The organism is Sphingopyxis sp. PET50 (assembly GCF_025244705.1).
Lineage (GTDB): Bacteria > Pseudomonadota > Alphaproteobacteria > Sphingomonadales > Sphingomonadaceae > Sphingopyxis.
In genome coordinates this window covers 677,084-790,659 of record NZ_CP104207.1, presented here as the reverse complement: position 1 = coordinate 790,659, position 113,576 = coordinate 677,084, and the positions used below count along the sequence as shown (strand labels likewise).

Sequence of the window (113,576 nt, the reverse complement as noted above, 5' to 3'; positions counted from 1 at the left end):
AGCGACAGATCGACATTGCACGCCTGCGCGATGAACAGCGCGGCGAGCGTCATATAGATGTTGGTTCCGTCGAGGTTGAACGAATAGCCCGTCGGCACGACCAGCCCGACGACCGGCTTGGCACAGCCCGCGCGTTCCATCTTCTCCATCAGACTGGGCAGCGCGCTTTCCGACGACGAGGTCCCGAGCACGAGCAGCAGTTCGGCCTTGAGGTAGCGGATCAGCTTGAAGATGGAAAAGCCCGACAATCGCGCGACGATGCCGAGCACGCCGACCACGAAGATCAGCGAAGTGAGATAGAAGGTCGCGACCAGCCCCGCGAGATTGGCGAGCGATTCGATGCCATATTTGCCGATCGTGAAGGCCATGGCTCCGAACGCCCCGATCGGCGCGGCGCGCATCAATATGCCGACGAGCTTGAACACGACCAGCCCGACGCGTTCGAGCAGATCGCGCACCGGCGCGGCAGGCTCGCCGACCATCGACAGGGCGATGCCGAACAGGATCGACACGAGCAGCACCTGGAGCAATGAATCCCCGGCGAGCGCCGACACCAGGGTCGTCGGGATGACCGCCATCAGGAAGTCGACGATGCTGCTGTGCTGTGCCTTTTCGACATAGGTCTTGACCGCGCCGGTATCGAGCGTCGCGGGGTCGACGTTCATCCCCGCCCCCGGCTGCACCGTATTGGCGACGATCAGCCCGACGATCAGCGCGAGCGTGGAGAAGAAAAGGAAATAGGCAAAGGCCTTGCCCGCAACGCGCCCGACCGACCTGAGTTCGGTCATCCCCGCGATACCGGTGACCAGCGTCAGGAAGATCACCGGCGCGATGATCATCTTGACCAGCTTGATAAAGGCGTCCCCAAGCGGCTTCAGCGCCTCGCCCGTCTCGGGCCAGAAATGGCCGATGAGCGCGCCGAACAGGATCGCGGCAAGGACCTGGACATAGAGATGGCGATAGAGAGGTTTAGCCCCGGCGACCGCCTGTCCGGACTGGTCGATTGCAATGACGGCCACGTGTACATCCTCCCGAGCGCGACCTTTCGCCGCTGCTTCTGCAAAATTATGGCTAAGCACCATTGCCGGTCCAAGGATTTCGGATTATCACTCAAAATACTGATAAAATTAGATATATATAAAATCATACAGGATTGGCGTGCAGATTTTGTGCGATTTTCCGCTTATCAATTTCCATTATGTGCGATAATTCGCACAGATGGTCGAAGCAAGCTTATCCGTTGATTCGCGCGTGGGTGGCGTCAGGGGCAGCATCGGGCGGCGGCTCGTCTGGGCGGCGCTGCTCGCGATCCTCCTGCTCGCGCTGATCGCTGTGGCGGCATTCGGATGGGCGCGCGATCATGCGCGGGTCGAGGCCGATATCGCGGCCGAGCAGCAGGCCCGCAGCGCCGCGAGCTGGCTCGCGCGGCGAACTGCAGAAGTTCCGCCTGCTGCCGCTGGTGCTGATCGAATATCCGGAGGCTCACAGCGTCCTAGCCGAGCGGCGATACCGCGGCGGTCCGGCGGATGAACAGCAAACTCGAAGTGCTCGCTGACCGGACCGACGCCGCGGTCATCTATCTGATCGGGCGCGACGGGGTGACGATCGCCGCGAGCAACTGGCGCCAGCCGCAAAGCTTCGTCGGGCAGAACTACGGTTTCCGTCCCTATTTCCGCGATGCGATGGCGAAGGGCAGCGCCGAGTTGTTCGCGCTCGGCACGGTCAGCGGGCGGCCCGGTCTCTATATTGCGCGCCGGGTCGAGGACGACGGGCGTCCGCTCGGCGTGATCGTCGTGAAGGTCGAGTTCGACCGGCTCGAGGCCGAATGGGCGCGCCAGCCGTTGACCACCTTCGTCACCGACGATCATGGCGTGGTGATCATCACCAGCCGCGCCGATTGGCGCTTCCGGACGCTGGCGCCTCTCGACGAGAAGACTCGTTCGGCGATCCGGGCCGCATTGCAGTTCGGCAATTTGCCGCTGACGCCTCTGCCCCCGATGCGCGAGGGCGCGACCTGGATCGGTGGCGGTATCCGCTTTCGCGAAGCGGCAGTCGCGGTTCCGATGCCGGGCGCCCGGCTCCACGCCTTTCAACCGCTCGGCCCTGCCGAAGCGAGCGCGAACGCCACCGCACGCACCGCGATACTGATCGCCTTCATCCTGCTCGCCGCGCTGCTGACCTGGATATTTCGCGCGCGCGAGAAACAGAGACTGCAGGAAGAAGCGCGCCGGACGCTCGAGATCGAGGTCGCCGCGCGCACCGCCGACCTGGTCGAGGCGAACCGCCGCTTTCGCGCGGCTCGCGAAGAACTGGCGCAGGCGAGCCGCCTTGGCACGATCGGCCAGATCACCGCGGGTGTCGCACACGAAATCAACCAGCCCGTCGCGGCCATCCGCAGCTTCGCCGAGAATGCCGGCACCTTTCTCGACCGCGGCGACGCCGGAAAGGCGCGCGACAACCTCGGAACCATCGTGTCGCTGACCGAGCGCATCGGGGCGATTACCGCCGAACTGCGCAGCTTTGCCCGCCGCAGCACGCCGGCGCCGGGGCCGGTCGGGATCGGTCCCGTCATCGACGGGGCGTTGCTGCTCGTCGGCGACCGTATTCGCGAAAATGGCGTCGCGATCGAACACACCGGCGAAGTGGCCGGTCTGCACTGCGTCGCCGACCGCGTCCGGCTCGAGCAAATTCTCGTCAACCTGCTCCAGAACGCACTCGACGCGCTCGGCAGCCGCTCCGATCCGCGAATCCGCATCGCCACATCGGCGGAGAGCGATATCGCAATTACCGTTGCCGACAACGGGCCGGGCATCGCCGCCGAGGTCGCCGACCATCTGTTCACGCCCTTCGTCACCGCCAAGGCCGATGGCCTGGGGCTGGGCCTTGGCATCGCGCGCGATATCGCGCGCGAGTTCGGCGGTACGCTCGACCTCGTCACGTCGCCGCTCGGCGGCGCGGCGTTCAGGCTGACGGTGCGCCGGGCATGAGCGAATTCGTGACCCGCCAGCATATCGTCTTTGTCGATGACGACGACGCACTGCGCGCGGCGACCGTGCAGTCGCTCGAACTGGCCGATATCGACGTAAGGCCGTTCGCCGATGCCGAAGCCGCTCTCGCCGAAATCGACGGCGGGTTTGCAGGAGCGATCGTGACCGACATCCGCATGCCGCGGCTCGATGGCCTGGAGTTTTTCGCGCGGGTCCGGGCCATCGACCCCGACATCCCGGTCATCCTGATCACCGGCCATGCCGATGTCCCGATGGCGATCGGGGCGCTGAAAAGCGGCGCGTTCGACTTCCTCGCCAAACCCTTTGCCACCGACCATCTGGTCGCGACGGTGCGCAAGGCGCTCGATACCCGGCGGCTGGTGCTCGACAACCGGATGCTGCGCGCCGCCGCCGAGACGAGCGTCGACAGTCCGCTGACCGGCGACAGCCCGGTGATGGCGCAGCTGCGCGCGACGATCCTGCAGGTGGCGCAAGCCGACATCGACGTGCTGGTCGAGGGGGAAACCGGCACGGGCAAGGAACTGGCGGCGCTGATCCTGCACCGCAAGGGGCCGAGGTCGGGACGGCCGTTCGTGGCGGTCGATTGCGGCGCGCTGCCCGAACAACTGGCCGAAGTCGAACTGTTCGGCCACGACCGCGGCGTGCCCGGCTATGGCCCGATCGCGCGCGCGGGACGGATCGAACAGGCCAATCGCGGCACCCTGTTCCTCGACGGCATCGACACGATGCCGCTCGCGATCCAGGCAAAATTGCTGCGCGTGGTCGAGGAGCGCAAGATCCAGCCGATCGGCGCGGCCGAACCGCGCGGGGTCGATCTGCGTATCATCGCCTCATCGCGGCGCGACCTGCAACTGGCGGTCCAGGCTAGGCGAATTTCGCGAAGATCTTTTCTATCGGCTGAACGTCGTCCGCATCCGCATGCCCCCGCTGCGCGAACACAAGGCCGATATTCCGCAACTGTTCGCTCAATTCGCCGAAGAGGCGGCCAGCAAGCTGCGCGCCGGCGATTTCGTCCTGACCGATGCCGCGCGTGCGCATCTGATCGAGCATGACTGGCCCGGCAATGTTCGCGAGCTGCGCAATTTCGCTTATGCGGAAATTCTCGGCCTGGAGCATTCCGCGCCCGACGGGCGCGCGCCGATACCGTCGCTGCCCGAACGGGTCGCGCAGTTCGAAGCGCAGGCGATCAGGGACGCGCTGACGGTCGCGAACGGCGATATTGCGGCGACGCTCGCCTATCTGCGGATTCCGCGCAAGACGCTCTACGACAAGATCGCCCGCCACGGCATTTCGCCCAAAACCTATCGGCAATAGCCGGGCGAAATACCGGCGATCAGCGAGGGAGGAAAATGGGGGCCTTCATCATCCATCCTCTCTGAAACGGCTTGCGGCACGGCTCGTCTTTGTGCGAGCCTCGCACGCGATCCGGTGGTGATAAGGGACAGGATTGCGGCGCCACCAACAAGCTGACACCTGTGGCAGGATGGGAGAGGAGCGGACGCGTGACGGATTATCGGGCGCAATGCTGGGCCGAAATGCCCGACCTGATCGCCACCGTACAGGCGGCGGGCGATGCGATCGGACTGCCCTATGTCGCCGCGCAGGCCGACCTCGGCGACCCCGAACCGATGAGCGACGAGAGCGGCCGCCCCTATGCCGAAACCAGCTTTCACTGGGTCAATCCCGATCACGCCTATTGGCGCGACCGCAAGCTGGCGCTGCATATCGCCTTTCTGACCGCGGCGCGGCTGGTCGCCGAACCCTTCTATTACAGCGACGGCGCGCTCCACACCTGGCGGACGACCGGGCTGCTCGACGAAGTCGATTGCGAACAGGCGAAGAATACGCCCCATTTCGGCGAGGCGATCATCGCCCCCGTACACCTGCCGCGCGGGCTGGTCGGCGCGGTCTTCTGGTGTTCGCGCGAGCCGGTGGGGGTCGATGCCATCTTTGCCGAACAGGCCGGCCATTTGCACAATCTGGCCGTCAAGCTGGTCGCGACGCATAACGAGGCGCGCGGCCGCCCGCGCAACGCCACCGTGCCGCAGACGCTGACGCGGCGCGAGGTGCAATGCCTGCGCTGGGCGGCGGCGGGCAAGACCGACGGCGAGATCGGGATCATCCTGTCGCTGTCGGTATCGACGGTACGCTTCCACCTGCGCAACGCCGCGGCAAAGCTCGGCGCCACGGGGCGCGCGCAGTCGATCCAGATCGCCGCGGGGCTGGGCTTCGTCGGCGCGCGGGCGGCCTGATGCAGGTGCCAGCTTGGCGCGGCACAGCGGCGCTCTACAAACCGGCGCCATGGACATGCTGAACGATCCGGCGCTGCAGGCCTTTCAGGACGAGGCTCGCGCCTTTCTCGAAACCGCCCTCCCCGACGAGTTGCGGCGCGCGGCGGCGCGCGCGACCAGCGTCTTCATCGACCCGGCGGTCACCTTGCCCTGGCAGCGCATCCTGAATGCGCGCGGCTGGGCCGCACCCGACTGGCCTAGCCGAGTTCGGGGGAACGGGATGGAGCGAGATCGAACGCTATGTCTTCGCCGCCGAATACGCCCGCGCAGGCGCGCCCGGCCTGGCCCCGATGGGGCTGAAAATGGTCGCGCCGGTGATCATGCATTATGGCACGCCCGCGCAGCGTGCCCATTATCTGCCGCGCATATTGTCGGGCGAGGATTATTGGTGCCAGGGTTTCTCCGAACCCGGCGCCGGGTCCGACCTCGCCGCGCTCCAGCTCCGCGCGACGCCCGACGGCGACGATTATGTGCTGAACGGGTCGAAGATCTGGACCACCCACGCCCATTTCGCGAACCGCATGTTCTGCCTCGTCCGCACCTCGAACGAAGGCAAGCCGCAGGCCGGGATCAGCTTCCTGCTGCTCGACATGGCGACGCCCGGCATCGCGGTCGAGCCGATCCGCACCCTCGCCGGCGACCATGAATTCAACCAGGTGTTTTTCGACGACGTGCGCGTGCCGCAGTCGAACCGGCTGGGCGCGGAGAATGAAGGCTGGTCGGTCGCCAAGCATCTGCTGACCTTCGAGCGTGGCGGCAAATATGCCCCGGGCCTGATCGGAAGGCTCGAACGGCTCCGTGGGCGCGATGACGTCGATCCGGTGCTGCGCGCGAGCCTGGATCGCGAGGCCATCCATCTGCGCGCGCTGCAGGCGCTGGAGTTGAAGGCGATGCGCGGCGTAGGCGGCAGCCCGGCTCTCTACGCCTCGGCGCTGAAAATCCTCGGCACCGAAGCGGCGCAGCGTATCGACGTCCTCGGCTGCGAGATCGAGGGCTATGCGGCGTGGACCGATGCCGACGGCCAGACGCCGGTGGATAGAGCGACGGCCGTGCCCCGCTACCTCAACGCGCGTGCGGCGACCATCTATGCCGGGTCGAACGAAATCCAGCGCGATCTCGTCGCGCGCCTGATGCTCGGCTAGGCTGCGGCCTCGGCGAAGCGCGCAAGATGGCCGGCGCGCGGTCCCATCGCGGCGGCGATGGCCAGTCCCCGCTTGAAATGACTGCCAAGGCTGAGCTCTTCGGTGAGCCCCATAGCGCCGTGAATCTGCACGGCCCCTTCCCCGACGATCCGCACGGCATCGCTGACTTCGACGCAGGCCGCGCTGACCGCTTGCGCGCGCCCGGCGCTATCCGCGTCGACCACCAGGACGGCCGTTTCGGTCAGCGCGGTGGCCTTCATCGCCGCGAGTTGCATGTCGGCGGCGCGGTGGCGCAGCGCCTGGAAACTGCCGATGGGCTTGCCGAACTGGGTCCGCTGACCGAGATAGGCGACGCTGTCGGCGATCATGCGCTGGATCAGTCCGACCGCTTCGGCACAGCGCCCGGCGAGAACCAGGTCGTTCGCCCGTTCGGCAATCCGGCGCGCTTCGGCACCTGCCGCAAGAGTTTCGGCATCGCCGGGCCTGAGCGTGAAGGCAAGGTCGGCCGAGACGGTGCCGTCATGCATGATGCGGTGGCGCTGCTCGACCTTGTCGCGGTCGGCCGCGATCAGCAGCAGCGCCGCTTCGTCGGCGAGCAGCAGGACATCGGCCTCCGCCGCGCCCGCAACGAGCGTCGCGATGCCCCGGATCGTGCCATCCGCTTCAACGGCCGGCATCTCCGCGGCCGAAGCCGGGCAAACGATCGCCGCCCGCCGGTTGCCCGCAGCAAGATCGGGCAGCAGCGGAAGATCGGGCGCAACCCGGCAAAGCACGAAAGCCGCCGCCGCATGCGACAGCCAGTCGGCCCCGGCAAACGCCGGTCCGAGTTCCGCCATCACCAGCGCCATATCGCACGCCCCGCCGCCGAAGCCGCCCGCGGCTTCGGGCAGCGACAGTCCGGCGAGACCGAGTACATCGGCCAGTTCACGCCAGCCGGGCCTGGCATGATCGGCAATATAGCGCCGGACGCTGTCGACCAGCATCTGCTGGTCTTCGCGAAGCGGGAGGTCGAGAATCGCCATATCAGGCCTCCCGGCGTGGGTGCGGTGGGCGATTCGGGGTGCTGTCGTCCACGATGTCGTGCATGTCGATCATCACCTTGCTCTTCCCTGCCCCAAGTGAAGCCAGGGTCCGCCGGGGTCTAGCTGGCGGGCGTGGCAGGGTCATGCGGGCGATCGGTGCATCAGGCGGGGCGGGTTTCGGCCAGCTTCAACCCCAATGTCGCGGCATTCATCACCGCTTCGTCGCGCGTGCTGGCGCGCAGTTTGCGCATGATATTCTTCAAATGCCATTTCACCGTTTCGGGGGCGAGCTGAAGCGTCCGCGCAATTTCCTTGTTCGACTCGCTTGGCGTTGAGCGCGCTCAAAATGTCGATCTCGCGATCGGTCAGGAAGGAAAAAGCCTCACCGGGCGCCACCGCGTGGGCATTTTCGAGTGCCGGATTGCGGCGCGACGGCTCGGCGAGCTTGAGCAAGGCGAGGAAGGAACCCGAGGCATAGGCTTCGCTGCAAAAATTCTGCACCGCGCGCACCCCGGTCACGTCGAGGACATCGACGATGGTGCGGCGGAACCCGACGCTGGCGGCATGGTTCAGGAACCGCACGGTTTCGAGATCGACCATCTTGTCGCAGCGCCCGCTGAGCTGCGGCAGGATGTTGAACAGCGTCGCGAGCGTGCGCAATTCGGTGTCGTCGGCATTGGCGCCGAGCCGGAGCAACCGGTCGGCAACGCTGGTCAGCCGCGGCCGGTCGCCATTGGCGATCGCCTCATAGGCGCGCATTTCGGAGAGCAGCGCAAAGGCGCGGCCCTGCGCCGACAGCGGATCGAGCACCGCCGCCTCTTCGTCGGCGACGGCGACGACCGTTTCGGCGTCGATCGACTGCGGCAGCCGCAAGCGGGCGCGCTCGACGATGCACAACGCCTTGAGCAGGGCCCAGCCGCGCCCGAACGCGAGCAGTTCGGCGCGATCGATCAGGCTCGCCGCGCGGTCGGCCCGGCCGGTGCTCGCCGCGACGCGGATCGAGACGAGGAAGGCGTGGGTCAGCGCATCCTGAAAGGCGGATCCTTCGAGCAGCGGCAGGGCATCGGCGGCGAGGTCCGCAGCGGTCGCCGGATCGTCGCGTTCGTAACAGCACCGCGCCAGCGCCGCGTCGACCAGCGCGCGGGCGAGGCCGGGGACCGACGGCAGCGCACGCGCGTCGCGCAGCACGCGTTCGGCCTCGCCCAGCTGGCCCTGCGCGCGGCTCACCGCCGCACGGGCGCAAAGGCCGAGCGCCAGCGGCAGGTCGAGCGACCGGCCGGCGCTGCGCAGCATCAGCGGCCGGACCGCGTCGTGGACCAGACCGAACAACCCGCATTTCAGGGCAGCATGCGCCTGCACCGCGCGCAGCATCGCGACCGCGAAATCCGTCAAGCGGTCGGGCGCGGCGAGCAACAGGTCGCATGCCTCGGCGACCTCGGCGAGCCGGTCGTCGGCGAAGGCCCCGCGCACCAGGTCGATCGCGCGCGCTTCGTTGGCGTCCTCCTCTGCCAGCAGCGCGATCGCGGCGCCCCCGTCCGGCGTGGCCGACAGCGTCGACAGCCAGGCACCCGTCCGGACCAGCGCCGGCGAGGCCGCCCGATGCGCTCGGCGGCAAGGCAACGATCATTTGCCCCAGCGCCGCCGTCTCGCCGCGTTCGAGCATTGGCATGCCGATATCGGCGATCAGGCCCGCGGCTTCTGCGTGGTCGGCGCAGGCGAGCGCCTGTCCGATCGCTTCGACCGCATTTCCCCGCCCGGCATAATAGCGCGCCGCCACGCGGTTCAGCTGCGCCGCGGCGCCGGGTTCGGCCGTGTCGAGCCGCCGCCTCAACACCGCGCGCGCCGCGGGGTGCAGGCGATAGCCGCCGTCGGCGGTCGTCTCGGCAAAGACGCCCTTCGCGGCCAGTTCGCGCAGCATCGCCGCACAGTCCCGCTCGCCGCTCAGCAGCCACGCGAGATCGGCGTCGAGCCACGGCGCGATGCTGCACCGCTGCACGAACCGGCGCATCGGCTCGGACAGCGCATCGACCGCTGGGGCCACCAGAGTATCGAGCGCGCCAGGCAAGCGGGCTCCAGTCCCGCGCCGCCGCCATCGCGCCGAGCCGCCGATCACGGGCCGCCAGCCGCAGCGCGGCCGGCCACCCCCCGATGAACCGGTTGAGATCGGCGCAGCTTCGCCCGTCGAGCGCCGTGCCGGCGGCGGACAGAAACGCGCGGACATCGTCGTCGCCGAGAGCCAGTTCGGCGGCGCCGATCCGCAGCATCATGCCGCGCCGTTCGATATCGCCGGTCGCCACCTCCGGCAGCGCACGGCCCGTCAGCACCAGCCGCAATTGCGCGCGGCGGATGCCGAAGCAGCCGATCGAGCATGGCGCGCGCCAGAGGGTCGCTCAGCCGGTCGATATCGTCGAGGACCAGCAGCAGCGGACGGTCATCGGCGTCGATCCGCCCGGCCAGCGCCGCCGCGGCCTCTTCGGCGGTCGACGGATGAGCGGCATCCTCGACCGCCGCGCCACGGGCCGCCCGGACGGCCCCGATTATCCGGCCCGTGGTGGCGGGCCCGTCGTCCTCGGCATCGAACGACAGCCAGCCGGTCGACCAGCCCCCGGCCCGTGCCCGCCCGAACAGCGCCGCGCACCAGGCCGTCTTCCCATAACCGGCTGAGCGCCTGCACGACCGCCAGTTCGTGACGCGCCAGCCGGTCGAGCCAGTCCTGCTGCGCGTCCAGCCCGACCAGATCGGGCGGAAAGCGCGGCGGCAGGAATTTCCGGGACCCGAAGGCGGGCGCAATGGCGTCCGGCACCGCGCGCAGCGGCGCCCTCGTTCCTATCCTCGATCCCGGCTGGACGGTCATGCTGCCCTCCATTTCTGCGTCCATGGCTAATCCTTCGCGCGGGCGGGGGCAAGCGGCGCGGACTTACCCCCCCATCGCTCCCCCCGCCGCTTCGGCTGTCGCCCGCGCCGCTCCCGCCATAGCCTTTCCCTATCGACGGCCTCGCAACAGACGAGCCGCAAGCCGTGGGAGAGACGAGATGACGAAGAAGGCCATTCTGGCGACCTGCCTGTCGACGACCATGCTGATCGGCTGGCACGGACCCGCATTCGCACAACAGGCGGCGGCGTCCGAAGCCGACGACGATGGCGGCAACAGCGGCGGCGGCATCGCGGAAATCGTCGTCACCGCCCAGAAACGCGCCCAGAATCTTCAGGACGTGCCCGTCGCGGTCTCGGCGCTCGCGGGCGATGAACTCGAATCGCGCGGGGTCAGCGAAACCTCCGATTTGCAGGGCTTCGTCCCCAGCCTCCAGATCACCACCCCCTATGGCCGCACGCAGCCGAATTTCGCGCTGCGCGGCGTGTCGGTCGCGAACGAATTTTCCGCCTCCACCGCCTCGCCGGTCGGCGTCTATGTCGACGAGGTCTATCAGAGTTTCCGCGCCAGCCACGGCCAGCAGCTCTACGACCTCGAACGCGTCGAGGTGCTGCGCGGGCCGCAGGGCACGCTCTATGGCCGCAACACTACCGGCGGAGCGATCAGCTTTTTCAGCAACAAGCCCGAACTCGGCGCCAGCAACGGCACGATCACGCTCGGTTACGGCAATTACGACACCAAGACCGCCGAAGGCGCGCTGGAGGCGACGCTGATCCCCGACACGCTCGGCATCCGTTTTGCCGGCACGGTCGCGAAGGGCGATGGCTGGCAATATAATCCGGTGCAGGACCGCGATGTCGGCACCACCAACAGCGTCGCGGGGCGCGTGACGCTGCACTGGAAGCCGTCGGACACGGTCGACATCAACCTGAAAGGTTATTTCGCGCGCGACAATCCACTCGCGCCCAATCCCTATGCGCTCGGCCAGCTTGCCGGCGACCGCGACGTGCTCGGCTATTCGCGCTTCGATCCCGCACAGAATGGCGGCGCACCGCTCGGCAAGAACGAGGTCGCCGCCGACACCGGCGGGCGCTATTTCACCTCGTCGCGCGGGGTCGCGCTCAACATCGCGGTCGAACTGGACGACAATTTCTCGCTGACCTCGATCACCGGCTATGACGGCGGCAAATATCGCAACTCGCCCTTCGACTGCGATGGCTCGCCGAACAAGGTCTGCGCGCTGCGCTACAATTCGGTCAGCAAGAATTTCAACCAGGACCTGCGGCTCAACTACAAGGGCGACCGGCTCAACTTCGTCGCCGGTCTCTATTATGGCGTCGACAAGATCGACACGCGCAACGAGATCGACTTCTTCGGCGTGCTGAAACCGATCCTGCAGGGCAGCCGGCGTGCCGGACAGCTTTTTCAACGCGCCGGTGTCGGCGCCGCAAGCGGCCGCCTTCGTTCCCGCCTTTGCGGTCGATCCGGCGCTCGATCCGACCGACCCGGCGAACTGCTCGGCGGTGCCGACGGGCAACCCCAACGGTTTCCTCGACGCACGCTCGCTGATCGCCCTGCTCACCGACATCCAGGTCAACAACTCGGGCGGCGGCGGTTTCGGCGGCGCCATCTCGGCGGCGTGCCGCGCGGCGGGCGCCCCGCCCTTCGGGCCGATCGAGGGCGAACAGCGCTACACGATCAAGCGCCCCTCGGCGGCGATCTATTTCGACGGCAGCTATGATCTGACCGACGCGCTGACGGTCAGCGTCGGCCTCCGCTACACGATGGACAAGGTCAAATATCTGAACGGCCGCACCGTGCTCTACGACCTCGGCGGCACGATCCGCGCCAGCACGATCCCCTATACCTTCCCTTATGATCCGAGCGCCCCGGCGCTCGAACAGAAGGAAAAGGCGAACCGCCTGACCGGCCGCGTCAACATCAGCTATGATTTCGCCGACGATATCATGGGCTATCTCAACTACAGCCGCGGCTATCGCAGCGGCAGCTTCAACGGCCTCGCCTATCAGGGGACCAATCAGGTCTATTATATCCGCCCCGAACAGATCAACGCCTATGAAGGCGGGCTCAAGATGCGGCTGTTCGACCGCCGGGTGCAGCTCAACCTCGCGGGCTTCTATTACGACTACAAGAACCATCAGGTGACGCAGGTTATCGGCGCCACGACCTTCACCCGCAGCGCCAACGGACGCCTCTATGGCGGCGAGGCGGAGCTGGCGATCCAGGCCGCCGACTGGCTGCGCTTCGACGCGTCGATGAGCCTGCTGCGCAGCAAATACAAGGGCAACGTCCTCGACCCGGCCGACCCGTCGAGCCCGACGCGCAACGTCAACGGCAACCCCTTCCCCAACGCGCCGCGCACGACCTTCTCGGCCGGCTTCGACTGGGACATTCTGGACCAGGGCGACAACAAGCTGACGCTGCGCGGCGATGCCGCCTATACCGGCAAATATTATTTCGATCCGTTCGGCGATTATGGCCAGACCCCGTGCGACCGCCCCGGCGTTCCCGGCAACATCCGCCCCGCCTAGCCCCGCGATCACCTGCGGCAACCCCGGTTACTGGCTCGTCAACAGCCGGCTAACCTTCGAGCACGGCAATTATGCCGCCAGCCTGTGGGTCAAGAATCTGACCAACAAATATTATTACAGCTACGGGCTGAACATCGACATCTTCGGGCTCGACTATCTCAATCGCGGTACGCCACGAACCTATGGCGTCGAGGTGACGGCCAAGTTCTGACCGTTCGCGGCGCAGGGATCGGCGGGCACCCTCCCGCCCGCCGATCCCTTTTTTCGATCAACGAGGAGCATCCATGATGCGTTTCACCGGCAAGAGCGTGCTCATCACCGGCGCGGCGCGCGGCATCGGACTGGCTGCCGCGCAGGAATTCGCCCGCGAGGGCGCGGCGGTCACCATCACCGATATCGACGCGCACGAGGCGGAGAGCGCCGCCGCCGCGATCCGCGCCGAAGGATGGAGCGCCGAGGCGCGGCGGCAGGACGTCGCCGATGAGGCGGAATGGGCTGCGCTCATCGCCGATGTCATCGCGCGTCAGGGCAAACTCGATATCCTCGTCAACAACGCCGGCATGGGTTTCCTGAAATCGGTCGTCGATACCGGCCTCGCCGAATGGCAGCGGCTGATGGCGGTCAATCTGGAAAGCGTCTTCCTCGGGACCCGCGCCGGGATCGCGGCGATGAAGGGCAGCGGCGGCGTGATCGTCAACGTCGCCTCGATCGCCGCCAATGTCGCCGAGCCGCTTTTCCCCGCCTATAACGCGAGCAAGGCCGGCGTGGCGATGCTGACCAAGGCGGCGGCGGTCGATTGCGCGCGCAAGGGCTGGCCGGTGCGGATCAATTCGCTCCATCCCGGCTATTGCGAGACCAAGCTGGTGGCCGATGCCGTGGGCGGCCTCGGCGATGCCGCCGCCGGTTTCGCGGCGGCGACGGTCGGCGCGATCCCGCTCGGCCGCATGGCGACGACACGCGAAATCGCCCGCCCGCTGTTGTTCCTCGCCAGCGACGACGCGGCGTACATGTGCGGCAGCGAGCTGATCGTCGACGGCGGCTACACCGCGGTCTGACCCCATCCCATTGCAAACAGGAAGAAATCCCATGAGCAAGAAGCCGGTCATCGTTTATGGCGCCTCGGGCTACACCGGCCGCCTCGTCTGCGAATATCTGCGTGAACTCGGCGTCCCCTTCATCGCTGCCGGGCGCGACAGGAAACGCGTGCAGGAGGTGATGGACAAGGTTCCGGGCATCGAAACCGCAGATTATGAGATTGCGGAGGTCGAGCACAGCGTCGAGGCGTTGACCGCCCTGTTCAAGGGGGCAAAGGTCGTGTGCAACATGGTCGGCCCCTTCATCAAATATGGACCCGAGACGGTCGAGGCGTGCCTCGCGGCGGGCACCCATTATCTCGACACCACCGGCGAACAGGACTGGATGCTGTCGGCGCAGGAAAAATGGGGCGACGCCTTCGCGAAGAAGGGCCTGCTGCTCTCGCCCTGCGTCGCGCAGATGTACACGACCGGGGAAATCGCGGCGAACATCGCGCTCGAAACCATGCCGGGGCTCGATACGCTCGACATGCTGGTGCTGTGGAAGGGTTTTCCGACCTATGCCTCGGTCCAGACGATCTTCACGATCCTCAAGGCCGACTGGTATTATCTGGAGAACAACCGGTACGTCCAATGGCCGACGCTGACCACGACCGAGTGCAACGTCCCCGGCCAGCACGCGACGGCGCTCACCACGCCGTGGGGCGGCACCTCGCACCCCGTCTGGTTCAAGGACGACCCGCGCGTCTCGACGGTCAAGGTCTTCGGCGGCGTCTTCGCGCGCGAGGTGATGGACAATGTCGTGGGCATGACCAAGATGATCGACACCGACATCAAGCCCCTCCCCTTCGCCGAACAGGAAGCCGCGCTGTCGAAGATGGCGGAATCGGTGCAGGGCGACATGCCGCCGCGCGAAAATCCGCGGCTCAACACCAGCATCGATTCGGTTTACGCCTCGGGCCCGCTCGGGCGCGCGCATGTGCTGATCCACGGCAATTGCAATTACAAGCAGACCGGGCTGATGCAGGCGTGGTGCGCCGCGAACCTGCTGCAACAGGCGCCGCGCCGCACCGGCTTCGCCTCGGCCTGCCAGGCGTTCGGGCACCGCGAGATCCTCGGCACGCTGCGCCAGTTCGGGCTGGTGCTGAAACCGGTCGTCACGGTCAACGGCTGATGCGGCTCGTTGACTGGCTCGACAAGGGGGCGTCGCTGGGCGGCGATGCCCCCTGCCTGACGATGGACGGGAAAAGCCTGTCCTATGCGGATGTGCAGGCGCTCACCCACCGTGTCGCGCGCGGATTGAACGCGTCGGGCATCACGCCGGGCAAGCATGTCGCGATCCTGTCGGGCAACGACCCCGTCGCCTTCGCCTGCGTCTTCGCCATCTCGCGCGCCGCCGCCGTCTGGTGCCCGGTCAATCCGCGCAACGAGGCGGCGGAAAACGCCTATGTCCTCGACAATTTCGATTGCGCGGCGCTCTTCTTCCACAGCAAATTCGCCGAACTGGTCGACGCGTTGCGTACGCGGCTGCCGAAGCTCGAGCAACTCGTCTGCCTCGACGCCGAACAGCCCTTCGCGCCCTCGCTCGACCAGTGGCTGGCGGGCGTCGACGACCGTCCCTTCGTCGCGGCGCCCGCCAGCGACCTCGCGATGCTCCCCGGCACCGGCGGCACCACCGGCCATCCCAAGGGGGTGATGCTGACGAACCGCAATCTCGAGGCCATGACCGCGCTGACCCTCATGGGCTATCCGTTCGAGGGGAGGCCCGTCTATCTCGCGATGGCGCCGCTCACCCATGCCGCGGGGGTCCTGACCTTCCCGGTCATGGCGCACGGCGGCGAGGTCGTCATCATGCCCTATCCCGACATCGGCGAATTCCTGACGCTGGCCGAACGCCACAAGGCGACGCACACATTTCTGCCGCCGACGCTCATCTATATGCTGCTCGATCATCCCGCACTGCCGGCGACCGATCTCTCGGCGATGCAATGCTTCTGGTACGGCGCGGCGCCCATTTCCCCCGCGCGGCTCGAGGAAGCGATCGCAAGGATCGGCCCGGTGATGGCACAGCTTTTCGGCCAGACCGAAGCGCCGATGATGATCTCGATGATGTCGCCGAGGGATCACCTCAACCCCGACGGGACGGTCGCACGGCATCGCCTGGCGTCGGCGGGCAGGCCCGGCCCGCTCGTCCGCGTCGCGATCGTCGACAGCGAAGGCCGTGAACTGCCGCGGGGCGAGCGCGGCGAGATCGTCGTCAAGGGCAGCCTCGTCATGGACGGCTATTACAGGAACCCCGAAGCCACCGCCGACGCGACGCTGAACGGATGGCACCGCACCGGCGACATCGGCTATCTCGATCCCGACAATTTCCTGTTCATCGTCGACCGCGCCAAGGACATGATCATCACCGGCGGCTTCAACGTCTATTCGGCCGAGGTCGAGGCGGCGCTACTGTCGCATCCGGCGGTGCAGGACGGCGCGGTCTTCGGCCTGCCCGACGACAAATGGGGCGAGCGCGTCTGCGCGGTGGTGCAACTGCGGGCGGGACAGAGCGCCGCGCCCGAAGACATCATCGCGCATGTCAAGGCCGCGATCGGCAGCGTGAAAGCGCCCAAGGAGCTGGATATCTGGGATGATCTGCCGCGCTCCAAGGTCGGCAAGGTGCTGAAAAAGGATATTCGTGCCCGAATCCTGACGGCGACCTAGAGCGTGATCGTCTTAGATTGAATCGATTTGGGATTCACGCGGTACTGATTTTCTGATTCAACCTGTTGGCTGGTTAGGAGGCCAGCAGAGATGAGCCGAGCCTATTCGATTGATCTTCGGGAACGCGTGGTTGCAGCGATGGCATCGGGGTCGTCGGCGCGAACTGCGGCATCGCGCTTTGGTGTGAGTGTTGCGAGCGCGGTGCGCTGGTCGCAGCGACAACGCCGGACGGGCGGGGTGGCACCGGGCAAGCTGGGCGGGTACAGGAAGCCGGTGCTGCTGCCCGAGCGCGAGTGGCTGCTGGCGCGTGTCGCGGCCGAGCCGGACCTGACCCTGCGGGGTCTGCTGGGCGAACTGGCGGATCGCGGGGTGAAGGCGAGCTACGGCGCGCTGTGGCTGTTCCTCGAACGCGAGGGCCTGTCGTTCAAAAAAAGCCTGTTCGCGACCGAACAGGATCGGCCGCAGATCGCCCGGCGACGGGCACAATGGCGCAAGTATCAGGGTCGGCTTGATCCTCGCCGCCTCGTCTTTATCGACGAGACTTGGGCCAAGACCAACATGACCCGCACCCATGGCCGTGCCCGGCGCGGTGAGCGGCTTCACGCCACCGCGCCCTTCGGCAAGTGGCGCACGCTGACCTTCCTCGCCGCGCTGCGCTACGACCGGATCGAAGCACCTTGCGTGCTCGACGGGCCGATCAATGGCCAACTCTTCACTGCCTATGTCGAGCAGTTCCTTGTACCCACTCTCGCACCGGGCGACATCGTCATCATGGACAACCTCGGTAGCCACAAAGGCCAGGCCGTGCGCAACGCGATCAGGGCCGCGGGTGCCAAGCTCCTGTTCCTGCCTCCCTACAGTCCAGACCTTAACCCGATCGAACAGGTCTTCGCCAAACTCAAAACACTCCTGCGAAAGGCGCAGGAGCGATCCGTCGAGGCAACATGGAAACGCATCGGCTCGCTGCTCGATGCCTTCCTTCCGGACGAGTGCGCAAACTACCTCAGAAATAGCGGATATGCTTCAATCTAAGACGATCACGCTCTAGGCGCCCGCCGCGCTGTCGACCCGCACGCGCCACGCGGCGATCGCGGCGGCGGTTGCGGCGGGCGCCTCGCGCTGCGGAATATGGCCGCAACCCGGAATCATCAGCAGAACCGCATCGGGCAGCGCGGCGGCCATCTCGCGCGCGCGGTCCGGCAAGACGATGATATCCTCTTCGCCCGCGAGCACCAGCGCCGGGACGGCAAGCCCCGCGAGCAGGCCGCAGCGATCGGCGCGGGTCGCCGCCGCACGCTGATGCTCGATGAAGCGCGCGGCGCCACTGCGCAGCAACATCGCCCGCATATCGGCAAGCAGCGCGGCATCGGCGCGGCTGGCCCGCGACAGCACCGCACGCGCCAGACGGTCTGCGACGGCGCCGAAATCGGTCTGCGCTTGCTCGATCGCCTGCCGGCGTCCCTCGCCCTGTGTCTCGCTGTCGGCGGTGCAGGCGCTGCCCAGCATCGCCAATCCGGCGATCCGGCCAGGCGCCCGGGCGGCGATGGCGAGCGCGACATAGCCGCCCATCGAATGGCCGCAGAGCGCGAACCGCTCGGGCAGGCCGGCCAGAATCGCGCCTGCCATCGCGTCGATCGTCGGCCCGCGCGGCACAACGACGCGATCGACGGGCATGCCGAGCCAGCTCGCCTCGTCGCTGGCGATGCCGCAGATCGCGATCACCGGTACGGTCATGCCATGGCCTCCTTTCCGTTCGCCGCCGCGATGCGCCGCACGCGCGATTTCCGCAAGGCAATTGCGGTGCGCAATATATTGGCATAATAAGTGCCAATACAGGGAGGGGATTCGCGATGAAGCTATGTGGAACGATGGTGCTGGCCGCGGCCCTGATGCTCGCGCTGCGGCGCGGGAGCCGTACCGGCCGCTCCCGCTTCCGTACCTCCGCGCCATCCCAACATCGTGATCCTGCTCGCCGACGACTGGGGGTTCAGCGACGTCGGATCCTTCGGGGCCGAGTTCGCGACCCCCAACATCGACGCGCTCGCCCGTGCCGGCATGCGTTTTTCCAATTTCCATGTCGCCGGGTCGTGCTCGCCGACGCGTGCCATGCTGCAGACGGGAGTGATGAACCACCGCAACGGGCTCGGCAACATGCCCGAGACGATCCCCGACGCGCATCGCGGCAAGCCGGGGTACGATACGGTGCTGAACCACCGCGTGGTGACCATCGGCGAATTGTTCGGCGCAGGGGGATACAACACCTACCTCACCGGCAAATGGCATCTGGGGAGCGATGCGACGCGCCTGCCCGAGGCGCGTGGCTACGATCGCGCTTTCAGCCTCGCCGACGCCGGCGCCGACAATTTCGAGCAGCGGCCGATCGAGGGCATGTACGACAGCGCCGCCTGGACCGAGAATGGCAGGCCCGCGACGCTGCCGCAGAACTTCTATTCCTCGACCTTCGTCGTCCAGAAGATGATCGACTATATCGACGCCGGCCGCGCGAGCGGCAAACCCTTTCTCGCCTCGGTCAATTTCCTCGCCAACCATATTCCGGTGCAGGCGCCCGACAGCGACATCGCGCGCTATTCGGCGATGTACAGCGACGGCTGGACCGCCTTGCGCGAGGCCCGGGCCAGGCGGGCGGCGGCGCTGGGCATCGTGCCCGCGGGCGCGCCGATGGTGACGATGGCGACGACGCCGGACTGGGCGGCACTCGACGCCGAAGAGCGCGCCGCCGCGGTGCGGGTGATGCAGGCCTATGCCGGCATGGCGACGGCGATGGATCGCGAGGTCGGGCGGCTGGTCGCGCATCTGAAGGCCACCGGCCAATATGAGAATACGATCTTCGTCTTCCTGTCGGACAATGGCGCCGAGCCGACCGATCCGTACAACCGGTTGCGCAACCGCCTGTTCCTGACCATGCAGTACGACACGTCGACCGCCAACATCGGACGCCGCGGCAGCTTCGCCGCGATCGGCCCCGGCTGGGCGAGCGCGGCGGCGTCGCCCTTGTCGGGCTACAAGTTCAGCGCCGCCGAGGGCGGGCTGCGCGTGCCGCTGATCATCGCATGGCCGAGCAATCCCGGGGTTCGTGCCGGCGCGGTCAACGGCGGGCTGGCGCATGTCACCGACATCCTGCCGACGCTGGCCGACCTCGCCGGGGTGCCGGGGCATGGCGGCGAATGGCAGGGGCGCAGGGTCGAACCGGTGACCGGGCGCAGCCTTGTTCCCATGCTCGGCGGCGCGCCGGGCAGCGTGCACGGCGACAATCCGCTGGGGTATGAGCTGTCGGGCAACAGCGCGCTGTTCCGCGGCGATTACAAGCTGGTGCGTAACCTCGCTCCGACGGGTGACGGCAAATGGCGGCTCTATGATCTGAAAAGCGACCCCGGCGAGACGCGCGACCTGTCGGCGGCGATGCCGGACCGTTTCGCCGCGATGATGACCGACTACCGCGCCTATGCAAAGGCGAACGGCGTGCTGGACATGCCCGCAGGCTACACCGCGGATGCGCAGATCAACCGATATGCCTGGGAGCAGCAGGGGAAGAAGCGCGCGATCAAGGCCGGGCTGTGGCTCGGCGGCGGGCTGATCGCTCTCTCAGCGCTGATCTGGGGCTGGCGCCGCGCGGCGCCGGGCGCGCCGTGTCGATCAGGCGAAAGCCGATGTGATCGGTGCCTAGGCTGCGTTCCTGGAACTGGCGCGCCGCCGGACGGTAGCGCGCGCAGTAGTTCGCCGCGCACAGGAAGCTGCCGCCCTTGATGACATTGCTCTCACCGCCCGCCCTTGCGGTCGTCCATTCCCAGACATTGCCGATCAGGTCGTGGACGCCATGCTTGTCGGCGGGGAAACAGGCGACCGGGGCGCGGCTGGTGAAGCCGTCGGTGCCCATGTCGCGAACCGGAAAGACGCCCTGATAATAATTCGCCTGCGGCTTGCCGTCGACGACCGGCACATTGCGGTCGGCGCCGCCGGTCGCGGCGGCGAGTTCCCATTGCTCCTCGCTCGGCAATGCCTTGCCCGCCCAGCGCGCATAGGCGAGCGCGTCCTCATAGGCGATCTGCACCACCGGCTCGCGGCCCCGCCCGTCGATATCGGTGTCGGGCCCGGCGGGATGGCGCCACTCGGCTCCCACGACCCAGCGCCACCAGTTGGGATTGCCGTCGGTCGGCGCGGTGAACACAGCGCCGCCGGGCACCAGCATGTCCGGCGGCGCGCCGGGCAGCTTCGGCGGGTCGCGCTCGGCGAGCGTCTTGTAGCCGGTGGTCTTCACGAAGGCGGCGAATTCGGCGTTGGTCACCTCGTGCGTCGCCATCCAGAAGCCGGCGACGGTGGCCTGCTTCTCGGGGCCTTCCTCGGGCAGATGCGCATCGGCGCCCATGGCGAAGGTCGCGCCGGGAATCCAGACATAATCCTGCTTCGGCATCGCGGGACAGACCGTCTTCGCTTTCGTGGCGACGGTATCGCCAGTCCCGTCGCCGCAGGCGGCGAGCAGACCGATCGACGCCAATGATGCAAGCAGCCCCGCGCCTTTCATCGCCCGGATCCTTTCACCAGCGCCTCGACCATTTGCGCCACCACCGCCCCCGCTTCTTCGACCGTCAGGCCCTGGTCGTGCCGCAATGCGCGCCAGGTCTGGAACGACAGGGCAACGCACAGCGCCTCGCGCCCGACCTTGTCGGCCAGCACATCGTCGGGAAGCAGACGGAACAGCAGGTCGCGCTCCAGCGCCACGACCTGTCCATATTGGCCCATCAGAAAGGGCGACTGATAGCGCTTGATATTGGCGGCGAGCCGGAACGGCAGCATCGTTTCGAACACCCGCACGCGCCGCGCCGCGAGGTCGCGCACATCGGCGCGCCAGTCGATACCGGCATAGGGTGCGGTGACGATCGGCAGCACCCGTTCGGCGATCGTTTCGGACATTTCGCGATAGAGCGTGTCCATGTCGTCGAACTGGCGGAACACGGTGCGCAGCCCGACCCCCGCCTCCTCGGCGACACGCGCCGCGCTGGGCGACAGGTCGCCGCGGTCGATCAGGTCGAGCATCGCCCCGACGATCCGCGCGCGGCTCGACCGGCTGCGTTCGCGCCGCCCGTCGATGCGCGGCGGCTTGCCTGCCTCGGCCTTTGCTTTTGCCTTCGATGCCATGGCCTCTCCGCTGGCCCAGCTTGACGCCGGGGTCAATGCGATCTTGCATCATCGCCTATATAATGACACATATAGTGCCATAATATCGGCGGCAATCGCGAAAGGGGGAAGGCCATGAAGAAAAGATGGGTGGCGCTTGGAGTTCTGGCCCTGATTGGCGCGGGCGGATATTGGGCCTTTCATACGAACAGCTATCGCCTGCCCGGCCTTGTCTCCGACTGGAAAGACCCGGTGCAGCCCAACCAGCCCGTGCATTGGCAGGCCGGACCCGCCACGGCGCCTGCGAACAAACGCCCCCCGAACATCATCCTGATCGTTGCCGACGATCTCGGCTTCAACGACATCAGCCTCAACGGCGGCGGGGTCGCGGGCGGGATCGTCCAGACGCCGAACATCGACGCGCTCGCCCGTGAGGGGATGAATTTCACCACAGCCTATGCCGCCAACGCGACCTGCTCGCCGTCGCGCGCGGCGATGATGACCGGGCGGTACCCAACGCGGTTCGGCTTCGAATTTACCGCGGTGCCGGTGCAGTTCGCCGAGAATCTGGCGCATGGCGACGGCGTCGGGCCGCTGAACCCGATTTTTCACAAGGACCTCATCACCCCCGATATCCCCGATTATCCCGACATGGGCGTACCCGCGAACGAGGTGACGATCGCCGAGGCGGTGAAGGCCGCCGGTTATCACACGCTGCATATCGGCAAATGGCATCTGGGCGAGGCCCCTGCCCTGCAACCGCATGCGCAGGGCTTCGACGAGAGCCTCGCGGTCCTCGGCGGCGCGGCGATGTTCCTGCCGGAGGACGACCCCGACGTCGTCAACGCCAAGCTGCCCTGGGACCGGATCGACCGTTTCCTGTGGGCGAACCTCCGCCACGCCGTGAATTTCAACGGCGGCAAGCGGTTCCATCCCAGGGGGCATATGACCGACTATTTCGCCGACGAGGCAATGAAGGCGATCGAGGCGAACCGCAACCGCCCCTTTTTCCTGTACCTCGCCTTCAACGCCCCGCACACGCCGCTGCAGGCGACGCGGGCGGACTATGACCGGCTGCCGCAGATCAAGGATGAAAAGACGCGCGTCTATGGCGCGATGATTGCGCAGCTCGATCGCCGCATCGGCGATGTGATGGCGAAGCTGAAGGAACTCGGCATCGACGACAATACGCTCGTCATCTTCACCAGCGACAATGGCGGCGCCTGGTACACCGGGATCGACAGGTTGAACGCGCCCTATCGCGGGTGGAAGGCGACCTTCTTCGAAGGCGGAATCCGCACGCCTTTCTTCATGCGCTGGCCGGGGGTCATCGCGCCGGGCAGCAGCCGCGCCGACCCGACGGGACATCTCGACATCTTCGCGACCGTTGCCGCAGCGGCGGGTGCGAAGATGCCGCGGGACCGGGTGGTCGACAGCGAGGATATCCTGTCGGGACCGGCCAAACGCGCCGCGATGTTCTGGCGATCGGGCGACTATCGCGCGGTGCGCGCGGGCGACTGGAAATTGCAGGTAACCCGGCGGCCTAGCCAAAAAGCGCCTCTATAACCTCGCCGCCGACCCGACCGAGCAATATGATCTGTCGGCGAACGAACCGCGGCGCGTCGCGCAGTTGAGCGCGATGCTCGACGCGCAGAACAAGGGCATGGCGAAGCCGATCTGGCCGGGGCTGATCGAAGGACCGGTGCGCATCGACGTGCCGCTCGACGCGCCGTGGCAGGACGGACAGGATTATATCTATTGGACGAACTAGATCCGCCCGCCTTTCAATCCCGTTGAAAGGCGGAGCATTTCGCCCTAGCCGTGATCGGGTCGCTTCGGGGCGGCGCGAACCGGGTCACAGGAGGCGATCATCGACATCGGACAGGCACAGGACGAACTGCGCGCGGCGTATCTTGGCGGGGCGCCCGGAGTCCTGGTGTCCGGACTGGCGTGGCTCGCTGCCGACGCGGCCTGGTATGTCTGGGGCGGCTTTTATGCCTTTGTGACGATTTTCATCGGCGGCATGCTGATCTTTCCGCTGTCGCTGCTGATCGCGCGCGCCTTTCGCGCGCCGCGGGCGGCGAAGGACAATCCCCTGCCGACGCTGGGCTTCGAAGCGACCTTCCCGCTCTTTGCCGGACTGCTGATCGCCTTTGGCCTGCTGCCCTTTTCGGAACCCTTTGCCTTTGCCGCGCTCGCGATCGTCGTCGGCGCGCGCTATCTGGTCTTTGCGACCCTCTATCGCGAGCGCCTCTACTGGCTGCTCGGCGGCGCGATCTTCCTGATCGGAACCGGCTTCGCGATCAGGGGCGATATCCTGCCCGTCCACGTCACCCTGGTCGTCGGCAGCGTCGAACTGATTGTCGGTGCCTGGCTGTTCACGCGGTGGAACGCCGCGCGCGGCGATCCGCAGACCGCCGGCGTGCGGGCCTGATCGTTCGGCCGGTCAGCCAGCCGCCCGACGCGCCGTCCACAGCCCGAAACTCGCGATGATCGCATAGCAGATCAGCGGCACCGCCAGCGCGAGACGGATATTGCCGCTGATGTCCGCGACCGTTCCGAAGAGAAACGGCACGATCGCGCCGCCGACGATCGCGGTGCACAATATCCCCGATCCCTGGGGCGTCCGTTCGCCGAGCCCCTCCGTCCCGAGGCTGAAGATCGTCGGGAACATCAGCGAATTGCAGAAACCGACCAGAATCAGCGCCCAGCCCGACAGGGCGCCCGTGGTCACCGCCGACAGGATGATCAGCGAAATCGCGCCCGCCGCAAAGGTCGCGAGGACGCGTCCCGGCTTGGCCATGCGCAGGATGAAACCACCAAGCAGCTTAGCCGATCAGCGCGCCCAGCCAATAGATCGCGACCAGCTTGCTAGGCCGCCTGAATATCCAGCCCCATCACGCTCGGCTCGCCGAGATAGGCGATCAGGTTCGATCCGATCGCCACTTCAGCACCGACATAGGCAAAGATGCACAGCGCGCCGAGCTGGACGCGGCGGTTGTGGGTGAGCAGGCCCCAGGTGCCCTCCAGCTTCACATCGTCGGCCTTGGCATGGTCGAGCGCGCTCCGGTACATCCAGAACACCGCCGCAATGACCAGCATCAGCACGCCGAGCCACATATAGGCGGTGCCGATCGACGCCCCCTCGGCGACGCGATAGGCTTGGATTTGCGCCTCGCTCGCCGTTTCGGCGTCGATCGGTTTCGAATCGCCGAGCAGCAGGGTCGCGCCGCCATAGACCATCAGGAACACGCCGATCGAATTGAACGCCTGCGCAAAGGTCAGGCGGCTGTGCGAGGTTTCGACCGGCCCCAGCGTCGTGATCACCGGATTCATCGCCACCTGCAGAACCGTGATCCCCGCGCCGATGCAGAAGAGCGCGGCGAGAAAGCCCGGATAGGACGCCGCCGCCGAAGCCGGAACGAACAGGAATGCCGCCGCCGCGACCAGAACGAACCCCAGCACGAAGGTGCGAATGTAGCCGAGCTTCGACATGACGATGCCGGCGGGGATCGAAAAGGCCGCGTAAGCGATGAAGAACGCCATCTGGACGAGGTTCGCCTGTGCATGCGTCAGGTGGAACATCGGCTTGAACTTGCCGACCAGCAGGTCGTTGATGTTGGTCACGCCGCCGAGCAGGAAAAAGACCGCAAAGGCGAGGATCAGCACGACCCGCGTGCCGCCGCCGCTCTTCCCCGGCTCTCCGGACGGGTTAGGGTCCGCGCTCACCGCGACGTTCGGCGTCAATGCCATCTCATCTCTCCCCAATTTTTCCGGCTTTTGCCAACCCGTTCGCGGGGTCTGGTCATTTTCCCCGGGGCGGGCAAGCCAGATTCTCGCCGACGGCTTCGACATTCGTATTCAACAGCGTGGCGGCAAAGCCCGCGTCGGCCTGGACCGCCACCGCCGCCCCGACGCGCGTCAGATCGGCGCCGGCATCGGCGAAGCAGCGCAGCGGCACCTTGATCGTCGACACCTGCCCCCTGGGCGCCGCGGCGACGAGGGCGCTGATGTCGAAAGGGATGTTCGCGAAGGACAATTGCACCGGCCCCGTCCCGGCCGCATCGATGCGCCAGTCGATCCGCACCGCAAAGCTGTTGTTCAGCTGGCGCGACAGGTCGGCGTTCGGCCCCGACAGGCCAAACGAACCGGGTCCGGTCCACACGAAGGACTTGCCATCCTCTTGCGCCGCCACATCGACCGAGCGCGACGCGACATGACCATAGGGGCTGGCGAGCGGCGGGGAGTCGACCGGGCGCCTGCCGCCGGCGTCGGTCACCGACAGCAGCCACGGCGCGCGGGCGCGGCCGCCGCCAAAATAGCGCTCGACGTTGAGCGCGGCGCCGACGTCGATGCCCAGTTCCTCGGGCAATTGCGGCACCGCCCGGCTCTCGCCATATTTCAGGCCATAACCGGCCGCGAACAGCGGCTTTTCGACCGGCGAGCGCGCGTCCGCGGGCCAGGGAAAGGGCAGGACACCGGTAAAGCCGCGCGCGCTCCTGCCGTCCCGGCCCGCGACGAGCACGTCGGCGATGCCCGCCCCCTGCGACCCGGGAAGCCAGCCCGCAACGAAGGCGTCGGCGGCGTTGATTTCGGGACTGGTGAACATCGGACGGCCCGACAGGAACAGCGCGACCACGGGAATGCCCGCCGCCTTCAGCTTTTTCAGCGTCGCCAGATCGGTCGCGTCCGACGGCTGGTAATCGAGCGTCGGCACGTCGCCCTGGAACTCGGCATAGGGTTCCTCGCCGAACACGACGATCGCGACATCGGGTTTTTCCGCATAGGCGCCGTCCCTCGACAGCGCCGCAGTGCCGCCCGCCTCGCCGACCGCTTTCTGAAGCCCTTCCCAGATCGTCTGGCCGTTGGGGAAGTCCGAACGCACGACGTCGGTGCCCTGCCAGCTGATCGTCCAGCCGCCCGACTGCATCGCCATATTGTCGGCGCCGGGACCGGTGACGAGGACGCGCGCGCCCGCCTTGACCGGCAGCACGCCGCCATTGTTCTTGAGCAGCACGAGCGACTTCGCCACCGCCTCGCGCGCGACCGCGAGATGATCGGGGGCACCGACCGCCGCGAAATCGCCGCGGCCGCCGCGGTCGGCGTCGAACAGGCCGAGCTTGTATTTGACGCGCAGGATACGGCGCACCGCGTCGTCTAGCCTTGCGGCGGGGATCGTGCCATCCTTCGCCTGTTTCACCGTGGTTTCGAACAGGCCCTTCCAGCTGTCGGGCGCCATGAACATGTCGAGCCCGGCGTTGATCGACGGGGCGCAATCGGTGACGCTGCACCCCGCAACCTGACCATGGCCGTTCCAGTCGCCGACGACGAAGCCGCCGAAGCCCATCCGGTTCTTGAGCGCGTCGGTCAACAGGCCCTTGTTGCCGTGATGCTTGACGCCCTGCCAGCCCGAGAAGCTGGCCATCACGGTGAGCGCCCCGGCGTCGATCGCCGCGGGATAGCCCTGCGCGTGCTTGGCGATCAGTTCCTTTTCGTCGATTCCGGCATCGCCCTGGTCGCGGCCGCCGTCGGTGCCGCCATCGGCGAGGAAATGCTTCGCGGTCGCGGCGACATGCGTCTTGCCGACGACTTTGCCCGCGACGAGTTCGCCCTGCAGCCCGAGGACCATCGCCTTCGCATAAGCCGCGACCAGTTCGGGATCGGCGGCATAACCTTCGTAGCTGCGGCCCCAGCGCAGGTCCTGCGGCACCGCCAGCGTCGGGGCGAAGGTCCATTCGATGCCGCTGCCCGCGATCTCGGCGGCGGTCACCGCGCCGATGCGCTGGATCAGTTCGGGATCGCGCGCCGCACCGAGACCGATATTGTGCGGAAACAGCGTCGCGCCCGGAATGTTATTGTGACCGTGGACGGCATCGACGCCGAAGATGATCGGGATGGCAATGCCGTTCGCCTGCGGCCTCAGCGACACGGCGCGGAACTCGCCGACCAGCTTCGCCCAGTCGGCGGCGCTCGACCGTTCGTTGCCGTTCGGGCCGCTGTTGCCGCCGGCAAGGATCGAACCGAGCGGCCAGGTTTCGAGATCCTTGGGCGTGATCGTGCTGATGTCGCCCTGGATCAGCTGGCCGACCTTCTGCTCGACCGTCATTTTGCCGAGCAGCGCGTCGATGCGTTCCTCGGTCGCGGGATCGGTAATTGCGGCAGGGCTCTTCGCCGTGCGGCCAAAGTTCGGGATGGACCGTAGCGGCGCCAGCGCCGTACGGCTGCGAGACCGCTGTGGTGGCCGTTCCAGCCAGCAACAGCGCCGTCGTCATGGCAAGTGCGGAACGCCGCATCGTCTCTCCCATCCTTTATTATGTGAACGTTATCAAATAGCCCTCTCGCATAGCAAGCGAAGGAAAGCAAGCACGCTGTTCGGGGCGCGTTCAGCGCAGACGCGGCATCGTCACGAGCAGCGCCACCGCGAGGCTCGCAAAGGCGGCGAGCAGCAGGAACAGCGCGTCGAATCCGAAACCCGGAACCAGCGAAATGGTGAGCCACGGCATGATCAGCGACGGGACGGTGTTGGTCAGGTTGAACAGCCCCAGGTCGCGTCCGCGCCGGTCGGGGCGCGGCAACACCCGCAACGTCTGGCCGCTGTGCAGCGACAGAAAGATCGTCGCCGCGATACCGAAGATCACATAGCTCAGCTTCGCCGCGATCAGCGTCGTTGCGAGCGCCATGGCGACGAGCCCCAGCACCAGCACGCCCGCGCTGATTCCCAGCGGCAGGATCGGGCGATCGTGCCGGTCGGCCCAGCGGCCCGCGAGCAGCGCCATCGGCACGGCGATCGTCAGCACGAGGCTGAACAACCGCGCCGTTTCGCTGTCGGTGATGGCGGGGTCGATCGAGCGGAACCAGAAGAAGAGATAGGCGAACAAGGCCGCCTCGGCGATCTGGACGAGCAGCCGGGCGCACCACATCCGCACGACGGGTGATGCCGGCCGAATCTGGCTGGCCTGAAGACTTGCCGCGTTCACCGCGTTCAGTTCGGGAAAGGCGCGCGGCCGCCCGAACAGCAGCACCGGCAAAACCGCGCCTGCCACGAGCAGGCCGATGATCGCGAGCCGGCCGTCGGCACCCGCAAGTCCGGGCAGTGTGACGAAGGCGCACGATACCGCACCGAGCGCGGGCGAAAAGGCCAGCAAACCGCCGAGTATCCCCTTCTGATGATCGGGCACGCAGTCGCCTGCCCACGCCGCGATGGGCCCCAGCATCATGTTGAGCGCCAGTTGCCAGCCGACGATGATCCCGATCAACGTCGGGACGTCGTGCGCCAGCGGAACCGCGAGCAACAGTGCGATCGTCAGCACCAGGCCCGCGGACACCCACCCGCGGCGGTTGCGAGTGCGATCACTCAGCCAGCCGAAAAAGACCCCTCCGACGCTGGCGGCAATCGCGCCGAAAAAAGTGGCGTAGCCGAGCGCCTGGATATCGTCCGCCCCCGCCAGCGCGGTCATCCGCACCGGGAGGAGGATCGTCAGGAAGGGGACATAGGCGATCGCGCCGCTGCGGCGGCGGCGAGCGCATAGAGCAACAGGAAGACAAGCGACTGGCGCCGGGGATCGGCCGCCCGCTCAGCCATGGCCGCGCGGCGGCGCGGTCGAGCCACGCTCGATCAGGCTGCCCTGGACGACGGTCGGTTCGGTCGGCCGAGCTGCGCCGCGCTGCGCCGCAATGATCAGTTCGACCGCGCGCGACACCGTCGCGGCAATCGGCTGGTCGACCGCGGTGAGGCCCGGCGGCGTGAAGCGGACGATCGGCGTATTGTCGAAGCTGACCAGCGACAGGTCGCGCGGAACGTCGAGGTCCAGTTCGCGGGCGACGGCAAGCGTGGCGAGCGACATCTGGTCGTTGCTGGCGATGATCGCGGTCGGGGGGTCGGCCAGGCCGAGCAGGCGATGCGCCGCGACCGCCCCCGACGCCGCGCTGAAATCGCCCTCGGCGAGCAGGTCGCCGGTCGGCAGGCCCGCCGCGTCCATCTCCGCGCGCCAGCCGTCGATGCGCCAGTGGCTGAGGTCATATTCGACCGAGCCCGAGATGAAACCGATCCGTTTGTGCCCCAGGCCGAGGAGATGGCGCGTCGCGCGCGCCGCCGATCCTTCGTCATCCATCGTCAACGCGATCCCCGCATCGCCGCCATGCGACCCGATGCGCGCGAAGGGAATCCTCTGGTGGTGGAGCAGATCGACGATCAGGGGATTGTCCGAATGCGGCGGCGTGAGGATAACGCCGTCGGGCTGGAGCGCGGCGATGATCGCGCGCAGTTCACGCTCGACATGGTCGTGATGGGTATCGACCAGCTCGAAGATCATCCGGTACCCCAGCTCGGCGCATTTGAGCATGCCGCCGAACAGCATCTGGTCGACCCAGTCGGTGCCTTCGCGCGCGTTCCAGTCGGCGATCGTCCGGTCGCGATCGTTGATCGCAAGGATCAGATAGGAGCGCGATCCACTCATCCGCTGCGCCGCGATCGAGGGCACATAACCGAGTTTGTCGATCGACGCCTGGACGCGTTCCTTCATTTCGGGCCGGACATTGGGCTCGTCGTTGATGACGCGGCTCACCGTCTGCAGCGACACGCCCGCGTCGGCCGCCACATGCTTGATCGTCACCGACTGCCGCCGACGCCCCATCAGTTCTGCTGGTCCCCGGATGAATTACACGCCGCCGTGCTAGCGGCATCTTCGCCGCATTGCCAGACGCGAACCCAGTCGATCTCGAAGCGTTTGGGATAGCCGCGCCCGTCGACGCCCCTTTCGGTGCGGCTTTCGGCAAGCCCGCCGCCGACCGCGAGGTTGAGCAGCAGGTGGAAGGGGCGGTCGAACGGAGCACCGGGATCGGTGGAGCCTGTCGTGCTCCAGTCGCCCGCGACCCGCGTGGCATAGGGCTTGCCGTCGATGGTCCAGACCATCCTGCCTTCGCTCCAGACGATGCCGAAAACGTGAAAATCGTCGATCGGCGCGGGCAGCGCCGTCTCGTCGCCCTTATGCTTGTTGTCGGGCCATGGCCCGCCGAAGTGCAGCGTGCCGAGGATGCGGTTCTCGATCCCGCCGGGACAGTCCGTGCAATTGGCGCCGAGGTTCACCGCCTCCAATATGTCGATCTCGCCCGAGGCCGCCCAGCCGCCATAGTGCTGATCGTCGGGCAGCATCCAGATCGCTCAGCCAGGTCCCCTGTCCCTGCGGCAGTTTGGCGCGCACTTCGATCTTGCCATAGGTCCACGCCGCCTTGCCGCGCGTTACGAGGCGCGCGGAGCTATAGTCCCTGATGGCGCGCGCGTTGGCCTTGGCGGGGTCGCCGCGCTGCGCCAGCGGATAAGCCGGGCCGCTCGCCCTTTCCTTGCGCGCGGTGATCACCAGCTTGCCGTCCTCGATCGCGGCGTTGCTCCGGCGGTCGGTGTAGCATTGGCGCTCGTTGTTGCCGCCGCCCCAGCAATCGACGTCGAAATCCCATTTCGTCCGGTCGATTTCGGGTCCATCGAACTCGTCCGACCAGACGAGGGTCCAGCCCTCCGACGCCGTTGCCGGAGGCGCGGCCAGCGCGGCGAGCAGCAAAGGCAGCGCGCCTCTCACGCCGCTTGCGGTTCCGCCGCGCCGCAATAGCGCGCGACATAGGCGTGATGCTCGGGCAAGCTCGCGACGGTATGCGTCACATTGTCGCGCAGCGTCATCAGCAAGCGGTCGAGTTCGTCGTCGCGCAGCTTTTCGGCGATCGGGTGATAGCTTTGCGGCTCGATGCCCTGCCCCATCATCACCTGCACCCAGCTGTTCTCGGCGAACAATTCCTCATATTTGCGGAAGACGCGGCCGGTCTCGCGGAACAGTTCGATCTTCTGCGTCAGGCTGTCGGGGATCGGCATCGCGGCGACATGGCGCCAGAACGGACTGTCGCGCCGTTCGGTCGCCTTGTAGTGAAGGATCACGAAGTCGCGGATCTGCTCGATGTCGAGCCGCTGCTGGTCGTTGAACTCGGCGGCGTCGCGTTCGCTGACCCGGCCGTTGGGCATCAGCCGGATGAAGCGCAGCACGGCACGCTGGATCAGGTGGACCGTCGTCGCCTCCAGCGGCTCGACGAAGCCCCCCGACAGGCCCACGGCGACACAGTTGCGAACCCATTGCCGGCGCCGCACCCCGCCCTTGAACTTGATGTCGAACGGTTCGATCAACGGCTCGCCGATCGTCGAGATCAGCCGGTCATAAGCCTCGTCGCGCGACAGATAGCCGCTGGCATAGACGATCCCCGCGCCCATGCGGTGCTGGAGCGGGATGCGCCACTGCCAGCCGGCATCGTGCGCGATCGCCTGTGTATAGGGCTGTGGCGGTCCAAGATGCTTCGACTGCACCGCGATGGCGCTGTCGTTGGGCAGCCAGTGCGACCAGTCCTCATAACCCGCATGCAGCGCGCCGTCGATCAGCAGGCCGCGAAAGCCGGTGCAATCGACGAACATGTCACCCTCGATCCGCCGGTCCCCGTCGAGCAGCAACGCGGCGATATTGCCGGTTTCACCCTCTAGTTCAACCTTTTGGATCTTCCCCTCGACGCGCTTGCAGCCGTCGGCCTCGGCAAGCTGACGCAGGTGGCGGCCATAGAGGGTGGCGTCGACATGATAGGCATAATTCATGCGGTCTTCGGGCAGATGCGCGAACTTGCCCTGCATCGCCGCCGCGAGTTCGAGGCAATAGGCGTCATAGGGTTCGGGGTGGCCCTTGGCGCGGCCGTGCAGCCAGAAATGCTGGAACCCCGCCGACCAATGATCCTTCCCCGACAGGCCGAAGCTGTGGAAATAGCGGTCGCCATCCAGTTTCCAATTGTCGAACAGGATGCCCAGCTTGAACGTCCCCTGCGTCGCGCGCAGGAACTCGGGCTCGGGGATGCCGAGGATGCGGTTGAAATTGACGAGCGGCGGAATCGTCGATTCGCCGACGCCGATCGTCCCGATCGCTTCGGATTCGACGAGCGTCAGATCGACCGTATGGCCCATCGTCCGGGCGATCGCGGCGGCCATCATCCATCCCGCCGTCCCTCCCCCGGCTATCACGATGCGGCGGATCGGCTTGTCTTCGTTCATCGGCTGAGTGTCCTTAGCAGGAAGGCGCGCAGGCGCCCGGCGGTCTCGGGGGTCAGCGGCGCCAGCACGCTGCGCGCTGCTGGGGGGATGTGGTCGGTGACGTCGGGTCCGGCATCGAACACATAATGGTCGAACAGCGCGCGCCAGATCGCCTTGTCGGCGTCGGGCAGGTCGCGGATCGCGAGAATCGCATGGTTGAGCGCATCCTGCGGCTGGCCGAGCCAGGCCGGCGTGCTCCGCCACCAGTAATTGACCAGGATGTTGAAGGGTTCGAGCCCCTCGACATGATGCCACCACATCGACGGGATGAAGATCGCGTCGCCCGGCTCCAGTTCGGCTGTCTGCGCCTGCCCCATCGCCTCGACGAAGCGCGGGTGCGCCGCGAGGTCGGGCGCGTCGAAATCGACCATGCTCACCGCGCGGCCCGCGGGCGTATTGTCGATCGGGCCGAGATAGAGGTTGTTGAACTGGCCGGGCGGGAACAGGGTGAAACGCCGGCGGCCCGCGGCGCAACAGGCGAGGTTGTCGGGAAAGTCATTGTGCGCCGCGATCCGCGTCCGCGTACCGATCCAGATGCTCCTGAGCGGATCGCGCGCGCCGAGGTCGATCGGGTTCGCCGCCTCGAGTCCGTCGAAGTGCGACGGAATGTCGATCGACCCGAGATAGACGGTGCGGTCCTCTCCCCGCTCCTCGGCCGTGTCGATCCCCGCGAAGATGTCGGGCAGCCTGCCGGTTCCGGTGCGGAAATTCATTGCCATATCGGCGTCGTAGAAGAGCCGTCCGTCATGCCCCGGCGGGCCGATCGACACGGTGAACGGCCGGTCGCGCGCGTGGTCCAGCAGATGCTGTCGCGCCGCGCGCCCCGAAATTTTCCCGGCCGCGACCAGCGGCCAGCCGGCGACGAGGCCGCGCAGGACAAAGGGCTCGCGCGCGCCTTGCAGCAACGCGTCGAGCCCCGCCCCCTTGTCCCAATCGCGCTCCGCTACCCGCGCAAGCCGGTCATAAATGGCGCCGTCGCGTTCAGCCATGGCCGAGCCTGCGGTTCTTGCGCTCGATCAGCGGCGCGAACTGGGCGAGCGAGGCGAGCGCCATGAAGATCGGCATCAGATGACCGGCGGCGTGCAGCTTGCCGAGCGTGTCCGCATCGAGCGCGCGCAGCTTCGCCTCGTCGATGATATGAAAACCGACGAGCGCATTCACCGCGCCGTCGTCGAGCGTGACCTCGAGCGTGAAGGGTTCGAGCAGATCATGGTCGGCAAGCGCCGCGAAGAAGGCGCCGCTCGCCCGATAGCCCTCGTCGAGCGCGCCGAGCTTTTCGGCGATATCCTCCAGATAAGGCGTCGCATGCCCCGCGGCATCGAACAGCCGCACCCCTTCGCCGCCCGCCGCGACGCGCGCATGGCCGAGGTCGACATGCACTTGTCCCGGCCCGTCGCCGCTCGCCGGGCGCCCGATGAGAAAGGGCTGGATCGCCATCGACAACGGACGATAGCGCGCATCCCAGCGGTCGCCGTCGAGATAGAGATTCTCGCCCGGCTCGAAACCGAACAACGCCATCGCGTTGAACGCGTCCTGCCCGAGTTCGCGGCGGAACAGGATCGGATAGTGCGCCTGCACCTGGCGAAATTCGTTCGGCACCGTCAGCGACGCCATCACCCCGTCGCCAAGCTCCACACTCGCCTCGGTGCGGACGCGCAGATCGCGGTGGCTGTCGGCATCGAGGACGGCGTGATGGGTCATGCGGTGGTTTCTTCTTCCTGTTCGGCGGCGACACGGCTAGGCCGCCAGCGCATCGAGATAGATACGGTTGGTCGGCAGCCCCGCGGCAAGGGTGCGCGCCCGTTGCCGCATTTCGGCGAGCGCGGCCGTCGCACGATCGCTGACGGGCCAGTAGCCATCGGCGACGGAAAGCCCATGCCGTAGAGGATATATTGGTGGCTTTCGGCCGAGAAAATCTCGTCGACATAGGGAAAATCGGACGAGGAAGGCGGCTGGTCGCGCCACAGCGTCAAGAGATCGGCCAGATGCGGGGGGATATGCTCCGGCGCGCGATGCGCGCGCCAATAGGGTTCGTCGCGGCGGCTGAGCACATAGTGGAGCTTCAGAAACTCGACGATGCGGTCCCAGCGGTAGCGGAACAGCTTGTTGAAGCGCGCCGCGTGAATATCCATCGCCGCGCGGTCGGCCGGAAAATTGTCGGTGAGCGCGCGCAGCGACAATTCGATCAGCACGATCGCCGAGGCTTCGAGCGGCTCGATGAAACCCGCCGCCAATCCGATCGACAGGCAGTTCCTTTCCCAGAAGCGCGCGCGGTGCCCGGTGCGGAAGCGGATATGCTTGAACGGCACGCCGAACGCTTCGGTCTCCGGAACCGCCCCGGGCAATTCGCGCGCGATATAGCCTCGCAAGATCGCCTCCGCCCGCTCGGCATCCATGAAGCGGCTGGAATAGACGCAGCCGATGCCGCGCCGCGACGGCAGCCCGATATCCCATATCCAGCCCGCCTCGTGCGCGGTCGCGATCGTCTGCGAGGCGATGGGGCTGCCCGGCGGCACCGGTACCTGCGACGCGATCGCGCGGTCGTTGAAGGCATGGGCGCTCCGGTCGACCCACTCGACGCCCAGTTCGCCCTCGATCAGCAGCCCCTTGAAGCCGGTGCAGTCGATGAACAGGTCGCCGGCGATCTCGCGGCCGCTGCCGGTGGTCAGCGCCGCGATGTCGCCATTTTCCGCCCGCCGCGCGCCGGTGACATGGTCGAGGATATGGATCACGCCCAGCCCGCGCGTCGCGCGCGCCGAGAGCAGCGCGGCGAATTTCTCGGCGGCGAAATGATAGGCATAGTTGGTCGCGCCCTGATAGGCGGGCATCGCACGCTGACGGGGCGCCAGGTGGAGGTTGCAGACCGCCGCCTGCGCGCTCATTGCCGCCGCGAAGGGCTGGTCGGGCGCCGAAGCCTGCCACGCCGCGAGCAATTCGCCCGTCGGCACCGCGGGCGGCGTGGTGAAGGGGTGGAGATAGCTGTCGCCCGCCGAGCCATCGACCCAGCCGTCGAAACGCGATGCCTGTTTGAACGCGCCGTCGCAGGCCGCGAGGAAATCCGCCTCGTCCAGACCGATCGTCGCGAGCGTCGTCCGCATCGTCGGCCAGGTCCCTTCGCCGACTCCCACGATCGGAACATCGGGCGCCTCGACCACCGTCACCGACAGCGGCGCCGCCTTTGCCCGGCGCGAACTGGCGATCAGCGACGCCGCCAGCCAGCCGGCGGTGCCGCCGCCGACGATGACCACCCTCTCCACCATCTTCCTCATTGGGAACGTTCCTACGCGTTTCGCCTTCGTGCGTCACGCAAAAGAGCCGTACCTCCGACCCGAGGCACGGCTCTTTCGCATGGGACCGCGGGAGGGGCCGGTCCCGTCAGAAATTGAACCTGATGCCCGCCGCGTAGCGAGCGAAACCCGGCGACGCGAAAGCAGCGTTGTTCTTGCTGCGCAAATGGCCGCGGCGGCTTTCGCCGGTCAGGTTGATCACCTCGACGAAACCGGTGAAGCCGGGAATGAACTCATAACTCGCGCTGGCGTCGATCTGCCAATATTCCTCGACATAGAAGGGGTTGGGACCCGTTCCCGCCAGGAATTCGTCGCGCCAGTTCCAGGCGACGCGCGCCTGCAGGCCATTCTTGTCATAATAGGCCACGGCGTTCGCGCTGTCGCTGAGCCCGGTCAGCGCGAACTGCGCCACCGACGACGGCTGGGTGTTGTCATATTTGGCGTCGCCGTCGACCATCGTATAGTTCAGGATCACGCCGAAACCCGTGTCCCAGAAGCTGTGCTGGAGCGCGAATTCGAAGCCGTGGATCTTCGCCGACTGGCTGCTGTTGATCGGGGTGGTGATCTCGAAATTGAGCGCCGGATCATCGGGCAGGCTGAAGATGATGCCGTCCCACAGCCCGTTGGCATCCTCGACCGGCAGGCCGGTGTTGGGATCGAGCCGCACCTGCACCGAATTGGGGTAGTTGCGCAGGATAAAGTCGCGGATCTGCTGCGCGGTGGCATTGGGACCGCGTGCGGCCAGCGCCGCCTGATAGCGCGGACCCAGCGCCGGCGTCGTCAGGTCGAAGGCGTTGGAGTCGATCCGCGTCGTCGACAGGAAGTTCGACACGCGCTTGTGGAAGAAACCCGCCGAAATATAACTGTCGCGGTCGTAATACCATTCCGCCGACAGGTCGATATTCTTGGACTTGTACGGCAGCAGGCCCGGATTGCCCTGACTGCCCGTGCCGCCGCCGATACGGAACAGCGAGTCGATGGTCCTCCCGCCCTGCAGGCTGGCATAGTCGGCGCGGGTGATCGTGTGGCTGTACGAGGCACGCAGCTTCACATTCTCGATCGGCTCGATATCGAAGTCGATCGCGGGCAGCCATTGATCATAGTCGCCCTTGAAGCGGGTGAAGTCCGAATCGGGGCCATAGATCACGTTGAATTCGTTCGCTGCGACCCAGCTCGTTCCGATCGGCACCGGCACCAGAGCCGAGGAATCGACGCTGGTATGTTCGTAGCGGACGCCGATGGTCAGATGCGCTTCACCGGCGCCGACATCGAATTTGGTGCTGACCTGCAGATAGGGCGACAGCGTCTTCTCGGTCAGGCGCCGGTCGACCGTGTAGTTGGCAAGGCAGGTACCCGATATCGAACTGCCCGTCGCGGGGTCGCTGCACACCTGATACAGATTTTCGATCAGATCGACCATCCGCTCGAAGTCGAAGGTGTAGAAGCTGGGGATGATATCCGATGCGCCGTTCAGTCCCTTGAACTTGTCGGGAAGCGTCTGAAGCTGGAAAATATCGTCGGGCAGGTCCGACGCCGAGTCGGCGCCGCCCCAAGTGTCGTTCTGGATGAAGCCATAGGCCGACCGCACCTTGTTCTCGATATAGGAGACGCCGAAGTCGATGCTGTCGAGGAAATCGCCGTCGTGGTCGTAGCGCCCCTTGAGCTGGACCTGGTTGATCCGGTCCTTGAAATAGGCGTTGCGGAAGGCGTTGCCGGTCGACTGGATCAGGCTCGCGTTGAGCGGATCGATTCCCGGATGCATGTTGAACGAGATGACGGGCAGATAGGGATCGAAATCGATCCGCTGATTGGCGACGCCGAAAATCGCATTGCCGACCGAAACGCTGGTGCCATATTTGTTCGTCGGCTTCGATTCCGCGGTGGAATGATGGAAATCGAGCTCCATCGTCACGCCGCCGGGCGCATCCCAGCGCAGGTTGCCGCCGAGCGACTTGTTCTCGGTCCGGTTCGCGGTCAGCGCGCCGCTGTACGACAGGTCCTTGCCCTCGCCGGGCTGGAAGGCTTCCGAATAGAAGATCGGTCCCGCCACCGGACCGTCGGTCCACGCGCTCGACGTGTTGTTGTGGTTGAACCACACGCCGACATTGCTGTTGCGCACTTCGACGGTGTTGCGCGAATAGGTATAGTCGATCGTCGCCGTCAGGTCGTCGACCGGACGGAATTGCAGCACCGCCTGCCCGTTGATGCGCTCGCGATTGATGTCGTTGAGGTCGTAGGAGGCGTTCTGCGGGACCTGATAGACGTCGGTCGGCCCCGGACGATTGGTGATCTGGCCAAAACGCGGGTCGTTCGGGTCCTGGGTCAGCGAGCCCCAATTATTCTCGTTGCCGAGATAGCCATCGCGCCAGCCCACATTGGCGACATTCACGCTGGCTTTGCGCTTCTGGTACGCGCCCGCGATCATGATGCCGATGCGGTCGTCGGCGAAGGTCGTCGACAGGATGCCCGACACCTCTGGCGTTATCGGATTGCCCTCGTTGCGCGACGAGTCATAGACGCCCTTGACCGCGATGCTGCCCGACAGGCCGGGCTTGTCGAGCGGCCGCGGCGTGCGGATGTTGATCGACGACCCGATACCGCCCGACGGGATGGCGGCGCGGCCGGTCTTGTAGACCTCGACCGCCGAAATGCCTTCGGACGCGAGATTGGCGAAGTCGAACGAACGCGACGAGGGGGCGCTGGCGCCGTCGCCGAGCGAGGAGGTCGGCATCGCCCTTCCGTTCAGCGTGACGAGGTTGAATTCGGGGCCGAAGCCGCGGACGGTGACGAACGAGCCTTCGCCGTTGGACCGGTCGATCGACACGCCGGTAATGCGTTGCAGCGATTCGGCGAGGTTGGTGTCGGGGAATTTGCCGATATCCTCGGCCGAGATGGCATCGACGACGCCCTGCGCCTCGCGCTTGATGTCCGCCGACGCCGCCAGGCTGGCGCGGATGCCGGTGACGACGATTTCGTCCCCGTCGCCCGTGCCGTCGGCAACGGGCGCGTCCTGCGCCATCACGGCCTGCGACACGCCCAGAAGCGCGATCGCCGACGTGCTGGCCAGAATCTTGGCGAGCCAAAGCTTATGCGAAGCCTGCATCCCTCTTCCCTCCCGTTAACCGCTCGTTTTCCGGCGGCATTTCTCTAATGTGAACGTTATCTAAATGAGAACGTTATCATTGTCAACGCGGGTCTGATTGCATTCCTATGCAATCGGGAGGGCCGTGGCGAGGCCTGGGGAGGAACGCGGCGATGCGGGGCGGGCGGAACGCGCCGCCCGCCCCGACCGGCGCGTCAGAGCATCGGATAGCTCAGGCCATAATAGCCATAGACGGTGCGGCCATATTCGTCGGTATATTCCGGCGTATCGTCGCGGCCGTAGCGCGGAGCGCCGGTCACCTGCTCCTTCGTCAGGTCGACGACATAACCGCCCTTGTCGGTGTCATAGGTCAGCATGTCCCACGGCAGCGGATAATGGTCGCTGCCGAGGCCGAAGATGCCGCCGAACTGGAGCACGGCATAATCGGCCTTGCCCGAATATTTGTCGATCATGACATTGGCGATGGTGCCCAGCTTTTCGTCCTGGGGATTGTAGACCGCGGTTCCCTCGACCTTGTCAGAGGAAATGAGGCGGTTGGTTTCGTCGCGTTCGAGTGTGTCGGTCATGAGGCGTCTCCTGCGATGGAGGCAAACGACGGACCGAGGAGCCAGCCCTCGCCGCCCCCATGCACAGGCAACAGCGCGCGGCGGCCAGAGTTGCCCTGCGCGCCGCGAACGGTGGCCGTTTAGCGGTCAGCGGCTCCAGCGCGCAAAGATCGCGGTCGGGAGCAACAGCCCCCTCGCCTCTTCGCGCACCGCGAGTTCGCCGCATTCGACCGTACCCGGCAGGCCGGCGAAAAGCTGGTTCAACAGCTCGCCGATCGCGAGTGCCGACATGCGCACCGCATAGACGGTCAGGAACAGCGCGCGACTATCCGCATCGAGCAATTGGCGGCAGTCGGCGAGCAGGGGCGCCAGCCCCTCCTCGATCTGCCAGCGCTCGCCCCCCGGGCCGCGCCCGAATTTGGGCGGGTCGAGCAGGATCGCGTCATAGCGCTTCCCGCGCCGGACCTCGCGCGCGGCGAACTTGCCCGCGTCGTCGACGATCCAGCGGATCGGTTTCTCGGCGAGCCCCGCGAGCGCGGCATTCTCGCGCGCCTGCGCCACCGACTTTTTCGAGGCGTCGACATGGGTCACCGACGCGCCCGCGGCGGCGAGCGCCTGGCTGCCGACGCCCGTATAGCCGAACAGATTCAGGAAGGCCGGATCGGGCTTGCCATCGACCTGCGCGCGCAGCCAATCCCACACCGGCGCCATGTCGGGAAAGAAGCCGAGGTGCCGGAACGGCGTGCAGCTCGCGGTGAAGCGCGTCTCGCGCCAGCCGAGCGGCCAGCCCTCCGGCGGCACCGGCTTGCTGTAATACCAGCGGCCGCCGCCATCGTCGTCCGACGCGGGGACAAACTCGCCGTCGGCCTTGTCCCATTCGTCCTGGGGCAGCGCGGGCGCCCACATCGCCTGCGGCTCGGGACGGATGAAGCGATAGCGGCCATAGCGTTCGAGCTTGCGCCCGTTCCCGCTGTCGACCAGCCCATAATCATCCCACGCCTCGCCGACGAGCGTGACGAGGGGCCCAAGCTCAGCCACGCGCGGCTTCCGCAAGGATGAAGGCCTTCACCGCGTCATAGTCGCCGGACAGCTTGGTATAGCGCTCCTCGCGGTCGAACAGATTGCCCAGCCGCGCGGGCAGCGCGGGACGCACGCCGGTCGCGCGCTCGACCGCCTCGCGGAACTTCGCCGGATGCGCGGTCGCCAGCGTGACGACGGGAATGTCGGCGTCGAGTTCGAGCCGGCGCGCCGCGGCAAGGCCGACCGCGCTGTGCGGGTCGATGAGCTGGCCGCCCCTTTCCTGCGCCCAGCGCAAGGCGAGAGACATGGAGTCGCCGTCGATGCTGGTGCTCGAGAAGAGGGTGCGCGCGCCGCCGAGCATGTCGGCGGGGATCGTCATCGCGCGATTCCGGTCGAATTCTCCCATCATCGCGGTGATCGCCGCGCCGTCGCGGCCCGACAGGTCAAACAGCAGCCGTTCGAAATTGCTGCTGACCTGGATGTCCATGCTCGGCGTCGCGGTCGGCGTGACCGTACCGGCGCTATAGTCGCCGCTCGACAGCGCGCGGTGAAGGATGTCGTTGACGTTGGTCGCGACGACCAGCCGCGCGATCGGCAAGCCCATGCGCGAGGCGACATAGCCCGCGAAGATATCGCCGAAATTGCCCGTCGGCACGCTGAAGGCGATCGGACGGTCGGGGCCGCCGAGGCGGACGGCGGCGTAGTAATAATAGACGACCTGCGCCATCAGCCGCGCCCAGTTGATGCTGTTCACCGCCGAAAGCGTCACCTGCCCCCGCGCCTCCGCGTCGCCGAACAGCCGCTTCACCATCGCCTGCGCATCGTCAAAGCTGCCGTCGATCGCGATATTATGGACGTTGGGCGCCAGCACCGTCGTCATCTGGCGCCGCTGGACGTCGCTCACCCGGCCTTCGGGGTGCAGCATGAAGATCTGGATATGCTCGCGCCCGGCCACCGCCTCGATCGCGGCCGAGCCGGTGTCGCCCGAGGTCGCCCCGACGATCGTGATGTCGGTATCGCCGCCGCTGAGGAATTTTTCGAAAAGCTGGCCGAGCAATTGCAGCGCGACGTCCTTGAACGCCAGCGTCGGGCCGTGGAACAGTTCGAGCAGCCAGTGGCGGTGGTCGAGCTGGACGAGCGGGGTCACCGCATCATGGCTGAACCGGCCATAGGCCGCCTTGCACAAGGTGCGCAGTTCGTCCTGCGAAAGCACCTCCGCGACGAAGGGCGTCATCACCCGCACAGCGGTCTCGACATAGTCGAGCCCGGCTAGCGCGCGAATCTCGTCCCGGCTCAGCGTCAGGCCATTGCGCCGGCACGTAAAGGCCGCCGTCGCCGGCAAGACCGGCAAGGGTCGCGGCACGAAAGTCGAGGGCCGGCGCGGAGCCGCGGGTGCTGATATATTCCATGGCGCCCCGCGCCTAGAGCGATTTCAAGCGAAATGGAACATTCCGCGGCTCGGAAATCGCGGAAAATATCCGCCGTCTGCGGTCAAGCCTCCAAGCGGCGGCGAACGGCGATGATGTAGATGATGAGTGCCGCCGCCGCGAACAGGAACCATTGCACGGCATAGGCGAGATGATTGTTCGGCGTGTCGGCCGCCGACGGCACCGCGCTGGCGCGCAGCCCCGGCGCCGGCGTGTCGGCGACGAGCATCGCACGGGCGGGGACTGCCTTGCCGGTCAGCCGTACGATCAGGCTCGGCTGGTCGGGGCCCGGAACGATGGTGCCCTGAACAATCCCGCCCTTCCACAGCGGCGGTTTGAAATCGTCGGCGGTGCCGACGTCGACGAGTACGCCGGGTCCCTCGGCGCCGGTGCGGCAGTCGGCGATCATGCGGATCCCGCCCTTGCCCGCACGGTCGGTGCCGCTGCGCTGGTCCCAGCGCACGGGTTCGAGGCAGGTCACGCTGCTCTTGCGATAGAGCATCGTGTCGGGAACCGGCGGCAGTTCGGGATAGGCGACCGTCGCCGACATCGCCATGTTGCGCTGATAGAGTGCGATCAGCGCCTCCTTCTCGCCCTTGCGCTGCAACTGCCAGAGACCAAGCGCGATCATCGTCGCGACCGCGGCCAGGACGATGATCGTCGGGATGATCGGCCAGCGACGCCCGGCCGCGGGCGCGGAATCAGTCATCGCTTTTCCGTCCCTCGGCCGCCTGCCGCTGATGTTCGCTTGCGAGCAGTGCCGCCTTGCCGACGCGCAGGCCATAGACGACCGCGACGACGGTCAGCGGCACCCAGAGGATGATATGCACCCACAAGGGCGGCTCGACCGCGAAGTCGAGCGCCAGCGCCCCGGCGATCAGCAACGCGCCCACGATCATCGTCAGGAAGGCGGCGGGCCCGTCGCCGACATTGTAGCGCTCCGCCTCCAGCCCGCATTTTGGGCAGCGGTCGCGAAACTTCGCCGCGCCCTGAAACAGTCCCGGCGCGCCGCATTCGGGACAGAGCGCAAAAAGGGCAGCGCGCCAGACCGGCGGCTGCCCTTTCCGATTTTGATCGGGTGTCGTCACTTAGTGCGCGGCGACAGGTGCGCCCCAGCCGCCCCAGACATAGACGATGATGAAGAGGAACAGCCACACGACGTCGACGAAGTGCCAGTACCAGGCCGCGGCCTCGAAACCGAAATGCTGCTGCGGCGTGAAATGGCCCTTGTAGGCGCGGACGAGGCAGACGATCAGGAAGATCGTGCCGACCAGCACGTGGAAGCCGTGGAAGCCTGTCGCCATGAAAAAGGCCGAGCTATAGTTGCTCTGGCCGAAACCCCAGGGCGCATGGGCATATTCATAGGCCTGGATCGTCGAGAAGATGGCGCCGAGAATGATCGTCGCCCACAGGCCCTTCTTCAGCCCTTCGCGATCACCGTGGATCAGCGAGTGGTGCGCCCAGGTGATCGTCGTGCCCGAGCAGAGCAGGATCAGCGTGTTGAGCAGCGGCAGCGAGAAGGCGTCGATGACCTCGATACCCTTCGGCGGCCACATGGTGATCGCGGCGGCGCCGTCCTGGCCGAACAGCGAGGTGACCGCGCCATCGGCATATTCGATCGGCACCGGGAACAGCGAGAAGTCGAACCACGCCCAGAACCAGCCGACGAAGAACATCACTTCCGAGGCGATGAACAGGATCATGCCATAGCGCAGGTGGAGTTGCACCACCGGCGTATGGTCGCCGGCATGGGCCTCGTTGATGACGTCCGACCACCAGCTGAAGAAGGTGGCGATGACGCCCATGAAGCCGAGCCCGAGCACCCATTTGCCCACGCCGCCGAAGAAATCCTCGTGCATGAACATCACGAGACCAAAGAACATCACCAGCGCGGCGACCGAGCCGATCAGCGGCCAGACGCTCGGATTTACGAGGTGATAGTCATGATGTTTGGCACCGGACATGGCGTGTTTCCCGTTTTTAGCAGCCCCAGCATCGCGATTCTCCATCGCCCGCCGGTCGTTTGAGACTCTTGATCGCGGCCTTAGCTCGCCTTTTTACCCTCGTCTACAGGGTGGAAGGTGTAGCTGAGCGTGATTTCCTGAATGTCGCGCGCGTCGGGGTCATCCATGATCTTCGGATCGACGAAGAACAGCACCGGCATGCGCATCTGTTGCCCCGGCTCCAGCCTTTGTTCGGTGAAGCAGAAGCACTGGATCTTGGTGAAATATTTGCCCGCCGCATCGGGCGTGACGTTGAAGCTCGCGGTACCCACCACCGGGTGCGGCGACTGGTTTTCGGCGATGAAGATCGCCATGTCGCGCGCGCCGATGCTGACCGTGTCGGTCGGATGCTCGGGATAGAATTTCCAGGGCAGCTTGGGCGACACATTGGCGTCGAAGCGGACCGAGATCGTCTGGCTGAGAACCTGCGGTTCGGCCGCGGCGGCAATGGGGTCGTAACGCTGCGTCGTCCCGCCAAAGCCGGTGACGCGGCAGAAGAGATTGTAGAGCGGCACCGCGGCAAAGCCCAGCCCGACCATCGACAGCGCCAACAGTCCGGCGAGGCTGGCGGTCTTCGCGTTGGGCGACAGGCGCGCGATCATTTGAGCACCGTCATCTTGGCGATGGTGATGAAGAAGAAGAGCAAGGCGAGCGCGAACAGCAGCACCGCCATCAGGTTCGCGCGGCTGCGCTGGCGCCGCCGGTATTCGGCCTCGTCGAAAGGTTCGGGCGCGTCGGGGGTCGGATCGGTCATAGCGGCCACCAATGATCGGCAACCACGGCGCCGAACAGGACGAAAAGATAGGCGATCGAAAAGGCGAAGAGCCGCTTTTCGGGGGTCATCGCATCGCCCTCGCGCGCGGTGCGCGTGCCAACCTGGAGCGACAACAGCACGAACAGCGCCGAGAGGACGACCGCCACCCAGCCATAGAGCGCGCCGGCGTAGCCGAGCGGCCAGGGCGCGATCGCCGCCGCCGCCATGATGAGCGCATAGGCAAGGATCTGGCGGCGCGTCGATTTCTCGCCCGCGACGACCGGCATCATCGGGATGCCCGCGGCGGCATAGTCCGAGCGGACGAACAGCGCGAGCGCCCAGAAATGCGGCGGCGTCCACAGGAAGATCAGCAGGAACAACAGCACCGGCAAGGGCGCCACGCTGCCCGTCGCCGCGACCCAGCCGATCAGCGGCGGAAAGGCGCCCGCCGCGCCGCCGATGACGATATTCTGCGGCGTCCGCGGCTTCAGCCACATGGTATAGACGAAGACGTAGAAAAGGATCGATGCAGCGAGCAGCAGGGTCGCCTGCCAGTTCGACGCGAACAGCATCAGGAACAGCGAGAACGCGGCGAGCCCGACGCCGAATTGCAGCGCGGTCTGCGGATCGAGCCGCCCGGCGGGCAGCGGACGTCCCGCGGTACGCTTCATCCTGGCGTCCAGCCCCGCCTCATACCATTGATTGAGCGCGCCCGACGCCCCCGCCCCCAGCGCGATCGCGAGGATCGACGAAAAGGCGAGGACCGGATGCACCTGGCCGGGGGCTGCGAGCAGCCCGCACAGCGCGGTGAACACCACCAGCGACATCACGCGCGGCTTGGTCAACGCGAACAGGTCGCGCCAGTCGGCGGGAAGCGCCGTTTCGCCGTGGGTCAGGCTCTGCGCCATGTCTACTCCGGCCCTAAGGGGAAACGCCCCCTGCCGAAGTCAGCAGGGGACGAAACCGATCAGGCGATACGCGGCAGTTCGTTGAACTGGTGGAACGGCGGCGGGCTCGACAGCGTCCATTCGAGCGTCGTCGCGCCTTCGCCCCACGGATTGTCGGCGGCCTTCTTGCCCGCGACCAGCGACCAGATGATGTTCACGAAGAAGATCAGCACGCCGACGGCCATGATGACATAGCCCCAGGACGAGATCAGGTGCCAATAGGCATAGGCCTCGGCATAGTCGGGATAACGGCGCGGCATGCCCTGCTGGCCCAGGAAGTGCTGGGGGAAGAACAGGGCGTTGACGCCGACGAAGAAGATCCAGAAGTGCAGCTGGCCCAGAAACTCGCTGTACATCCGGCCCGACATCTTCGGGAACCAGTAATAGAAGCCGGCGAAGAGCGAGAAGACCGCGCCCAGCGACAGCACATAGTGGAAGTGGGCGACGACATAATAGGTGTCGTGCAGCGCCGTATCGACCCCGCCGTTGGCAAGCACGACGCCGGTCACGCCGCCGACGGTGAACATGAAGATGAAACCGAGCGCCCAGACCATCGGCGTCTTGAAGCTCATCGAACCGCCCCACATGGTGGCGATCCAGCTGAAGATCTTGATGCCCGTCGGGACGGCGATGACCATCGTCGCGGCGGTGAAATACATCTTCAGGTTCACGCTCATGCCGACCGTGAACATGTGGTGCGCCCACACGATGAAGCCGACGACGCCGATCGCGACCATGGCATAGGCCATGCCGAGATAGCCGAACACCGGCTTGCGGCTGAAGGTCGAGATGATCTGGCTGACGATGCCGAAGCCCGGCAGGATCATGATGTAGACTTCGGGGTGACCGAAGAACCAGAAGAGATGCTGATAGAGCACCGGATCGCCGCCGCCCGTCGCATCGTAGAAGGTGGTGCCGAAGTTGCGGTCGGTCAGCAGCATGGTGATCGCGGCGGCGAGCACCGGCAGCGCGAGCAGCAGCAGGAAGGCGGTGACCAGCACCGACCACACGAACAGCGGCATCTTGTGCAGCGTCATGCCGGGCGCACGCATGTTGAAGATGGTGGTGATGAAGTTGATCGCCCCCAGGATCGACGCCGCGCCCGCAAGGTGGAGCGAGAAGATCGCCATGTCGACCGCGCAGCCCGACCGAGCCGCTGGTCGACAGCGGGGCATAGACCGTCCAGCCGGTGCCGGCGCCGTTGCCGCTGCCGCCCGGCACGAACATCGAGCCGGTGAGCATGACGAACGCGACGGCGGTCAGCCAGAAGGACACGTTGTTCATGCGCGGGAAGGCCATGTCGGGCGCGCCGATCATCAGCGGCACGAACCAGTTGCCGAAACCGCCGATCATCGCGGGCATGACCATGAAGAAGACCATGATCAGGCCGTGCGCGGTGATCATGACGTTCCAGAAATGCTTGGCCGCGGTCAGGTCGCTGGCGCCGCCCAGCGCCTGGGCCCACGTGCCGAGATACTGGATTCCGGGATGCGCGAGTTCGAGGCGCATAAGCCCCGACAGCGCGCCGCCGACAATGCCGGCGACGATCGCGAAGATCAGGTAGAGGGTGCCGATGTCCTTGTGGTTCGTCGACATGAACCAGCGGACGAAGAAGCCCGGCGTGTCGTGGTCATGGTCGTCATGCGCATGATCGGCATGGCCATGGGCGGGTGCAGTCGCTGCAATATCGGTCATCTGTCGGACCCCTTGGTTATTTCTTGGCGGCCGGAGCGGCGGCGGGAGCCGCAGCCGGCGCTGCTTCGGTCGTGGCGGCGGCGGGCGCAGCGGCCGCGCCCGCTGCCGGGGCAGCGGCGGCCGGGGCCGGGGCAGCGGCGGCAGGCTTCGGCCCCGCCGGGTCACCGCCCTTCGAGCGGACCCAGGCTTCCCACTTGTCGACCGGCAGCACTTCGACCGCGATCGGCATATAGCCATGGTCGACGCCGCACAGTTCAGAACACTGGCCGTAATAGACGCCGACCTTGGTCGGCGTGAAGGTCGTTTCGTTGGCGCGGCCCGGAACCGCGTCCATCTTGGTCCAGAAAGCGGGAACCGCGAAGCTGTGGATCACGTCGGCGCCGGTGATGATCAGCTTCACCTGGCGGCCGACGGGCACGACCATACGGTTGTCGACGGCGAGATGATAGGGCTCGCCCGCGGCCTTGGCCTGTTCCTCGGTCAGAATCTTCGAGACATATTCACCGATGCCCTGGTCGGGATAGGCATAGCCCCAATACCATTGATAGCCGGTGACCTTGATCGTCAGCGCTTCCTTTTTCGGCGGCTCATATTGGGCGGCGAGCAGGCGGATCGAGGGAACCGCGATCACCGCGAGGATCAGCACCGGAATGGCGGTCCAGATGATCTCGATGAAGGTGTTGTGGGTAGTCTTCGACGGCACCGGGTTCGCCGCGGCGCGATAACGCACGATCACCCAGAGCAGCAGCCCGAGCACGAAGAGCGAAATCACCGTGATCACCGGGAGCAGGATCACATGGTTGAACCAATAGGCCTGTTCGCCGATCGGGGTGACCTGCGGCTGAAAATCGATCCCCGCATCGACCGGCTGGCCGACGCCGGCGGTCGGCTTCATCGGCACATAGGTCGCGTCGCCCGCGGGAGCGGCCGCTTCGGCCGCCGCCGCGCGCAGCGGTCGCCGCTGCCGCCGGAGCCGCTTCGGGAGCAGCCGGAGCCGGATTCGCCGCCGCCGTGGCCGCAGGCGCCGTTGCGGGAGCTGCCGCCTGCACGGTGCCCACCGCGCCGAGCGACAAAACCGCCGCGATTACAAGGGTTTTCAAGCTCTTCATAAGGATAGTGCCGCCCGTTGCCTGTTGTTCTTTTTGCCGCCCAACCCGCTGGAAAAACGGCCGGACATGCGTCGCGGCAGCCGTCCTGCGGGCTGAATCTTGCGGGCGCTATAGACCCGCTTGCCGCTTGCCTCAAGCATCTCTAACACTATTTTGCAGCGCGGGAAAAACCGCCGCTTTCACCCTGTCGTCCGCCCCGGACGACGCTCATGAAAAAAGACCCATTCTCCCATGACCGACGACGAAATCCTCGCCGAATTCCGCGCCGCCGACGCCCTGCTGCAGGGGCATTTCCTGCTCTCCTCCGGGCGGCACAGCGAATATTATCTGCAATGCGCGCGCGTGCTGATGGACACCGAGCGCGCCGGGCGCCTGGCCATCGCGCTCGCCGCCAAGCTGCCGCGCGAACTCAAGCATGCGATCGACATCGTCGTCTCGCCCGCCATGGGCGGCGTCATCATCGGCCACGAAATGGGCCGCGCGCTCGGCAAGCCCGCGATCTTCGTCGAGCGCCCGACCGGTACCTTCGAACTGCGCCGCGGCTTCACCATCCCGGCAGGCGCGAAAGTGCTGATGGTCGAGGATGTCGTCACCACCGGCCTGTCGTCGCGCGAAGCGATGGCCTGCATCGCCGAAGCCGGCGGCGAGGTGATCGCCGAAGCCGCGCTCGTCGACCGCTCGGCGGGCAGCGTCGACCTCGGCGTCCCCTTCTATCCGCTCGTCGCGATCAACTTCCCGACCTATGCGCCCGACGAACTGCCGCCCGAACTGGCCAAGACCCAGGCGGTGAAGCCCGGGAGCCGCGCGGTTTGAGCGTCCGCCTCGCCTTACTGGCGCCCCTGCTGGCGGTTACGCCCCTCGCTGCCGCCGCGCCTGCGGAGGACCATGCAATCAAGGAGCGGGCCGAAGCCGAAAAATTCGACGGGGTCATCCTGATCGGCGAAGCCGACGGAAGCTACCGGATTCTAACCATCGGGGCCGATCCGGTGCCCGTCGACGCAGTGTGGCGCTGGGCCTCGATCACCAAGCAGCTTGCCGCGGTACTGACGATGCAGGAAGTCGCCAAAGGCAAGCTCGACCTCGATGCGCCCGTGACGCGCTACTGGCCCGAATGGAAAGCGCCCGACGGTGCGAATATCCGCATCCGCGACTTGCTGCTACATAATAGCGGCCTGCCCCAGCCCGACACGAGCGAAGCCGACGCCGACGGGATACCGAGCTTTTATCGTGCAGCGGCGGTCTCCCCAGCCGACGCCGCTGGCGGCTTCTGTGCGGGCGCGCCACGCGCCGCGCCGCCTGCGAAGTTTGAATACAATAATTGCGACACGATCGTCCTGGCCGAGATACTTCGCCGGGTCACAGGCAGCGCATTCGAAGTGCTGCTCCGCGAACGGCTGGCGGGGCCGCTCGGGCTCAAAAGCGTCGGCGTCTATCATCTAGGCGGCGGCATCCCTGCTCACGTCCAGCCGAATGGAGAGTATGCGGAACTCGATCCGCTCCTCAACCTCGGCGTCTATGGCGCTTCCGGCGGCGCCTATGGCAGCATCGCCGACCTGTGGAGCTTTGACCGTGCGCTGCTGAAGGGAGACCTGCTTCCCGCCGGCGCGCGCGAAGCGATGTGGCAGAGCGAGCGGAGCAATGGCTTTTATGGTTTTCACCAATGGATTTTCCCGGCGAAACTCGCTGAGCTGTTCCGCCGAGACGCGTATCGTCGAACGGCAAGGCCAAATTGCCGGATTCGAGCATCGCAACTATCTGCTCCCCGAAACAGGGCGTGCGGTCATCTTCTTCTCACGCCACCGCCCCGCAAATTATGGCGACCCTTGGGAAGGAAAAGGCTTCGCTTATGATATATTGTCGAAGGTGAATTGCTGATGAGCCGGCGCCTGCGCCTCGGCGTCAACATCGACCATGTCGCGACGATCCGGAACGCCCGCGGCGGCGCGCATCCCGATCCGGTGCGCGCGGCGGAGATCGTCGCGGCAGTCGGCGGCGACGGCATCACCGCGCATCTGCGCGAGGATCGCCGCCATATCCGCGACGACGATCTTGCCCGCATCCAGGCCGCGACCGACCTGCCGCTGAACCTCGAAATGGCGGCCACCGAGGACATGCTCGAGATCGCGCTGCGCCACGCACCGCATGCCGCGTGCATCGTTCCCGAAAAGCGCGAGGAGCGCACCACCGAGGGCGGGCTCGACGCGGCGGGGCAGCATAATCATCTCGCGCCGATCGTCGCGCGCCTGTCCGACGCGGGCATCCGCGTCAGCCTGTTCATCGAACCCGACCCCCGCCAGATCGAGGCCGCCATGCGGCTGAAAGCACCGGTGGTCGAATTCCACACCGGCCGCTATGCGCATGTCGAGGGCGAGGACCGCGCAGCCGAACTCCGCCGCATCGCCGACGCCGCCGCGCTGGCGTGGAAGAACGGCATCGAGCCGCATGCGGGGCACGGCCTGACCTACGACAATGTCGTCCCCATCGCCGCGATCCCGCAGCTCGCCGAACTCAACATCGGCCATTATCTCATCGGCGAGGCGATCTTCACCGGGCTCGACACCGCGGTACGCCGGATGCGCGATTTGATGGACGAGGCAAGAGGGTGAGCGGAAACGAAAATCCCTCCCCGCTTGCGGGGAGGTGGCAGCGCGAAGCGCTGACGGAGGGGGCAATGGGCCTTCGACGTCGCGTGAGGCCGATAGCCTCCTCCACCATCCCGTTCCGGGGCGGTCCCCCTCCCCATTCCGGGGAGGATTTGCTTTGATCATTGGTCTCGGTTCCGACCTCTGCAATATCGAGCGCATCCAGGCATCGCTCGACCGCTTCGGCGAGCGGTTTGAAAAGCGTGTCTTCACCGATATCGAGCGCGCCAAGGCGGCGCGGCGCCCCTTCACCCGCGCAGGGACCTATGCCAAACGCTTCGCCGCCAAGGAGGCCTTTTCGAAAGCCGTCGGCACCGGTTTCAAGCGCGGGGTGTTCATGAAGGACATCGGCGTCGTCAACGCGCCGTCGGGGGCGCCGACGCTGGCGCTGACGGGCGGCGCGGCCGAGCGGCTCGCGGCGATGATCCCCGCCGGATACAAGGCCCATATTCATCTGACGCTGACCGACGACCATCCCTGGGCGCAGGCCTTCGTCATCATCGAGGCAATCAAGGACTGACATGGCGAAGAACAAGACGAAGAGCGGGGCCAAGGAAGAAAGCTGGGGCAAGTTCATCCGCGATATCGCGCTGATCCTGCTGCTCGTGCTCGGCATCCACAGCCTGCTCGCCAAGCCCTTCTATATCCCGTCCGATTCGATGATGCCTGGTCTGCTGAGCGGCGACCGGCTGATCGTCAGCAAATATCCCTATGGCTGGTCCTATGCCTCGGCGAGCTTTCACCTGCTACCCAAGATGAAGGGCCGCATATTCGAAAAACTGCCCGAGCGCGGCGACATCGTCGTGCTCGAGCATCCGATCGACCGCACCGACTATATCAAACGCGTGATCGGCCTGCCCGGCGACACGATCGAGTTGAAGGGCGGCGCGCTGTTCATCAACGGCAAGGCCGTCAAGCGCGAGCAGCAACCGGACATGCGCATCCCCGTCGATGCCAACACCCCCTCGCGCGACAAATATGGCAACAGCGCGCTCGACCGGTTCAAACAGGTCGACGCATCGGGCAACGAGACCCTGGTCGTGCCGATCATTCGCGAAACCCTGCCGAACGGCGCCTCCTACGACACGATCGACATGGGCGAGCGGCCCGAAGTCGACGAATTCGGACCCTATGAAGTGCCTGCCGAGCCATCTTTTCCTGATGGGCGACAACCGCGACGGCAGCGCCGACAGCCGCGTCCCGGTCGGTGCTTTGGGGTTGGGCGGCGCCGTCCCCTTCGACGTCATCGTCGGCCGCGCCGAAATCATCACCTTCTCGACCGACGGCTCGGCCCAATGGTACAACCCGGTGAGCTGGTTCCGGGCCTTGCGCTCGGGCCGTGCCGGAACCGACCTGACCCCCGAACGTAAGGGCCAATAAGCGCAAGAAAGGACGGGCATGGCGGAGACCGACGCAAAAGCCAGGGTCAAGGCCGCCGCCGACGCCCCCGGCCCGACCGAAATCCGCAGCGACCTCGTCCGCACCGAATTGATGAAGGCGGGCGTCTGGCTGGGCCTCGCGCTGCTCATCGGCGTGTGCATCATCCTGATCCAGCCGATCCTGCTGATCTTCGCGGGGATCGTCATGGCGGCGATGCTCGACGGCGGCACGCGGCTGCTCGGCCGGGTCCTGCCGATCGCGCGCGGCTGGCGGCTGATGATCGTCTGCCTGTCGCTCGTCATCTTTCTCGTCTGGACGGTGATGTTCGCGGGTTCGCAGATCGCCGATCAGGCGGCGACGCTGCAACAGGTGGTGATGGCGCAGGTCGAGCGGATCGCAGCCTGGGCCAGCGAACATGGCATGGGCGAATTCCATCTCGACGCCAAGACGATCTCGGATAATCTCGCGGGTACCGTGGGGCGCGTCACGGCGGCGGTCGGGACGGTGGTGGGCGCGCTGACCAGCCTCGTCATGGTGCTGGTTCTCGGCGTTTTCCTCGCGATCGAGCCGCGGCTCTATGAGCGCGGCGTCGCCTGGATGCTGCCGATGAAGGCGCGCGAGAATTTCTATATCGTCACCGCGCGCATGGGCTTCACGCTGCGCCGCCTGATGGCCGGACGGCTGCTCGGCATGGCGGTCGAAGGCGTGGGCACCTGGCTTGCCTGCCTTGCCTTCGGCATTCCGATGGCGGCGCTGATGGGCCTGCTCACGGGCCTGCTCGCCTTCATCCCCAATATCGGGGCGATCGTGTCGGGCGTCCTGCTCGTGCTCGTCGGCTTCTCCGCGGGCACCGACACCGGGCTCGCGGCGATCGTCATCTATTTCATCGTCCAGACGGTCGACGGCTATCTGATCGTGCCGATGGTCGCCAAGCAGACGGTCGACCTGGCCCCCGCCCTCGTCCTCGGCGCGCAGATATTGCTCGGCGCGCTGCTCGGCATCATGGGCCTGTTCCTCGCCGATCCGATGGTCGCGATGATCAAGGTCGCACTCGAACGCGAGGCCGAACGCAACGCGGGAGCGCAAGGCAAACGGAAGGCGGCGTCGAGCTAAGGCGCCGTCCCCGCAAAGGCGGCGGGGGCGGCGATATTTTACGGAGCCGGCGGTGCGCCACCCGGTGCGCCCGGGCCACCCGGTGCCTGTTGCTGCTGCATCTGCTGTTGCATCATCTGCATCTGCTGCTGCATCGCGCGAACTTCGGCCTCGGTACGGAAATCGATCAATTCGATGTCGAAGTGCAGCGTGCTGCCGCCGGGGATCGGGCCATTGTCCTTGTCGCCGTAGCCGAGCGCCGGCGGAATGCTGACCTTGTACTTGCCGCCCTTCTTCATGCGGGTCAGCGCTTCGGAAAAGCCGGGAACGACCTGCGACACCTGAAGCGGCGCCTGTTCATTGGCGTCGAACACGGTGCCATTGTCGAGCTTGCCTTCATATTTGATCAGCACGACGTCGGCGCGGGTCGGGCTGGCTCCCGTGCCTTCCTTGACGACCTCGAATCCGATGCGCGGGGTCGACATCAGCGCAAAGGCGATCGCCGCCGCGATCAGCGCCGCGACGCCGAACCACAGCAGCCACAGGCCGCCCTTGCTCACCGGACGCAATGGAACCGTCGTCACACTCATGTCGCTGATCCTTCCCCTGCCCCCCGCGGAGCAATGATATCGCGTCCGCCTATAGGCGGAGCGGCAACGGGCGGTCCAGAGTCAATATTCGAACGGAATCGCACCGGGCCAAACGAAAAGGGCGCCGCGTTGCCGCGGCGCCCTTTTCAAATCCGGATCCCGAACGGGAAGACGGGTCTTACTTGATCCCGTCGCGCTCCATCCGCTTGCGCTCCATCTTGCGGGCGCGGCGAACGGCGGCGGCATGTTCGCGCGCGCGCTTTTCGCTGGGCTTTTCATAGTGGCGGCGCAGCTTCATTTCGCGATACACGCCCTCACGCTGCAGCTTCTTCTTGAGCGCGCGAAGGGCCTGGTCGACATTATTGTCGCGAACGATGATCTGCATATGCCGTGTCGTCTCCGGTTCATCCGACGGTCAGCGGCAACCGGGTCAACGGTTCGCCATAGATCGCCGATATTGGGGCAATAAAAGAAGCGCCGCGAACCCGCGACGTTCCGATGCGAGCGCCCCTAATCAGATTCGCGGCCAAATGCAAGCCCCTGCACGCCGACAGGGGCCAAAAACCGGCCTCATTGCCCTCCGCGCCGCCGCGCGTCCGGAACTTCGGGTCCAGCGCCCGGCTGCTGCGTCGCGAGCGGCATCGGCGAAATCGCGACCCCGAACAGCCGCCATTTGCCGTTGAACCACTGGAATTCGAAGTCGAAGGCCACCGCGGTCGGACGCAGCCCGAAACTGCCGCGCACGCGCAATATGTTGCCCGCCCCGACCTGCGGCGCGCCATTGTAGACCGGCGCGAGCAGCAGGCTGTTCGACAGGTCGACGCGGTTTTCGCGCAGCGAGGCGAAAATCTGCGCCAGCCGCGAGGGGTCGTTGGCGATCTGGAAGGCTCGGCGAACTGATGTCGCGCAGCACCGAATAATTGCCCGACTGGTTGGCATGGTCGATCGCGGTGATCGTCGACCAGATCAGCTTGGCGAGTTCGAGGTCGCCCGGCACCGGCATCGCCGCGACGGGCGGCGCCGCCGCGCTTCCGGTTTGCGCCTGCGCCGGCGACGCGAGCGCGACCAACATGGCCGCGGGCAAAGAAAAAGCGGCCGATGTCCAGCCGCGCAGAGAAGATGATGGCTTTTTCATAGGTCCCAACATGAAAGGGCGATGCTCCCTTGGCAAGGAGCATCGCCCGATTTCATCCGCTGCTTACCAGACGATCTGGAAGCCGCCGCGTGCGCCGACTTCGCCCGAGTCGAAGCCCGCGCCGACACCGGCCGAGAAGGTCGCCTTCTCGCTGATCCGCGCGGTCATCGCGACCGAGCCGGCGGTACGGTCGTTATAGTAACCGATGCCGCCCGACAGGCCGAACTTGGCGTCGGCGGGCAGCGACGGGGTTTCCATCGACAGCGCCAGCGCCACGCCCTCGTTGGCGAGACGCGCCTGACGGCGATTCTCGTCCGACTGCGCGAACAGCGTGCCGATCTGGCTGGTGTGCTGCGCGGTCAGCGTCTGCAGCGCCGAGACATTGGCGTTGGTCGCGGCGAGCGCCGAGGCCGTCGCGAAGCTCGCGACCGTCGGTCCCGCACCCAGCGTGCCCGACGCATCGACGGTGGCGACGCTGATCGTTCCCGTCTGTGCGGCGGTGCTGGCGGCGAGATCGCCCACCGTCACGCTGCTGCCGGTGCCACCCAGCTTGACCTGGTTGGCGCGGTCGGTTGTGGCGCCGAAGCCGATCGCGGTCGAATTGTCGAACGCGGCATTGGCGTTCTTGCCGACCGCGGTCGCCTGCACGCCCGAAGCCACCGCCTGATGGCCCGACGCGAGGCTGAGGTTGCCCGAGGCCACCGCCTGCCACCCGAAGGCCTGCGCGCCGCGGCCCGAGGCGACCGATTCGCCGCCGACAGCGGTCGAGTGGAAGCCCGAGGCGTTGGCGAGGTCGCCGATCGCGACGGCATCCTCGTCGCTGGCCGAAGCGAAGTTGCCGACAGCCGTCGAGGTCAGACCCGAAGCGTTCGCGCTCTTGCCGATGGCCGCGGCGTTGTCGCCCGAGGCATTTGCCTGGTGGCCAGCTGCCAACGAGAGCGCGCCGGTGGCCGACGACTGCCAGCCGAACGCCTGCGCACCGCGACCCGATGCGACAGCCTCGCTACCGACAGCCGTCGAATGGAAGCCCGAAGCGTTGGCGAGATCGCCGACAGCGACGGCGTCTTCGTCGCTCGCGGCGGCGAAATTTCCTACCGCGGTCGAGGTCAGACCCGAGGCATTGGCGCTCTTGCCAAAGGCCGACGAATTGTCGCCCGAGGCAACCGCCTGGTGACCCGCGGCGACGCTGAGCGCGCCGGTGGCCTGCGACTGCCAGCCAAAGGCCTGCGAACCGCGGCCCGAGGCGACCGATTCGGCGCCGACCGAGGTCGAGTGGAAGCCCGAGGCATTGGCACCCTGACCGAAGGCCGTCGCATCTTCATCGGTCGCCTGTGCGCCGATGCCGACTGCGGTCGCCTGCGATCCGCTGGCATTCGCCAGTACGCCGACCGCCGTCGCCTGATCCCCCGATGCGGTCGAATTGGCACCGATCGCGCTCGACAGTTCGCCCGAGGCGGTCGCCAGTTCGCCGACGGCGCTCGAGAAGCTGCCCGAAGCCGTCGAGAAGGAACCGAGCGCGCTCGACGCGAGCCCGGTCGCCTGCGCGCCCGAACCGTTGGCGACGCTGAACGTGCCCGATGCGACCGCGCCCTGCCCGGTCGCCGTGTCATTATTACCCGTCGCGCGCGCATTGTCGCCGACGGCGGTCGAATTGAGACCGGTGGCCTGCGCCTGGCGCCCGGTCGCGACGCTGAAATTACCGGTTGCCGCCGACTGCCAGCCGAACGCCTGCGCGCCGCGGCCCGAGGCGACCGATTCGGCACCCGCCGCCGTCGAATGGAAGCCGGTGGCCTGCGCGAGGTCACCGATCGCAACAGCGTCCTCGTCGGATGCCACCGCGCCGCTGCCGATCGCCGTGCTGGTCTGGCCGGTTGCGCTTGTGTTGCGGCCGATCGCGACGCTGCGGTTGTCGGCGGTCGCATTCTGGCCGACCGCGGTCGAGCCGGTGTTGGTCGCGGTCGCACCCGAACCCACTGCGGTCGATCCATTGCCCGTCACGCGCGCGTTAGGCCCGCAGGCGAGTTGCGTGTCGTTCGATGAAGTAGCCCCGCCGTCGGTGTCGCCGGCATCGGCCACGCCGTTGTTGTTCGTGTCCAGAATACATTCCGCTGCCTGCGCGGGCGCAGCCGAAAAGGCCGAATAGGCCGCCAGCGCCATCACCGACGCGGACAGTTTCACCATGGTACGCATTGTTCCTCACTCCCCATTGCGCGGGCAGCAGGAGGCCGCACCGCGAAAGATGCACTGCAACCGACAAAAGGAGCTGGCCGGGTCGACCACGCGCACAAACGCCGCAGCGGACCATTTTGCCTCTGATATGGACAAATGGGTGGCCCCGCAGTTCGACCCTGATTCCTTACCTGACCGGTAACGCGCCGTTCGTCAACGCCTTAACGCTTTTCGTAACCATGGTGTCGCAAATCGCGGCGGGATTGTCGGACCCCCTGCCGCTGTGGCATAGGTGGCACAACGAAACCGACTGCAGAGGATCAGGCCATGGCGACCCAGCTCAAGCGCAACAGCAAATACAGCGAAGCCGAATGGACGGCGCGGCAGGAACTGGCCGCCTGTTACCGCATCTTCGCGATGATGGGCTGGGACGAGATGATCTTCAACCACATCACGGTGAAGGTGCCCGACGAGGAAGGCTCTTTCCTGATCAACCCCTATGGCCTGCATTTCAGCGAGGTCTGCGCGTCGAACCTGATCAAGATCGACATCGACGGCAACAAGGTCGATGCCGACAATCCGTGGCACGTCAACAAGGCGGGCTTCGTCCAGCACAGCCTGTTCCACCGCGTCCTGCCCGATGCCCATGCGATCATCCATACCCACACGACCGCGACGATGGCGGTGTGCGGGCTCGAGGGCGGGCTGCAACCGACGAACTTCTATGCCTGCAATTTCATCGGACAGCTCGCCTATCATGATTTCGAGGGCGTGACGGTGCGCGAGGAAGAGGGGGTGCGGCTGGTCGAGCATCTGGGCGACAAACGCATATTGATGCTGCGCAACCACGGCCCCGTGGTGATGGGCAAGTCGCTGACCGACGCCTTCATCAAATATTGGGCGCTGCAGCGCGCGTGCGAGATCCAGATGGCGACGATGAGCATGGGCAAGCCGATCCTGGTCGGCGAGGACGTCATCAAGGTCCACCAGCGCGACCTTTATATGGCCGCGATCCCCGGCCAGTCGGGCAAGGCCGAATTCGACGCGATGGTGCGCAAGGTCGACAAGATCGACACGAGCTGGCGTGACTAATCCCGCCGCTGGGCTAACAGGAGCGGCATGACGCGATTCTCGGTCAACGACCGCCCCATCGAATATCGGATGGATCCGGAGACGCCCCTCTTGTGGGCGCTTCGCGATGCGTCGAACCTGACCGGGACCAAATATGGCTGCGGCACCGGCGAATGTGGCGCCTGCACCGTCGATATCGACGGCGAGGCGATCCGCAGCTGCCTGGTCACGATCGCCGAGTGCGAGGGCCGCTTCGTGACCACGATCGAGGGGCTGACCCGCGACCGCAGCCATCCGGTGCAGCAGGCGTGGGTCGCCGAACAGGTGCCGCAATGCGGTTTCTGCCAATCGGGCATGATCATGGCGGCGGCGGCGCTGCTGCGCGCCAACAGCAATCCCGGCGATGCCGAAATCGACGCGGCGATGACCAACATCTGCCGCTGCGGCACCTATCCGCGCATCCGCAGCGCCATCAAACGCGCGGGCCGCGTGCTGCGCGGCGAGGAGCGTATCGCCGCCGCCCCGCCGCCGGGCATCCGCCCGCAGGACGCCGCCGAGGCCGTCCCGGCGATGCGGGCTCCACCGGACCGCTGAACGGCCCGATCGTTCATCTAGCTGAACAGCAGGCAACGACATGGTTCAGCCATGACTCATCTTGCTCGGCGGTAACTTTCGATTCATCTTCCCGGTCGGCTGCCCGCCCGCCATGGGACCCGAGTTCGGAGACATGTGATGAAGAGAATAATCGGAGGGTTGCTGATCGCAGCGACGATGCTCACCCCGATCACGCCGGTGATGGCACAGGCGCGCGAAGGCCAGCAGCTCGCGCAGCGCGGCGACGGCAATCGCGGCGGCGGCGGCAACCGCGGCGCGGGCTATACCCGCGGCGGCGGCGGCGACCGTGGCCAGCGTCCGCAGCGCCAGCCGCAGGTCCAGCGTCAACAGGTGCAGGTCCAGCGCCAGCAGGCGCCCCGCCCGCAGGTCCAGCAACCGCAGCGCCGCAACTGGTCGGGCGGCGACCGTCCGCAGGTGGGACAGCGCCAGCAAGCACCGCGCCAGCAAGCGCCGCGTCAGCAATATCAGCGCCAGCAAGACCAGCGGCGCGGCGGCACCTATGGCCGCAACAACGATGGCCGCGGCGACCGCCAGTGGGATCGCAACCGCAACGGTCAGGTCGACCGTCAGCGGGATCGCAACAACAATGGCCGCGTCGACCGGCGGTACGACCGCAACAACAACAACAACGGTTATGCCGATCGCCGCTATCGCGACCGCCGTCCGGGCAACAACTGGAACCGCGACTGGCGCAACGACCGCCGCTACGACTGGCGCGACTATCGCCAGCGGTACGGCAGCTATTACCGTCTGCCGCGCTATTACAACCCGTATCGCAACCGCGGCTACACCCGGTTCAGCATCGGCTTCACGCTGGGCTCGCTGTTCTACAGCCAGCGTTACTGGATCAACGATCCGGGCTATTATCGCCTGCCATGCGGCCTATGGCGGGTACCGCTGGGTCCGCTACTATAACGACGCCCTGCTCGTCGACACCTACAGCGGCGAAGTGGTCGACGTGATCTACGACTTCTTCTGGTAATTTCCTTTCGGTTACCGGAATGGCAGACTGAGGGGGCTAGCCTTGGCCCCCTCTTTTTATGCGCTTGCCCTCCCCCGTTCGGCGCGCCACCATGGCGATACGAAACAGGGGAAATCGAATGCGTAAACTCGGACTCGCCGCCGCGGCGGCGCTCGCGCTCATGGCCGGCACGGCCTATGCCAAGACCACCGTCATCTACGCCGGACGCGTCATCACCGACGCCGACAAGCCGGCGCTCGGCGCCTCGACCGTCACGGTCACCGACGACCGCATCACCTCGATCGTCGAGGGCCGCGCCCCTGCCCCCGCCGATGCCGAGATCGTCGAGCTCGGCGACAAGACGCTGCTCCCCGGCCTCATCGACCTTCATGTCCATCTGACCGGCGATCCCGGCGGCGATTATCGCGGCGAAGCGGTCGATCCCGACGAATGGGGCGTCGTGGTCGGGGTCAAGAACGCCGGCATCACGCTCCGCGCCGGCTTCACCACGGTGCGCGAGGCGGGGTCGGCGCAATATACCGCCTTCTCGCTCCGCCGGGGCACCGCGAACGGCTTCATCACCGGCCCGCGCATCATCGCCGCGGGGCTGGCGCTGTCGATCGTCGGCGGGCACGGCGACGTCACCGGTTTTCGCGAGGATGTCCACGACGTGCTCGACCAGGGCTATACGTGCACTGGTGCGGTCGAATGCGCCGAAAAGGTCCGCAAGGCCTCGCGCGCCGGGGCCGACATCATCAAGATCACCGCCACCGGCGGCGTGCTGTCGCAGCAGGGCCGCGGGCTCGAAGGCCATTTCAGCAAGGCCGAACTCGACAACATCGCCACCACCGCCCATTCGCTGGGCCTCAAGGTGATGGCGCATGCCCATGGCGCGCGCGGGATCGAGGATGCCGCCGCCGCGGGGATCGACACGATCGACCATGGCACCTTCGCCGACGACGCGGCGCTCAAGGTGATGAAGGCCAAGGGCACCTATCTCGTCCCGACATTGATGGCGTTCGAGGGCATCAAGGAACGGCTGGGCAAGGGCATCTACACCCCGACGGTCGAGGAAAAGGTCCGCATGACGATGGCCAGCGTCGGCCAGGCGGTCACCCGCGCCAAGGCGCTCGGCGTCCCCGTCGCCTTCGGCACCGACAGCCGGCGTGTTCGAGCATGGCCGCAACGGCGGCGAATTCGCGCTGCTGGTCGCGAACGGGCTGACCCCGCGCGAGGCGCTGGCGAGCGCGACGACCGTCGCGGCGAAGGCGCTGTCGATGGAACAGGAAATCGGCCGCATCGCGCCGGGCCTGTCGGCGGACATGATCGCGGTCTCGGGCGACCCGCTGACCGATGTGCGCGTGCTCGAAAAGGTCGACTGGGTGATGGCGCGCGGGCGGATCGCGGACTGAGCAGGCCGGAGGGGATGGGCTGACCGGTTGCGGGCGGAAGGGGACGCTCGTTCTCCCCTCCCGCAGGCGGGAGGGGCCGGGGGTGGGCAGCGCCGTCGCGACAGCCCACCCCGCTGCGACTAACGAACAAGTTCGTAAGTCTCGCTGCCCCTCCCGCTTGCGGGAGGGGAAACCGGTTCATTCCTCAAATGTCCGCCTTCCACCCCAAAACAGACCGGCACCCCCGGTCCTCTCGGCAGCTCAGGCCGCCCGTTCGATCCGCGTCCGGCCCGCCAACCCCGGCGCCGCGCCGCCGATCAGGGCCGATATTTCGACCGCCTTGGCGAACTGCACCCCGACCCGATTTTCCTCCGACCAGCGCGCCTCGGCATCGAGCATCAGGTCGGGGCCGAAGACAAGCTGAAAACCGGTGCCCTGCGGGACGTTCCACAGTCCCTCGATCAAGGCGCCGCGCGTCGACACATTGCGGACGATCGCTTCATAACGATGCCCGCCGCTTTCGACCTGGATCGTGCGGAAGGTGCGGCTGCGCGCCTCGCGGGCGCTCTTGTACCCTTTCGCGACGACGCGGCCGTCGCCGGCGCGGAGCAGGGCCAGCGCCTCGCTCAGCGTCATCGGCCTGCCATAGATATAGCCCTGGACATGGCTGCACCCGAGCCCGCGGATCAGGTCGAGATCGTCGTGCGTCTCCACCCCCTCGGCGGTGGTTTCCATCCGGAGCGCCGCCGCCAGCCCGACGATCGACGAGATGATCGCGGCGTTCATGCTGCTTCGGTCGGCGGCGCCGCGCACGAAGCTCTGGTCGATCTTGATCTTGTCGAACGGCGCCTTCTTCAAATAGCCCAGCGCCGAATAGCCGGTACCGAAATCATCGAGCGCCAGCCGCACGCCGGTGCGCTTCAGGCGCTGGAACATCTCCAGATTCTCGGGACTTTCGTCGAGGAATATCCCCTCGGTAATTTCGAGTTCCAACTGCTCGGGGCGGATGCCCGCCGCCGACACCGCGCTCATGATCGTCGCGGGCAATTTGTCGTTGGCGAACTGGCGCGGCGAGACGTTGACGGCGACGCGGTACCCCGGTCCCAGCTCGGCAATCGCGGCGCAGGCCGACCGGACGATCCATTCGCCGATCGGAACGATGAGATTCGATTCCTCCGCGATGGGGATGAATTTTGCCGGGCTGATCGCTGCGGCTGGTCGCCGCGCTGCCAGCGGATCAGCGCCTCGAAGCCCGAAATCCGCTCGCTCGCGACATCGACGATCGGCTGATAGACCAGACGAAGCTCGTCCTTCGCCAGCGCGTCGCGCAGCGCGTCCTCGATCGCCTTGCGCTCGCTGGCCTGATTGTGCATCGCGTCGGCATAGAAACGATAGACGCCCCGCCCCGCGTCCTTGGCCGCGTAAAGCGCCAGGTCGGCGTTGCGGACCAGCGCCGATGCCGGCACCCCCGCGCCCTCCGACACCGCGATGCCGATCGACGAACCGACGCGCACCTGTTCCCCCTCGATCGCAAAGGGCTTGGCGATGCTGAGGATGATCGCATTGGCGATGCCGGCGAGCTTGTCGGCATGGACGATCTGCGGCAGCACGATCTGGAATTCGTCGCCGCCGAGACGCCCGACCTGACCGCGATCGCCGATGATCTGGGTCAGCCGCGCCGCGACCTGTTGCAGCAACTGGTCGCCGACCGGGTGGCCGAGCGTATCGTTCACCGCCTTGAAACGGTCGAGATCGAGCAGCATCATCGCACAGGGCTGGGCCTGGCCGATATGGTTCTTCAGCGCGCGTTCGAGCAGGTCGGTGATGTGAAGCCGGTTGGCGAGACCGGTCAGCACGTCGTAGCGTGCGAGCTGATTGATCTCGCGCTCGGACTTTTTCCTTTCGGTGAGGTCGGTGCCGCTGCCGCGGAATCCTTGGAAATTGCCGAGTTCGTTGCTGATCGGATGGCCCGAGATCGACCACCAGCGCTCCTCGCCCTGCACTGCCGCCTGCACCGTCAGTTCCTTGAACGGCGTCCGCGATGACAGGCTGAAGCCGAGCGTGCGTTCCTCGCTGTCATCATTGCCGATGCGCTTGCGAATGATATCGGTGAACGGTTTGCCGAGCAGGTCGCCGAGCGGCTCGGCCCAGCTTCGCCGCCACCGTGGGCGACAGATAGACGAGCGCCCCGTGCCGGTCGGTTTCCCAGAACCAGCCGCGTCCGGCCCGCTCGAAATCGCGCATCAGGTTGAGCGCGCGCTGCTGGTCGCCGATCGCCTTGCGCTTGGCGCGTTCCTTGCGCTTCTGGTGGCGCGCATCCTCGCGGACCATGACGATGAGCAGGGCGAGAAAGATCATCGCGGCAAAGGCGAACGGCATCGACGCCTTGCCGATCGCGCCGCCGAGCGCGGTCGCGCCCGCGAAGGCGAAAAAGGCGGGGCGCGCAATCGCCACTGCCGACGCCGTCACCAGAATCGCGCCGATCCGGATCGCCGCAAAGGCGTCGACATACAGCGCGCCGTCGCCCGACGACGAGACGAACATCGCGATGCTCGTGAACAGCGTACCGACCGCGATCAGCAGCATCGCGGCGCCGCACCAGAGTCCGATGCGTTTGGGCGGTCCGGCGCGCACGCCGCGCGACACTTGCCCGATCACCGTCAATACCAGGTCGCACGCGATACCGAGGCCGAGCAGCAGCCATTGCGACGGCCGCTCGAAAAAGCCGGGCAGGCCAGGGAAAAAGGCGCAGGAGAAAAAAACGAGCACACGGCTGACCAGCACATAATGCCACAGCTGCGCGACGCGCGTCAGGCGCGTCACAAATTCCGGCGAATCGAACAGCGATCCGTCGGTCGACGCCTCGCTCTCCGCTGGCCGTACGATGGCCCGCTCCAACCCCAATCCCGCAGTTCCTGTTTCAGCCGGTCCCCGCGAAACGGCTTGCCGGAAATGGGTTTCCAAAATCTTAGCCGCATCCTCCGCAAATCCCGGGAATTGCTCCGAAATGGGAGTATTGGGTTTTTCTTCGCAACCCGTTATAGTCGATCCATGCCTGCCGTACGCCTTTTGCCGCCCACCCAGTTTTTCGACCGCGACGAATGGGCCGCGATCACGCGTGTTTCGCCGTGGCGCGGCATCTGGCTCGTCGCGCATGGCTGGATCGTCAGCATCGCGGTGCTGGGCCTCGCCGCCTGGCTGGCGAATCCGCTCGCGTGGCTCGCCGCGATCATCCTCGTCGGCGGCCGCCAACTCGGCTTCGCGATATTGATGCACGACGCCGCGCACGGGGCGCTGCATCCGAACCGCAAAATCAACAATTTTCTCGGCGACTGGCTGACCGGCGCGGCGGTCGGGTCGGACCTGATCGCGTACCGCACCTATCATCTGCAGCACCATAAATTCACGCAGCAGCCCGAAGACCCCGACCTGTCGCTGTCGAAGCCCTTTCCCACGACGCGTGCCAGCCTGGGGCGCAAGGTGCTGCGCGACCTGACCGGCCAGACCTTCTTCAAGCAGCGCGTTGCGCAATTCGGCTTCGCGACCGTCGGGCTGAAGGCGATGCTGCGCGGCGAAAAGCCCGAAAAGGGCAAGGGCGGGACCAAGGCGGGCACGCCCTTCAACAAGCAGTCCGACGACGGCATGACGTCACCGACGACCGACGTCGCGGGCGCGATGGCGGTGACGCGCGCGGTCGGGCGCTTCCTGCTCGTGCAGGCGGTGCTGCTCGGCCTGTCGCTCGCGCTCTACGGCTGGACGCCCTATCTGCTGTGGCTCGCGGGCCTCGCGACGACCTTCCAGCTCTATCTGCGCATCCGCAACATCGCCGAACATGCCTGCACCACGACCGGCAGCCAGGACCCGTTCAGCCATGCGCGCACGACCCACGCGGGCTGGCTCGCCCGCGCGACCGTCGCGCCCTATTGGGTCAATTATCACGCCGAGCATCATCTGTTCATGGGCGTGCCCTGCTACCGCCTGCCGGAGGTCCATGCCGCCCTGGGGCGCGCGGGCAAGCATGAGGCGATGACGATCGCGCCAAACTATGCGGCGGTGCTGCGTCAGGTGACTTCGCTGCCGGCCTCCGCCTGACCGGCCAGCATCACCGTCCCTTCGGCCAGCCAGCCGCCGAGCCACCCGCCGAGCGCCTGCATCGCCGCCGCCTCGCCCAGCCGTTCGAGCATATGCTCACTGAGCACGGTGAAGCTGCATCCCTCGGCGATCAGCCCGAGCGCCGCGGCTTCGTCCGCGCCGAGGGTGCGGAATTGCGGACTGCCGCCCTGCCGCCAGACGAGGATCGTCTCCGCCTGGTCGCGCCGTTCAGCCTCGGGCGGCACCTCCTCCGCCTCGAGCGCGTTCCAGATCGCGGCGATGTTGAAGGAGGCGGCCACGAACTGCGCCGACGGCACCAGCGTCAGCGGCGCAGCGATCCACGCGTCGCCAAGCGCGCCGACTGCATCGGCATCGAGCGGTTCGGCATCGGGCGCGTCGAAGGCATCGCGCAGCGCCCAGTCGAGGCGCGCCAGCTCTTCGAGTTCGCCATCTTCGGGAAAATGCCGCGCCAGATAATCGGCGAAGCCGCCGCCATAATAGCGCAGGTTGCGGACCATCGACGGCTGCGCATCGACGAAGGCGCCGGCCAGCCGGGCGAACTGCTCCTCGCCCAGATAGAGGTGCAGCCGCTCATAATGGTCGGCGAGGATGCCGGTCACGTTCGCGCGGTAATTGTTGCGATAGATGTCGAGCCGCCGCGTCGCACCGACGCGATTGTCGTCGACGATCAGCCGCTCGGCCTCGGCCTCGCCGCGGATCACCCCGGCGAGGAACAGCGCCTGCACGTCGCGCAGCGCCTCAGCCATGCGCAACTACCGGTTCGCGCAGCGCGGCATCGGCGACCGACCGCGCGCGGTCGAGTTCGGCGATCACGTCGGCCAGCGGCGGAATGTCGTCGTCGCGCTCGATCATCGTCGCGAGCGGGCCGAACGTGCGGATGGCCCGGGCATAAAGGTCCCACACCGCGTCGCAGACGTCGTGATCGTGGGTGTCGATGACATAGTCGCCCATGTCGCTGTGCCCCGCCAGATGCACCTGCTGGATGCGGTGCGCGGGCAGCCCGGCGAGATAGTCGATGGGATCGAACCCATGGTTGCGCGCGCTGACATAGATATTGTTGACGTCGAGCAGCAGCAGGCAGTCGGCGCGCTCCGCCATCTCCGCCAGAAATTCCCACTCGGTCCGGTCCGACGAGCGAAAGGTGACATAGGAGGACGGATTTTCGATCAGGATGCGGCGGCCGAGATGGTCCTGCACCCTGGCGATATTGTCGACGACGCAGGCCAGCGCGGGCGCGTCATAGGGCAACGGCAGCAGGTCATGCGTATTGTGCGCATTGATGCCGGTCCAGCACAGATGATCGGACACCCACAAGGGCTCGATCCGTTCGGCGAGCGCCTTCAGTTCGGCCAGATAACGGCCATCGAGCGGCTCGTCGGACCCGATCGACAGCGATACGCCGTGCATCACCACCGGATAGTCGGCGCGGATGCGGTCGAGCATCGCCAGCGGCCGGCCGCCGGGCACCATGTAATTTTCGGAGATGATCTCCAGCCAGTCGACCCGCTGCGGCGCGGCGACATAGTCGGGATAGTGGACCGTCCGCAGCCCCAGGCCAAATCCCGGCGAGGCGATGGTCTTGCGGTTCGCGTCGCGCATGGCTGGCTCCGTCGGGCCGGCGGCCCGGCATCCCCGCGATGGAGACGCCGGGCCGCCCACCCCTGTCATCCGGCGTCTATCAGAGGCTGGCGATCGTCTTGAAGCCGGTCGCGCCGCAACCGCCCGAAGCCTTGCAGCTGCTGGCGTCGGTCTTGGCATCGGTCGTGCCCTTGCAGCTCGACGCGTCGGTCTTGTCATCGGGCTTGGCGTCGCCCTTGCAGCCCGAAGCACCCTTGCAGCTGCTGGCATCGGTCTTGGCGTCGCCCTTGCAGCCCGAGGCACCCTTGCAGCTGCTGGCGTCGGTCTTGGCGTCGCCCTTGCAGCCCGACGCGCCCTTGCAGCTGCTGGCATCGGTCTTGGCGTCGCCCTTGCAGCCCGAAGCACCCTTGCAGCTGCTGGCATCGGTCTTGGCGTCGCCCTTGCAGCTGCTGGCATCGGTTTTCGCATCGCCCTTGCAGCCCGAAGCGCCCTTGCAGCTGTTCGCTTCATAGGCCGAGCCGGCGGCGGTGCCCGCGTCGGCCGCGACCGCGGCGCTCGAGAGGGCGATGGCGGTCGCCGACGCGGCGATCAGCCCGGCGAGTTTGTTGCTGGTCATGAGTTTACCCTTCCCTTTGGTTGTCCATTTGAGGCGGGGCAGCGACTCACCGCCCCCGGTGTCTTTTTCACACGACCCGGTGACACAATGGCATGATCTGGATCACAGGGGGAAGATTTTTCAACCCCATGGTTTCGCGGTCCTTTACCCCTCGGCGCGAAAGCGGCCCGCCGCGCGGTCCTTCACCGTGGTTTCGGGATCGAAGATCATGCCGTTCATCGCGACATAGACGCCCGGCGGCAGGGTCTGCGCGGCGGCGAGCGCGAAGCCGACGTTGAATTCGGCATCGCTCGCGCGCACCGACGCGGGCTGCATCGCGCCGGTCAGCACGATCGTCTTGCCGGGGATGCCGGCGAGCACGCGCCCGGTCGCGACCATCGTGTCGGTGCCATGGGTCACCAGAATGCGATCCGCATCGCTCGCGGCGACCGCGGCGCGGATCGTCTCGCGGTCGGCGTCGGTCAGTTCCAGACTGTCCTTGCGCATCAGCTGGGTGACGCGGTGCGGGACATGGACGTTGTTCTCGCGCAGCATGTCGGGGATCGCCGCGGGGCCGATCTGAAATTCCGACAAGGCGTCGAAATAGACTTTGTCGATCGTGCCGCCGGTGGTGAAGATGTCGATCATCGGTATCGTTCCGCTCACACAACGCGTTCAAAAATGCCGTTCGCCCTGAGCTTGTCGAAGGGCCGTCCTTTTCTGTTGTGGCTCAAAGGAAAGAACGGTGCTTCGACAAGCTCAGCACGAACGGGGGAATGGGGTCTATGGGCTTCAACTCAACGCCTCCGCGATCAGCCGCAGCGCGTATTGTCGATGCCGAACAGCGCGATGAAGCTGCCCATGCGCGGCCCCGCGCTCGACCCGAGCAGCGTCTCGTAGAGCGCCTTGAACCAGTCGCGCAGAGTCTCGAACCCGTATGCTTCGTTCTTGCCGATCTCGTAGACGATATTCTGGATATCGTCGGCCGAGGCGTCCGCGGGCAACGCCGCAAGCTTTGTGTCGAGTTCGGCCAGCGCCGCGCCCTCGCCGCCCACCGGCTTGCGCCGGTTCAGCGTCGGGGCGACATAGTCGCGGTTATAGGCCATTGCATTGTCGATCAGGCGGTCGAGCTCCGGATAGGCCTCGGCGCTCGCGCCCGCCACATATTGGCCGAGATAGCGCCAGATCTGCTCCTTCGACGCATCGGCGCCCATCACCCCGACAAGGTTGAGCAGCAGCCCGAAGGTCACCGGCAGTTCGGTCGCGGGAACCTGCTCGCCGCGCGCGACATGGACATGATGCACGGGGTTTCCGAGCTTCTTGTCGCCCTCCTGCGCCGGATAATGCCCTCGCATCTGCAGATATTCGTCGACCGCCTTCGGCACCACGCCGATGTGAAGCTGCTTCGCCGCCTTGGGCTCGCGATAGGCGAAGAAGGCGAGGCTTTCCTCGCTGCCATAGGTCAGCCACTCCTCCATCGACAGGCCGTTGCCCTTCGACTTGGAAATCTTCTCGCCCTTTTCGTCGAGGAACATCTCGTAGATCAGCCCCTCGGGCTTTTGCCCGCCGAGCGCGCGCGCGATCTTGCCCGACTGGGTACCGCTGTCGGTCAGGTCCTTGCCGTACATTTCATAATCGACACCGAGCGCGACCCAGCGCATCGCCCAGTCGACCTTCCACTGCAGCTTGGCGCCGCCCGACAGGATCGAATGGGTGATCGTCTCGCCCTCGTCCTCGAAGGACACGAGGCCCTTGTCGGCATCGACCACCGTCACCGGCACCTGCAGCACGATGCCCGACCTGGGGCTCACCGGCAGGACGGGCGAATAGGTCGCCGCGCGCTCGGCGCGCAGCGTCGGCAGCATGATGTCGAGAATCTCCTGATTGTGGCGCAGGACATTCTTCAGCGCCTCGTCGAAGGCGCCCGACTTGTAGCGCTCGGTCGAGCTGACGAACTCGTACTGGAAACCGAACCGGTCGAGAAATTCGCGCAGCATCGCATTGTTGTGATGCGCGAAACTCTCATATTTGCCGAACGGGTCGGGAATATCGGTCAGCGGCTTGCCGAGATGTTCGCGCAACATGTCCTGCTGCGGCACATTGTCGGGAACCTTGCGCAGCCCGTCCATGTCGTCGCTGAACGCCACGAGCCGCGTCGGCGCGGCGACCCCGGATTCATTGGCGGTGAGCGTTTCATAGGCGCGGCGGACCATCGTCGTGCGCAGCACTTCGTTGAAGGTGCCGATATGCGGCAGGCCCGAGGGGCCATAGCCGGTCTCGAACAGCACGGCCTCGCCGCCCGGCTTGCCCTGCGGATAGCGTTTGATCAGCTTGCGCGCTTCTTCGAACGGCCAGGCCTTGGACGTTTGCGCGGGCTCGCGCAGCGACGGGTGGAGGTGCAAGTCAGTCATGGCAGCGCCCATAGCGGCAAGCGGCGGCAATGGAAAGAAGCCCGGAAAACTGCGCAACTTCATTCGCGACCGGCGTTTGTCTGTGCCAGGGATCCGCGCCCTGCCGTGCCGATACGACGTGGCGCCACAAGCCGTCAGCCCCGAGCCGGACGTGATTCGGGCAGCGGCGACGGGTGGCGAGGAAAACCGCAGAAAACTGCGCAACTTTACACTGGAATCGCGGGACTGCCGTACAGTCCGCCCCCCTTAAGGACGCAAAGGCCCCGCATGGGCGCACCATTTTTGTGGCTTTTGTGGCTTTAGCCCGAAAGGCAGGTGCGAGCGGCATCGACCAGTATCAAACATGCGGGAATAAATTAGGAAAGCCGATAGTGACGGTATTTCCTGCAGGGTCGCGACGGCGGCTATCGGGCGGGAGGGGTCGTTTATCTCCCCTCCCGCAGGCGGGAGGGGTTGGGGGTGGGCAGCGACGTTGCAATGGCCCACCCCGCTGCGACTAACGAGCAAGCTCGCAAGTCTCGCTGCCCCTCCCGCTTGCGGGAGGGGAAACCGGTTCATTCCTCAAATGTCCACTCCCCACCCCAAAGCCATCGACACCGGCTTCGCAAAGGCCCTGCCGGTACACCTCCCGCTACCCGCGCGGCTGCGTCGCGGGCATGAAGCCGCTCTTGCGCAGCAAGGCCGCCGAGATCAGCGACACCAGCAGCGCGACCGGCAAAATCTCCATGAAGGTCAGCGCCATGCGGAACAGCGGGTTCTTGTACTGTTCGGCCATCGCGTTCATCTCGGCCGAGAATTTCGCGATCTCCGCCGCCGATTTGCCCGCCGCGCGCATATTCTCGATGCTGCTGGCGATATATTCAGTCATGAACGTCCCGCCGGTCAGTGCCATATAGACTTCCCAGCTGAGCACATAGAAAAGCGACGACACGCCCGCGATGCCGAGCCCGACCATCAGCGCCCTGCCGAAACCGATCACCCCGCCAAGATGGACGTCGCGATAGCGTTTGACGCCGACGAACACGAAGATCATCGCCGCCAGCATCGACAGATAGCCGGCGACCATGCCCATCGTGCCGTGATCGGAAATGACGGCCATGCTGGTGTACATGCCCAGAATGACGATGACGCCCGAGATGACGCCGTAGACTGCGATAATCCTGCCCATGATATGTCTCCCCGATTGGTGGATGCCATGCGGGATGGACCGGAACAACGGACGAAATCGATCGCCCATATGGGTGATCTGGGGGTGATCGCCCGATTTTACGGCAAAATATCGAGCGCCTGCGCCTTTTGCACCGCCTGCGTCCGGCTCGCGACCTCCAGCTTCTCATAGAGCCGCGCGATGTGCGTCTTCACCGTGTTGGGCGAGATGTCGAGCCGCCGCGCGATGACCTTGTTGGCATGGCCCGCCGCCAGCATTTCGAGCACCTCGCATTCGCGCGCGCTGATCCCGAGTGATGCGATCGCGGCGTCGTTGCGCACAAAGCCCCGGCGCGGCCGCGCGGTCAGCCGGTTGCCGACCCAGATGCCGAGCGCGACGCACAGTACCGCGATGCAGGCCACATAGAATTCCGTCGACCAGCGATAGACCAAATGCTTGTAGTTCAGCCATTCGAGCAGAAAGGCCACGGCGGCGAGCGCGATGCCATAGAGGATGATCGGGCGGGCCATGGTTCGGGGTAAACCATTCCCGGCTGGCGCTGGCAACAGGCCGCTCAGCCTGCCCAGCCACTGGCGCTGTCGGCGACGATATGGAAATCGACGCGTACCGCGCCCGCGCGCTCGAACTGCAGGACCACCGGCACGCTGCCGTGCAGCCACCAGCGGCGCGTTCAATTCCATCAGCATCAGGTGGAGCGGCGTGCCGGGCTTGACTTCGGTCCGCGCGCCGGGCGCGATGGCGAGCGGCCAGTCGCTCTCCATCGACACTTTCGCCCCCTGCCGGACGACGCGGTGCAGTTCGACGCGCGCGGCGCAGGCGCAGCGCGCCGACAGCAACCGGTCGGGCGTGCCGCCGAGATTGGCGATGGCGACATAGGCGGCGGCATCGCTCCCCGGCCCGGACGAGATCACGGACGATCGCACGCGAGACCTGCAGATGGTCGAAGGCGATCGTTCCCGGCGCGGGGGCGGGGCCGACCGCCGCGAACTGAATCGAAACGAGCGGCACCCAGCCCTCGCCCTCGCGCTTCTCGGATTCGGCCGCATAGCCGCCCGCCGGATCGAAGCGCAGCCTGTTGCGGATCGCCATCGCCTTGCCCGCGGGGCCAACATAATCCTCGTCGGGGAAATCGAAGCCGCCCGCGACCGGGACCGCCCGGCCCTCGCTATAGCCGCCGTCGTCGGCGAAATAATGATAGCGGATCGTGCCGTCAGCACCGCCCCGGCGATAGAGGGTGATGCCGCCATAGGGTTCGGCCCCGCCGGTGACGATATGCCGGTCCTCCAGCGCCGTCCCGCCTTCGATCAGCCGGTAGCAGTGCGTATCGCGTGCCTTGCCGCCGGGAAATTCGCCGCTCCAGCACTGCCCCACGAGCGGCGCGAAGAGGTCAGCGAGCGCGGGTTGTTCGTCCGCCGCCGCCGCAGGCGTCGCGGCGAGCAGGCCCGCCATCATCACTGCCATGCGCATCGCCCGCTCCTCCCGCCGGTTCTCCACCCCGTCTATCGCGACTTGAACGTTCAATCAAGTTATCGCACGCCAAGCATCATTACCGGAAAATTTACCATCTTTTCTTAGCCTCTCCCCATGATGACCAGCAGCACCCCTCTCAGCCCGCGCCAGCATGTGCGCGCCAGCGTGTCGATCGACGTCGTCGTGAATGGCGTGCTCAACATGGTCGAGGGCCGCATCACCGACCTGTCGGAGGGCGGCGCGCGGATCGAGGGCGGGGCGATCCTGCCGGTACGCTCGCGCTGCGAGATCCATTATGCGGGCCAGACGGTCTATGCGATCGTGATGTGGGCCGAGACCGACCGCATGGGCGTGCGCTTTCCCTATGAACTGACCGACGGGCCGCTCTACAACGCGCTCGACCGCGCGCGCAGCGCCTGGCCGAGCGAGTACGGCGCAGGTGTTCCGCTCGATGCGGCCGGTGAGTTTCGGGCGGCGCGGGTTGAATTGAACCGTCTTCGCATTGTGCATTTGTCGTCGCCCCCGCGAAGGCGGGGGCCGTCGTCGGTTTACACAGCGGCGCGGGAATAGGCCGATTGAGGCCCCCGCCTTCGCGGGGGCGACGCTTCATGCTCCAGGATGGCAACCCATCCTTGCCGCGTTCCTCTTTTGTCCCTACCCTGCGGACATGCCGCAGCCTCTCCCCCTGCCCGCGATCCATGCCAGCCATGTCGGCATCTGGCTCGCCGACGCGCAGAGCCGCGCGCGGCGGGTCGACCGGGGCGAGGCGATCGCGGCGGTCGCGGGAACGCCGCATATCTTCATCAACGCGCCGCTGACCGGCGACCGGCTCGGCTATCCCGAATTGTCGGGGCTCGACCTGCTCGAACTCTTCGCCTTCCTCTTCCCCGCACGCTTCGCGGTGCCGACGCCGGCAGGGATCGCCGCCGCGCTGGGCCTGACGGCGCCGAAGGATGAAGCCGAGGTCGCGGCTTTCCTGCCGCAGGCCGCCGCCGCGATGCTCGCCTGCCTCGACACCCCCGACTGGCCCGAGCGCGAAGGCGCCTGGCACGGACTGCAGGCGCTGGCGCGCCAGCGCTGGCCCTGGGCGCCTTTGCTCCAGCGGCAGGCCGCGCCCGAGCGCGACGAACGCTGGCTGTTCGCGCGCCTGCCCGAATGGGAGGAGGCGCCGCCGCGCGGCCAGCCGCGGCAGGTGACGATCGACGCCGACGATGTGACGGCGCGGCTCGACCGCCTCACCGGCGACGGCGCCGAACGGCGGACGGGGCAACAGGATTATGCGCGCGCCGCCGCCGGCATCTTCGCCGCCCGCGAACGCAGGGATGCGCCGCAGATGCTCGTCGCCGAAGCGGGCACCGGGATAGGCAAGACGCTCGGCTATCTCGCCCCCGCCAAGCAATGGATCGACCAGTCGGCGGGCGCGGTGTGCATCTCGACCTTCACCAAGGCGCTGCAGCGCCAGCTCGCGCGCGAGACCGAGCGGCTCTACCCCGACGCCGCGACGCACCGCGAAAAGGTGGTGGTGCGCAAGGGGCGCGAAAATTACCTCTGCCTGCTCAACCTCGAGGATGCGCTGCAGGGCGGCTTTTCGGGACGCGCCGCGATCCTCGCGCAGCTCGTCGCGCGCTGGGCGGCCTATACGCGCGACGGCGACATGGTCGGCGGCGACCTGCCCGGCTGGCTGCCCGCGCTGTTCCGCCGCAACGGCACCACCGCGCTGACCGACCGGCGCGGCGAGTGCATCTATGCGGGCTGCCCGCATTTCCGCAAATGCTTCATCGAACGCTCGGCGCGTGCGGGGGCACAGGCCGATATCGTCATCGCCAACCATGCGCTGACGATGGTGCAGGCGGCGCGTCCACGCGACGGAGGCGCTCCGGCGACGCGGCTGATCTTCGACGAGGGGCATCATCTGTGGGACGCCGCCGATTCGATGTTCGCCGCCGCGCTCACCGGACAGGAGGCGATCGAAATCCGCCGCTGGATTCTCGGCCCCGAAGGCAAGTCGCGCGGGCGGCGGCGCGGGCTGGCGGCACGGCTTGCCGATGTCGCGAGCTATGACGAAGCGGGCGACAAGGCGATCCAGGCAGCGATCGCCGCCGCCGCCGAATTGCCCGGCGACGGCTGGCTCGGACGGCTGGCGGAGAACGCGCCCTGGGGCGCGATCGAGCGCCTGCTCGCGGCGGTGCGCGGGCAGGTCTATGCGCGGGGCGCCGACGCCAAGGGCGACAGCGGCTACGGCCTCGAAACCGAGCTCGCCGATCCCGATGCCGAACTGGTCGCCGCCGCCGCGAGCGCCGCCGACGCGATCGAGGCGCTGCTGCGCCCGCTGATGGCGCTCGGCAAGCGGCTCGACGCGCTGATCGAGGACCCGCCCGACTGGCTCGACGGGCAGGCGCGCGCGCGCGTCGACGGGGCGCGCCACAGCCTCGGCACCCGGATCGACACGCTGGGCGCCTGGCTGTCGCTGCTCGGGCGCGTCGGCGGCCCCGCCGATCCCGATTTCGTCGACTGGCTGGCAGTCAACCGCATCGACGGGCGCGAGGTCGACGCCGACCTCCACCGCCACTGGCTCGACCCGGCGCGGCCGATCGCCGATATCGTCTACCGCCCGGCGCATGGCGTGCTCGTCACCTCGGCAACCTTGCGCGGGTCGAACGACTGGCACGATGCCGATATCCGCACCGGCGCGCGCCACATGGACGGCGGCGTCCGGCATTTCGCGGTGCCCAGCCCCTTCGACTATGCGCGCCAGTCGGAGGTCCTCATCGTCACCGACATCGCGCGCGGCGACCTCCCCGCGCTCGCGGGGGCGTACAGCCGAGCTGATCGAGGCGTCGGGCGGCGGCGCGCTCGGGCTGTTCAGCGCGATCAGGCGGCTGCGCATCGTCCATGCGCGCATCGCCGACCGGCTGGCGCGCGCCGGCCTGCCGCTGTTCGCCCAGCATGTCGACCCGCTCGACACCGGCACGCTCGTCGATATCTTCCGCGCCGACCCGCACGCCTCGCTGCTCGGCACCGATGCCTTGAGGGATGGCGTCGATGTCCCCGGCGATTCGCTGCGGCTCGTGGTGATGGAAGGCGTGCCCTGGCCGCGCCCGACGATCCTCCACGCGGCGCGGCGCGCGGCGCAGGGCGGCGCACGCTACGACGATATGGTGATCCGCGGCCGCATCGCGCAGGCGTTCGGGCGGCTGATCCGCCGCAGCGACGATTTCGGCCAGTTCGTGATGCTGTCGCCCAGCTTCCCCTCGCGGCTGCTATCGGCCTTTCCGCCGGGCACGCCGGTCCGCCGCCTGCCGCTCGACGAGGCGGTCAACCATGTCGCCGCGGCGAATGTCGAAAGAAGGAAAACCGCTTTTCCCGCCTTTTCACCGTCATGAGATTGCGGCACAAGGCCAGCGATCGAGGGGATGACGCCAAGGGTTCATATTCAGTTCCAGCACCGTCGAGGTTTGAAGAAAAATGGTCCAGTGCGAGGAGAGAAGGCGAAGGAATATGTCAATATTTCTAGACTTCTCGACGAAGCAATGGACCATTTTAATCAAATCCGAAGGACGTCCAAATGGCTTCCATCTCGGACCGAATCGCGCTTGTAAGGGCAACCAGCCCTCCCGGCGCGCGCTTCGGTCCGAGATGTTCGCCATTTGGACGCCTCGACGGTACTGGAACTGAATATGAACCCTAAGCGCGGGGAGCGATTTTGAAGACTTTGACCATCCTGCGCCATGCCAAATCGGGCTGGGACGCGCAGGTCGAGCGCGATTTCGACCGTCCGATCAACGCCCGCGGTCAGGCGCGGTGCCGACCTGATCGGCCAGTGGCTGAAGCGCCAGAACCTGCCCGTCGAGCGCATCCTCGCCTCGCCCGCGGTGCGCGTGACCGAAACGCTCGACCTGTTCCAGCCGGCCGCCGGGCTCGACGCTATCGAGCCGCATTGGGACCGGCGCATCTACCTCGCCTCGGCGGCGACGCTGATCGACGTCATCCGCGACACCGGCCGCGACGCCACCCATGTGCTGATCGCGGGCCACAATCCGGGACTGGAGGATCTGATCCTCGAACTGGTGCCCGACGATCCCGACGACGCTTTGCGTGCAGAGGTGGAGGAAAAACTGCCGACCTCGGCACTGGCGCGGCTCGAGATCGACATCGCCGACTGGCACGACCTCGACGTGAAGCGGGCGCGCTTCGTCGCCTTCATCCGCCCGCGCGACCTCGACCCGTCGCTTGGCCCGGCGATCGACTAGACCGGCGTGCGTTAAATCTGCATCATTACCCAAACCCGTTCGTGCTGAGCTTGTCGAAGCACCGCCCTTCTCTTCGACGCTGAAAGAAAGAACGGCCCTTCGACAAGCTCAGGGCGAACGGTTCATATTTAACGCACGCCGCTCTAACTCACATCGTCATTGCGAGCGAAGCGAAGCAATCCAGAGTTGAGATGCCTCCCTGGATTGCTTCGCTACGCTCGCAATGACGATTTTTTCAGCCCAGCGCCTTCGCCAGCCGTTGCCGCAGCGCGATCAAATCCTGTACCGGCACACCGCCTCCGCTTTCGATCGCGGGAGCGGCTTCAGCCGTCGCCTCGGCATGTCCATTGCCGCCCAGCGCCTTGCGCGCGCCCTCGACGGTATAGCCCTTCACATGCAACAGGTCGTGAATCCGGCTCGCCAGCGCGACATCCTCGGCGCGGTAATAGCGGCGCTTGCCCGATCGCTGCAGCGGCTTCAGTTCCGGAAAGCGCGTCTCCCAATAACGCAGCACATGCGTAGGCACGCCGATCCGGTCCGCCAGCTCGCCGATCGCGAGCATGGCGCCGTCGGCCTTGCCGCCGTCATCGGTGGCCATGGATCAGCCGCCCGCCACCCGGCCGCGCATCGACTGGCTGGCGCGAAAGGTCATCACGCGGCGCGGCAGGATCGGCACCTCCACGCCCGTCTTGGGATTGCGGCCGATGCGCTGCGCCTTGTCGCGCAGGACGAAAGTGCCGAAGCCCGAGATCTTCACATTCTGGCCGCTCAGCCAGCGCGTCGGACATATGGTCGAGGATCGATTCGACGATGGTCGCGGATTCGTTGCGCGACAGACCGACCACATGGTTGATCCGTGCCGCGATGTCCGCGCGAGTAAGAGTCCCTGCCGCCATGATTGTCCCTCCCGTGACGAAGCCATCCCTGTTCGGGCCCCGCCGGTCCCCCACCGTCACGAGTCCCGGTCACCTATGTAACAAAAGCGAATTAATCCGCCAAACTGAAACGGATGGAGCGTGGAGTTAAAGCGGTGAACGCTTCCCCCCTCCCGCAAGCGGGAGGGGAACTCTTCAGACGCGCAGGACCGCGGCGCCCCAGGTAAAGCCGCCGCCCATCGCCTCGAGCACGATCAGGTCGCCGCGCTTGATGCGCCCATCGCGGACCGCGAGGTCGAGCGCCAGCGGGACCGACGCCGCCGACGTATTGGCATGCCGGTCGACCGTCAGCACGATGCGTTCGGGGGGCAGGCCCAGCTTTTTCGCGGTGGCGTCGATGATGCGCTTGTTCGCCTGATGCGGCACGACCCAGTCGATATCGGCCGCCGACAATCCGACGTCGGCCATCACCTCGCCCAGCACCGACGCAAGGTTGGTGACCGCATGACGGAACACTTCGCGGCCCTGCATCCGCACATGGCCGACGGTACCGGTGGTCGACGGGCCGCCATCGACATAGAGCATGCCCGAATATTGCCCCTCGGCATGGAGCCGCGTCGCGAGGATGCCCCGGTCGTCGGCGACATCCTCTGCCGACAGCACGACCGCGCCGGCCCCGTCGCCGAACAGCACGCAGGTCGTCCGATCTTCCCAGTCGAGGATGCGGCTGAAGGTTTCGCTGCCGATCACCAGCGCATGTTTCGCGGCGCCGGTGCGCAGCATCGAATCGGCGACCGACAGGGCATAGAGAAAGCCCGAACAGACCGCCGCGACGTCGAAGGCGATGCAGTCGGGGGCGCCGATCAGCGCCTGCACCTTGGTCGCGCTCGCGGGGAAGGTATTGTCGGGGGTCGCGGTGGCGACGATGATCAGACCGATGTCGGCTGGTTCGAGGCCGGCGGCCGCCAGCGCCTGCTTCGCCGCATCGGCGCCCAGCGTCGCGGTCGTCTCGTCGGGTTCCGCGATATGACGGAAACGGATGCCGGTGCGCTCGACGATCCACTCGTCGCTGGTGTCGACACGCTCCGCCAGTTCGGCGTTCGACACGCGCGTGCGCGGCAGGGCCGAGCCGGTGCCGGCGAGAATGGCGCGCAGGGTCATGCCCCGGTGTCCCGGCGGAAATTGTCGAGATCCTCGGTCACCTGGCGCGTGATATCCTTTTCGACCAGCTCGGCGCAGACATGGACGGCGTTGGCGACGCCCTTGTCGTTGGCGCTGCCGTGGCTCTTGAGCACGACGCCGTTGAGGCCGAGAAACACCGCGCCATTGTGATTGTTCGGGTCGAGATGATGGCGCAGCAATTCGGTCGCGGGGCGCGAGATCAGGAAGCCGATCTTCGAGCGCGTCGACGAGGTGAAGGCGCGGCGGAGCAGGTCGGTGACGAAGCGCGCCGTTCCCTCGATCGTCTTCAGCGCGATATTGCCCGAAAAGCCGTCGTGGACGACGACATCGACATCGCCACGCGACAATTTGTCGCCCTCGATGAAACCGGCGAATTCCATCGGCAGATGCGTCGCCGCGCGCAGCAGTGCCGCGGCCTCGCGGATTTCGTCGGTGCCCTTGAGCTCCTCGGTGCCGATATTGAGCAAGGCGACGCGCGGGCGTTCGAGCCCCATCGCCGTGCGCGCATAGGCCGCGCCCATCACCGCGAACTGGGTAAGGTTGTTCGCGTCGCATTCGGTGTTCGCGCCAAGGTCGAGCATGACGACGTCATTGTCGCCGAGCGAGGGCAGCAGCGCCGCGAGCGCCGGCCGGTCGATACCCGGCATGGTGCGCAGCGCCAGCTTGGCCATCGCCATCAGCGCGCCGGTGTTGCCCGCCGACAGCGCACCGCCGGCGTCGCCGCGTTTCACCGCGTCGATCGCCAGCCCCATCGAGGTGCTCTTTGCCTTGCGCAGCGCCTGGCTCGGCTTGTCCTCGCCGCTGACGACGCCGTCGGTGTGGATGATGTCCGACGCGGCACGCAGATTTGGGTGGTTTTCGAGCGCCGCCTTGATCTGCACCTCGTCGCCGACGAGCAGGAAGCGCAGGCCGTCGTGGCGATGGCGCGCCATCGCGGCGCCGGCGAGCATCACGCGCACGCCAACGTCACCGCCCATCGCATCAATCGCGATTCGCGGTGTGAGACTCATCCGAACGCTTTCCGGTTAAGGCTTAGGCGCCGACCGACACGACTTCGCGGCCGTTGTAATGGCCGCAGGCGTTGCAGAGGTTGTGCGGGCGCTTCAGCTCGCCGCAGTTCGGGCATTCCTGATAGGCTTCGACCTTCAGGCTGTCGTGGCTGCGACGCATGCCGCGCTTCGAGGGCGAGGTTTTTCGCTTGGGGACGGCCATGATAATTCCTGCTTATTCAAATGTTTGTACGAATCGGCAAACCCGGATTTGTCGCCCCCGTCGCCGAGAATGACTGGCCCGCCCGCCGCGCCGAAGCCCGTCCTGCCTTGAAATGACAAGAAAATCTTCCGCCGGAGGGTGCCTCAACGCCAGATGGTGTCGGGTGCCGGATCGGGCGCGGCTATAGCGTTTTTGCCCGCAAAGGCAAGCCCCGTGGCGTCCCCGCGCGGCGGCCCTTGCCCGCGCGCCGCCGCGGTGCCAATTGTCGCGCACCGCCGGGCACGCGTCCCGGCCAACGAGATGGGGGAAGCGATATGATTATCTTGCCGGTCAGCCTGACGATCGCCGCGGGGGCGGCGCTGATCAATCTGTGGCTGACGATGCGCGTCGGGCGCGTGCGCGGTCAGGAAAAGGTGTCGATCGGCGATGGCGGCAACGAGCGCGTCATCCGCCGGATGCGCGCGCACAGCAATTTCGTCGAGAACACCGCCTTCGTGCTGATCCTGCTCGCGCTGGTCGAACTCGGCACCGGCCCCTCGACCTGGCTGTGGGCGGTGGGCGCCGTCTATCTGGTCGGCCGCATCCTGCATGCGCTCGGCATGGACGGCATGATGTGGGGCCGCACGGCGGGCACGGTGATCACCATGCTGATCCAGCTCGGCCTCGCGGGCTTCGCGCTGTTCATCGTCTATGCGACGCCGGTGACCATCACCTCGACCGAAAGCTTCGAAACGGTCGAAGTCGCGCCGAAGTGACGTCATTCCCTTCCCGCAAGCGGGAGGGGAATTACACGCCCATCGCCATGTCGCTGACATAGGGATTGGTGCGCCGTTCCTGACCGAACTTGCTGTGCGGTCCGTGGCCGGGCAGAAACACCGTGTCGTCGCCGAGCGGCCACAGTTTCTGCGTGATCGAATCGAGCAGTTGCTGATGGTTGCCGCGCGGGAAATCGGTGCGGCCGATCGATCCCTGGAACAGCACGTCGCCAACGATCGCGAGCTTCGAGGGCTTGTGATGGAAAACGACATGGCCGGGCGTGTGGCCGGGGCAATGGATGACGTCGATGGTGAGGTTGCCGACGCGCACCGTGTCGCCGTCGGCCAGCCAGCGGTCGGGTTCGAAAATCTCGCCGGTCATGCCGAAACGCGCGCCGTCCTCGCCGAGCCGTTCGATCCAGAAACGGTCGTCCTCGTGCGGCCCCTCGATCGGCACGCCGAGTTCCTTCGCCAGCACGCCCGCCATGCCGCAATGGTCCATATGGCCGTGGGTGACGAGGATCTTCTCGACCTCGACCCCGGTCTGGCGCACCGCCTCGCGCAATTTGTCGAGATCGCCGCCGGGATCGACGAAGGCGGCCTTGTTGGTCTCGGTACACCAGAGCAGGGTGCAATTCTGCTGAAAGGCGGTAACGGGCACGATGGCGGCGCGGAGCGGCGGATTGGGAGCGTTCATGGCGCAAGATGTGGGGAAAAGCGCGCGAATTGGCAAGGGTGGCGAATGCCGGCTTGCGGGCGGTTGCGGTCACAAGCGATCCTCCCCGGAACGGGGAGGGGGACCAGCGAAGCTGGTGGAGGGGCACGAGCGGTTCGCCTTGCCGGTGAGGGCGTGCGCCACGGCTCGGTCCTTTGCAATGGGCAGGGCTTTCGGTCCAGTGTGGCGTAAACCTCCTGTGCCCCTCCACCACCCTTCGGGTGGTCCCCCTCCCCGTTCCGGGGAGGATCGGCAACGTCCGCTCCCTACCCCCAAACCGCCGCCTCAGCGCAGCGTCATCACATCGCCTTCGACATTCACCGCGTCGAGCTTCGACAAATAGCTCTGCCCGAGCAGTGACACGCCCATGTCGGCGTCGATCACCGCCGCCTGGACGCCGCGCACTTCGATGCCGTCGACATCGACGCTGCGCAGCGTCACCACGCGCATCGGGACGACGCCGCCCGCGGTGTTCGCGCTGCCGCCGATCGGCAGGCGGTCGACGTCGATGCCGATCGCTTCGGCATCGCGGCGGGTCAGCGCGACGACCGACGCGCCGCTGTCGACCATCATCCGGATGTTCGTGCCGTCGATGTCGGCGTCGGCATAGAAATGCGAATCGCCCGCGCGGTCGAGCCTTACCTCGCCCGACGACGACACATTCGGTGACACCGGCGATGCGCTGCCATGGCCGCGCGGCCGGGTCGTCCAGTTGCTGTCGTCGCGACCATCCGCCGGAGCCGCATCGCCGCCGTTGCGGGTCGCCATGCCGCCCACCGCGATCGAACCTGCCGCGAGGATGGCGGCCAATGTGATGAAACGCCCCAGCATGGGCGAGTCATAGCCGCGCCATGGTTGAGAAATGGTTAGATTTGCGGCTCCGTCGCCCCGCCCTCACCCTGTTCGATGAAGGCGCGCCACGCCGGGGATCCGCCGCGCAGGCTGTAGGCGATGCGCGCGCAGGCGTAGCCGCGCCCCGGCCGGTTGTCGGCCTCGCGCGCCGTCGCTCGGCCAGGCGCCCGCGCCATCCCCGCCCGCCGACCAGCAGACGAGCGCCTCGGCCTGCTGCCCCGCCTCGATCGCCGCGCGCTCGGCGGCGTTCAGCGACGCCGGCGCGCTCCAGCCGAGGATCGCCTGGCGGGCAGGACCGCCCGAAACGAGCGCCTCGACGAACGGGCTCGCGGGATCGGCGAGCAGCGCCCTGACGCGCGCGCGGTCGGCCGCGGCCAGCCATTGCCCGCCGAGCATCGGCCCCCAGCGCGCTTCGTCGCGCGACCGCAGCGCCGCAGCCAGCTCGGACGCCGCGGCCTCGAAGCGCGGTGTCCAGGCCGAGCCGGCCGCCAGCGGCGCCAGCCGCGAGGCCGGCGCGGCGGCCTCCGGTTCGGCGGGCAATAGCGAGGCCGGCTCCGCGTCGACGGGCACGGTCAGGGCGAGAGCGGCGGCGAGCGCCGACGGTATCAGCAGGGCACGCATGGGGGCATTCTAGCAGCAAAGGCCGTCCCTGTCATGAGTCGGCTGCCAGCCCCGCGCGCATCCACAAGGGGGCCGTCGCCGCGTCGATGCTCTCGACCCGCCGATGCTCGACCGACAGGCCGAGGTCGGCATAGGCGATCACCTGCCTTTTTTCGTCCGCCTCGGCGATCGGCACGACGACGAGCCGCCGGTTGACCTTTTGCCGCCAGTTCATCCGCGCGGTATTTTCCTGCCCGACGTAGCAACCCTTGGTGAAGCTGACCCCGTTGAGTTCGGCGGCGTTGCATTCGAGCCACAAGGTCGTCCCGTCGCCGAGTTCGGCGCGGCCCTCGGTGACGCCGAGCGCCAGCCGGTGCGCCTTCCACGCCGCATCCACGCCCGCCTCTCCGTCGGCGGGCGCGAGCCAGCGTTGGCCGAGGTCCGGCAGGCGCGGATCGACGACGCCAAGGTCGCCCTGGGGCGCCCAATGCACGCAAAGCTCTCCCTCGCGCTCGATCGTGATCGCGTGGCGCAGGCGATAGAGGGTCAGGCGCTTCGCCAGGTCGCCCGCGGCTTCGCGCTCGCAGTCGACGAGCAGGTCGTCGCCGTCGCCCCAGACGAGAAAATCGAACAGCACCTTGCCCTGCGGGGTCAGCAGCGCCGCCCAGACCGGCAGATTGCCCGAGACATCGTTGGTGATCAGCCCCTGCAAAAAGCGCCGGACATCGTCGCCCGACAGGCGGATCAGCGCGCGGTCGTGAAGGGTGGTGTTGGCCATCGAACGGACAATAGGGATGCCGCGCGACGACTTAAAGCCCCTCCCGCCTGCGGGAGGGGTTTGGGGTGGGCCTGAACGTCGAGTTCGGCTAAGCGCCGCAACGGACTCGCCCACCCCCGACCCCTCCCGCCTGCGGGAGGGGGGAGAAAATGATGACCGACCGCCTGACCATCCGCCGCCCCGACGACTGGCACGTCCATCTGCGCGACGGGGCGATGCTGGACGCGGTGGCGAAATATACCGCGCGCCAGTTCGCGCGCGCGATCGTCATGCCCAACCTGTCGCCGCCGGTGACGACGGCGAAGGAAGGCGCCGCCTATCGCGACCGCATCCGCGCCGCAGTGCCGGACCTCGATTTCACCCCGCTGATCGTCGCCTATCTGACCGACCATAGCGACGCCGACGAAATGGCGCGCGGCCATATCGAAGGCGTTTTCACCGCGGCGAAGCTCTATCCCGCCCATGCCACCACCGGCAGCGCGCACGGCGTCACCGACATCGCGAAGATTATGCCGGTACTCGGACGCATGGCACAGATCGGCATGCCCTTGCTGATCCACGGCGAGGTCACCGATCCCGACGTCGACATCTTCGACCGCGAGGCGGTGTTCATCGAGCGCACGCTGATAGGCCTCGTCCGCGACCTGCCGGACCTGAAGATCGTGTTCGAGCATATCACCACGGCGGAAGCGGTCGATTTCGTGACGGCCGCGCCCGCCAATGTCGCCGCGACGATCACGCCGCAGCATCTGCACATCAACCGCAACGCAATGCTGGTCGGCGGCATCCGCCCCCACGCCTATTGCCTGCCGGTCGCCAAGCGCGAGAAGCACCGCCTTGCGGTCCGCGCCGCCGCGGTGTCGGGGTCGCCCAAATTCTTCCTCGGCACCGACAGCGCGCCGCACGCGGTGCACACCAAGGAAGCCGCCTGCGGCTGCGCCGGCATCTTCAACGCGCCCTTCGCGCTCGAATCCTATGTCACCGTGTTCGACGAGGAGGGCGCGCTCGACAAGTTCGAGGGCTTCGCGAGCGAACATGGCCCCAATTTCTATGGCCTGCCGCTCAACGGCGGCACGGTCACGCTGGAGCGCGGCGAAACGGTGGTGCCCGAGCGTTGCGGCGAGGTCGTGCCCTTCCATGCGGGTGAGACGCTGGGGTGGCGGATCGTGTGATCCGTCGCCACCGCGAAGGCGGTGGCGACGCTGACTAGGCGATCTCGACGATCCGCTCGCCGCGCATCTTGCGCCACATGTCGAAGCTGAACACCGCGATGCTCGTCCAGATCAGCACGAAGCACGCCAGCTGCGCCGAGCTTCAGCGGCTCGCCGAACACGAACAGGCTGAGCAGGAAGGCGATGCTCGGCGCCAGATACTGCACGAAGCCCAGCGCCGCATAGCTCATCCGCCGCGCCGCGGTCGCGAACAGCAGCAGCGGCACCGCCGTCACCACGCCGCCCGCCGCAAGCAGCCAGCTGATCCCCGCGTCGGCCCCGAAGCCGCGCCCGTCGCCGATCCAGACGAAATAGACCGCCGCCGCCAGCGACGGCGGCAGCAGCAAGGTCGTCTCGATCGCCAGCCCCGGCAGCGAGCCCACCGGCGCCACCTTGCGGATCAGCCCATAGGTGCCAAAGGTCAGCGCCAGCGTCAGGCTGATCCACAGCGTGTCGAGCGCGCCCGCGAGCAGGATCGCGACCCCGACCGCCGCGATGGCGACCGCGACCGCCTGCAACCGGCTCAATCGCTCGCCGAGGAAGAACACTCCCAGCACCATATTGACCAGCGGGTTGAGATAATAGCCGAGGCTGGCCGCCAGCACATGATCGCTGAAGATCGCGAAGATATAGACGAGCCAGTTCACCGCGATCAGCACCGCGCTCGCGAGGAGCAGCCGCAGCGTCCGCCAGTCCTTCAGCGCGGCGAGATAATCCCCGATCTGGCGCCGGAACGCCATGATGACGAAGCAGAGCGGCAGCGACCAGACGATGCGCTGCGCCAGCACCTCGACCGGCGGGACCGTCGTCAGCAGCTTGAAGAACAGGGGCACGAAACCCCAGATGGCATAGGCGCCGAGCGCATAGGGCAAGCCGCCCTGATGGCTCCCCGCGGGGGCGGTGGGCTGGGTCATGGCGCGATCCGTTCCCGTGCGGCGGTCAGATGATGCCGCCGCCGAGCATCAGGCGGATGACGCCAACGACGATCACGACGATGTTCAGATTGCGGCCGCTCGTCCTGTCCGACATCGCGCCGAGCGCAAGGCCGATCACCGCGAACGGAATGATGACCCAATTGGCCCAGCCGAGGAAAGGAATGAAGGCGAAAACCGCGAGAATGAGCGCGATCACGCCGATGACGAGCGAACCGATGTTGAGCATGAAGCGAATGTCGCATGCCGCGCGGACCCCCGCAAGATGCTTTCGCTTCGTCGCCGACAACACTCGCTTCGTCTTGTTGCCTTGGGTTCATGCAACGCCTTCCGGCACGGCTCGTTCTCCCCTTCGTAGCGCCTGGCGCCCTCAAGGGAGCGGGACGCCGAACCAGGAAAGGATCAGTCATGACGCGTTTCACCAAGGGCCTGCTCGGCGCCTTCGCCGCGGTCAGCGTTGCCGCGACCGCGCCCGCCTACAGCCGGCATTTCGGCGGCAGCCGGCGCAGCAGCACGGCTATCACAAGCTCGATCAGGAAAACGGCTTCTACAAAAAGAAGAAGCGCGGCCGCTATTATGCGCGCGACCAGCGCGTCAACAGCAACACCCGCGTGTGGCGCGGCAATGACGGCCGCTATTACTGCAAGAAGGACAATGGCACGACCGGCCTGCTGATCGGCGCCGCAGTCGGCGGCCTTGCCGGCCACGAAATCGCCGGCGACGGCGACAAGCTGCTCGGCACGATCATCGGCGGCGGCGCGGGCGCGCTGCTCGGCCGCGAGATCGACCGCGACAAATATCGCTGCCGCTAAGCGATACCGAACCGTCACCGGTGCGGGTCCGAGACCCCTCCGCCCGCATATGTGATGGAGAGGGCGTCGGTCGAAAGACCGGCGCTCTCTACTTTTGGCGATCGGGTGGATTGCGAACAGGGGCGGCCGAGGGCAGCTTTGGGGTGGATTGCAGTCATTCCCCTCCCTTTTAGGGAGGGGTTAGGGGTGGGTAGCGAGCGCAGCGAGCAAGAGGGAAGAGCGCCGCCTTCGGCGGCCACCCACCCCCAACCCCTCCCTAAAAGGGAGGGGAGATCAACGTCCGCCTTCGCCCGATACCCGTGCGGCCCGCCGCCATGTTTGCCATCGACCCAATCGCCCCCTCAAGGGGAGAGGGCCTTATCGCCGCCTCAAGGGGAGAGGGTCTTGTCGCCGCCTCACCCCGTGCCGGACATTCCGGCCCCCTTGCCGCCGCCCCGCGCTTGGCGCACAAGTATCGGCCGTATCAAGGAGGAGGAGGATCATCATGCTCAACGGCCCGTTGCTCGTCACCGAGCGGCTGATCCTGCGTCCGCCCGCCGCCGAAGACTTTCCCGCCTTCGCCGAGATGTGCGCCGACGCCGAGACGATGAAATTCATCGGCGGCGCCTGCCCGCGCGCGCAGGCGTGGCGGCTGTGGTGCACGCTCGCAGGCGCATGGCACATCCGCGGCTTTTCGATGTTCTCGGTCATCGAGCGCGCGACCGGCGAATGGGTCGGGCGGATCGGGCCATGGGAACCCGCCGAATGGCCGAGCGCCCGAAATCGCCTATTGCGTCAGCGCCAAATATGCCGGCAAGGGCTATGCCTTCGAGGCGGCGGTCGCGGCGTGCGATTTCGCGGTCGAGTTCCTGAAGTGGGACGAGCTGATGCACTGCATCGACCCCGACAACCTTCGCTCGCAGGCGCTGGCGAAAAGGCTCGGCGCGGCGAACAGCGGCCCGACCCGCCTGCCCCCTCCCTTTCAGGACGCGCCTGTCGATGCCTGGAAACAGAGCGCCGACCAGTGGCGCGCCCGGCGCAAGGAACTGACGCCATGACCGACCGGCATGTCGACCCCGAACGGGTGCAGTTCGAGGCGTTCAAGGCGCTGCCGCGCGACACGAGGATCCACATGCTCAACCTCGTGCGGTTCAAGGATGCGGCGACCTATGCCGACGACCATCCTCTCGCGGGGCAGGGCCTGACCGGCGCCGAGGCCTATCGCCATTATGGTGCCGACAGCGGCCCGGTCTTCCGGCGCGTTGGAGGACGGATCGTCTGGCGCGGAACGATGGAGGCGATGCTGATCGGCCCGGACGGCGAGCGTTGGGATGCCGTTTTCGTGGCGGAATATCCGAACGGCGGCGCCTTTCTCGAAATGGTGACCGATCCCGTCTATCGCGAGGCAGTGAAGCACCGGCAGGCCGCGGTCGCGACATCGCGCCTCATCCGCTACGCGCCGGAGCGCGATTCGTCTCGCTCCGGTACAGTTTTCGGCTAACAAAGCCTTACCCGTTAACGCTCTTTATTCGCGCCTTCTTAACCAAAATCGGGCATTCCCTGAGACATGTTAAGGGAGTGTTAGCGATGATCTTGCGCGGAAAATGGCTGGTTGCTTGGCCTGCTGATGGCGGCGGCGCCGCTGGCGGGTTGCCGGGACAATCCCGACGCCAAGGCCGAACTGTCGCCGCTCGACGACGGCCTGACCAACGCCGATCCGGCGATCAAGGGCGCGCTCGAAGACAAGATCATGGTCGATCCCAAGCTGACCGGCCAGGCCAACAAAAATGCCGTGACGCCGGGCAACAGGCCCGTCGATGGCGGCATTCCGGCGGTCGCCGGGGGCAAGGCCGCCACCGCCGCCGAAGCCGCCGCCGCGCTGAAGGCCGGCAAGCTGCTCGCCGCGCCCAAGGCGCTGCCTTTCGAAGCCGGCTGCGACGGCTGCGACGCGAAACGCCCCGTCACGATCGGCGCGCTGGCGCGCGAGCAGGCGAGCGGCAGCTGCGACGCCAAGCTGACTTACAACACCGCCTGGGCCGACCGCCTGCCCGCCGCATTCAAACTCTATCCGCGCGCGACGCTGCGCGAGGCGGCGGGCATCGACGGCGGCAAGTGCAACATCCGCGTGGTCAATTTCCAGACCGCCGCATCGCTTCCCGCGGTACTCGACTATTACCACACGATGGCGGTCCGCGCCGGCTATTCGAGCGACCACCGTGTCAACGGCAGCGAACATATGCTCGGCGGCACCAAGGGCGATCTCGCCTATGTCGTCATGGCGCGCACCGATGGCGGCATGACCGACGTCGACCTGGTCGCTTCGGGCGGGCGCTGACGGGCGAGTCTTGGCGTTCCCCGGCGAAAGCCGGGGTCCAGAAGGCAAGTGCAGGCCCTCGTATCATGGGCCCCGGCTTTCGCCGGGGAACGGAAAATCAGGGCGTTCCGTTTCCTACGCCGGAACAGCTACGGCGTTTCGGCCTCCAATCGACACGATGGAAAAACCAAAAAGGCCCCGGATCGCTCCGGGGCCTTTCCTTGTGGGACGCAAACAGGTTTGCGTCAGACCTTGTCGCCGAGCGCGCCCTTGACCTTGCCCTTCAGATTCTGGGCCTCGCCCTTGCGTTCCTGAAGCTCGCCTTCGGCGCGCAGCCGTTCGTTGCCGGTCGCCTTGCCGACGGCCTGCTTGACGTTGTCGGCGGCTTCGTTCGCAATGCCTTTCGCCTTGTCTTTCAGTTCGCCCATGGGGAGTCTCCTTGTGGCTGGGTTCGGGAGGCGGGCTGCCTCTCCTTCCCTCAACCCGCGAAGTACCGCCGACGTTCCGGAAAACGGGTTGAACCGTTCATCGCAAAGCCATGTTTAACCTAAATTAATCCCGCCAGCGGGCTCGACGGATCGGCATATTTGCGCAGGCCCATGCGCCCCGACAGATAGGCATCGCGCCCCGCCTCGACCGCCAGCTTCATCGCACGCGCCATGCGCACTGGGTCCCTGGCCTCGGCGATCGCGGTGTTCATGAGCACCCCGTCGCAGCCGAGTTCCATCGCCACCGCCGCGTCGCTCGCCGTCCCCACGCCCGCATCGACGAGCACCGGCACCGACGCGCCCTCGACGATCAGGCGGATCGTCACGCGGTTCTGGATGCCCAGCCCCGACCCGATCGGCGCGCCGAGCGGCATGACCGCGACCGCGCCCGCATCCTCGAGCTGCTTCGCGGCGATCGGATCGTCGACGCAATAGACCATCGGCAGGAAGCCTTCCCTGGCGAGCACCTCGGTCGCCTCCAGCGTCTCGCGCATGTTCGGATAGAGCGTCTTCGCCTCGCCCAGCACCTCGAGCTTCACCAGGTCCCAGCCCCCCGCCTCGCGCGCGAGGCGCAGCGTACGGATCGCGTCGTCGGCGTTGAAGCAGCCGGCGGTGTTGGGGAGATAGGTGACCTTCTTCGGATCGATATAATCGGTCAGCATCGGCGCGCTCGGGTCCGAGACATTGACGCGCCGCACCGCGACGGTGACGATTTCCGCCCCCGACGCCGCGACCGCGGCGGCATTCTGTTCGAAATCCTTGTACTTGCCGGTCCCGACGATCAGCCGCGAGGTGAAGGTCCGGCTGGCTACGCTCCAACTGTCGGTCAACAACCGCCTCCTACGAAATGAACGATTTCCAGCGCGTCGCCCTCAGCGAGCCGGATGTCGGCAAGCGTCGAGCGCGGCACGATCTCGCGGTTGCGCTCGACCGCGACCTTCTTCACGTCGAGCCCCAGCGAGGCGACGAGATCGGCGATGCTGCCTTCGCGCACCTGACGCGGGTCGCCGTTGAGGATGATGGTGATACTCGCCAACGCTCTTCCAATTATCCGTATCCCCGAGCGAAGACGAGGGGCTCGTTCGAGCGAAGCGAGAACCCGCGCCGTTGCTGCCTCGACTTCGCTCGGCATAGCCCCCTCGTCTTCGCTCGGGGATGCGGGAGCTTGGTGAAACAGGTCGGCAGACATTTCCAAATCGTCGGGACGCATATAGGGAATGGCGATTGCTCCGCAACCGAAAGCCTGTGCCTTGTCCGACAAGCCCGTCGTCTATGTTCTCAGCGGCCCCAACCTCAATCTGCTCGGCACCCGCGAGCCCGAAATCTATGGTCATGACACGCTGAACGACATTCATGCGCGGCTGGAGGCGCAGGCGGCGGACCTCGGCCTTCGTCTCGAATGCCGACAGACCAACCACGAAGGCGTGCTGATCGACTGGCTGCACGAAGCCTATGTCGCGGGCGCCAAGGCGGTGCTGCTCAACGCGGGCGGTTATACCCACACCTCGATCGCGCTTCACGACGCGATCAAGTCGATCAAGGTGCCGGTCATCGAGGTCCATCTGTCGGACCCGATGAAGCGCGAATCCTTTCGCCATATCAGCTATGTAGGCATGGCGGCGGTCGCCCATTTCGCCGGGCACGGCGCGGCGAGCTATACGCTGGCGCTGGACGCCGCCGCGCGTCTCTGACAAGAGGGCGCCATCAAAACAGGGGTCAGAGTGGCCGCACGCCACCGCAAACAGCAGGAAATATCACATGGGTGACCATAAAGAGCATGGCATCAACATCGATCCGGCCTTCGTCCGCGCGCTCGCGGAATTGCTCGACGATACGCAGCTTTCCGAAATCGAGGTCGAGGACGGCCACCGCAAGGTGCGCGTCGCGCGCACGCTGACCGCCGCCGCGCCCGTGGCCTATGCGCCCGCGCCGGTCGCGGCGCCCACCGCTCCGGCGGCCGCTCCCGCCACCGCCGCTCCGGCCGCGCCCGCCGTCGACAGCTTCGCCGATGCGGTGAAATCGCCGATGGTCGGCACCGTCTATCTTGCCCCCGAACCGGGCGCGCCGAACTTCGCCGCCGTCGGCTCTTCGGTGAAGGAGGGCGACACCATCCTGATCATCGAGGCGATGAAGGTGATGAACCCGATCACCGCGCCCGCCGCGGGCACGCTGAAGGCCGTGCATGTCGAGAACAGCCAGCCGGTCGAATATGACCAGCCGCTGTTCACCATCGGCTGAGCGCGCGCATGACCATTGAAAAGCTCCTGATCGCCAACCGCGGCGAGATCGCGCTGCGCATCCACCGCGCAGCCCATGAAATGGGCATCAAGACCGTCGCGGTCCATTCGACCGCCGATGCCGAGGCGATGCACGTCCGCCTCGCCGACGAGGCGGTGTGCATCGGGCCTCCGGCCGCGAAGGACAGCTATCTCAACATCCCCGCGATCATCTCGGCGGCGGAGGTGACCAACGCCAACGCGATCCATCCGGGCTATGGCTTCCTGTCCGAAAACGCGCGCTTCGCCGAGATCATCGAGGCGCACGACCTGATCTTCGTCGGGCCGAAGCCCGAGCATATCCGCACCATGGGCGACAAGGTCGAGGCGAAGCGCACCGCGGTCGCGCTGGGCCTGCCGGTGGTTCCGGGCTCGCCGGGCGCGGTGACTTTCAGCGCGGAAACGAAGAAACTCGCCGCGGCGATCGGCTATCCGGTGCTGATCAAGGCGGCGTCGGGCGGCGGCGGGCGCGGCATGAAGGTCGTCCCCGACGCCGACAGCCTCGAAAGCCTGATGGGCCAGGCGTCGAGCGAAGCCGCGGCGGCGTTCGGCGACGCGACCGTCTATATGGAAAAATATCTCGGCAACCCGCGCCACATCGAATTCCAGATATTCGGCGACGGCAAGGGCAATGCCATCCACCTCGGCGAGCGCGACTGCTCGCTGCAGCGCCGCCACCAGAAGGTGCTGGAGGAAGCGCCCTCGCCCGTCATCTCGGCCGAGGAGCGCGCGCGCATGGGCAAGGTCTGCGCCGACGCGATGGCGAAGATGCATTATCGCGGCGCCGGCACGATCGAGTTCCTGTGGGAAAACGGCGAATTCTTCTTCATCGAGATGAACACGCGCATCCAGGTCGAGCATCCGGTGACCGAGATGATCACCGGCTTCGACCTCGTCCGCGAACAGATCCGCATCGCCGACGGCCGGGGGCTGTCGGTCAAGCAGGAAGACCTGGAATTCCGCGGCCATGCGATGGAATGCCGCATCAATGCCGAGGACCCGCGCACCTTCATGCCCTCGCCCGGCAAGGTGACCAGCTATCACGCCGCGGGCGGCATGCATGTGCGCGTCGATAGCGGGCTTTACGCGGGCTATTCGATCCCGCCCTATTATGACAGCATGATCGGCAAGCTGATCGTCTATGGCCGCAGCCGCGAAAGCTGCATGATGCGCATGCGCCGCGCGCTCGAGGAAATGGTCGTCGGCGGGGTCAAGACCAACATCCCGCTGCACCAGGCGCTGCTCGCCGCGCCCGACGTGATCCACGGCGACTATACGATCAAATGGCTGGAGGAATGGCTGGCGCGGCAGGACGAAGAGGCTTCGGCCTGATCCCTTCCACACCCTCCCCTTCAGGGGAGGGCAGCGAGACTTGGCAGCTTGCTGCCTAGTCGCAGCGGGTGGGGCCAGAAGCCTTGCGCTACGCTGCAAGCCCCCACCCCAACCCCTCCCCTGAAGGGGAGGGGCTAATCGCGCCGAGCTGTGCCCCGCATCACTTTCCCCGCCCATGTTTTTTGACTATAGCCCTTGGTCTATGGTCAAAATCTTTTCCCTCGCAGCCCCGTTTGCCCTTCCTTTCGCGCTCGCCGCCGCCCCCGCGCTCGCACAGACGACCAGCGTCAAGGAGGATTCGGTCGTCTATCAGCCCGACAAGACGACCGACGACGCCCCCGAGATCGAAAGCGCCGCCGAGGCCAATCTGCCGAGCTGGTCGAAGGCCAATGCCGAGGCGCTGCTGCGCGTCATCGAAGGCATCGGCGCCGAGGGCCTGTTCGCCAAGGATTACAACCCCGAGGGCCTTGCCGCGGCGATTGTCGGCGACGACCAGGCGCGGCTCGACCGCGTCGCGACCGACAGCTTCCTGCTGCTCGCGACGCACCTGCGCGACGGCCGCACGCCCAATGCGGCGCGCAAGCAGTGGTTCATGACCGACAGCGACGCCGAACAGATGCCGCTGGTGTCGATGCTGACCGCGGCGCTGCTCGCGAGCTCGATCCCGGAAACGCTGGCGGGGCTCGATCCGGTCCACCCCAATTTCGCGGCGCTCAAGACCGCGCTGGCGGCCGCGAAGACGACCGCCGACGCCAATGCGATCCGCGTCAACATGGAACGCTGGCGCTGGATGCCGCGCGACCTCGGCCCCACCTATATCGTCAGCAACATCCCCGAATATATGACGCGCGTCGTTTATGACGGGGTCAAGATCGGCGAGCACAAGGCGGTCGTCGGCAAGCCGTCGACCCCGACGCCGCAGCTCAATCCGATGGCGACCGGGGTGATCGTCAACCCGACCTGGACGCTGCCGCGCAGCATCATCAACGAAGGCATCGGCGCGACGATCGCCAACAACCCCGCCGCGGCGCGCGCGCAGGGCTACACCTGGACCGGCAGCGGCAAGACATTGTCGGTGGTGCAAAAGGCCGGACCCGGAAACGCGCTGGGCGTGATGAAGCTCGAAATGCTGAACCCGCACGCCATCTATCTCCACGACACGCCGTCGAAGGGCGCGTTCGCCGCCGCCGCGCGCGCGTTCAGCCACGGCTGCATCCGCACCGACAAGGCGCTGAAATTCTCGGGCCTGATGTCCGTATGGTTCGCGGGCAAGACGGCCGAGGAGTTCGGCGCCGCGATCGCGAGCGGCGAGACGACGCGCTTCGGCTTCGAAAAGCCCTTCCCCGTCTATGTCGCCTATTGGACGATGGTCCCGGGCGAACAGGGCGGCGTCAGGAAGCTCGCCGACATCTATGGCCGCGACGCGCCGGTGGTAGCGAGCTTCGCCAAGCCCGGCCGCCCCGCCGCGACGATGATCGCGCCGCCGGTGGTACCGACGGTGGCGAGCACGGCGGCGAAGGCCAGCGTGGGGAATTGAAATGCCATAACCCTCCCCTTTAGGGGAGGGCAGCGAGACTTGGCGGCTTGCCGCCTAGTCGCAGCGGGTAGGGGCAGCGGCCCTGTGCTGCCTGACAGGCCCCACCCCAACCCCCTCCCCTGAAGGGGAGGGGCTATCTCAGTCCGCCGTCGTCGGGAAAACGCCCTGCTGCGCGCTCGTGCGCACCATATTCTCGGTCCCCGGCGCGGGCGTGCCCGGCAGCTCGAACGGCACTGGCGCCGGCGGCGGCAGGCTGAGCTTGTCGGCGAACAGCAGCCGTCCCGGGCCCAGCTTGTAGAGGATCATCGGCAGCAGTTCCTCGCCGAACACGAAACAGCCTTCGCTGCGCCCCAGCTTGCCCTGCGTCGCGATCAGCGACGGGTCGGCGTACCAGGCGCCATGGACGACGATCGCCCGCGCATCGGCATTGTTGTTGTCGGGCTCCAGCCCCGCGAGCCGCATCGACGACCCGTTGCTGCCCCAATAATAGTCGCTGGTGCGATAGGCGCCGCGCGATGTCGCGAGGCTGCCGACGCGGTTCGAAAAGCTCTTGAGCCAGCCGTCGTGCTGCGGGTCCGAACCGCGGCCATGGGTGACCGGGAACATGTCGACCTTGCCCGCGACCATGTCGACCAGCGCGAAGCGCGGGCGCGACGAGGGCAGGCCGAAATCGACGATGCCGACGCGGTCGGTCTGCGTGATGTTGCGCGATTGCAGCGCCAGTTGCGCCTTCGCCACGGCGGCATAGTCCACCGGCGGCGGCACGAAGGGCGCCGGCTGCCGGATCCAGCCCGGCATCGTCTGCGCGCGCAGCGGCATCGCGGCCAGCGCGCCCGCACCGGCAACCACCGCCCCCAACATCGACCGGCGATCGATCAATTTGTTCACGTGCAACCCAACCCCGTCTGTCGCCTCTCGCGATCCCTCGTCGGGGCATTAGCCGCAGCTTCGGCCTGAAAGGCAAGCAGCTTCATCATCGTCATACCGCGAACTGTGGCATATTTGCTGTGAACGGCGGGTTTACATCGCGGCACCCGCGGCGATAGAGCCAGGGCCATGAAAGCAACCATCTGGCACAACCCCGCCTGCGGCACCTCGCGCAAGACGCTGGCGCTGCTGCAAGAGACGCCCGGCGTCGAACTGACCGTCGTCGAATATCTGAACCAGCCTTATGCGGCCGACAAGCTCCGCCAGCTGTTCGAAGCGGCCGAGCATCAGCGCCCGCGACGCCCTCCGCCTGCGCGGCACCGATGCCGAAGAGCGCGGCATGACCGGCTGGAGCGACGACGCGATCATCGCCGCGATGGCGGCGAATCCCGCCTATGTCGAACGCCCGTTCGTCGAGACCGGCAAAGGCGTGCGCCTGTGCCGGCCGATGGAGAGGGTCCAGGAGATTCTCTGACGGCGGTTTGGCAACTGGCGGCGGTCAGACCGCCAGCAGCAGCGTGTCGTCTTCGCGGGGTGCGGCGGCCTCGAACGAGGGGAGCGGCTCGAATGTGCCTTCCTGCAACTCGGTCACCGCGAGTCCATCGAGCTTATAGTGACCAAGGCGCCAATCGTCGGGCGAACGCCAGTTCTTGCTCAGGTTGAGCGCACTGACGAACAGGTCGCCGCGGCGTTCGAACATCTGGTGCGGCGCGAGCGTCATCCGGTTGCCGTTGTAATGCGCGGTGACCATGCACCGCCGCGCAATGGCTTCCATCAGTTTGAGGCGGGTGTCGTTCATGGCCTGGTCGATCGCGGGGAGAGAGGATTCTTGTTGTGCATTGCACCATAATGCACGTCGATTGTGAAGGTTCAAGGACCGATTCGACAAACCGATTGATGAATTGGTTTGCGCACGAGGCGTCACCTGGTCCGGAAATGCACATATTCCAAAGCCGCGGGCTGCCGATGGCGGTGCGCGCAGCTGCTCCCAGGCGGTTCCCGAACACGGCTTGCGTCCGCCTGGGTCCGACCTGCCATGAGCGAACCCGATGCAAAGCCCGCCCGATTCCTTTTGCGGGCCTTCTCTCGAAAAATGGCGATTATATCCCTTGCAAACTCAAGCGGCCTGTCAGGTTCGGGGTGGGGAGCGGACGTTGCCGATCCTCCCCGGCACGGGGAGGGGGACCAGCGAAGCTGGTGGAGGGGCACAGGCGGTTTGCCCTGTCGGTGAGGCCGCGCGTTGCGGCCGGGTTGCTAGAAAACGGCGTTCTTTCGGTCTGGCATTGCGTAAGCCTCCCGTGCCCCTCCACCACCCTTCGGGTGGTCCCCCTCCCCCGTTGGGGGAGGATCGCTTATGTCCGCTCCCGCCCGAAACCTGTCGTTCAGTGGCCATGTTTGCAAAGGACATAATGGCAAAAAAATGCCCGCCGGAAACCCGAAGGTTTCCGGCGGACAGGCTTTCCTCCCCAGGAAAGCTCGGTGGGCGCGGGGTCGGCTTGCGAGTCCCGGGCCGAAAGGGTCGTCAGGCGGCGAACTGGTTCATCGTATTGTCCTTGCCCGCGGCCTTCAGGGCCGCTTCGCCGACGAAATATTCCTTGTGGTCGTCGCCGATGTCGCTGCCCGACATGTTCTGGTGCTTCACGCAGGCAATGCCCTCGCGGATTTCCTTGCGCTGGACGCCCTTGACGTAGCCGAGCATCGCTTCGTCGCCGAAATATTCCTTCGCCAGATTGTCGGTCGACAGGGCGGCGGTGTGGTAGGTCGGCAGGGTGATGAGGTGGTGGAAAATGCCCGCCCGCTTCGCCGCGTCGCGCTGGAAGGTACGGATGCGGTTGTCGGCCTCTTCGCCGAGTTCGGTGCCGTCATAATCGACGCTCATCAGCCTGGCGCGGTCGTAGGCGGACAGGTCGCGGCCTTCGGCTTCCCAGGCGTCATACACCTGCTGACGGAAGTTGAGCGTCCAGTTGAAGCTCGGCGAATTATTGTAGGCGAGCTTCGCATTTGGGACGACTTCGCGGATGCGGTCGACCATGCCGGCGATCTGTTCAATATGCGGCTTTTCGGTCTCGATCCAGAGCAGGTCGGCGCCATTCTGAAGACTGGCGATGCAGTCCATGACGCAGCGGTCCTCGCCGGTTCCGGGGCGGAACTGATAGAGGTTCGACGGCAGGCGCTTCGGGCGCATCAGCTTGCCGTCGCGGTTGATGAGGACGTCGCCGGGGTTGCCCGCGCCTTCGACCTCTTCGCAATCGAGGAAGCTGTTATACTGGTCGCCGAGATCGCCGGGTTCCTTCGAGAAGGCGATCTGCTTGGTGAGCCCTGCGCCGAGGCTGTCGGTGCGGGTGACGATGATGCCGTCCTCGACGCCGAGTTCCATGAAGGCGTAGCGGCAGGCGCGGATCTTCGCGATGAAATCCTCGTGCGGCACGGTGACCTTGCCGTCCTGGTGACCGCACTGCTTTTCGTCCGAGACCTGATTCTCGATCTGCAGCGCGCAGGCGCCGGCCTCGATCATCTTCTTGGCGAGCAGATAGGTCGCCTCGGCGTTGCCGAAGCCCGCGTCGATGTCGGCGATGATCGGCACGACATGCGTTTCATGATTGTCGATCGCGGCCTGGATCTGCTTCGCCTTGAGTTCGTCGCCCTCGGCGCGCGCGGCGTCGAGGTCGCGGAACAGCAAGCCAAGTTCGCGGGCGTCGGCCTGACGCAGGAAGGTGTAGATTTCCTCGATCAGCGCCGGGACGCTGGTCTTTTCGTGCATCGACTGATCGGGCAGCGGACCGAATTCGCTGCGCAGCGCGGCGATCATCCAGCCCGAGAGATAGATGTAGCGGCCCTTGGTAGTGCCGAAATGCTTCTTGACCGAGATCATCTTCTGCTGCGCGATGAAGCCGTGCCAGCAGCCGAGCGACTGGGTGTAGTTCGCGGGATCGGCATCATAGGCGGCCATGTCGGCGCGCATGATGCGCGCGGTATAGCGCGCGATGTCGAGGCCGGTGCGGAACTTGTTCTGGGCACGCATGCGGGCGATGCTTTCGCCGCTGATGCCGTCCCAGGTGCCGTCGTAATCGCGGATGAGGCGGCCCGCCTGCGCCATGTCTTCCTGATAGCCCATGTGTCTGTCCTTTCGGTGCGGCCAGTCGGGGAGAGCGGCCGGGTGATGGGCAGGATGTGCCGCGCGGCGCGCCGAAAGTGAAAAGCTTTGTCAATAAGTTTTGTGAAATACGCCGGTTTCGTGGTATTCGGCGTGTAAATCGGTAAAGAAAGTTACAGGCGATGGCGGAGCGGCGGGTGTTTGCGGGGGCGGCGGTGCGCCGGGCGCGGCGCGATGCGGGGATGACGCAGGCCGCGATGGCCGAGGCGCTCGACATTTCGCCCAGCTACCTCAACCTGATCGAGCATGGGCAGCGGCCGCTCTCCGCCACGGTGATCGTGCGGCTGGCCGAGCGGTTCGATTTCGACGCGGCGAAGCTGGGCGGCGAGGAGGTGCCGGGCGGGCTGGCGGGCCTCCGGCGGCGGCTCGCCGATCCGCGTTTCGCCGATCTGGGGATCGGGGCGCAGGAGGCCGAGGAGTGGCTGCAGGCGGCACCCGCGACCGCGGCGGCCTTTGCGCGGCTGTTCGATGCGGCGCCCGAGGCGCGTGGGGAGGCGCAGGACGAGGCGCCCGAAGTCGCGGCGGTCCGCCGCGCGATCGAGAAGTGGCGCAATCATTTCGCCGACCTCGACGCGCGCGCCGAGGAACTCGCCGACGAATTGCGGCTCGCGGGCGGCGACCTTTATGGCACGATAGCGGAGCGGCTGCGCACGCGGCACCAGCTCGGCATCCGCATCTTGCCGAGCGACGTGATGCCCGACCGGCTGCGCTGGCTCGACTGGCACGCGCGGCAATTGATGCTGAGCGAGCTGCTGCGCCCGGCGTCGCGGACCTTTCAGGCGGCGGCGACGCTGGCGCAGGTCGAGGCGAAGGGCGAGATCGACGCGCTGGTCGCGGGGGCCGAGTTCGCCGAGCCGGCGGCGGCGCGACTGTTCGAGCGGCATCTGGTCCATTATTTCGCAGCGGCGCTGATGATGCCCTATGGCCGTTTCCTGCGCGCCTGCGACGCGACGGGTTATGATCTGCTGCTGCTCCAGCGGCGCTTCGGCGCGGGGTACGAGCAGGTGGCGCACCGCCTGACGACGCTGCAACGCGTGGGCGCGCGGGGCTTGCCCTTTTTCATGCTGCGTATCGACCGGGCGGGACAAGGGTCGAAACGCTACGCCGGGGCAAGCCAGTCGCCGCTGGTCGATGGCGACGCCCGCTGCCCCTTGTGGGGCGTGCATGAGGCGTTTTCCCGCCCCGGCGAGGTGATCGCCGATCTGGTCGAACTGGAGGATGGGACGCGCTGGTTCACCCAGTCGCGCTCGGTCGCCGCGCCGGGGGCAAGCGGCAGCGGCACGCCGGCGCGCTTCGCGGTGTGTGTCGGGGTCGATGCGAAGGTCGCCGCGCCGCTGATCGCCGCGCGCGGGCTCGACCTGATGCGCGCGCGCGCGACGCCGATCGGGCTGGGGTGCCGCCGCTGCACGCGCACCGGCTGCGTGCAGCGGTCGATGCCGCCGCTGGGGCGCCCGCTGCGGTTCCGCGAGGGCGAGCGCGGCGTGTCGGCATTCGACTTTGCGGGGGACTGAGTTCCCGAAACGGGCGGTTCCCCCGCGCGGTCGAATAAGGCACAAGGCGGCGATGGCGGCTTTGGGGTCCTTGGCGGAGCGATGACGCGGGCGGGCGATGCTGAGGCCGACCTTCTGTCCGCGGCGATGGCCGGGGACCGCGGCGCGTTCGAGCGCCTGCTGCGCGCGCATTACGACCGCATCCACGGGCTGGCATGGCAGCTGACCGGGTCGCGCGCCGATGCCGACGATATCGCCCAGGACGTGTGCTGTACGCTGGCGGAGAAACTGCCGGGCTTTCGCGGCGAAGCGAAGTTCACGACCTGGCTGTGCAGCATCACCTTCAACGCGTGCCGCGATTTCCGGCGGCGGCGGCGGGCCTTCGCGGGTTTTGCCGACCGGCTGGCGGTGATGGTCGGGCTGACGGCGCCGCCCGACGGCCGCGACCTGTACGACGCGGTGTGGATCAGGAGCGCGATCGCGAAGCTGAAACCCGATCTGCGCGACACCGCGATCCTCGTCGCGGGGCAGCAACTGACCCATGGCGAGGCGGCGGCGATATTGGGGGTCGCCGAGAACACGGTGTCGTGGCGGATGCATGAGGTGCGGCGGTTGCTGGCCAAGGGGGCGTAACCGCGGAGCCGGGGACGCTGCAGGCACGCGCCGATCCCCCTCCCGCAGGCGGGAGGGGCAGCGAGACTTGGGCGCTTGCGCCCTAGTCGCAGCGGGGTGGGCCATTGAGATGTCGCTGCCCACCCCCAACCCCTCCCGCCTGCGGGAGGGGAGTCAAACGTCCACACCCGCCCGCAACCCGCCATTCAGCAATCCTGTTTGCAGAGGACCAAATCTTTTTCGCATCGCTTCAAAGGAAATCCCGGTCCCGCGCGTCGAAGGGACATGCGGGCGATTTTGCGCCGCAGTCACCAGGGAGATGTTCCATGCCCCGTATCCATCACACGCTGACCGCGACGCTGGCGTTCGCGCTTCTCGCCGCCTGCTCGGCCTCCGACACGCCCGACATCGCCGGGCCTTCCGATCGCAACCGGTCCGACGAACCGGCCGATGCCGCCGCGGCGCCGGCTGTCCGAAATCGTCGTCACATCCTCGCGGGTCACCGGCGCGCAGGCGCCCGTGGCGGTGACGGGATCCGCCATCGGCAACTATGCGCCCCCGCCGGCTCCGCCGCCACCGCCCGCGATGGCGATGAAGCGCATGGCGCCCGGCTATTATCCCGATCAGTCGGTGCCCTATTATCAGGACGTCGGCCGCGACAAATTCACCTCGACGAGCGAGAATCCGTTCAAGGTCGCGCTCGACGAGCCGGTTTCGACCTTTTCGATCGACGTCGACACCGCCTCCTATTCCTTCGTCCGCGCCTCGCTGAACAACAATGTCCTGCCGCAGCCGCATGGCGGTGCGGACCGAGGAGCTGGTCAATTATTTCCCCTATGACTATGCGGCGCCGAAGAGCGCGGCGCAGCCGTTCAGCACCCATGTCGCGGTGATGCCGAGCCCGTGGACCGAAGGCCGCAAGCTCGTGCGCATCGGCATCAAGGGCTATGCGATCGAGCGCGCGACGCGGCCGCGCGCCAATCTGGTGTTCCTAGTCGACACGTCGGGGTCGATGAATGCCCCGAACAAGCTGCCGCTCGTCAAGCAGTCGCTGGCGATGCTGCTCGACCAACTCGACGCGGGCGACCGCGTGTCGATCGTCACCTATGCCGGAAGCGCGGGGGTCGCGCTCGAACCGACGCGGGCGAGCGAGAAGGGCAGGATCATGGCGGTGCTCGGCAATCTGGGCGCGGGCGGCGGCACCGCGGGGGCCGAGGGGATCCGCCAGGCCTATGCGCTGGCCGAGCAGAATCTCGATCCCAGGGGCGTCAACCGCGTGATCCTGGCGACCGACGGCGATTTCAACGTCGGCATCACCGACCAGAACGAGTTGAAGGGCTATATCGAGCGCCAGCGCGGAAAGGGCATCTTCCTGTCGGTCTTCGGCTTCGGCATGGGCAATTACAACGACGCGCTGATGCAGACGCTGGCGCAGAACGGCAATGGCGCCGCCGCCTATATCGATACGCTGGGCGAGGCGCGCAAGACGCTGGTCGAGGAAGCGACCTCGACGCTGTTCCCGATCGCCAAGGATGTGAAGATCCAGGTCGAGTTCAACCCCGCGACGGTCGCCGAATATCGGCTGGTCGGGTACGAGACGCGGATGCTGAACCGCGAGGATTTCGAGAATGACAAGGTCGATGCCGGCGACGTCGGGTCGGGGCAGACGGTGACCGCGATCTACGAGATCACCCCGGTCGGCGGCCCGCGCGCGATCGGCGACCTGCGCTACCAGACGCCCAGGCGCCCGCCCGCCGCGGGTCTGGCGAACGAATATGGCTTTGTGAAGATCCGCTATAAATTGCCGAAGTCGGACACGAGCCAGCTGATTTCGACGAGCATCGACCGGCGCGTCGAATATGCGCGCTTCGACGATGCGCCACTCGATGCGCGCTTCGCCTTCGGGGTCGCGGCCTTTGCCGAACTGCTGCGCGGCGGCAAATATAGCGGGTCGGTCGGCTATGACGATGTGCTGCGCATCGTCGGCGGGGCGAAGGGCGCCGACGAATTCGGCTATCGCACCGAACTGGCGCAGATGGTCCGCGCCGCGAAGAGCGCCGGGGCGCTGGCGCGGCTCAACCGCTGAGGCGGCGGGAGTGCGGCGGCGCCGAACGATCGGCGCCGCCGCACGCGAGGATGATCGACCCCCGCGTTTTTGTGCGTATAAGGCGAGACGATGCCGATTTTCCTTTTCCCTGGCACAGCGCCTTTGCGGCCGGGCCGCGGCGGGCGATAGATGGACCGCGACGACGATATTCTCGCCGCGCTGCCCGGTCCGCCTCCCCCGGCGCCGCAGCGCCGCGAGGCGGCGATCGCCGAGGCGCTGGCGCGGTTCGAAGGAGCGGAGGCGCCGCCGCGCGCGGCAACCGGGCCGACGCGGGCGCCAGCGGGCTGGTGGGCGATGCTGCGGCGGCCGCAGTCGGCGGCGGCGATCGCGGCGATGCTGGTCGTCGCGATCGGCCTGCCCGTGGGGATGCGGATGGCCGACGAACGCGCGAACGTTGCGGAGGATCGGGCGGCGGCGGAACATGCGGCACCGGCGGTGCCGAACGCCCAGGCGCCCGATGCGCCGGCCAAGGCTTTGCCGCGCGGCTGCGCGCGTCGCGGGCGGCACCGACCCGGTGATCGCGGCACGCCGGGAAGGCGAAGCCGCGGGCGCCGTCATGCCCGGCGCCTCGGTGGCGCCGCCACCTCCGCCTCCGTCGATCCTGCCGCCCCCTCCTCCCCCGCCCCCGCCGCCGGTCGCGCTGGCGCAGGCGGAGCGGGCATCGGGCGCGGCGGCGTCCGGCCAGCGCGACGAGGAGGCGCGGTCGATCGTCGTGACGGGACGGAGCCGGGCGCCGGCCGCCCCCGCGCCGCCTCCGCCCGCCGCCGTGGCCTATGCCCCCGCCGCCGACGCATCGGACTATGCGCGGGAGGTTGTCGTGACCGGTTCGCGCATAGTGGCGCCGAAGCGCGCACCGCGCGGCGACTGGAACGCCTGCACGGTGAACGACCCGAGCCAGAGCCTGTCGCTCTGCACCCGGCTCGTCACCCAAGGCAACCGCAAGGCGCGCGAGCGCGCCGAGGCTTATCTGGGCGAGGGACTTGCAAATGCCTGGCAGGGCCGAACCGACGAGGCCGTGGCGGCCTTCGACAAGGCGATCGCGGCGGCGCCGGGGTTGTCCATTGCCTATCTCAATCGCGGGCTCGCCTATGACCGCAAGGGCGACGCGCGCCGCGCCATCGCCGACCTCGACGCGGCAGTGCGCCACGCCCCCCGCTCGGCGCGCGCCTATTATGCGCGCAGCCAGTTGCTGCGCAAGGCAGGCGAAGACGACCGCGCCCGCGCGGACGAAAAGCGCGCCGTGGAACTCGACCGGCGGTACGGGCAGATTATCGAATAGGGCATTGGCGGATCGGTGGCGGCACGCGCCTACCCGGCCGCGAACCGCCCGCCGGCGATCCGGAACCGTGTTACCGGCCCCGGCATATCCCCGAACAAGGCCGCCTCGGTCCCGGTGAGCCACGCCTGTCCCCCCTGCCCGGCCAGCCGCTCGTAAAGCGCCGCGCGGCGAACCGGGTCGAGATGCGCCGCGACCTCGTCGAGCAGCAGCACGGGCCGCTGCCCGCGCAGCCGCGCGACGCAGTCGCTGTGCGCGAGGACGAGCGAGAGCAGCATCGCCTTTTGCTCGCCGGTCGAACAGCGCGCGGCGCCGCGCCCCGTCGCGGCATGGACCGCCGCCAGATCGTCGCGGTGCGGCCCCGCGGTCGCCCGGCCCGCGGCGGCGTCGATGCGGCGGCGTTCGGCGAACAGTTTCCGCAAGGCTTCGGCGTCATCGGGCGTCGCGCGCGGCGCGCCATCGGCATCGACCAGCGTCAGCAGCGGACGCGCAAAGGGGGTATCGGGCTGCCCGGCCAGTTCGGCCGACAGCGCGGCCAGCGTCCGCTGCCGCGCCGCATCCATCGCCGCGCCATGCTCGGCAAGCTGCGCCTCGAGGCTGGTCAGCCACTGCGCGTCGGCATTCGCCAGATCGGACAGCAACTTGCCCCGCGCCCGCAGCGCCGCCTCGTACCGATTGCCGTGCTGCGCGTGGCGCGGGTCGAGCGCGAGCACCAGCCGGTCGAGGAAACGCCGCCGGTTGCCCGCGGTCTCGACGAACAGCCGGTCCATCGCCGGCGTCAGCCACAATATGGCGAGCCAGTCGCCGAGCGCGGTCGCCGCCGCCGGCGCCCCGTTGATCCGCACGATCCGCCGCCCCGGATGCGCGGGCTCGATCCCGGTGCCGAGCGCGACCGGTGCCAGATCCTCGCCCGCCGCCACCTCGGCAAAGACCGCAAAGCCCCCGGCCGCGCCGTCGCGCACCATGTCGGCCAGCGCCGCGCGGCGCAGTCCGCGCCCCGGCGCGAGCAGCGAGATCGCTTCCAATATATTGGTCTTGCCCGCGCCATTGTCGCCGTACAGCGCGACAAGCCCCGGCCCCGCCGCCATTTCCGCCGCGGCATGATTGCGAAAATCGGTCAGCGAGAGGCGAGCGAGCGTCATGCAGGGACGGTCCTAGGAGATTTCGGCGGCAGAGGGAAAGTGCCGTTTGCCGGGACACGCGCGATACGAAGAAGGAAAAGGTTACGCGTCGCCCCCGCGCAGCCGCGGGCCGCAACCGGTTTGCGCAGCGGCGCTGGAGCAGACCGGCAGAGACCCCCGCCTGCGCGGGGACGGCACTAATCTATGTTATAATTTCCCATTCATCTGGAATTAATCCCGATTTGCCGTATTTTTCCCGCATTCGATATCCGCCGAAATCGCAAAACCCTTGGATAACCGCCGCAGAATCGAATTGGCATGCCTCCTGCATAACCCTTGGCATCCACCGGATGGTCCGGTCGGAAGGATACAGGAAGGATCACATCATGGCTCATTTCAACACCAGCACGGTCAAGAGCTACGCGCTCGCTGCTTTCGCCTCGCTCTACGCCTCGGTCATGCTGCTGGCGATCGCCGGTCAGAATGGTGCGCAGATCGGTTCGCTGGTCGTTTGACCGGCGAACCCCACCTCACCCGATAACGCCGGCCTCCGGGCCGGGATGGAAAGGACAGAAATGAAACAGGGTTTTCGCAAGAATCGTCGCGACGGCATGATCTTCGGGGTCTGCGCCGGGCTGGCCGACCAATTCGGCTTCGACGTCTTGTGGACGCGCATCGCCTTTGTGGCGCTGACTTTGCTGGGCTTCGGCCTGCCCCTGCTGCTCTACATCACCGTCGCGATCCTCGCGCCCTAGGCAGCACCGGGCCGGGACGCCTTTCAGGCGCACTCGCATCCGGCCCGCATATTCCCAATGACCAAAGGCCCGCCGACCAACCGGCGGGCCTTTTCCTTATGCGATTATGTCTTTTGCGCGCACGACCGCCGACCGACAGGTATCGGGCGGGAGCGGACGTTTGTCTCCCCTCCCGCAGGCGGGAGGGGTCGGGGGTGGGCAGCGGCGTCGCGATGGCCCACCCCGCTGCGACTAGGCTCAGGACCTATTAAAATGCTTGCGCGTTAGGTTCGGGTTTGATTCAAGGTGGCCGGAGGTGCTGCCATGAGTGACTTGTTGCTGTTGAGTGAGGCGCAGATGCGCCGGATCGAGGGATATTTTCCGCTGTCGCATGGAGTACCGCGGGTCGATGACCAGCGGATATTGAGCGGGATCTTGTTCGTGATCCGCAACGGTCTGCGCTGGCGCGACGCGCCGGCGGGCTACGGGCCGCACAAGACGATCTACAACCGCTTCATTCGCTGGAGCCGACTGGGGGTGTTCAACCGCATCTTCGCCGAACTGGCCAGGGATGGCGACGGGGTTCTGATGATCGACGCGACCCACCTCAAGGCGCATCGCACCGCCGCCAGCCTGCTCAAAAAGGGGCTCTACCCCGATGTATCGGACGCAGCCGGGGCGGGCTGACCACCAAGCTGCATGTGCTGTGCGATGGCCGGGGACGTCCCTTGCGGCTCCACCTCACCGAAGGCCAGCGCAGCGACCACAAAGGTGCGGAGGCTCTGGTCAAGATCATGCCCGAAGCCGAACGCCTCATCGGCGATCGAGCCTATGCTTCGCGCTGGTTCCGCAAAACTCTCGCCGACAGGGGCATCGCGGCCTGCATCCCGCCCCATCGCAGCCATAAGGTCCAGAACTGCTACGATAAAAGTCTCTATCGCCAGAGACATAAAATCGAAAACCTCTTCGCTCGCCTCAAGGACTGGCGCCGCATCCACACCCGCTACGACCGATGTGCCGACATCTTCCTCGCAGCCATCACCTTCGCCGCCATCTTCCTCTTTTGGATTTAATGAGTCCTGAGCCTAGGGCGCAAGCGCCCAAGTCTCGCTGCCCCTCCCGCTTGCGGGAGGGGGAGACCAGCCCATTGCTCAAATGTCCACTCCCCACCCCAAAACCGCCGTCGGCACGCAAGTTTGCAATCGACACGATCGCCTTTCCTATGCGCCCTTCGGCTGTACCGTGAAGCCATAGGGGATGTAGAGGAACACCTCATTTTCGCTCGCCTGGTTCCACACCAGATGCCGGTCGAGCCCGCTGACCACGACGCCGTAATCGGCCCCGAAGGCGCTGCTCGCGCGGCGCGATTCGTCGGCGATCAGCTTGATGATCTGGCCGCGATACTGGTCGGGGTTGACGATCGTCAGCTGCAGCGCGCCATATTTCTCGATCAGCGAGCGGCCCGTCGCGGGCACGCTCCGGATAAAGCTGTCGATGCGCGACTGCGCGCTGTCGGCGGGACCGGCCAGCTTCGTCTTCACCGTCACGGCAATCTCGCTGGTGTCCGAACGGCGGCCCGAGCGCAGCGGCAGTTCGCGGTAATTGGCGAGCGTCACCTTCGTGAGCTCGAAATTGCCGGTGACCAGTTCGAGCCCGGCGGCGTCGGCCTTGCGGATCGTGGCCTCCAGCATCGCATGGATTTCCTGCCGCCGCAGCTCGCTGTCGCGCGAATCGGACGTGACCAGGATATCCTGGATCGCCCCGTCGGCGAGCCGCCGCAACCCGATGACGGGCGCACTTTCCTTGAAATAGCCGTCACCGGACCCGCGGACCGCGGATACGCGCACTTCGCCGCGGATATTGCTGTTGTCCTGCGCGATCGCGCCGCCCGCGGTGACCGCGAGCAATAGGGCCGCCGATAGCGCCCACCTCTTTCCGATTTTCATAACCCACCTCGCAACAAAAGTTGCGACCCGTGGGAGGCGTACCAGCCTTTACCCTGCGCGGGGATGAACGAGAATATTTGCCCAGGCGCTGACGGATCCGACCCGTGACCGCCCTGGGGTGGGGAGTGGACGACGCCGATCCTCCCCGGCACGGGGAGGGGGACCAGCGAAGCTGGTGGAGGGGCACAGGCGGTTTACCCTGCCGGTGAGGGCGTGCCTTGCGGCCGGGTTGCCGGAAAACGGCGTTCTTTCGGTCTGGCGTCGCGTAAGCCTCATGTGCCCCTCCACCACCCTTCGGGTGGTCCCCCTCCCCCGTTGGGGGAGGATCGCTTATGGCCGCAACCGCCCGAAACCCGCCAATCCCACGACTCCCGCGCCACCCAAAAGAAAAAACCCCGCCGGATCGCTCCGGCGGGGCTGTTTTCCTTCAGGCCGGACGGCCGAGGGGCTTATTCCTCGCCTTCGCCTTCGGGGCGGTCCAGCACCGCGACATCGTCGGTGGTGAAGTCCTCGCCCTGCACCTTGCCGAGCGGATCGTCGCCCATCGCGGCTTCGGGACCCTGCGCCAGTTCGGCGGCATGTTCCTCGGCGGCGGTCTGCGGCGCGATCAGATGCTCCTGGTTCGCGGCGCGCATCGCGGCGCGGAGCGCGGCATCCTTCGACGAGGCCGTGACGCGGACGCGGTTCATGGCAGCGCCGGTACCCGCCGGGATCAGGCGGCCGACGATGACATTCTCCTTGAGGCCCTGCAGCGAGTCGACCTTGCCCTGCACCGAAGCCTCGGTGAGCACGCGGGTCGTTTCCTGGAAGGACGCCGCCGAGACGAAGCTGCGGGTCTGCAGCGACGCCTTGGTGATGCCGAGGAGGACCGGGCGGCCCTCCGCGGGAACGCCGTTCTTCGGCAGTTTGGCGTTATATTCCATCATCTCCAGATAATCGAGCTGCTCGCCCGGCAGCAGCGTGGTGTCGCCGCCGTTGGTGATCTCGACCTTCTGCAGCATCTGGCGAACAATCACCTCGATATGCTTGTCGTTGATCTTCACGCCCTGGAGTCGATAGACTTCCTGGATTTCCGCGACCAGATATTCGGCCAGCGCCTCGACGCCCATGACATCCAGAATGTCGTGCGGGTTCGGCGAGCCCGAGATCAGTGCGTCGCCGCGCTTGACCTGGTCGCCTTCCTGCACTTCCAGCACCTTCGACTTGGGGATCAGATATTCGATCGGATCGCCTTCTTCGGGAACGATCGCGATCTTGCGCTTCGCCTTGTAATCCTTGACGAATTCAATGCGGCCGCTGATCTTCGCGATGACGCTGTTGTCCTTCGGAATGCGCGCTTCGAACAACTCGGCCACCCGCGGCAGACCGCCGGTGATGTCGCGCGTCTTCGACGCTTCGCGGCTGACGCGCGCCAGCACGTCGCCCGCCTGCACTTCCTGCCCGTCCTCGACCGACAGCATCGTGCCGACCGCGAGCAGGTAGCGCGCGGCCTCGCCCGAGGCGTCGTCGAGCAGGGTCAGGCGCGGCTGAAGGTCTTCCTTCTTGCCGCGGCCCGCAGCGCGATATTCGATCACGACGCGCTGGGCGATGCCCGTCGCTTCGTCGACCTGTTCGACCAGGGTCTTGCCGTCGGCCAGATCCTGATATTTCACGATGCCCTGCTTTTCGGTGATGAGCGGCATGGTGAACGGATCCCATTCGGCGATCCGGTCGCCCTTCTTCACCTTGTCGCCGTCCTTGAACAAGATCTGCGCGCCATAGGGCAGCTTGTGCGCGGCGCGCTCGCGGCCCTCGGCGTCGATGATCGCGATTTCGCCCGAACGCGACAGCGCCAGACGGCGGCCACGCTGGTCGACGATCGTCGCCATGTCGCGATATTCGATCGTGCCGTCCGAGATGGCTTCGGCGTTCGACTGCTCGTTGACCTGCGCCGCGCCGCCGATGTGGAAGGTCCGCATCGTCAGCTGGGTGCCGGGCTCGCCGATCGACTGGGCGGCGATGACGCCGACCGCTTCGCCGATGTTCACCGGCGTACCGCGCGCGAGGTCGCGGCCATAGCATTTGCCGCAGACGCCCAGCGTCGCTTCGCAGACCAGCGGCGAGCGGATCTTGACCGACTGGACTTCGGCTTCCTCGATCCGCGCGGTCGTCGCTTCGTCGAGCAAAGTGCCCACCGGAGCGATGATATTGCCGTCCTTGTCGACCACATCCTCGAGCGTCGTGCGGCCGAGGATGCGCTCGCCCAGCGAGGCGATCGTCGAACCGCCCTGCACGATCGCGCGCATTTCCATACCGCGGGTCGTGCCGCAATCCTCCTCGATCACGACGCAGTCCTGCGACACGTCGACCAGACGGCGGGTCAGATAGCCCGAGTTCGCCGTCTTGAGCGCCGTATCGGCGAGGCCCTTGCGGGCGCCGTGGGTCGAGTTGAAATATTCAAGGACGGTCAGGCCTTCCTTGAAGTTCGAGATGATCGGCGTTTCGATGATCTCGCCCGACGGCTTGGCCATCAGGCCGCGCATGCCCGCGAGCTGCTTCATCTGGGCCTGCGAACCACGCGCACCCGAATGCGCCATCATGTAGATGGAGTTGATCGGGGCCAGGCGGCCATCGTCCAGCTTCGGCGTCGCGCGGATTTCCTCCATCATCGCGTTCGCGACCTTGTCGCCGCACTGCGACCAGGCGTCGATCGCCTTGTTATACTTCTCCTGCTGCGTGATCAGGCCGTCCTGATACTGCTGCTCGAAGTCCTTCACGAGCGCGCGGGTCTCGTCGACGAGGCCTTCCTTCGACGCCGGGATGATCATGTCGTCCTTGCCGAAGCTGATGCTCGGCCTTGAACGCGTTGCGGAAGCCCAGCGCCATGATGGCGTCGGCGAACAGCACCGTCTCCTTCTGGCCGGTGTGGCGATAGACCTGGTCGATCACGTCGCCGATTTCCTTCTTGGTCAGAAGGCGGTTGACGACGTCGAAGGGCACGGTGTGCGACTTCGGCAGGCATTCGCCGATCAGCATGCGGCCCGGGGTGGTCTCGAACCGCTTGAGATACTCGTTGCCCTGCTCGTCGGTCTGCGGAACGCGGCTGATGACCTTGGTGTGCAGCGTGACGGCGCCGGTGTAGAGCGCCTGATGCACTTCGGCCATGTCGGCGAGCAGCATGCCCTCGCCCGGTTCGCCTTCGCGTTCGAGCGACAGATAATAGAGACCGAGCACCATGTCCTGCGACGGCACGATGATCGGCTTGCCGTTCGCGGGGCTCAGGATGTTGTTGGTCGACATCATCAGCACGCGCGCTTCCAGCTGCGCCTCAAGGCTCAGCGGGACGTGCACGGCCATCTGGTCGCCGTCGAAGTCGGCGTTGAACGCGGCGCAGACCAGCGGGTGAAGCTGGATCGCCTTGCCCTCGATCAGCACGGGTTCAAAAGCCTGAATGCCGAGGCGGTGAAGCGTCGGGGCGCGGTTCAGCAGCACCGGGTGCTCGCGAATGACTTCGTCGAGGATGTCCCAGACTTCCTTGCGTTCCTTCTCGACCCACTTCTTCGCCTGTTTCAGGGTCATCGACAGACCCTTGGCGTCGAGGCGCGCGTAGATGAACGGCTTGAACAGTTCGAGCGCCATCTTCTTGGGCAGGCCGCACTGGTGCAGCTTGAGTTCGGGGCCGGTCACGATGACCGAGCGGCCCGAGTAATCGACGCGTTTGCCGAGCAGGTTCTGGCGGAAGCGGCCCTGCTTGCCCTTGAGCATGTCCGAGAGCGACTTCAGCGGACGCTTGTTGGCACCGGTGATCGTGCGGCCGCGGCGGCCGTTGTCGAACAGCGCGTCGACCGCTTCCTGCAGCATGCGCTTTTCGTTGCGGACGATGATGTCCGGCGCGCGCAGCTCCATCAACCTCTTGAGACGATTGTTGCGGTTGATCACGCGGCGGTAGAGGTCGTTGAGGTCCGACGTCGCGAAGCGGCCGCCGTCGAGCGGCACCAGCGGGCGCAGTTCGGGCGGGATCACGGGGACGACCTCCAGAATCATCCATTCGGGGCGGTTGCCCGATTCGATGAAGCTTTCGACGACCTTCAGGCGCTTGATGATCTTCTTGGGCTTCAGCTCCGACTTGGTGGTCGCGAGATCTTCCATCAGGTCGGCGCGTTCCTGTTCGAGATCGAGATTCTCGAGCAGCACGCGGATCGCCTCGGCGCCGATGCCGGCGCTGAACGCGTCTTCGCCATATTCATCCTGCGCGTCGAGCAGCTCGTCCTCGGTGAGCAGCTGGAACTTCTCCAGCGGCGTCAGGCCGGGCTCGAGGACGATGTACGCCTCGAAGTACAGGACGCGCTCGAGCTGCTTGAGCTGCATGTCGAGCAGCAGGCCGATGCGCGACGGCAGCGACTTCAGGAACCAGATGTGCGCGACCGGCGCGGCGAGCTCGATATGGCCCATGCGCTCGCGGCGGACCTTGGTCACCGTGACTTCGACACCGCACTTCTCGCAGACGATGCCCTTGTATTTCATGCGCTTGTACTTGCCGCACAGGCACTCGTAATCCTTGATCGGACCGAAGATGCGCGCGCAGAACAGGCCGTCGCGCTCGGGCTTGAACGTGCGGTAGTTGATCGTTTCGGGCTTCTTGATCTCGCCGAACGACCACGAGCGGATGCGCTCGGGGCTCGCGATGCCGATCTTGATCATGTCGAAGGTTTCGGGCTTCGCGACCGGGTTCATGAAGTTGGTAAGCTGGTTCATAATCTGGTTCCTCGCTTAGCCCCTCCCCTTCAGGGGAGGGGTTGGGGTGGGGGCCCGCGGCCTTGCGCAAGGCTTCGAGCCCCACCCCCGGCCCCTCCCCTGAAGGGGAGGGGTGGGATATTTATTCGGCGGCTTCGGGAAGGGCGTCCGGACCTTCGTCGGGGTCTTCGTCCGCATAGGACGAAAGCTCGACGTTGAGGCCCAGCGAGCGCATTTCCTTGACGAGCACGTTGA

103 protein-coding genes and 17 pseudogenes (2 of these 120 running past the window's edge) are annotated in these 113,576 nt (G+C 66.6%); 56 read left to right on the top strand and 64 right to left on the bottom strand.

What is annotated here, in order from left to right; translation table 11 throughout:
- Positions 1-1,010 carry the 5' portion of a dicarboxylate/amino acid:cation symporter gene (locus N0A20_RS04130; protein ID WP_260583818.1) on the bottom strand. It extends 322 nt beyond the left edge of the window, so 1,010 of the gene's 1,332 nt are visible here — the first part of the coding sequence; it begins with the start codon at positions 1,008-1,010; the stop codon falls past the left edge of the window.
- 241 nt (positions 1,011-1,251) lie between these two features.
- Here N0A20_RS04130 and N0A20_RS04125 point away from each other — a divergent pair, with 241 nt between their 5' ends.
- The 6 genes from N0A20_RS04125 (at position 1,252) to N0A20_RS04100 (ending at position 6,441) form a co-directional block, all read left to right on the top strand.
- Positions 1,252-1,530 carry a hypothetical protein gene (locus N0A20_RS04125; RefSeq protein ID WP_260582729.1) on the top strand — a complete coding sequence of 93 codons (279 nt, stop codon included), beginning with the start codon at positions 1,252-1,254 and terminating at the stop codon, positions 1,528-1,530.
- Complete coding sequence (locus N0A20_RS04120; protein ID WP_260582728.1) at positions 1,527-2,987, top strand: ATP-binding protein; 1,461 nt, start codon at positions 1,527-1,529, stop codon at positions 2,985-2,987. The genes N0A20_RS04125 and N0A20_RS04120 overlap by 4 nt, the downstream gene beginning before the upstream one ends.
- Entirely contained in the window at positions 2,984-4,060 is a 1,077-nt protein-coding gene (locus tag N0A20_RS04115) for a sigma-54 dependent transcriptional regulator (protein ID WP_260582727.1), read from the top strand. The genes N0A20_RS04120 and N0A20_RS04115 overlap by 4 nt, the downstream gene beginning before the upstream one ends.
- Positions 3,957-4,322 carry a helix-turn-helix domain-containing protein gene (locus N0A20_RS04110; RefSeq protein ID WP_260583817.1) on the top strand — a complete coding sequence of 122 codons (366 nt, stop codon included), beginning with the start codon at positions 3,957-3,959 and terminating at the stop codon, positions 4,320-4,322. Before N0A20_RS04115 ends, N0A20_RS04110 begins: the two co-directional genes overlap by 104 nt.
- Positions 4,323-4,510: 188 nt before the next feature.
- On the top strand, positions 4,511-5,260 hold the full coding sequence (locus N0A20_RS04105; protein WP_260582726.1) for a helix-turn-helix transcriptional regulator: 750 nt from the start codon (positions 4,511-4,513) through the stop codon (positions 5,258-5,260).
- Between the two features lie 206 nt (positions 5,261-5,466).
- The gene (locus N0A20_RS04100; protein ID WP_312846597.1) at positions 5,467-6,441 is read left to right on the top strand and encodes an acyl-CoA dehydrogenase family protein; all 975 of its coding nucleotides are present in this window, start codon (positions 5,467-5,469) and stop codon (positions 6,439-6,441) included.
- On the opposite strand, the gene N0A20_RS04095 is transcribed toward N0A20_RS04100, so the two are convergent.
- From N0A20_RS04095 to N0A20_RS20515, 3 genes and pseudogenes are all read right to left on the bottom strand, one after another.
- On the bottom strand, positions 6,438-7,463 hold the full coding sequence (locus N0A20_RS04095; protein ID WP_260582725.1) for an acyl-CoA dehydrogenase family protein: 1,026 nt from the start codon (positions 7,461-7,463) through the stop codon (positions 6,438-6,440). The two genes, N0A20_RS04100 and N0A20_RS04095, sit on opposite strands and share 4 nt — an antisense overlap.
- Before the next feature lie 161 nt (positions 7,464-7,624).
- Positions 7,625-7,738 (bottom strand): hypothetical protein, encoded by a 114-nt coding sequence (locus N0A20_RS20520; RefSeq protein ID WP_409574766.1) that lies wholly within the window; start codon positions 7,736-7,738, stop codon positions 7,625-7,627.
- A gap of 313 nt (positions 7,739-8,051) precedes the next feature.
- Positions 8,052-8,756: pseudogene (locus tag N0A20_RS20515) on the bottom strand (hypothetical protein); the annotation flags it as partial.
- 334 nt (positions 8,757-9,090) lie between these two features.
- Between N0A20_RS20515 and N0A20_RS04085 the strand changes: the two are divergent.
- The 10 genes from N0A20_RS04085 (at position 9,091) to N0A20_RS04040 (ending at position 17,662) form a co-directional block, all read left to right on the top strand.
- Positions 9,091-9,615 carry a hypothetical protein gene (locus N0A20_RS04085; RefSeq protein ID WP_260582723.1) on the top strand — a complete coding sequence of 175 codons (525 nt, stop codon included), beginning with the start codon at positions 9,091-9,093 and terminating at the stop codon, positions 9,613-9,615.
- Between the two features lie 113 nt (positions 9,616-9,728).
- The gene (locus N0A20_RS04080) at positions 9,729-10,127 is read left to right on the top strand and encodes a hypothetical protein (protein ID WP_260582722.1); all 399 of its coding nucleotides are present in this window, start codon (positions 9,729-9,731) and stop codon (positions 10,125-10,127) included.
- A 22-nt stretch (positions 10,128-10,149) separates the two neighbouring features.
- Positions 10,150-10,347, top strand: coding sequence for a hypothetical protein (locus N0A20_RS04075; protein ID WP_260582721.1), 198 nt, complete (start codon positions 10,150-10,152; stop codon positions 10,345-10,347).
- A 148-nt stretch (positions 10,348-10,495) separates the two neighbouring features.
- Complete coding sequence (locus tag N0A20_RS04070) at positions 10,496-12,076, top strand: TonB-dependent receptor (protein ID WP_260582720.1); 1,581 nt, start codon at positions 10,496-10,498, stop codon at positions 12,074-12,076.
- Complete coding sequence (locus N0A20_RS04065; protein WP_260583816.1) at positions 11,964-12,887, top strand: TonB-dependent receptor; 924 nt, start codon at positions 11,964-11,966, stop codon at positions 12,885-12,887. The genes N0A20_RS04070 and N0A20_RS04065 overlap by 113 nt, the downstream gene beginning before the upstream one ends.
- Positions 12,832-13,098, top strand: a complete 267-nt coding sequence (locus N0A20_RS04060) for a TonB-dependent receptor (RefSeq protein WP_260582719.1) — start codon at positions 12,832-12,834, stop codon at positions 13,096-13,098. The genes N0A20_RS04065 and N0A20_RS04060 overlap by 56 nt, the downstream gene beginning before the upstream one ends.
- A 73-nt stretch (positions 13,099-13,171) precedes the next feature.
- The gene (locus tag N0A20_RS04055) at positions 13,172-13,942 is read left to right on the top strand and encodes an SDR family oxidoreductase (RefSeq protein WP_260582718.1); all 771 of its coding nucleotides are present in this window, start codon (positions 13,172-13,174) and stop codon (positions 13,940-13,942) included.
- Between the two features lie 31 nt (positions 13,943-13,973).
- The gene (locus N0A20_RS04050; RefSeq protein ID WP_260582717.1) at positions 13,974-15,095 is read left to right on the top strand and encodes a DUF5938 domain-containing protein; all 1,122 of its coding nucleotides are present in this window, start codon (positions 13,974-13,976) and stop codon (positions 15,093-15,095) included.
- Positions 15,095-16,630, top strand: a complete 1,536-nt coding sequence (locus N0A20_RS04045) for an acyl-CoA synthetase (RefSeq protein ID WP_260582716.1) — start codon at positions 15,095-15,097, stop codon at positions 16,628-16,630. Before N0A20_RS04050 ends, N0A20_RS04045 begins: the two co-directional genes overlap by 1 nt.
- A 90-nt stretch (positions 16,631-16,720) precedes the next feature.
- On the top strand, positions 16,721-17,662 hold the full coding sequence (locus tag N0A20_RS04040) for an IS630 family transposase (protein WP_260582715.1): 942 nt from the start codon (positions 16,721-16,723) through the stop codon (positions 17,660-17,662).
- 12 nt (positions 17,663-17,674) lie between these two features.
- Here N0A20_RS04040 and N0A20_RS04035 read toward each other — a convergent pair whose 3' ends face one another.
- On the bottom strand, positions 17,675-18,364 hold the full coding sequence (locus tag N0A20_RS04035; protein WP_260582714.1) for an alpha/beta fold hydrolase: 690 nt from the start codon (positions 18,362-18,364) through the stop codon (positions 17,675-17,677).
- Positions 18,365-18,589: 225 nt separating this feature from the next.
- Here N0A20_RS04035 and N0A20_RS04030 point away from each other — a divergent pair.
- A pseudogene (locus N0A20_RS04030) lies at positions 18,590-19,738 on the top strand (sulfatase-like hydrolase/transferase); the annotation flags it as partial.
- 454 nt (positions 19,739-20,192) lie between these two features.
- On the opposite strand, the gene N0A20_RS04025 reads toward N0A20_RS04030, so the two are convergent.
- Together N0A20_RS04025 and N0A20_RS04020 are read right to left on the bottom strand one after the other, a co-directional pair.
- The gene (locus tag N0A20_RS04025) at positions 20,193-21,170 is read right to left on the bottom strand and encodes a formylglycine-generating enzyme family protein (protein ID WP_260582713.1); all 978 of its coding nucleotides are present in this window, start codon (positions 21,168-21,170) and stop codon (positions 20,193-20,195) included.
- Entirely contained in the window at positions 21,167-21,784 is a 618-nt protein-coding gene (locus N0A20_RS04020; RefSeq protein ID WP_260582712.1) for a TetR/AcrR family transcriptional regulator, read from the bottom strand. Before N0A20_RS04020 ends, N0A20_RS04025 begins: the two co-directional genes overlap by 4 nt.
- 114 nt (positions 21,785-21,898) lie before the next feature.
- On the opposite strand from N0A20_RS04020, the gene N0A20_RS04015 reads away from it, so the two are divergent.
- The 3 genes from N0A20_RS04015 (at position 21,899) to N0A20_RS04005 (ending at position 24,197) form a co-directional block, all read left to right on the top strand.
- Positions 21,899-23,329 carry a sulfatase-like hydrolase/transferase gene (locus tag N0A20_RS04015; protein ID WP_260582711.1) on the top strand — a complete coding sequence of 477 codons (1,431 nt, stop codon included), beginning with the start codon at positions 21,899-21,901 and terminating at the stop codon, positions 23,327-23,329.
- 64 nt (positions 23,330-23,393) lie between these two features.
- Positions 23,394-23,534 carry a hypothetical protein gene (locus tag N0A20_RS04010; protein WP_260582710.1) on the top strand — a complete coding sequence of 47 codons (141 nt, stop codon included), beginning with the start codon at positions 23,394-23,396 and terminating at the stop codon, positions 23,532-23,534.
- A 165-nt stretch (positions 23,535-23,699) separates the two neighbouring features.
- Positions 23,700-24,197, top strand: a complete 498-nt coding sequence (locus N0A20_RS04005) for a DUF7010 family protein (RefSeq protein WP_260582709.1) — start codon at positions 23,700-23,702, stop codon at positions 24,195-24,197.
- A gap of 12 nt (positions 24,198-24,209) precedes the next feature.
- Here the strand turns inward: N0A20_RS04005 and N0A20_RS04000 are convergent, their stop codons facing one another.
- The 22 genes and pseudogenes from N0A20_RS04000 to coxB all read right to left on the bottom strand — a co-directional run bounded on the left by N0A20_RS04000 (position 24,210) and on the right by coxB (position 48,760).
- On the bottom strand, positions 24,210-24,566 hold the full coding sequence (locus N0A20_RS04000; protein WP_260582708.1) for a hypothetical protein: 357 nt from the start codon (positions 24,564-24,566) through the stop codon (positions 24,210-24,212).
- A 68-nt stretch (positions 24,567-24,634) separates the two neighbouring features.
- The gene (locus N0A20_RS03995; protein ID WP_260582707.1) at positions 24,635-25,516 is read right to left on the bottom strand and encodes an MFS transporter; all 882 of its coding nucleotides are present in this window, start codon (positions 25,514-25,516) and stop codon (positions 24,635-24,637) included.
- Positions 25,517-25,568: 52 nt separating this feature from the next.
- The gene (locus tag N0A20_RS03990) at positions 25,569-27,869 is read right to left on the bottom strand and encodes a glycoside hydrolase family 3 protein (protein ID WP_260582706.1); all 2,301 of its coding nucleotides are present in this window, start codon (positions 27,867-27,869) and stop codon (positions 25,569-25,571) included.
- A 277-nt stretch (positions 27,870-28,146) separates the two neighbouring features.
- A complete protein-coding gene (locus N0A20_RS03985; RefSeq protein ID WP_409574765.1) occupies positions 28,147-29,220 on the bottom strand; it encodes an MFS transporter in 1,074 nt (357 codons plus the stop codon).
- A gap of 117 nt (positions 29,221-29,337) precedes the next feature.
- Positions 29,338-30,396, bottom strand: a complete 1,059-nt coding sequence (locus N0A20_RS03980; protein ID WP_260582704.1) for a LacI family DNA-binding transcriptional regulator — start codon at positions 30,394-30,396, stop codon at positions 29,338-29,340.
- Positions 30,396-30,914: a glycoside hydrolase family 16 protein gene (locus tag N0A20_RS03975; RefSeq protein ID WP_260582703.1), complete on the bottom strand. Its 519-nt coding sequence runs from the start codon at positions 30,912-30,914 to the stop codon at positions 30,396-30,398. The genes N0A20_RS03980 and N0A20_RS03975 overlap by 1 nt, the downstream gene beginning before the upstream one ends.
- 417 nt (positions 30,915-31,331) lie before the next feature.
- Positions 31,332-32,831, bottom strand: coding sequence for a tryptophan halogenase family protein (locus tag N0A20_RS03965; RefSeq protein ID WP_260582702.1), 1,500 nt, complete (start codon positions 32,829-32,831; stop codon positions 31,332-31,334).
- Positions 32,828-33,859 carry a cupin-like domain-containing protein gene (locus N0A20_RS03960; protein WP_260582701.1) on the bottom strand — a complete coding sequence of 344 codons (1,032 nt, stop codon included), beginning with the start codon at positions 33,857-33,859 and terminating at the stop codon, positions 32,828-32,830. The genes N0A20_RS03965 and N0A20_RS03960 overlap by 4 nt, the downstream gene beginning before the upstream one ends.
- Positions 33,852-34,571: a SapC family protein gene (locus N0A20_RS03955; RefSeq protein ID WP_260582700.1), complete on the bottom strand. Its 720-nt coding sequence runs from the start codon at positions 34,569-34,571 to the stop codon at positions 33,852-33,854. Before N0A20_RS03955 ends, N0A20_RS03960 begins: the two co-directional genes overlap by 8 nt.
- On the bottom strand, positions 34,568-36,139 hold the full coding sequence (locus N0A20_RS03950) for a tryptophan halogenase family protein (RefSeq protein WP_260582699.1): 1,572 nt from the start codon (positions 36,137-36,139) through the stop codon (positions 34,568-34,570). The genes N0A20_RS03955 and N0A20_RS03950 overlap by 4 nt, the downstream gene beginning before the upstream one ends.
- Before the next feature lie 106 nt (positions 36,140-36,245).
- Positions 36,246-39,260: a TonB-dependent receptor gene (locus N0A20_RS03945; protein ID WP_260582698.1), complete on the bottom strand. Its 3,015-nt coding sequence runs from the start codon at positions 39,258-39,260 to the stop codon at positions 36,246-36,248.
- A gap of 194 nt (positions 39,261-39,454) precedes the next feature.
- On the bottom strand, positions 39,455-39,826 hold the full coding sequence (locus N0A20_RS03940; protein WP_260582697.1) for a PRC-barrel domain-containing protein: 372 nt from the start codon (positions 39,824-39,826) through the stop codon (positions 39,455-39,457).
- 126 nt (positions 39,827-39,952) lie between these two features.
- Entirely contained in the window at positions 39,953-40,843 is an 891-nt protein-coding gene (locus N0A20_RS03935; protein ID WP_260582696.1) for a class I SAM-dependent methyltransferase, read from the bottom strand.
- Positions 40,836-42,234: pseudogene (thrC, locus tag N0A20_RS03930) on the bottom strand (threonine synthase). Before thrC ends, N0A20_RS03935 begins: the two are co-directional and overlap by 8 nt.
- Before the next feature lie 82 nt (positions 42,235-42,316).
- On the bottom strand, positions 42,317-42,961 hold the full coding sequence (locus N0A20_RS03925; protein ID WP_260582695.1) for an SURF1 family protein: 645 nt from the start codon (positions 42,959-42,961) through the stop codon (positions 42,317-42,319).
- On the bottom strand, positions 42,954-43,340 hold the full coding sequence (locus N0A20_RS03920; RefSeq protein ID WP_260582694.1) for a DUF983 domain-containing protein: 387 nt from the start codon (positions 43,338-43,340) through the stop codon (positions 42,954-42,956). The genes N0A20_RS03925 and N0A20_RS03920 overlap by 8 nt, the downstream gene beginning before the upstream one ends.
- Positions 43,341-44,216 (bottom strand): cytochrome c oxidase subunit 3, encoded by an 876-nt coding sequence (locus tag N0A20_RS03915; RefSeq protein ID WP_260582693.1) that lies wholly within the window; start codon positions 44,214-44,216, stop codon positions 43,341-43,343.
- An 80-nt stretch (positions 44,217-44,296) separates the two neighbouring features.
- A complete protein-coding gene (locus N0A20_RS03910; protein ID WP_260582692.1) occupies positions 44,297-44,857 on the bottom strand; it encodes a cytochrome c oxidase assembly protein in 561 nt (186 codons plus the stop codon).
- Positions 44,854-45,009 (bottom strand): hypothetical protein, encoded by a 156-nt coding sequence (locus N0A20_RS03905; protein ID WP_260582691.1) that lies wholly within the window; start codon positions 45,007-45,009, stop codon positions 44,854-44,856. Before N0A20_RS03905 ends, N0A20_RS03910 begins: the two co-directional genes overlap by 4 nt.
- On the bottom strand, positions 45,006-45,917 hold the full coding sequence (locus N0A20_RS03900; protein ID WP_260582690.1) for a heme o synthase: 912 nt from the start codon (positions 45,915-45,917) through the stop codon (positions 45,006-45,008). Before N0A20_RS03900 ends, N0A20_RS03905 begins: the two co-directional genes overlap by 4 nt.
- A gap of 59 nt (positions 45,918-45,976) precedes the next feature.
- Positions 45,977-47,651, bottom strand: a pseudogene (gene ctaD, locus N0A20_RS03895) (cytochrome c oxidase subunit I).
- Positions 47,652-47,667: 16 nt separating this feature from the next.
- Positions 47,668-48,760 (bottom strand): annotated as a pseudogene (coxB, locus tag N0A20_RS03890) (cytochrome c oxidase subunit II).
- A gap of 231 nt (positions 48,761-48,991) precedes the next feature.
- Here coxB and pyrE point away from each other — a divergent pair.
- The 6 genes and pseudogenes from pyrE to N0A20_RS03855 all read left to right on the top strand — a co-directional run bounded on the left by pyrE (position 48,992) and on the right by N0A20_RS03855 (position 53,895).
- On the top strand, positions 48,992-49,573 hold the full coding sequence (pyrE, locus tag N0A20_RS03885) for an orotate phosphoribosyltransferase (protein ID WP_260582689.1): 582 nt from the start codon (positions 48,992-48,994) through the stop codon (positions 49,571-49,573).
- Positions 49,570-50,610 (top strand): serine hydrolase domain-containing protein, encoded by a 1,041-nt coding sequence (locus N0A20_RS03880; protein ID WP_260582688.1) that lies wholly within the window; start codon positions 49,570-49,572, stop codon positions 50,608-50,610. The genes pyrE and N0A20_RS03880 overlap by 4 nt, the downstream gene beginning before the upstream one ends.
- A gap of 24 nt (positions 50,611-50,634) precedes the next feature.
- Positions 50,635-51,366, top strand: coding sequence for a pyridoxine 5'-phosphate synthase (locus N0A20_RS03875; RefSeq protein ID WP_260582687.1), 732 nt, complete (start codon positions 50,635-50,637; stop codon positions 51,364-51,366).
- Positions 51,367-51,520: 154 nt separating this feature from the next.
- Entirely contained in the window at positions 51,521-51,922 is a 402-nt protein-coding gene (gene acpS / locus N0A20_RS03870) for a holo-ACP synthase (protein ID WP_260582686.1), read from the top strand.
- A gap of 1 nt (position 51,923) precedes the next feature.
- Positions 51,924-52,782 (top strand): annotated as a pseudogene (lepB, locus tag N0A20_RS20510) (signal peptidase I).
- 18 nt (positions 52,783-52,800) lie between these two features.
- Entirely contained in the window at positions 52,801-53,895 is a 1,095-nt protein-coding gene (locus N0A20_RS03855) for an AI-2E family transporter (RefSeq protein WP_260582684.1), read from the top strand.
- A 38-nt stretch (positions 53,896-53,933) separates the two neighbouring features.
- Here N0A20_RS03855 and N0A20_RS03850 read toward each other — a convergent pair whose 3' ends face one another.
- From N0A20_RS03850 to N0A20_RS03835, 4 genes are all read right to left on the bottom strand, one after another.
- Complete coding sequence (locus N0A20_RS03850; protein ID WP_260582683.1) at positions 53,934-54,464, bottom strand: FKBP-type peptidyl-prolyl cis-trans isomerase; 531 nt, start codon at positions 54,462-54,464, stop codon at positions 53,934-53,936.
- A 178-nt stretch (positions 54,465-54,642) separates the two neighbouring features.
- Positions 54,643-54,849 carry a 30S ribosomal protein S21 gene (gene rpsU, locus N0A20_RS03845; RefSeq protein ID WP_037510267.1) on the bottom strand — a complete coding sequence of 69 codons (207 nt, stop codon included), beginning with the start codon at positions 54,847-54,849 and terminating at the stop codon, positions 54,643-54,645.
- 185 nt (positions 54,850-55,034) lie between these two features.
- A complete protein-coding gene (locus N0A20_RS03840) occupies positions 55,035-55,403 on the bottom strand; it encodes a hypothetical protein (RefSeq protein ID WP_260582682.1) in 369 nt (122 codons plus the stop codon).
- A gap of 259 nt (positions 55,404-55,662) precedes the next feature.
- Entirely contained in the window at positions 55,663-57,780 is a 2,118-nt protein-coding gene (locus tag N0A20_RS03835; RefSeq protein WP_260582681.1) for a YadA-like family protein, read from the bottom strand.
- Positions 57,781-58,095: 315 nt separating this feature from the next.
- On the opposite strand from N0A20_RS03835, the gene N0A20_RS03830 reads away from it, so the two are divergent.
- The 6 genes and pseudogenes from N0A20_RS03830 to N0A20_RS19995 all read left to right on the top strand — a co-directional run bounded on the left by N0A20_RS03830 (position 58,096) and on the right by N0A20_RS19995 (position 61,827).
- Positions 58,096-58,860 (top strand): class II aldolase/adducin family protein, encoded by a 765-nt coding sequence (locus N0A20_RS03830; protein WP_260582680.1) that lies wholly within the window; start codon positions 58,096-58,098, stop codon positions 58,858-58,860.
- Between the two features lie 27 nt (positions 58,861-58,887).
- Positions 58,888-59,433, top strand: coding sequence for a (2Fe-2S)-binding protein (locus N0A20_RS03825; RefSeq protein WP_260582679.1), 546 nt, complete (start codon positions 58,888-58,890; stop codon positions 59,431-59,433).
- A 138-nt stretch (positions 59,434-59,571) separates the two neighbouring features.
- Positions 59,572-60,369 carry an ATP-dependent RNA helicase gene (locus tag N0A20_RS03820; protein WP_260582678.1) on the top strand — a complete coding sequence of 266 codons (798 nt, stop codon included), beginning with the start codon at positions 59,572-59,574 and terminating at the stop codon, positions 60,367-60,369.
- The gene (locus tag N0A20_RS20505; RefSeq protein ID WP_409574764.1) at positions 60,308-60,436 is read left to right on the top strand and encodes an RcnB family protein; all 129 of its coding nucleotides are present in this window, start codon (positions 60,308-60,310) and stop codon (positions 60,434-60,436) included. Before N0A20_RS03820 ends, N0A20_RS20505 begins: the two co-directional genes overlap by 62 nt.
- 58 nt (positions 60,437-60,494) lie before the next feature.
- Positions 60,495-61,520 (top strand): annotated as a pseudogene (locus tag N0A20_RS03815) (amidohydrolase family protein); the annotation flags it as partial.
- A gap of 61 nt (positions 61,521-61,581) precedes the next feature.
- On the top strand, positions 61,582-61,827 hold the full coding sequence (locus N0A20_RS19995) for an amidohydrolase family protein (protein WP_312846634.1): 246 nt from the start codon (positions 61,582-61,584) through the stop codon (positions 61,825-61,827).
- Positions 61,828-62,067: 240 nt separating this feature from the next.
- On the opposite strand, the gene N0A20_RS03810 is transcribed toward N0A20_RS19995, so the two are convergent.
- From N0A20_RS03810 to N0A20_RS03800, 3 genes and pseudogenes are all read right to left on the bottom strand, one after another.
- Positions 62,068-62,958: an EAL domain-containing protein gene (locus N0A20_RS03810; protein WP_260583815.1), complete on the bottom strand. Its 891-nt coding sequence runs from the start codon at positions 62,956-62,958 to the stop codon at positions 62,068-62,070.
- A 119-nt stretch (positions 62,959-63,077) separates the two neighbouring features.
- Positions 63,078-63,896 (bottom strand): annotated as a pseudogene (locus N0A20_RS03805) (diguanylate cyclase domain-containing protein); the annotation flags it as partial.
- Entirely contained in the window at positions 63,886-64,704 is an 819-nt protein-coding gene (locus tag N0A20_RS03800) for a hypothetical protein (RefSeq protein ID WP_260582677.1), read from the bottom strand. The pseudogene N0A20_RS03805 and the gene N0A20_RS03800, both read right to left, overlap by 11 nt.
- 153 nt (positions 64,705-64,857) lie before the next feature.
- Here N0A20_RS03800 and N0A20_RS03795 point away from each other — a divergent pair, with 153 nt between their 5' ends.
- A complete protein-coding gene (locus tag N0A20_RS03795; RefSeq protein ID WP_260582676.1) occupies positions 64,858-65,898 on the top strand; it encodes a fatty acid desaturase family protein in 1,041 nt (346 codons plus the stop codon).
- Here the strand turns inward: N0A20_RS03795 and N0A20_RS03790 are convergent.
- The 7 genes and pseudogenes from N0A20_RS03790 to N0A20_RS03760 form a co-directional block, all read right to left on the bottom strand.
- The gene (locus N0A20_RS03790) at positions 65,868-66,665 is read right to left on the bottom strand and encodes a DNA-binding domain-containing protein (RefSeq protein ID WP_260582675.1); all 798 of its coding nucleotides are present in this window, start codon (positions 66,663-66,665) and stop codon (positions 65,868-65,870) included. The genes N0A20_RS03795 and N0A20_RS03790 overlap by 31 nt on opposite strands.
- Positions 66,658-67,518 (bottom strand): DUF692 domain-containing protein, encoded by an 861-nt coding sequence (locus N0A20_RS03785; protein WP_260582674.1) that lies wholly within the window; start codon positions 67,516-67,518, stop codon positions 66,658-66,660. Before N0A20_RS03785 ends, N0A20_RS03790 begins: the two co-directional genes overlap by 8 nt.
- Before the next feature lie 79 nt (positions 67,519-67,597).
- A complete protein-coding gene (locus N0A20_RS03780) occupies positions 67,598-68,113 on the bottom strand; it encodes a hypothetical protein (protein ID WP_260582673.1) in 516 nt (171 codons plus the stop codon).
- Between the two features lie 144 nt (positions 68,114-68,257).
- Positions 68,258-68,740 carry an asparaginase domain-containing protein gene (locus tag N0A20_RS03775; protein ID WP_260582672.1) on the bottom strand — a complete coding sequence of 161 codons (483 nt, stop codon included), beginning with the start codon at positions 68,738-68,740 and terminating at the stop codon, positions 68,258-68,260.
- Between the two features lie 144 nt (positions 68,741-68,884).
- Positions 68,885-70,503 (bottom strand): annotated as a pseudogene (locus N0A20_RS03770) (lysine--tRNA ligase).
- A 631-nt stretch (positions 70,504-71,134) separates the two neighbouring features.
- Positions 71,135-71,671: a DUF4199 domain-containing protein gene (locus N0A20_RS03765; protein WP_260582671.1), complete on the bottom strand. Its 537-nt coding sequence runs from the start codon at positions 71,669-71,671 to the stop codon at positions 71,135-71,137.
- Between the two features lie 98 nt (positions 71,672-71,769).
- A complete protein-coding gene (locus tag N0A20_RS03760; protein ID WP_260582670.1) occupies positions 71,770-72,582 on the bottom strand; it encodes a LuxR C-terminal-related transcriptional regulator in 813 nt (270 codons plus the stop codon).
- Positions 72,583-72,607: 25 nt separating this feature from the next.
- On the opposite strand from N0A20_RS03760, the gene N0A20_RS03755 reads away from it, so the two are divergent.
- The 4 genes and pseudogenes from N0A20_RS03755 (at position 72,608) to N0A20_RS03740 (ending at position 77,391) form a co-directional block, all read left to right on the top strand.
- Positions 72,608-73,246: a hypothetical protein gene (locus N0A20_RS03755; RefSeq protein WP_260582669.1), complete on the top strand. Its 639-nt coding sequence runs from the start codon at positions 72,608-72,610 to the stop codon at positions 73,244-73,246.
- Between the two features lie 9 nt (positions 73,247-73,255).
- Entirely contained in the window at positions 73,256-73,711 is a 456-nt protein-coding gene (locus N0A20_RS03750; RefSeq protein WP_260582668.1) for a PilZ domain-containing protein, read from the top strand.
- Between the two features lie 97 nt (positions 73,712-73,808).
- A pseudogene (locus N0A20_RS03745) lies at positions 73,809-76,524 on the top strand (ATP-dependent DNA helicase).
- Between the two features lie 320 nt (positions 76,525-76,844).
- Positions 76,845-77,391 (top strand): annotated as a pseudogene (locus N0A20_RS03740) (SixA phosphatase family protein).
- 235 nt (positions 77,392-77,626) lie between these two features.
- Here the strand turns inward: N0A20_RS03740 and N0A20_RS03735 are convergent.
- The 5 genes and pseudogenes from N0A20_RS03735 to rpmF all read right to left on the bottom strand — a co-directional run bounded on the left by N0A20_RS03735 (position 77,627) and on the right by rpmF (position 80,660).
- Positions 77,627-77,989, bottom strand: a complete 363-nt coding sequence (locus N0A20_RS03735) for a MerR family transcriptional regulator (RefSeq protein WP_260582667.1) — start codon at positions 77,987-77,989, stop codon at positions 77,627-77,629.
- A gap of 3 nt (positions 77,990-77,992) precedes the next feature.
- Positions 77,993-78,287 (bottom strand): annotated as a pseudogene (locus tag N0A20_RS03730) (integration host factor subunit alpha).
- A 174-nt stretch (positions 78,288-78,461) separates the two neighbouring features.
- On the bottom strand, positions 78,462-79,427 hold the full coding sequence (locus tag N0A20_RS03725; RefSeq protein WP_312846596.1) for a beta-ketoacyl-ACP synthase III: 966 nt from the start codon (positions 79,425-79,427) through the stop codon (positions 78,462-78,464).
- Positions 79,424-80,458 (bottom strand): phosphate acyltransferase PlsX, encoded by a 1,035-nt coding sequence (gene plsX / locus N0A20_RS03720; protein WP_260582666.1) that lies wholly within the window; start codon positions 80,456-80,458, stop codon positions 79,424-79,426. The genes N0A20_RS03725 and plsX overlap by 4 nt, the downstream gene beginning before the upstream one ends.
- Positions 80,459-80,480: 22 nt before the next feature.
- On the bottom strand, positions 80,481-80,660 hold the full coding sequence (rpmF, locus tag N0A20_RS03715; RefSeq protein ID WP_056348227.1) for a 50S ribosomal protein L32: 180 nt from the start codon (positions 80,658-80,660) through the stop codon (positions 80,481-80,483).
- Positions 80,661-80,974: 314 nt separating this feature from the next.
- On the opposite strand from rpmF, the gene N0A20_RS03710 reads away from it, so the two are divergent.
- Positions 80,975-81,415 (top strand): MAPEG family protein, encoded by a 441-nt coding sequence (locus N0A20_RS03710; protein ID WP_260582665.1) that lies wholly within the window; start codon positions 80,975-80,977, stop codon positions 81,413-81,415.
- Positions 81,416-81,446: 31 nt separating this feature from the next.
- On the opposite strand, the gene N0A20_RS03705 is transcribed toward N0A20_RS03710, so the two are convergent.
- From N0A20_RS03705 to N0A20_RS03690, 4 genes are all read right to left on the bottom strand, one after another.
- A complete protein-coding gene (locus N0A20_RS03705; RefSeq protein ID WP_260582664.1) occupies positions 81,447-82,112 on the bottom strand; it encodes an MBL fold metallo-hydrolase in 666 nt (221 codons plus the stop codon).
- Positions 82,113-82,415: 303 nt separating this feature from the next.
- Entirely contained in the window at positions 82,416-82,961 is a 546-nt protein-coding gene (locus N0A20_RS03700; protein WP_260582663.1) for a TIGR02281 family clan AA aspartic protease, read from the bottom strand.
- A gap of 63 nt (positions 82,962-83,024) precedes the next feature.
- Complete coding sequence (locus N0A20_RS03695; protein WP_260582662.1) at positions 83,025-83,603, bottom strand: hypothetical protein; 579 nt, start codon at positions 83,601-83,603, stop codon at positions 83,025-83,027.
- Positions 83,604-83,634: 31 nt separating this feature from the next.
- A complete protein-coding gene (locus tag N0A20_RS03690) occupies positions 83,635-84,360 on the bottom strand; it encodes a YgfZ/GcvT domain-containing protein (RefSeq protein WP_260582661.1) in 726 nt (241 codons plus the stop codon).
- Positions 84,361-84,512: 152 nt separating this feature from the next.
- Here N0A20_RS03690 and pyrC point away from each other — a divergent pair, with 152 nt between their 5' ends.
- Positions 84,513-85,532 carry a dihydroorotase gene (pyrC, locus tag N0A20_RS03685; protein ID WP_260582660.1) on the top strand — a complete coding sequence of 340 codons (1,020 nt, stop codon included), beginning with the start codon at positions 84,513-84,515 and terminating at the stop codon, positions 85,530-85,532.
- A gap of 218 nt (positions 85,533-85,750) precedes the next feature.
- On the opposite strand, the pseudogene rarD reads toward pyrC, so the two are convergent.
- Both rarD and N0A20_RS03675 read right to left on the bottom strand, forming a co-directional pair.
- Positions 85,751-86,485: pseudogene (gene rarD / locus N0A20_RS03680) on the bottom strand (EamA family transporter RarD); the annotation flags it as partial.
- 25 nt (positions 86,486-86,510) lie between these two features.
- Positions 86,511-86,792: a hypothetical protein gene (locus N0A20_RS03675; RefSeq protein WP_409574723.1), complete on the bottom strand. Its 282-nt coding sequence runs from the start codon at positions 86,790-86,792 to the stop codon at positions 86,511-86,513.
- 322 nt (positions 86,793-87,114) lie between these two features.
- Between N0A20_RS03675 and N0A20_RS03670 the strand changes: the two genes are divergently transcribed.
- The 4 genes and pseudogenes from N0A20_RS03670 to N0A20_RS03650 all read left to right on the top strand — a co-directional run bounded on the left by N0A20_RS03670 (position 87,115) and on the right by N0A20_RS03650 (position 89,629).
- Positions 87,115-87,315 (top strand): glycine zipper 2TM domain-containing protein, encoded by a 201-nt coding sequence (locus N0A20_RS03670; protein WP_312846595.1) that lies wholly within the window; start codon positions 87,115-87,117, stop codon positions 87,313-87,315.
- A 484-nt stretch (positions 87,316-87,799) separates the two neighbouring features.
- Positions 87,800-88,352: pseudogene (locus tag N0A20_RS20500) on the top strand (GNAT family N-acetyltransferase).
- Positions 88,349-88,795 (top strand): DUF1330 domain-containing protein, encoded by a 447-nt coding sequence (locus N0A20_RS03655; protein ID WP_260583811.1) that lies wholly within the window; start codon positions 88,349-88,351, stop codon positions 88,793-88,795. The pseudogene N0A20_RS20500 and the gene N0A20_RS03655 overlap by 4 nt, the downstream one beginning before the upstream one ends.
- Before the next feature lie 111 nt (positions 88,796-88,906).
- The gene (locus N0A20_RS03650; RefSeq protein ID WP_260582659.1) at positions 88,907-89,629 is read left to right on the top strand and encodes a hypothetical protein; all 723 of its coding nucleotides are present in this window, start codon (positions 88,907-88,909) and stop codon (positions 89,627-89,629) included.
- Positions 89,630-89,853: 224 nt separating this feature from the next.
- Here the strand turns inward: N0A20_RS03650 and N0A20_RS03645 are convergent, their stop codons facing one another.
- The 3 genes from N0A20_RS03645 to thiS all read right to left on the bottom strand — a co-directional run bounded on the left by N0A20_RS03645 (position 89,854) and on the right by thiS (position 91,132).
- Positions 89,854-90,036, bottom strand: coding sequence for a CsbD family protein (locus N0A20_RS03645; RefSeq protein WP_260582658.1), 183 nt, complete (start codon positions 90,034-90,036; stop codon positions 89,854-89,856).
- Between the two features lie 119 nt (positions 90,037-90,155).
- A complete protein-coding gene (locus N0A20_RS03640) occupies positions 90,156-90,926 on the bottom strand; it encodes a thiazole synthase (RefSeq protein WP_260582657.1) in 771 nt (256 codons plus the stop codon).
- Positions 90,923-91,132, bottom strand: coding sequence for a sulfur carrier protein ThiS (thiS, locus tag N0A20_RS03635; RefSeq protein ID WP_260582656.1), 210 nt, complete (start codon positions 91,130-91,132; stop codon positions 90,923-90,925). The genes N0A20_RS03640 and thiS overlap by 4 nt, the downstream gene beginning before the upstream one ends.
- Before the next feature lie 214 nt (positions 91,133-91,346).
- Between thiS and N0A20_RS03630 the strand changes: the two genes are divergently transcribed.
- The 4 genes from N0A20_RS03630 (at position 91,347) to N0A20_RS03615 (ending at position 95,241) form a co-directional block, all read left to right on the top strand.
- A complete protein-coding gene (locus N0A20_RS03630; protein ID WP_260582655.1) occupies positions 91,347-91,787 on the top strand; it encodes a type II 3-dehydroquinate dehydratase in 441 nt (146 codons plus the stop codon).
- A gap of 67 nt (positions 91,788-91,854) precedes the next feature.
- On the top strand, positions 91,855-92,334 hold the full coding sequence (accB, locus tag N0A20_RS03625) for an acetyl-CoA carboxylase biotin carboxyl carrier protein (protein ID WP_260582654.1): 480 nt from the start codon (positions 91,855-91,857) through the stop codon (positions 92,332-92,334).
- A gap of 8 nt (positions 92,335-92,342) precedes the next feature.
- Positions 92,343-93,704, top strand: a complete 1,362-nt coding sequence (accC, locus tag N0A20_RS03620; protein ID WP_260582653.1) for an acetyl-CoA carboxylase biotin carboxylase subunit — start codon at positions 92,343-92,345, stop codon at positions 93,702-93,704.
- Between the two features lie 202 nt (positions 93,705-93,906).
- Positions 93,907-95,241: a L,D-transpeptidase family protein gene (locus tag N0A20_RS03615; RefSeq protein ID WP_260582652.1), complete on the top strand. Its 1,335-nt coding sequence runs from the start codon at positions 93,907-93,909 to the stop codon at positions 95,239-95,241.
- 138 nt (positions 95,242-95,379) lie between these two features.
- Here N0A20_RS03615 and N0A20_RS03610 read toward each other — a convergent pair whose 3' ends face one another.
- Positions 95,380-96,129 (bottom strand): murein L,D-transpeptidase catalytic domain family protein, encoded by a 750-nt coding sequence (locus tag N0A20_RS03610; protein WP_260582651.1) that lies wholly within the window; start codon positions 96,127-96,129, stop codon positions 95,380-95,382.
- Positions 96,130-96,297: 168 nt separating this feature from the next.
- Between N0A20_RS03610 and N0A20_RS03605 the strand changes: the two are divergent.
- Positions 96,298-96,643 (top strand): annotated as a pseudogene (locus N0A20_RS03605) (ArsC/Spx/MgsR family protein).
- 24 nt (positions 96,644-96,667) lie between these two features.
- On the opposite strand, the gene N0A20_RS03600 reads toward N0A20_RS03605, so the two are convergent.
- Both N0A20_RS03600 and N0A20_RS03595 read right to left on the bottom strand, forming a co-directional pair.
- Positions 96,668-96,967 (bottom strand): hypothetical protein, encoded by a 300-nt coding sequence (locus tag N0A20_RS03600; protein ID WP_260582650.1) that lies wholly within the window; start codon positions 96,965-96,967, stop codon positions 96,668-96,670.
- Positions 96,968-97,690: 723 nt separating this feature from the next.
- Positions 97,691-99,283, bottom strand: coding sequence for an isocitrate lyase (locus tag N0A20_RS03595; RefSeq protein ID WP_260582649.1), 1,593 nt, complete (start codon positions 99,281-99,283; stop codon positions 97,691-97,693).
- A 161-nt stretch (positions 99,284-99,444) separates the two neighbouring features.
- Here N0A20_RS03595 and N0A20_RS03590 point away from each other — a divergent pair, with 161 nt between their 5' ends.
- The 5 genes from N0A20_RS03590 (at position 99,445) to N0A20_RS03570 (ending at position 104,810) form a co-directional block, all read left to right on the top strand.
- On the top strand, positions 99,445-100,833 hold the full coding sequence (locus tag N0A20_RS03590) for a short-chain fatty acyl-CoA regulator family protein (RefSeq protein ID WP_260582648.1): 1,389 nt from the start codon (positions 99,445-99,447) through the stop codon (positions 100,831-100,833).
- An 81-nt stretch (positions 100,834-100,914) separates the two neighbouring features.
- Complete coding sequence (locus N0A20_RS03585; RefSeq protein WP_260582647.1) at positions 100,915-101,445, top strand: RNA polymerase sigma factor; 531 nt, start codon at positions 100,915-100,917, stop codon at positions 101,443-101,445.
- Between the two features lie 429 nt (positions 101,446-101,874).
- A complete protein-coding gene (locus N0A20_RS03580; protein WP_260582646.1) occupies positions 101,875-102,264 on the top strand; it encodes a von Willebrand factor type A domain-containing protein in 390 nt (129 codons plus the stop codon).
- Entirely contained in the window at positions 102,221-103,510 is a 1,290-nt protein-coding gene (locus N0A20_RS03575; protein WP_260582645.1) for a vWA domain-containing protein, read from the top strand. The genes N0A20_RS03580 and N0A20_RS03575 overlap by 44 nt, the downstream gene beginning before the upstream one ends.
- Before the next feature lie 478 nt (positions 103,511-103,988).
- On the top strand, positions 103,989-104,810 hold the full coding sequence (locus tag N0A20_RS03570) for a tetratricopeptide repeat protein (protein WP_260582644.1): 822 nt from the start codon (positions 103,989-103,991) through the stop codon (positions 104,808-104,810).
- Positions 104,811-104,839: 29 nt separating this feature from the next.
- Here N0A20_RS03570 and recF read toward each other — a convergent pair whose 3' ends face one another.
- Positions 104,840-105,949, bottom strand: coding sequence for a DNA replication/repair protein RecF (recF, locus tag N0A20_RS03565; RefSeq protein WP_260582643.1), 1,110 nt, complete (start codon positions 105,947-105,949; stop codon positions 104,840-104,842).
- Positions 105,950-106,314: 365 nt separating this feature from the next.
- On the opposite strand from recF, the gene N0A20_RS03560 reads away from it, so the two are divergent.
- The 3 genes from N0A20_RS03560 to N0A20_RS03550 all read left to right on the top strand — a co-directional run bounded on the left by N0A20_RS03560 (position 106,315) and on the right by N0A20_RS03550 (position 107,735).
- Positions 106,315-106,443: a hypothetical protein gene (locus N0A20_RS03560; protein WP_260582642.1), complete on the top strand. Its 129-nt coding sequence runs from the start codon at positions 106,315-106,317 to the stop codon at positions 106,441-106,443.
- Positions 106,444-106,503: 60 nt separating this feature from the next.
- Positions 106,504-106,683: a PspC domain-containing protein gene (locus N0A20_RS03555; RefSeq protein WP_260582641.1), complete on the top strand. Its 180-nt coding sequence runs from the start codon at positions 106,504-106,506 to the stop codon at positions 106,681-106,683.
- A 303-nt stretch (positions 106,684-106,986) separates the two neighbouring features.
- Positions 106,987-107,735, top strand: a protein-coding gene (locus N0A20_RS03550; RefSeq protein ID WP_260582640.1) for an IS5 family transposase whose coding sequence is annotated in 2 segments (ribosomal slippage) — positions 106,987-107,314 and positions 107,314-107,735 — 750 coding nt in all. Because the reading frame shifts where the segments join, the coding sequence is not laid out codon by codon here.
- Positions 107,736-107,882: 147 nt separating this feature from the next.
- On the opposite strand, the gene N0A20_RS03545 is transcribed toward N0A20_RS03550, so the two are convergent.
- The 3 genes and pseudogenes from N0A20_RS03545 to rpoB all read right to left on the bottom strand — a co-directional run.
- On the bottom strand, positions 107,883-108,569 hold the full coding sequence (locus N0A20_RS03545) for a TonB-dependent receptor (RefSeq protein ID WP_260582639.1): 687 nt from the start codon (positions 108,567-108,569) through the stop codon (positions 107,883-107,885).
- A gap of 488 nt (positions 108,570-109,057) precedes the next feature.
- Positions 109,058-113,342 (bottom strand): annotated as a pseudogene (gene rpoC, locus N0A20_RS19985) (DNA-directed RNA polymerase subunit beta').
- 121 nt (positions 113,343-113,463) lie between these two features.
- Positions 113,464-113,576, bottom strand: a pseudogene (gene rpoB, locus N0A20_RS03530) (DNA-directed RNA polymerase subunit beta); it runs 4,068 nt beyond the window's last position.

Bases quoted from the DNA above. Each gene is read 5' to 3' on its own strand.
- N0A20_RS03960 (WP_260582701.1), bottom strand. From the start codon at position 33,859: ATGGCTGAACGCGACGGCGCCATTTATGACCGGCTTGCGCGGGTAGCG.
- N0A20_RS03830 (WP_260582680.1), top strand. From the start codon at position 58,096: ATGGCGACCCAGCTCAAGCGCAACAGCAAATACAGCGAAGCCGAATGG.
- N0A20_RS04115 (WP_260582727.1), top strand. From the start codon at position 2,984: ATGAGCGAATTCGTGACCCGCCAGCATATCGTCTTTGTCGATGACGAC.
- pyrC (WP_260582660.1), top strand. From the start codon at position 84,513: ATGACCGACCGCCTGACCATCCGCCGCCCCGACGACTGGCACGTCCAT.
- N0A20_RS03765 (WP_260582671.1), bottom strand. From the start codon at position 71,671: ATGGGCAGGATTATCGCAGTCTACGGCGTCATCTCGGGCGTCATCGTC.
- N0A20_RS03795 (WP_260582676.1), top strand. From the start codon at position 64,858: ATGCCTGCCGTACGCCTTTTGCCGCCCACCCAGTTTTTCGACCGCGAC.
- N0A20_RS03710 (WP_260582665.1), top strand. From the start codon at position 80,975: ATGATTATCTTGCCGGTCAGCCTGACGATCGCCGCGGGGGCGGCGCTG.
- N0A20_RS03555 (WP_260582641.1), top strand. From the start codon at position 106,504: ATGAAACAGGGTTTTCGCAAGAATCGTCGCGACGGCATGATCTTCGGG.
- N0A20_RS04035 (WP_260582714.1), bottom strand. From the start codon at position 18,364: ATGACCGTACCGGTGATCGCGATCTGCGGCATCGCCAGCGACGAGGCG.
- N0A20_RS03925 (WP_260582695.1), bottom strand. From the start codon at position 42,961: ATGACTGATTCCGCGCCCGCGGCCGGGCGTCGCTGGCCGATCATCCCG.
- N0A20_RS03940 (WP_260582697.1), bottom strand. From the start codon at position 39,826: ATGACCGACACACTCGAACGCGACGAAACCAACCGCCTCATTTCCTCT.
- N0A20_RS03750 (WP_260582668.1), top strand. From the start codon at position 73,256: ATGATGACCAGCAGCACCCCTCTCAGCCCGCGCCAGCATGTGCGCGCC.
- N0A20_RS04000 (WP_260582708.1), bottom strand. From the start codon at position 24,566: ATGGCCAAGCCGGGACGCGTCCTCGCGACCTTTGCGGCGGGCGCGATT.
- N0A20_RS03595 (WP_260582649.1), bottom strand. From the start codon at position 99,283: ATGGGCTATCAGGAAGACATGGCGCAGGCGGGCCGCCTCATCCGCGAT.
- N0A20_RS03990 (WP_260582706.1), bottom strand. From the start codon at position 27,869: ATGACGGTCGAGCAGAAGGTCGGCCAGCTGATCCAGGGCGACATCAGC.
- N0A20_RS03645 (WP_260582658.1), bottom strand. From the start codon at position 90,036: ATGGGCGAACTGAAAGACAAGGCGAAAGGCATTGCGAACGAAGCCGCC.
- N0A20_RS03910 (WP_260582692.1), bottom strand. From the start codon at position 44,857: ATGATCGCGCGCCTGTCGCCCAACGCGAAGACCGCCAGCCTCGCCGGA.
- N0A20_RS03695 (WP_260582662.1), bottom strand. From the start codon at position 83,603: ATGCGTGCCCTGCTGATACCGTCGGCGCTCGCCGCCGCTCTCGCCCTG.
- N0A20_RS03900 (WP_260582690.1), bottom strand. From the start codon at position 45,917: ATGGCGCAGAGCCTGACCCACGGCGAAACGGCGCTTCCCGCCGACTGG.
- N0A20_RS03615 (WP_260582652.1), top strand. From the start codon at position 93,907: ATGGTCAAAATCTTTTCCCTCGCAGCCCCGTTTGCCCTTCCTTTCGCG.
- N0A20_RS03700 (WP_260582663.1), bottom strand. From the start codon at position 82,961: ATGCTGGGGCGTTTCATCACATTGGCCGCCATCCTCGCGGCAGGTTCG.
- N0A20_RS04015 (WP_260582711.1), top strand. From the start codon at position 21,899: ATGAAGAAAAGATGGGTGGCGCTTGGAGTTCTGGCCCTGATTGGCGCG.
- N0A20_RS03955 (WP_260582700.1), bottom strand. From the start codon at position 34,571: ATGACCCATCACGCCGTCCTCGATGCCGACAGCCACCGCGATCTGCGC.
- N0A20_RS03825 (WP_260582679.1), top strand. From the start codon at position 58,888: ATGACGCGATTCTCGGTCAACGACCGCCCCATCGAATATCGGATGGAT.
- N0A20_RS03950 (WP_260582699.1), bottom strand. From the start codon at position 36,139: ATGAGGAAGATGGTGGAGAGGGTGGTCATCGTCGGCGGCGGCACCGCC.
- N0A20_RS03945 (WP_260582698.1), bottom strand. From the start codon at position 39,260: ATGCAGGCTTCGCATAAGCTTTGGCTCGCCAAGATTCTGGCCAGCACG.
- N0A20_RS03875 (WP_260582687.1), top strand. From the start codon at position 50,635: ATGAGCCGGCGCCTGCGCCTCGGCGTCAACATCGACCATGTCGCGACG.
- N0A20_RS03725 (WP_312846596.1), bottom strand. From the start codon at position 79,427: ATGACCCTGCGCGCCATTCTCGCCGGCACCGGCTCGGCCCTGCCGCGC.
- N0A20_RS04080 (WP_260582722.1), top strand. From the start codon at position 9,729: ATGCCGCGCCGTTCGATATCGCCGGTCGCCACCTCCGGCAGCGCACGG.
- N0A20_RS03980 (WP_260582704.1), bottom strand. From the start codon at position 30,396: ATGGGGCGTCGGCGGCAGTCGGTGACGATCAAGCATGTGGCGGCCGAC.
- N0A20_RS04020 (WP_260582712.1), bottom strand. From the start codon at position 21,784: ATGGCATCGAAGGCAAAAGCAAAGGCCGAGGCAGGCAAGCCGCCGCGC.
- N0A20_RS04050 (WP_260582717.1), top strand. From the start codon at position 13,974: ATGAGCAAGAAGCCGGTCATCGTTTATGGCGCCTCGGGCTACACCGGC.
- N0A20_RS03855 (WP_260582684.1), top strand. From the start codon at position 52,801: ATGGCGGAGACCGACGCAAAAGCCAGGGTCAAGGCCGCCGCCGACGCC.
- N0A20_RS03790 (WP_260582675.1), bottom strand. From the start codon at position 66,665: ATGGCTGAGGCGCTGCGCGACGTGCAGGCGCTGTTCCTCGCCGGGGTG.
- N0A20_RS04060 (WP_260582719.1), top strand. From the start codon at position 12,832: ATGGCCAGACCCCGTGCGACCGCCCCGGCGTTCCCGGCAACATCCGCC.
- N0A20_RS03975 (WP_260582703.1), bottom strand. From the start codon at position 30,914: ATGCTGCCCGACGATCAGCACTATGGCGGCTGGGCGGCCTCGGGCGAG.
- N0A20_RS03840 (WP_260582682.1), bottom strand. From the start codon at position 55,403: ATGCCAACCAGTCGGGCAATTATTCGGTGCTGCGCGACATCAGTTCGC.
- N0A20_RS03995 (WP_260582707.1), bottom strand. From the start codon at position 25,516: ATGGCATTGACGCCGAACGTCGCGGTGAGCGCGGACCCTAACCCGTCC.
- N0A20_RS03690 (WP_260582661.1), bottom strand. From the start codon at position 84,360: ATGGCCAACACCACCCTTCACGACCGCGCGCTGATCCGCCTGTCGGGC.
- N0A20_RS03965 (WP_260582702.1), bottom strand. From the start codon at position 32,831: ATGAACGAAGACAAGCCGATCCGCCGCATCGTGATAGCCGGGGGAGGG.
- plsX (WP_260582666.1), bottom strand. From the start codon at position 80,458: ATGAGTCTCACACCGCGAATCGCGATTGATGCGATGGGCGGTGACGTT.
- N0A20_RS03600 (WP_260582650.1), bottom strand. From the start codon at position 96,967: ATGAACGACACCCGCCTCAAACTGATGGAAGCCATTGCGCGGCGGTGC.
- N0A20_RS03755 (WP_260582669.1), top strand. From the start codon at position 72,608: ATGGTCGAAGGCGATCGTTCCCGGCGCGGGGGCGGGGCCGACCGCCGC.
- N0A20_RS03835 (WP_260582681.1), bottom strand. From the start codon at position 57,780: ATGGTGAAACTGTCCGCGTCGGTGATGGCGCTGGCGGCCTATTCGGCC.
- N0A20_RS04055 (WP_260582718.1), top strand. From the start codon at position 13,172: ATGATGCGTTTCACCGGCAAGAGCGTGCTCATCACCGGCGCGGCGCGC.
- N0A20_RS04100 (WP_312846597.1), top strand. From the start codon at position 5,467: ATGCGCGCGGCTGGGCCGCACCCGACTGGCCTAGCCGAGTTCGGGGGA.
- rpsU (WP_037510267.1), bottom strand. From the start codon at position 54,849: ATGCAGATCATCGTTCGCGACAATAATGTCGACCAGGCCCTTCGCGCG.
- N0A20_RS03655 (WP_260583811.1), top strand. From the start codon at position 88,349: ATGACCGACCGGCATGTCGACCCCGAACGGGTGCAGTTCGAGGCGTTC.
- N0A20_RS03915 (WP_260582693.1), bottom strand. From the start codon at position 44,216: ATGTCCGGTGCCAAACATCATGACTATCACCTCGTAAATCCGAGCGTC.
- accB (WP_260582654.1), top strand. From the start codon at position 91,855: ATGGGTGACCATAAAGAGCATGGCATCAACATCGATCCGGCCTTCGTC.
- N0A20_RS03780 (WP_260582673.1), bottom strand. From the start codon at position 68,113: ATGACCAGCAACAAACTCGCCGGGCTGATCGCCGCGTCGGCGACCGCC.
- N0A20_RS03705 (WP_260582664.1), bottom strand. From the start codon at position 82,112: ATGAACGCTCCCAATCCGCCGCTCCGCGCCGCCATCGTGCCCGTTACC.
- N0A20_RS04070 (WP_260582720.1), top strand. From the start codon at position 10,496: ATGACGAAGAAGGCCATTCTGGCGACCTGCCTGTCGACGACCATGCTG.
- N0A20_RS03775 (WP_260582672.1), bottom strand. From the start codon at position 68,740: ATGATCGACATCTTCACCACCGGCGGCACGATCGACAAAGTCTATTTC.
- N0A20_RS04025 (WP_260582713.1), bottom strand. From the start codon at position 21,170: ATGAAAGGCGCGGGGCTGCTTGCATCATTGGCGTCGATCGGTCTGCTC.
- N0A20_RS03580 (WP_260582646.1), top strand. From the start codon at position 101,875: ATGCCGCCGCGGCGCCGGCTGTCCGAAATCGTCGTCACATCCTCGCGG.
- N0A20_RS03905 (WP_260582691.1), bottom strand. From the start codon at position 45,009: ATGACCGATCCGACCCCCGACGCGCCCGAACCTTTCGACGAGGCCGAA.
- N0A20_RS03820 (WP_260582678.1), top strand. From the start codon at position 59,572: ATGAAGAGAATAATCGGAGGGTTGCTGATCGCAGCGACGATGCTCACC.
- N0A20_RS03560 (WP_260582642.1), top strand. From the start codon at position 106,315: ATGGCTCATTTCAACACCAGCACGGTCAAGAGCTACGCGCTCGCTGCT.
- accC (WP_260582653.1), top strand. From the start codon at position 92,343: ATGACCATTGAAAAGCTCCTGATCGCCAACCGCGGCGAGATCGCGCTG.
- N0A20_RS03575 (WP_260582645.1), top strand. From the start codon at position 102,221: ATGGCGGTGCGGACCGAGGAGCTGGTCAATTATTTCCCCTATGACTAT.
- N0A20_RS03590 (WP_260582648.1), top strand. From the start codon at position 99,445: ATGGCGGAGCGGCGGGTGTTTGCGGGGGCGGCGGTGCGCCGGGCGCGG.
- recF (WP_260582643.1), bottom strand. From the start codon at position 105,949: ATGACGCTCGCTCGCCTCTCGCTGACCGATTTTCGCAATCATGCCGCG.
- N0A20_RS03850 (WP_260582683.1), bottom strand. From the start codon at position 54,464: ATGAGTGTGACGACGGTTCCATTGCGTCCGGTGAGCAAGGGCGGCCTG.
- N0A20_RS03785 (WP_260582674.1), bottom strand. From the start codon at position 67,518: ATGCGCGACGCGAACCGCAAGACCATCGCCTCGCCGGGATTTGGCCTG.
- N0A20_RS03985 (WP_409574765.1), bottom strand. From the start codon at position 29,220: ATGACCGCGCTGGCGGGGGCGGACGATATCCAGGCGCTCGGCTACGCC.
- N0A20_RS04040 (WP_260582715.1), top strand. From the start codon at position 16,721: ATGAGCCGAGCCTATTCGATTGATCTTCGGGAACGCGTGGTTGCAGCG.
- N0A20_RS04045 (WP_260582716.1), top strand. From the start codon at position 15,095: ATGCGGCTCGTTGACTGGCTCGACAAGGGGGCGTCGCTGGGCGGCGAT.
- N0A20_RS03585 (WP_260582647.1), top strand. From the start codon at position 100,915: ATGACGCGGGCGGGCGATGCTGAGGCCGACCTTCTGTCCGCGGCGATG.
- N0A20_RS03735 (WP_260582667.1), bottom strand. From the start codon at position 77,989: ATGGCCACCGATGACGGCGGCAAGGCCGACGGCGCCATGCTCGCGATC.
- N0A20_RS04120 (WP_260582728.1), top strand. From the start codon at position 1,527: ATGAACAGCAAACTCGAAGTGCTCGCTGACCGGACCGACGCCGCGGTC.
- pyrE (WP_260582689.1), top strand. From the start codon at position 48,992: ATGACCGACGACGAAATCCTCGCCGAATTCCGCGCCGCCGACGCCCTG.
- rpmF (WP_056348227.1), bottom strand. From the start codon at position 80,660: ATGGCCGTCCCCAAGCGAAAAACCTCGCCCTCGAAGCGCGGCATGCGT.
- N0A20_RS03570 (WP_260582644.1), top strand. From the start codon at position 103,989: ATGCGCCGGCCAAGGCTTTGCCGCGCGGCTGCGCGCGTCGCGGGCGGC.
- N0A20_RS04095 (WP_260582725.1), bottom strand. From the start codon at position 7,463: ATGGCGATTCTCGACCTCCCGCTTCGCGAAGACCAGCAGATGCTGGTC.